The sequence below is a fragment of the Aureisphaera galaxeae genome (assembly GCF_028561275.1).
GTDB lineage: Bacteria > Bacteroidota > Bacteroidia > Flavobacteriales > Flavobacteriaceae > Aureisphaera > Aureisphaera galaxeae.
On the sequence record NZ_JAQQTF010000007.1, the window covers coordinates 230,687 to 346,029 of the forward strand.

The window sequence follows — 115,343 nt, forward strand, 5'->3', positions numbered from 1 at the left end:
CAAAAAGGCCGTGGATTTCGATGGGAGTTTCGAAGGTCATCCCAACAATACCAAGCGGGAACATTTGCAGGTATTGGCTTCGCATGGTTTTACCCGTGTGTGTTATGGGGTTCAGGATTATAATGAAAGGGTGCAGAGAGCCATTCATAGAATTCAGCCCTTTATCAATGTAGAACGGGCGACCACCATGGCTCGGGAAGAAGGGTATGTCTCGGTAGGACATGATATTATTTATGGACTTCCTTTTCAGACACAAGAGGATGTGATAAGCACCATTGAGAAGACCATTCTATTACGACCCGATCGCATTGCCTTTTACAGTTATGCCCATGTACCATGGATTAAGGGAAACGGACAACGGGGTTTTAAAGAAACCGATCTCCCGAGTGCGGAGCAAAAACGGCTTCAATACGAAACGGGAAAAGATCTACTACTCAAAGCCGGTTATGTAGAAATTGGGATGGATCACTTCGCATTACCCACGGATGATCTGTACCTATCACAGCAACAAGGGAAACTACATCGTAACTTTATGGGATATGCAACCAATCCCACCCAATTAATGCTGGGTCTTGGCGTTTCGGCCATTAGCGATAGCTGGTATGGCTTTGCTCAGAACGTGAAAAGTGTAGAGGAATACCAGGAGATGGTCAATAATGGTATTTTACCGGTGTATCGAGGCCACTTGCTTACGGAAGAAGACTTGATGGTAAGAAAGCATATTCTCAATATTATGTGCCGTTTCGAAACCTATTGGGAAGATACATCCCTTTATTTTGAAGAAATTCCACAAGTGATTACAAAACTTTCCGAATTGGAAAAAGATGGCTTGGTCTTATTACTTCCCAATGGCATTCGTATTACTGAAAAAGGGCGAGTATTCGTCCGAAATATTTGCCTGCCTTTCGATTTACGCCTACAACGCAAAAAACCAGGGACCCAACTATTTTCCATGACGGTATAGCTAAGCCCCCGTTAGTTTGGAGGGATATTCATTATTCGGTTTCCTCGGCTTCCGATTTCTTCGCTTTCTTTTTACTTTTCATCATACCCAGTACGATGAATACCATGACAAATACGACTACGGCAAAAACTCCGATAAGTACGGACCCCATGCCCCAATCTACCCATGGTAATGTGATAAGTGTTTCCATGATTATTTCTTTTTTAAGCCCTGCTAAAAAAGCAGGTGTGTTAATGACAATTATTTTCTGTGCCCACCTGTTCTAGGGCCACCAATTCTGAAGGGGAAACGAAGGGAATATCCCATCCCATCCCTCGAAGAATGAACAAAACTCCGATGGCCACGACAGCGACAGGAATCCATTTCACAATCCTTTTTTTGGCCTTCACACTCAGGAAATTGCCCAAATAGACAGCTGTGGTCATAAGGGGGATGGTTCCTATTCCAAACAAGACCATGTACAGACCTCCTTTCCAAGCATTTCCTAACGCTAATGCTCCAAAAATGGCCATGTATACCAGTCCGCAAGGCAGCAAACCATTCAGAAAACCCAGGGTGAAAAAGGTACTTGGATTTTTCCTTTTCAATCTAGTGCCCAATTCGCTTTTTATTTTTCCCACGAATCGATACATGGGTTTCGAAAGATTGTATTTATTGAAGGTTTTGGCGGGAAGGAGTATTACAGCGATCATCAAAATTCCGATCGCGATAGAAACCTGTTGCTGAAACCCAAACCATTCAAGATTGCTACCCACCCAGCCAATGGCCAAGCCCAAAAGGGAATACGTGAGGAGTCTACCGGAGTGATAGCTAAGAATCTGAAAGAATCGTTTCGTAGGATTCTTTCGATCTATAGGCAATAGAAAAGCAATCGGCCCACACATGCCCACGCAATGAAAGCTTCCCAACAGACCAAATATGAGGGCCGAATACCACATTAATACGTAATTTTTTGTTTGTACAGGTAATCCTTTCCTTGATACTTCCAATCGATGGTGATGTTCCAACGACCGTCCACCAAAAATTTGTCAGGTATGAGCAAATTGGATGAAGATAGAACTAATGGAAATTCTATATCCAGTTTCTGGTTGGACGGTCGATATAGGAACACCGTTCCTTGTACCTTACTTGGTTCTACTTCTGAAGGAAATGTAATCTTCCACCCCTCAGTTACACGTTCACCCTTCATCACCTCATCGAATTCCTGAAGGTTGCTTTCCGCATCAATCTCCTGTTGGTATACCATTTCCTTGGCGTAGTAAGCCTCGGTTACCAAGTCGTGATCGAATTTCTTTTGGGTGGTCATAGTAATGACGAAGTAGAGGATAAATCCTATAAAAGCCATCATTCCCAAGACGATTCCCGTTCCCCAATTCCATTTCATGATCTATTGTTTTTTGTCGAATTCATTTTCTTTATCGGTAACTCCTTGGCCCTAAAAAGGCCGTTGTCGTAGTTTCTATTAAGTCGTCTCCACTGTAAACGCCAATTTCCAATCGGTCCTTGTCACCACTAAGGGCGGCAGCGTTCACTTCAATAAATAATGTTCCTTCGGCCAAATCCTGCTTCGGAATGGAGAACTGTTCATGGGAAACGACAGTAATCGTGCCTTTGTGAGATAGTAATTTGAAGGTAACATCCTCAATATCCAAGGTCGTTTTGTTCACCAGCTTGTAGGTGTAGACATTGCTAATGATATTCCCTTCTTTATGTTCGTACAATTGCCCGGGTAACCTAAGGATATTAGCCTCTACATCATTCCGAAGGAATGACATTCCGATTAATACGGCTACAAGGATTCCCAAAACGACGCTGTATCCTTTTAATCTCGGGGTGAATCGAAACTTTGCTTTTTTCTCAATATTTTCTTCACTGGCGTAACGGATAAGTCCTTTGGGAAGGCCAACGTGATCCATCATTTTGTCACAGGCGTCAATGCAAGCGGTACAATTCACACATTCCAATTGGGTTCCGTTCCTAATATCAATCCCAGTTGGGCATACATGCACGCATTGAAAGCAATCGATACAATCTCCCTTGCCTGTTTCGGGTCTATTTTCATTCTTTTTGAATTTTGCTCGGCCTTTTTCCTTTTCACCCCGTTTATGGTCGTAAGCCACAACAATACTTTTGGTGTCAAGAAGGACTCCCTGCAATCTTCCGTAGGGGCATGCGATAATACAGACCTGTTCCCGGAACCAGGCAAATACGAAAAAGAATACTCCTGTAAAAATGAGCAGGGAAACGAAGGTGCTTAGATGATGCTGAGGTCCATTGGTGATGTACTTTAGCAGCTGATCGCTCCCTATGAGATAGGCCAAGAATACATTGGCAATGAGAAAGGAAATGATAAAGAAAATGGACCATTTAAGGGTTCTTTTCCGGATCTTTACGGCATTCCAAGGCATTTTGGAAAGGCGAATCTGTTTCCCACGGTCCCCATCGATCCAATATTCGATCCTTCGGAAAACCATTTCCATAAAAATGGTTTGTGGACAGACCCAGCCACAGAACAAACGCCCGAACGCTACGGTAAAAAAGACTACAAAAATAACACCGATGATCATCATGATCACGAATAGGTGGAAGTCCTGCGGCCAAAAGGGTTGTCCGAATATATTGAAACGGCGTTCCAGAACATTGAACATAAGGAACTGGTTGCCGCCTATTTTTAGGAAGGGGGAAACGAACAAAATGGCTAGTAGCACATAGCTTACAATTTTTCGCCATTCGTAATATTTTCCCTCCGGTTTTTTTGGAAATACCCATGCCCGTTTCCCTTCCGCGGTAACGGTGCTTATGCTATCCCTGAATATTTCGCCTTCCGGTGTTTCCAATTTAGTTTGAGGTTTCTACAGTAGTTGAATCGGTCACTTTTTCGGGAATCTCCTCTACGGGAGCTTCGGGATCTACCCAAATCTCTCCTTCGGCAGCCTTGGGTTCTGCTGGGGTCGTTCCTTGCAAAGTCAATAAATAACTAGCGACTTGGGCAATTTGCGAAGGTTTCAATTCGCTTTTCCAAGCCACCATTCCTTTTCCGTCACGTCCTCCTTCAGAAATGGTATTGAACACATTTTTAATACCGCCACCAAGAATCCAATACTCATCGGTAAGGTTAGGGCCGATTCCGCCACCACCATCGGCTTTGTGGCAGGCTACACAGCTTTCATTAAAAATGTTCTTTCCAGCTGTGAGATCGCCAGCTTCGGTGAGTAGTGTTACTGTATTTACATCGACCAAATCCTTGGCAGTTTTCTTCCATTCTTCAATTTCGGCTTGGGCAATGGCCACTTCGGTTTCATACTCTTCGGCCTGTGTATAGTCATTGAAAATGTGGAAACGCACCATATAGACGACCCCAAAAATGATGGTAGCGTAAAAACCATACAGCCACCACGGTGGTAATCGGTTATCAAGCTCTTTGATTCCGTCGTAATTGTGATCTAAAATGATCTCATGCTCTTCTTCTAATGGTTTACTCCCTAATAGTTTTTTATAGGTTTCCCTAAACCATTTAAAGCGGTTGGCATCTGCCAATTGTCTTTGCTCTTCATACCTTTTTTGGGCATCTGCATCCAAGCTTTTATATAGGATTGCCTGTAAGGCTCCGATACAAATCTCGGCCACAATCATTAGCAGCCCCAATAAACCGATGACACCCCAGAACATAAGGTTAGTGAAGGCTTTCAAAGGCGCCTCAGGGGACAAGATGAACATTAGGAATACAGCCGCGATAGCGACAAAAAGGAATACTCTTAAATAGGAGGCTGTTGTTCTCATAAGGTGTTATTATTTGAAATGGAGTCATCCAAAGGAAGATTACTAACTTCTTTTATGTGTTGTTTTTTGGCAGTGAAAACCCACCAAAAAAGAGCGGCAAAAAAGATGAAAAATATGAGTAGGGAGATAATAGGGTAGACTTCGACCCCGTCGATCTGCTCCAAATTCTGTTTTACGAACTTTAACATGGTTTATTGGTTTAGTTGTGCTGTGGTTTCTTCTGGCGCTTTCACTTTTATATCGGTTCCCAAGCGTTGTAAATAGGCGATCAAGGCCACCACTTCGCGATTGCGCATTTCAACAAAGTCTTCACCATTTTCTTGAGCATATTTCTTATCGGCTTCATAGGTTTTGGCAAAGTCAGGGTCAGAATAAAGATTCTGTTCAATCTGTGTTCCCTGCTCGGCCATCCATTCTTGTGCACGTTCTATATCCTCCAATGTATAAGGCACACCTAAGGATTGCATCACCCTCATTTTGGCTTCGGTCTTGCTCTTGTCAAGTTCATTTTTAATGAGCCACTTATAGGATGGCATAATGGAACCAGAGGAGGTACTTTGTGGATCATAGAAGTGATTCAAGTGCCAATTATCACTGTATTTTCCACCAATCCGCAGGAGGTCGGGACCTGTTCTTTTACTTCCCCAGAGGAAGGGGTGATCGTACACAAATTCTCCCGCCTTGGCGTATTCACCATACCTTTCCACCTCACTTCGGAAGGGTCGTACCATTTGTGAATGACAGGCATTACAACTTTCCCGTATGTACAGGTCACGTCCCTCTAGTTCGAGGGGTGTATAAGGTTTCACGCTCGTTATGGTAGGGACATAATCATCTACCATAAGCGATGGAATGATCTGTACCATACCCCCAATAAGGATGGCGATGGTAGCATAGATGGTCAACTTCACGGGGCGTCTTTCCAACCAAGTATGATATCCTTCCTTAACGGTTCGTTTCTTGGTGACACGTTGCAGCGGAGCTGCTTCGGCCAATTCGTCCGTCACTTTTTGCCCAGCCCTAGCTGTTTTATAAAGGTTGTATACTCCAATGATAGCTCCTACAATAAAGAGGCTACCACCAATGGCACGCATCCAGTACATAGGAATGATTTCGCTTACAGTTTCTAGGAAATTACCGTAGGTAAGGGTACCATCCGGATTGAATTGCTTCCACATAGAAGCCTGTACAAATCCAGCCACGTACATGGGTAAAGCATAAAGAATGATTCCTAAGGTTCCAACCCAGAAGTGGGTATTGGCGAGTTTGGTGGACCATAGCCTGGTTTTAAACAATTTGGGAACCAACCAATAGGCCATACCAAAGGTGAGGAATCCATTCCAAGCCAGAGCTCCTACATGCACGTGGGCAATCACCCAATCGCTAAAGTGGGCGATGGCATTTACGTTTTTAAGTGATAACATGGGTCCTTCGAAGGTGGCCATACCATATCCGGTAATGGCGACAACCATGAATTTTAAAACGGGATCGGTACGGACCTTATCCCAGGCCCCTCTCAAGGTGAGCAATCCATTGATCATCCCTCCCCAGGAAGGAGCGATGAGCATAACCGAAAAGGCCACCCCAAGGTTTTGGGCCCAATCGGGAAGGGAAGAGTACAATAAATGGTGGGGACCCGCCCAGATATAAATAAATATCAAGGACCAGAAGTGCACTATGGAAAGGCGATATGAATAAATGGGTCGGTTCGCCGCCTTGGGTACGAAGTAGTACATTAATCCAAGGAAAGGTGTCGTAAGGAAAAATGCCACCGCATTATGCCCGTACCACCATTGTACTAAGGCGTCCTGTACACCTGCATACACCGAGTAGCTCTTTAGGGCACTTACAGGGATCTCGATACTGTTTACAATGTGCAATACCGCGACCGTTACAAAGGTGGCCAGATAGAACCAAATGGCTACATAAAGGTGCCTTTGCCTTCTTTTAAGAATGGTACCGACGAGGTTAGCCCCGAAGGCAACCCAAACCAAGGCAATGGCAATATCGAAAGGCCATTCCAATTCGGCGTATTCCTTGGAGGTGGTATAACCTAACGGCAGTGTAATGGCGGCACCGACGATGATGAGCTGCCAACCCCAGAAATTGAAATTGCTCAGCCAATCCTTCCACATTCGGGCTTTCAAAAGGCGCTGCGTTGAGTAATAAACACCAGCAAAAATGGCATTCCCTACAAAGGCAAAGATGACCGCATTGGTGTGTAAGGGTCGCAAGCGGCCAAAGCTTAACCAGGAAATGCCATCGGTTAGGTTGGGGAATAAAAACATGAAGGCCAATAACAAGCCTACACTCATCCCAATAATGCCCCAAAACATAGTGGCTACTATAAATTTTCGGACAACTTTATTGTCGTAGTAAAACTGTTGTACTTCCATTGATATTTACGATTGTTCTTTTAATGATTGGTTTTGTTGTTTATTCTTGGTTTCAAGATTTTCGGGGGTTACTTCATCGTCAAACAACATGCGGATGGAGGGAGTATAGGTATCGTCATACTGCCCCTTTTTCACCGAAATAATAAAGGCGACAAAGAAGACTAAAGCGACGATAACGCTAATTGCTAAAAGCATATAAATGATACTCATACCTACCTGAAATACGGCGTAAAACTAGGTGGGAATCCCTTGAAAAAAGATGACATTTGTCAGCTTTGGTGAAATAGTTCTAACAGTCTGGATGTGAATTCAATTTTTTACCCAAGAAATAGGTGAAAACGGTTGTAAACACTACGATGCTTATCGAACTCAAAGGCATTAAAATGGCAGCTACGACGGGCTTTAAATATCCTGTAATAGCAAAGCCTAACCCAATAAGGTTGTAGAGCAATGAAAAGAGAAAAGCGTATTTAATTACACGCACTCCTTTTTGGGAAAGTGAAAGGAATTCGGGGATTTGCCGAAAGCGATCTGCATCCAGAATTCCATCGCAAGCAGGGGAGAATACGTTTACATTTTCTGAAAGGGCAATACCTACATCACTTTGCGCCAGGGCTCCTGCATCATTAAGGCCGTCCCCTATCATCATCACCTTTTTCCCTTGTTGTTGAAGTGAGGTAATGAATGTCAATTTATTTTCGGGTTTCTGATTGAAATAGAACCGGGTTTGCTCAGGAAGTAAGGATTCCAGATGTTCCTTTTCACTATCATTATCTCCCGAAAGCACGATTAGCTTGTATTGCGGATCTAAGGATGAAAAAAGTTGTTCCACTCCTTCCCGGTAATCGTTGTAGAAGGTATAGTACCCTTTGTATTGATCTTGGGTGCTTATATGAACTGTAGTTCGATTTATAGAACCATTCGTTAAGGTGTCATTATTGCCAAAACTTTCAGATACGAATGCATGGGAGCCTGCTCTTATATGTCGATTTTGATAGGAGCCTTCAATCCCATGCCCAACGGTTTCAGAATACTCGTCCAAAGTACTTATTCCGTTCTTCTTCAGAAGCTCATACAAGGAACGACTCAAAGGGTGATTGGAGGCACGCAAAGTTCCAGCAAGCAACTTTTGTTCTTCTTCCGATAGCGCTGTCCCTTCATAGGTAATGACATTTTTTTGTGCCTTGGTAAGCGTCCCTGTTTTGTCGAATACAATAGTATTTAATTGAGCCATTTGCTCAATGATACTGCTGTTTTTTAGATATAATTTATGCCTTCCGAAGATGCGCAGTAGATTCCCCAAGGTAAAAGGAGCGGCTAACGCAATTGCACAAGGACAGGCTATGATAAGAACGGCTGTGAAAACATTGAGGGCCATGGAGGGATCATAAAAGAACCAAAAGGTGCCAGCTGCCAACGCTATGAGAAGAATGGTAACCGTAAAATACTTGCTAATGCCATCGGTGAGGGTTTCGAATCGGCAGGTATTTTTTTGTTGAAAGACCTCGTTGGACCACAATTGAGTGAGATAACTTTGCTCCACAGATTTTATGACCTCTAATTCGATGATACCCGATTGCTGCCTTCCTCCTGCGAATAACTTATCTCCAGAAACTTTGGCCACTGGATCCGCTTCTCCCGTAACAAAGCTGTAATCGATTAGGGCATCTCCTTTCATGAGAATACCGTCTACAGGAATCAACTCTTCATTTCTAATGAGGATGCGATCCCCAGGTTGAAGTTCGCTTACGGGAGTCTGTTTTTCGCGACCACCTTTCAAATGGGTAACTGCTACTGGGAAATAGGACTTGTAGTCACGTTCAAACGACAGGAAGGCGTAGGTTTTTTGCTGAAAGAATTTCCCCAACAACAGGAAGAAAACCAGCCCCGTAAGACTATCGAAAAACCCAGTTCCGATATCTAAAGCAATTTCGAATGTGGATCGGATGAAAAGTACGGTAATTCCAATAGCAATGGGAACATCTATGTTCAGGATTTTTGATCGCAATCCTTTGATCGCTGATATAAAGTAATCCTTGGCCGAGTAGAACACCACGGGAAGGGAGAACGCGAACATCAACCATCGGAAGATGTGCTTAAAACGCTCCAGCCAAAATTCATTCACTTCGAAATACTCGGGGAAGGAGAGGAACATAATATTTCCAAAAGCAAAACCTGCAATACCCAGTTTGTAGATCAAACTACGATCTACCTTTCGTTGTTTTTGGGTGGTATCTTCCAAGGAAATATAGGGTTCATAACCAATATTGGATAGCAGTCGAACCAATTTGTAGACCCCAAAGTTTTCTTCAGAAAAGGTAATGCGTACTTTTTTCTTCGGAAAATTGACTTGGGCGGCTTTAATAGCCGGATGTAACTTTCCCAAATGTTCCAGTACCCAAATACAGGAACTACAATGAATGGACGGAATGTACAATTCAATCACCTGTATGCCATCCTCATTAAAGTCCAGAAGTTTATTCGCAATTTCTGGATTCTGTAGAAAGTCGAATTTATGTTCGATTCGGGAAGGGGACGTACCGGGATTTTGTTCTAGATCGTAGTAGTAGGAAAGATCGTTTTCGTTCAGAATTTCATAAACGGTTTTACAACCATTACAACAGAATGCTTTATCCTGAAAATGAATAGTGTCCGTTGTGCATGCATCCCCACAGTGGAAACAGGTCGACATAATAATCCAATTTGCTTATACCTCGTGCAAAGGTGGAGTATACGTCTAAGGGAAACCATGACAATGGTCATGTTTAGCCAATCAAACTGCTTAGTTTGAACATAGGCAAATACATAGCGATAAGGATCACAGCCACAATAATACCTACGATTAGGGTGAGCATGAAGTTGAAGACGGTGGTCATCATTTGCCCTTTGTACTTAATCTCGGCAGCGTATTGGTCGTAGAGCTTTTGGAAGATATACTCTGTTTGGTTGGTTTCTTCGGCCACCTTCAATAAAGCAATCATCTTCTTGTCGTAAAAAGGGTGTTTGGCAAAGCTATCATTCAGTTTGGATCCTTGAATGAGATCTTTTTCAATAGTATGTAATGTCTTTTCCAACGGATAGAAGCGAATCATTTCCCTAACCAGAGCGATGCCATTCACTACCGGAATTTTGGCATTGGTCAATAGAGCCATGGCTTGAGTGAATTGGATGAGGTATACCTTTCGGAAATAGTTGCCCAAAGTGGGGATTTTCAATTGAAACTTCCCAATAAGGCGATAGTACCATTCTGTAGTCGAAGCCCATTTTACCAATAAAATGAGCCCACCTATGACCAGTAGGATAACAAGTCCATTGCCCGTAACCAATGTGGAAACCTTCACAATTTGTTGGGTAAGCCAAGGCAGTTCTACCTGGTTTTGTTTAAAGATGTCCACAAACATAGGTACGACATAACGAAGCATGAAAAACACTACCACAACGGCCAGAATTAAAACGATTACCGGGTAGGATAGGGAAGATACCAATTGCCTGCGCAGTTCATTCTTGCGATTGAAGTATTCCCGTAAGTCGTCTACGATCTTCGGGAGTTGCCCGGTACGTTCTCCAATCTTTATGGCTTGGTATTCGTAGGAGGAGAAGTTCGAATTCTTTTCCAAAGCATCGTACAAGGAACTTCCGGCTACAATTTCGTTAGAGATTTCTTGAATGAGACTCTGGTCTTTTTTCTTCCGTTGCATGTCCGAAATGAGATCCAAGGCGGTTTTCAAGTTCACTCCAGAATTCAGCAAAACACTCAACTCGGCATAAAAATCCTCCTTGGCACGATGGGACATCCCTTTGCCAAAAAGTGTAATTTCCCGATTCATGAAGCTCACTTTTTCCTCTTTGGAGGTGCTTCGATTTTGGTCTGCTATGTTCTCTAATTTAATTCCCATTCGTTGTCATATATCTAGCGGCGTCTATTTCTTGGTAAAGAAACAAAAAGGATTTTTTTTCTTCCGGGCCCCATTCCATTTTCAAGGCATCGATATTTCCCTTGGTCACTTCCGTTCCCTGCCAAAAATATTTCGGTGCTATTCCCTGCGAAAGTACCGTATCGGTCTGTCGAAGTAATACCTGCTCCGAAAATGTGTAGGAAATGGAGTCTATGGGGTTTTTCATTTTCAAGGTGCGTTCTATCGGATCATAAGAAATATCATGATATCTATGAAAGTCTACAGTCATTTGCTGTTCTAATAGTTCTATTTGGGTACTCGAACTATAGTTATTCTGAATGGCAACAATATTCCGGCTAATCAACCCCATAACGGTATACCCAATGCCTATGACTACCGTAGATAGGGTCATGGCCACCATGAGTTCGGTGAGGGTGAAAGCAGGTATTTTAGCGAATCGTTTCATGGATCAGTCGTTGGGTTTCCTTTTTGGAAGGTTTATGTACGGCTTCCAGAATAAAAACCCCTTCTTGTTTTTCTATGGCGATATCCCATTGTTCGTTGTCCTCGTAATAGGGAACCGCTATTTTTTGATGTTTGGTGAGATAGGTTAGTTCCTTCAATCGGTTCTGAAATTCGGAATCATTGCCTTTTACCACTCCTTTAAATACATTGTTCAGACTAAGACTGGCAATAGTGAATACCGTAACGATAATGGCAGAAGCTGCCAAAATCTCTACAATGGTTGCTGCTTTTATTTTTTTCAATAAAGCCATTTCACTACTCCTTTCTTTTTATTTTGAAATGGCAATCCGCAAAACACATTCGGCAGGTCGTTGCCCAGTAATTTACCGTTGTAAATATGATTGATATAGCGTGAACCGAATTCGTTGGTTACAAAACGCTGGGTATAAGCATTACCCATTACAGTGCCCGCAAGACCTAAATTTCCTTTTACATAAATGCTTCCTTGTACAAAGGTATCCTCGCTGATGTACACATTGGTGTTCGAATGATTTTCAAAAGTCTTTGGAAGATAAATAATATTGCCGTGTACTTCACTGTTCTTCGAAATGTAGAGCGGTTCCTTTCCTTTCGGAATCGGGGCATCTTCCAATTCCTTGGTATTTAAAATTACCAATGAACTCGGATATTGCAATAGTACATTTTCATTAACTTTTATGGACTCACTCGCTAGGAAATGGGCATTACCCTTAAAGCCTCTTTCTATGGTGATTTTTGGTGCTATGAGCACTACGTCTGTTAATTTGGCAAGACGGGAAACCACGATTTCGGTTTCACTTTTTAATATGATATTCCCTATGCATTCTTGAACCAAATACAAGGTGCTGGGTTCATAGATGACTAAGGAAGGTTCCTGAAAGGATTGGGTGTTTTTTTCCTTTAGTGTCCCCATAAATTCTGAAAGTACAGGCCCTGGCCTCAGCAATTGTTCTGTATGGGTTCTCCATTGCGAATCTAATTCTGGTAAGGATCCATTGCTCCGCCGAATGGGACCTCGCACCAATTCCTTCCCATTGTAATAGTGGCCCGAAATGACTCCAGCTTTAATGCCCTTGTCCGAGATATAGGCGGCTCCTTCAATTTTTGTATCTCCCACAACGACTAGCGGAAGTTGGGGATCGGCAACATGCAGAGCCGTTCTCGGCTCTTCTACGGTACTACCCACCAAAGCCATTTGGGAAAAGGATTTACTCTTACTACGGGATGTGCTGGATCGTGTTAGGAATCCACCCCAATGACCTTTTTTCAATATAGTGGTATGGTCTTCCTGCTCCAAAACGATGGAATCTTTTATTTGGGTATTGGATTGCAAGGATTGCTCCATCCCGGCATGGGCATGGGAAATAGTCTCTAGAAATAGTTGGGATTGGATACCAAAAAACTGATGGGTATGGGTGAGGGTGATGAAGGAACCTAAAAGCAAGGCTAATATGACAGACACCAGAATGGCAAACTGTAGGGCCGAAGCTTTTATTTTTTTGAAACGCATCACATTATCGAAAATTCTTGGGTCTGACCTTCGAAACGCAGGGTGATTTTCTCTTTATTTCCCCGGATCACTTTTACATTTTCCAACGTTTCCCCAGACCGGATCAACTGCTGTTGACCGTTAATACTAATGATGAAGACCTTGTCACTGGAACCCCCATCTGCTACCAGCCCCAAATACTGAATAGTGGGCCAAGCGATATCTTTTTTGGGTGCTGAAGAGGTAGCTCCGGAAGTTTTTTTGCGCTTCTTTTTATATACCGTTCCTAAGAAAGGATCGCTTTCTACGGCCAGCAACGAGAATTCTTCCTTCGGTTTAATGTCGGGCGCCTTAAAACTTCCAATCTGTGTTTGGGCTACCGGATTGCTATCATCCGAAAAAGCATCTACCATTTTATAAATAAGAAGTGCCCAGATGGCTACTACCAAGGGAAGTAAAATCCGTATGTTCTTTTTGTTTTTCAAAAGACTTATTGATTTACAGTAAAACTGAATACACTGCTTCCGGTGCTTTGGTTTCCGGCTTCATCGAACGCCTGAACTTGCCAGTAATAGGTATTATTGTCCAAGGTGGCATCGTAGGGAGCGCTAGCTTGATCTTTCAACACCAAATCGGTAAGGGTTTCATCACGATATACATAAATACTATCGGTTTCTACACTTCCCGAAATGGGCGTTCGGGTCCATTCAAAAGACACTTGCCCTGTAGTTAGTACCGCTTCATCAGCCGGGGCTGTTAAGGAAGGAGTATTGGGTGCGGTAAGATCTATTAAAATATCCCTTGCTGAATACAGGGTGTTTTCGGTACCATTTTCGGCACGCACTTGCCAAGTGTTTTCTCCTTCAGCGAAAGTAACATCCAACAGGGTGCTACTCGTAGTTTGTTCATCTACTACGGAACCATTTTGCAACAGCTGAATGCGATACAGGGTAGCTCCATCTACCACTTGCCATTGCAAGGTTTGTGTGGCACTATTCACTGCAAGATTATTGGCGGGATCAGTAAGGATCACCGTATTATCTGGAAAATTTTGCACAGGGACCACCTGAAATGCTGCGGTGGTGTAGGCTGTTTCGTAATTGCTGTTCAAGGCTTTCACCCGCCATTCGTAGGTGCCAATATTCAAAGCTACTTCGCTCGAAGTGACCGTGTCCTGCGTATTGGCCAACAGTTGGGCAGGATTTTCGAAATTGGGTGTAGCGATTTGAAATTCATAAGATGTGGCATCTTCTACCGCGCTCCAATCGAAAAATACGGTATTGGTAGCGACTTCGCTATTGTTTGAAGGAGCTATAAGAGTGACGGTCCGATTACTAATGTCGGTTTCTATCAACAATCCGCCTTCCTCATCACATGCAGCTACCGTTGCTATAATGGCTATGTAAAAAAATAATCTCTTCATTAAAATCTAATCTCCGTTTTACGTTCTGCTCTCTTGGCCGATTTATATTGATCCTCCCCGCAGCTCCGGCCTTGCTCAACCAAATCCATAATACGCACCTTATAGCCATTGGAAGTTCCCCAACAAAAATGAGAAGCTTCGTAGGCAATGATATTTCCTTGACTGAATTCGATGGTCTCGGAAACTTTATTTCCATTTCTAACCTCTATGGAGAGGGTCTTTTGTTTGTTTTGGACTAAGTAGACTTCTTCGGCAGAAGCTATACTTCTTCGTTGGTTATCCGGTAAATCTAAAGTGACTTCTGTAACTACTCCAAAATCATTTCCCCCTTTTAGGTAACGTACCATTTCCTTGTCTTTGTTCAGCATATCTACTAGGGAGATTTTATCAAGGATTTCTAGGGAAACAAGCAGGCTGTCCTTTTTGGAGTTAGGAAGTGAATCTTTTTTGGTAAAGATTTTCCGCTTTTCAACTTTTTGAAGGGATGCTACCAATCGCAAGGGTTTTTCCAAATCGACCACTGTTTTGGAATTGGAAATGGTCTGCAGGGCATAGTTTTTATAGATGCCCAAGGTCCCTAATTCGGGATATTGGGTTTCGGTAATGGTTTTGTGGGTAATTTGGCTGCATGCGCTTAGTAAAAGTGCTCCCCCAACAACATATAATAGCTTTCGTACGGTCATATTTCAATATCTATAATCAAAGATAGGATTCTTATGGCAATGGAGCAGGTTTTAACCTAATGTTATTATTTGCCCGATTTGTTACCCAAGTTAAACTCTAAATTTACGTTAAGTAAGTATCATTTTTAAATTCTAATTGTCGAGGAAAATTAAATGCGGTCTGTTTTATTGAAAGAATTTTTTTCACATAAAGAAGTGAGATTTCAAGTACCCCAATATTAACTATTAATTTGCGGCACTTGCAATAATACATCCTTTGAGTAGAATGAGATCGAAGAGCTGTTCAGGGAGTTTCCAAAATAATATTATGAATATACAAACTGATATCATCTGCTCAATTAAAGGCTGTATATGGCAAGAATGTTCTCCGTTATGAACGGCTAGGGAAATTATTAACCAACTCTAAGGAATCATCATACAATTCATATTTATCTTTATGAAAAAGACTACCAGAAATTTTTAAAATCAACCAAAAAATCTGATTGTCAATCTCTATTTTGTAGAAAAAAACCATGTAAGGGTCATAAATAATAGGTTTCCAAGGAAAGATTCTATTATATAACGGATAAAACTTTGCTTCTTTAAATGGTGTAGACGAATAATCGACTTTAAAATATTGAATCTCCGATGAATTTTTATCAAAGTAACTAGAAATTAGATTAACTGGAAAATTACTAGTACCCGACAACAAATATTTCGTTATTAAAAAATACAATATAACCCCTATGAATAAGAACAACAGTATTAGCATATACATACAATTTAATCAAAACTTCCATTCATAGTCCAATTTATAGTTTATACCTAGAGTAGCACCGAAGAAAAACCTTGCTCCGACATCTTCTCCTATGTCAATTGAAAACTTTACTCCTTTTTTGCTTACGTCATAACCATGTAAATCTACTATCGCTGCCCCAACTGATACATCTCTCGAGGTGACAGTTTCTGTTAAACCAGCCTTTTCTTCTTGTTGTATGTAACCTATATTAAAAACACCCGCTTCAATTGTTCCACCGGTGGATGTTGTGCCAACAGGGCTTCCTATCTCATATACATCATCATTATAAAACCAACCTTTATCAGTAGCTTTGTACGGAGACATATTTAAAAGAGGTAATATAATATTTGGCCCTTGGGGGTGATCATAATTTTTAGCATAACCAGCTTCAAAGGAAAATAAATTAAGAGCATTCCAACTAGCTTCGCCTCCAACAATACCAGCATCCAATCCGTGGTTAACTACTCCAAAATCAACATTACCATATACACTCAACGATTCTCGTGTTGTAATTTTTCCCAACCCACCATATCCAAAATTTCTAAATTCTGATTCTCCAATATTATAACCATCGGTCAAATTACCGGTAGTTTTTCCAATTTCAGCAGCCCAAATCCATTGGTCCCTTTCATTTTTAAAGATCTCACCTCCATTAAAAACTTTACGCCACCAAGCTCGTATTCTTCCAAAAAGCCCTCCATCTGGATCAATCCCATTAATCGGATCGTTACCCATTCCTAAATATGGACTATGATACTGCCCATACGGATCAATGGTTAACCATCTTCCAAGTCTGCCGTCCCAAAGCCTCAACTCAAAGGCCTCCATTCCGGTTTCTAGATCCTTTTCCTGCCCCTGGAAGGCATAACGATATTGTCCCTCTTGATTACGATCAGGCATCGGCATTCCAAAGGGGTAATAATCTTTGTAGGCTAACATGACCGGGGTATTTGTTGTGGTAATATCAGTTACTCGAACATCATCCAAATAGTAATTATTCTGAGAAGCTTCGAAGATGGTGCCTAATCGAAAGGTGAGGGTAGCTGTTCCCGTTGCCTGAGCATTATAGGTAACTATTACCTCTTCATTTTGATCTACAGTCCCAAAAGGTCCTATTGTTCCCCACCCACCGGGTTCGTAAACGATATAATTAAGCTCATTTGGAGTTTCGTCTAAATTTACTTTAAATCGAATACCATACGTACTACCGTTGGTTACTGGAAAACCAATAGATACTTCATTGTCATTGTCATCGGTAACTTCAGCTTTTAACTGTTCGTTGGAGATAGATAAGTTTACGTTTGCACTACTTGTCCACCCGGATGGCACTGAAATTCCAGAAAAATCTTCATTCAATATCACTGTGGCATTCACGTCACGTTGTATTACAGCTCGTACATTTCCCAAATGATCATTGAGTTCGTATTTCATCAAATCATATTCATCCATAACTCCCAATCGCGAGGTTCCATACACAGGGTATTCCACGGATTGTGATGTCGTTTTACCACCTGTGGTGTTGGGTAGATAGTATATGGCAATCGGTCGTCCTCTAGCATCCCTTACGTAAAAGGTTTGCGGGCTCGTGCCAGAATTTAAGGTTAATCGCTTTTCCACGCGATGCCCCCTATCGTTATAGAAGAATTCTACCTTTTCATTATTACCGCTTTCCGTTGAGAAAGCGGACTTTACCAATCCTGAATTCCAATAATCATATCCAAGATCATCTTGGGCATTCGAAATTAATTGACCAATAGCGCTATAGGTGTAATTATTAGCTCCTTGCGTCTTAATATCGCCAGCATCCCCGGTATCATTAAAGGCGGAATCTGTTACATGATCCAATTGATTGGTATTGGAATCATACGAATAGGTGAGCGCATCCATGGCATTGTTCCCATTATTTGTGAACATATTGCGAAACAAAGTAGTAATGTTGCCATTGGCATCATACGTTATGGATGGCACATTGTAATCTCCTTGGGAGTTAGGCGTGAACAGATTGTTACTAAAGGACCCATAGGCAGCGGAACTTAACCATCTATTCTGATTGTACTCATATAGGTAACCACTGATAGGTGTTCCAGGCGGGTTTATGCCTTGAGATTGCCAACGAATTCCTTTAATATTGCCATCGTATCTGTTCGTGCCCGCGGCGGTATAATTAATAGCACTACCTCCTCTTGTATAGTCCCGTGCATGATATTCCAGAATCATCCCAAAAGCATCGTTCTGATCTTCTCCTGGGTCGTAGGTGTCGGAAAGTGATGGGTGGTTTATTGCTTTTAATTGTCCTTCCAAAGTATAGACATAGTCCATGCCTTGAAGTCCTTCGGCTAGTAAAACCCTTTTTAATTCACCCGTTTCGTAGTAAGTATAACGGGCGTGTTCTGTAAAGTGGATGTTATCGCTAGAAGTCTCCACCAAAACCAATTGGCCAAGATTGCTATAAGAATATCTATGTGCAAATAACTCTTGTGCGTCGTCTCTTTGATAAATCACTTTGGAAATCTGTCCGGAAATCTGGTCATATTCATAATCTAATGTCTTTGCTCCAAGATTAGTAATATTTTGTATCATCCATTCCACGCGACCATAGATATCGTAGCTATACCAGGTTTTATTGGTTGTTGGGTTCTCTGTATAGGTCTGTGATACGTTTCCTGAAAGGAATCGCTGAATCCGGGATCCGTATTGCATAGGATCGGTAGAAAACCCGAGGGCTTGAAGCCCTGAATGATCGTGTTTATCATATACGGTAAATATTTGTTCAAAGCAATTGACCGAATTAACGGAATAGGTATCCACTGGAGGTGGAGGTGTCGAACTCCCTTCCGTTTGAATCTCCAATCCAGATACTGTGGCTCCTTGATCATAGAGGGTGCCGTCTATTACAAAATCTGCGGTCCCCACACCACCTTGATCAGGAACTTGGAAAAAAGATTGTCCGTTTTTCAAGAACCGAAGCACCTGGTTGGTACGTTCTATGGCAAAGGTGTCACCTGTGGTATGGGTGGTTACATCCCGAACAATTGAAGCACCATCACTAACAATATTGATGCTATTATCACTTTTTATGTACAAAGCAAGATCTATGGTTTGGTAACTTTCATCTTCATCCATTAACGATATCCCAACCACTCCTAGGGTGTTGGTTGTAAACTGGAAGGGGATATTAAAATCGCCGGTACCCGTGCTTTCTAAAGAAGCGAAGCCTGAATTGGACCAATTGGCGGTTCCTGTTTTAGTAACAGACCCTGACCCAGTTGTCAAGCTACTACCGACATTAAAGGTTGGAATTGTAGTACCTGAAGAGTTAAAATAGGGCAGGTCTTCTTGGCACACCCCACTTTCGATGGGGCGACCTCTTTCATCATAATTGGTATATGAAAATTCACCGTTCGCGACTTGCACGTCATTTTGGGAAAAACGGATCTGTCCATCGGTTCGATATACAAATTGTGAGGTACCTTCATCTGGACTAGTTGAACTCAGCAATTCTCCCGAGGCATTGTATTCCAGGGTGGAGAACATAGTATGATTCGGTGTGCCAGTTGTAAGATCGAAGGCCTCAGAAGCGAAGCCTAAAGGTTGTACGCTCTTTGTTAGTTTTCCTGAAACGTCATAATAATTCAATGCATAATCGTGGTAGTTTACCTTATAGCGAATCCCTTTCGCATTAGCTGGAACACTAATGCTACCGGATATGTCTATGTATACTTTTGCGTCGTTCGTGGATTGTGGTGTGTAATATATTCGATATACATTCCCTCCTGTCATGGATAATGGGGAAACAATTTCTCCTGATCTTAAATTCCATACGGTATAGATTTGCCAAGTATCCAAGAACGTAATGTCCGTATTTACTATTCCTTTTGGAATATGCACATCTACAAATCCTTGTTCTCCGATAAGAGATGCTACCTCATATTTGGTAGTTCCTCCAGATCGGGCTGTAGCCATTACTTTTCCTTCAGCATCCGTAAAAGAAATCACCTCATTGCCATGTGGATCAATGGATACAGTTTTGAACGCCCTAAGAATAACCTCTTCTCCTTGTGTGCTTGCAGGACCATCGAAATAAGCATGTCCAAAGGCATAATATAATTCTTGGGTCGCTGGAAGCGTGTAGCCATATCTTTGAGGGAACGTATCATTGGTACCATCGCCATCCAAATCCAAGTATTTACCACCACTCACCATTCTCACTTTACCTGGATTGAGTTCATCATAAACCGTTCTTGCGTAAGGCCGATTGGTATTGTCTTGTAGGGGTTCGCTATCATTGTTACTACTATAATACCAACCCAAACTACCGGGATTGGTGCCTGCAACAGGAGGCACCTCTGGGTTGGCTTCCAAGGTAGCGGTTGTTAAAGTATTTCCACTGGAAGTTTGTATAAAGTCTTCATCGTAAACAAAATGTTGTGGGGTACCAGTTAAGGGAGAAGCATAGGATTGTAACGCAGGTCGCCCTTGAAAGTCATATCGGGTTTCATGCGCCCACATTTTTTCCGTTAGGATGTCTTTGGATTGTGATTGAATGGGTTTTCCCAAACAATCATAATAATTTATCTTCGCCGTTGTCAAGGACCCATCTAGACCATAACTTCGGGCAATAATCCAGTTTTTTTCGTCATTGGAAGTAGGCACAACAACAGTTGGGTCTCCATTAAGCCCACTATTGGAATAGCTAAAAGAGATATCTTCTTGGTTAACGGCTACGATCATCCTATAATCGACATGGCTTAGATTTATAAGTCCGAAATTGATGTCCTTGGTTGAATTTTGATCCCCTTCGTATTTAATGGACAATGCGTTTCCTATTTTTTCGAAACGCAACTTAGTGGTTTCTTGGGGGGTAATGTCTTCCGACTCTGCAAGTACACTTCCATCGGGAGCATACACTCTTGCCCTATAGGGAGCTGAGCTGTTATATGTGGGATCTATAAAAAGATACCCAAGTTTAATGGCATATGATTGAGCCGTGATCTCCTGTATGTCAAAAGAAGTAATTGTGGCGGGAGTCAAATACAACGTAAGAGCACCGGGACTTACAGTTGGATGATTTGCGGGAACACCATTCACCTTAAAATCGGTGATCTCGAAATGACCATCTTGTCCTTGAGGAATTATACTTGAGGTGATCGCATAACTAATACTTCCCGTTTTAACGTTAGTCATCGATTGTGCATTCGTATCGATTTGAAAAAGATCGTTTTCTAACCATTCAATTTGCTGAGCATTGCTTATGAAAGCCACACATAAGAAACTCAAAACCATTATTGCTTTTACTCTTTTCATAGTGATCATTTTTGTAGCTATTAATTAATTATTCTTGATCGCACGTGCAATCGATATACTGACGAGGTGTTATTAATGGGAGATCTTCGGACACACCAGGATCGCTTACAATACATCGAAACTCCATCCATTCGTACACCTCTCCATCACCGCAATACAAATCGTTGTCTATGTTGTAGGAAAAGATAGCCTGCGATCCTGTACCATTCCCTACATTCGCCCAATCGTAGAGATTGGATTTGAATTGCCATTGATAGGAATACTGGCCCGATCCCGTTGCCGGATCCACAAAAGCATTCATGATAAAATCGCGACATTTATCGCAGAGAGGGTCTGGTGGAGTACTGCACTCCCGCTCTTGTACAAGAATCGTTGCATTACCATCAAGTGGAGGATAGTCATCGCCTCCATTACCGGAACCGATGTCACCTTCTCTTTTGTAATTGTACTCGTATTCATTAGATAGTTTAAAACCTCCTTCAGTGGATGGGGTATCAACTACTTCAACATAAATAGTAATCAATCTTCCTTCAGAATCATATTCGTATCGTGTTCCGAGGTTATTTGGGCTGAGCATATAGGTTAGCTCATCATACTCATTATAAACATATGATGTCATAGCAGTTTCTACAGGATGCAACCTGAAATCATCTACATAGATTGTACCGGATTGTGAAGCTACCATATAGATATTACTGACCTGAGAAGCAGCATAATCTCTTTCGAAATAGTGATTCATCAAGACCCAATCCCCGGCAAATACCCTTTCTCCATTAAAGGTTTCTAGTGCACCTCCAAAAGTCACTTTTATTTTGGCGTTTTGATAGTTGTCCTTATGCACCCATACAGAGATCATATAATCACCTTCTCTATGTTCACCTCCTTTGAGAACCACTCCGAACTCATCGCCAGGATTGAGTTTTGCCGAATAAGTTCCTGTATGTGCTTTTTCGGAAGAGCGGAACGATGCTCCCCGAATTTCATCATCCAGATAAATTCCTCCTTCGGTGTATTCACATCCCGTATAGTACATTTCACCGTAACCCGCGTTTCCACTTGCGATGACTTTACTATGATCATCTCCCATTTTTGTAGAGGTGAAATTATTATTAACATCCTTAATTTGAATGGGTAAAGAAAAACGATCGTAATGTGTGATTTCAGAAATTTCTTGCCAGGGTTCAGATTGTGATGCGCCAATCGTCCAGTTGAAACCATCATGGGACGCAAGATCGAAATTCTCTAAAATTCCTCTGCTATCTATGGATCCATCCCAAACGAAGGTTTTATGTTTACGCCATATCTTTTCTGAAGCATTGGTAGGAGAAGAAACAGTTCCTCCCACAGAATAGTAATCCCATTCGTTATTCCAAGTAATAAGGCCTACTTGTATAGGTTTCCAAACACCTAAATCATCTAGGAGCGTATAGTTAACTGCTTGTTGTGAAAGCATGTTCCTGTTGGTGATATCATCTACTTTGGATCCCATGCCATAACCCCCTAAATTATCGGAATACTCTGGGATCGTGTATGCTAATACGGACTGTGTTTTGATAGTATGTCCCCTACTGTCTTCGGTTCGTGTTTCTAGAACCTGACCCGTATTTACATCATGGTTTTCATAATATGTTGTGGTTGTGTAGTTCCCTTCTGTAACGGTAGTACTTTTTAGGACACTAGGGTATGTTTTTCTGAAGGAGGAATTTAGATAGATCTTAGGGCGAGAGAAAAAAGTTTGGTTTGGATTAGAGATCTTCTTTGCAGCTCTAAAAGATTCTTGAAGTATTCCCTGATCGATTTCCGCCTTAGAGAGATATTCATTTACTGTTCGGCTAAGGAGATGGTCATCGCTATTGTACGATGATATTTCCATGATTTGCCCAACACACGCCAAGTTGTTTTCAATATAGCCGCTATCTGCAAATAATTCTACTGAAGAATTTAGTCCTTCATCATAATATGAAAACCCTCCAATATCTACACCATTGCCCATCTCTAGGAAATCCCCAAACTTGATTTGGTTTGGATCTTTTTCCTCAAGCACTTTGAACTTATATTGGGTTTTTGTTACGTGATCTGTAACACTAGGATCGGTTCCTATGATATTTGAAACCGTTACCCATTTGTACATCGTCGATGGCCCGGGCAATTCGGAAGCATATGGAATCTGGATATCAAGGTTTTCCTTATAGGGGTAATAACTAATGATTCCAGAGGATTCGCTTGTTCCCGGGGTGTTATATTCGTATTTGGTGGTAAGGGCATTGCCTAAGTCGTCAGATGTGGTAATGGCTCTTACACGGATTCCACCACCGTTTTCATTTTGTCTTAGTGCGTTAGAAATTAAAGTGTATTGCAAACTGTAATATTCTTCACCGTTTCCTACGTAAGGAGGTGTGCTCTGGCTGTCGTGTTCTCTAGGCACTTCCAGAAATGGCCATCCCGGCCCGCAACTTGTATATGAGAAGGGATTGATTTCTGTTAATCGATTTAGATCATCCTGACTTCCATCATGGCAGTGAACCGTTCCATTTACCTCTAGTATAATCTGATTAGCGGTAACACTAATTATATCTGCCATTTGAGAGCTTACATTAATAATACCCCAGTCAATATCAGTCCCACCTCCGGGAGGATTTCTATAGGCTACTTGGTAAAAATCGAAGAATGTCTGTTCGGACGTTGAAAACAATTCTGTAAAGTCAATATTGGATATAGGAGAGTTATTATCTCCCAAGTCCTTTTCCACTTTAAGGCGGACAGTTCCTGTTTGGTAACATACTGGAAAGCTCTGAAGTGTAAACTTCAAACCGTCATTAATGGGCCTGCCATTGGGTACTGCAGTTTTGTGAAATACGTCAGACTCATAAGTGATGCTTAAGCTTGTGCCGATTGGAGTTAATATGTCGGTCAACGACCAAGTATCAGGCTTGTCTTCATGAAAACCCCAATCGTCTGCTTTATTAATATTGAAAGTTCTTGAATTGTCGTAAGTGAATTCATAAGGCGGCATAGATTGAACGCCTCCTTTTCCTTGGATGGAGACACCGTGAAGAGTAAGACGTCCCGAATAGGAGTTGGGAGTTCCGTTGACCAATTCGTAGCTATAATGATCTCCTAATTCAACAACCTTGAGCGCCGATCCCAGGGCATTAGCAATATTGTCTTGCACATCAATAATATTGTCTTCGGTATGGAAATAAGCCCGTTCTTGTTTTTCTCCTACATAGTCGATATCCACAAACTGGGCAAGCTCTAATCCACTTCCCAATTGTTTATTCACATCGTCGTTCTCGTTTTTGACCAGTATAATTTTGTCCAAGCGCAAGGTTTTCTGTGAAGGAACCGTGAAACGAGGATTATCAAAAGAATTAGCATTAGGGAAAGGACCATAATCTACTGCTTTATATGCCCATGGCTCCGAAATATTGTCTACTTTTCGGGTATTCTTCACAAAAATAGCCGTATGCGTTCGGGTCTTAATACGGTCTAGATAATATAATTGTTTTCTACCATGTGTTATGGTTCTTGTATTGGCCAAACCATCCTCATTATACTCTTTACCGTATGGAGTTTTCCAGATATAAGCATCGCTCCATTTGCCATATTGGAAATCTACCCAATAACCATAATCTGAACTGTCCACTCTGTTATTTGCATTTACATCCACAAAATCGGGCCCTGTTATAGCCGTTAATAGCCAATGGGTTGCATAGGGCCGAAGTCTTTGCGATTCGAAATAAGATTCCCTTTCGGGCTTATCGACCACATCCAATGTACGAGTGAGAGTTTCATGGTTGTAGACCGCCAAACTGTAGTGATAGGTCTTGCCGTCTATAGTTGTAATCTTAAAGGCACCGATGCCATCTTCGGTATCGGCAGGGATATTCAATTGATCTGGCAGTATGAGTCCCGCGGGTGGATTGTTTTCTATTTCTCTATTGAAAAAGTACTCTGTATATCTTCCTCTTCTTTTTGGATTTCCGAATGAAGCCCCTATCGAATTTATGAAATCGTTAATTTCATCTGGAGATCCTGGTTGACGAAATGTCATTGGGTTTATAATAAGGGAGGACGAATATTCATTGATAAACTGAAATTCGGCTTCTGAATAGAGATATCCTAGTGAGCTTAATACAACGAGAGGGAAATAATCTAGGTCGAAATCACCATCTTTGTCCCTTAAATTATTTCCATTAACTCCTAATAAGGTTTCCGATTTCCTATGAAAAGGACTCATTTCTCCGGAAAGTCCTTGGGCTGAAACATTGTATTTATCGTATGCAAAGAATGTTGGATTATTGTTTCTTAAACTTGCAATTTCGTTGAGTGGTCCGATCTGGTAAATATCCATGTCCCCGAACGTACTCCATAAAGGGCGAGAAGAAGTACATTGCGGGTCATTGGGGCCGGGGCCGTCATCCCCGTATATTAATTGTTCCCAGTTCTCGCAGGTACAATCTTCAGGATAGTCTACTTGCATATAAACTTTTTGAATTGTACCACCAGCCGCGATGGTAGTCACTTGACAATTTGTCCCTATGTTACGAGCGTTTATATTCCCCGTAAAAGTTGACTCTTTTTTCTCATTTAGAGACCAACTTACTTTCTGTTTATTAAGACCAAAACCAAAGACTCCAATAGGGGATGGGATACTTAGGTTGAAAGAACTGCTTTTCTGAACTACATCGTAGTCGTTGGCCTGAACGGATTGCACAAAACTGGTGTTAGCTCCAATCCCAACGCCGCCAATCGTAGCTGAGGAAACACCTCCAGATCCAGAAAGAGAAATTCCAAGGCCTACACTTTTGTATCTTTCCCCAACCGAATAAGAAAGGGAAAAGGAACTTCCTCCTTGAAAACTCTTATTAAACCCCGTACTAAAGCCTCCACCTGCTCCGGAGGCACCCGCATTTATACCAATTCCTTGGGTTCCCAGAGTACCTCCTATAGAAAATGCCGATGCATAACCCGTATGACTCACATTTATGCCGCCATAACCACGTCCTCCTGGTGAAACACCTAATGTCCCGCCTATACCAAGTTTTCCAGAACCCGTATTAATGCCAACTCCCAAGCTTACCGATCCACCGAATCCTTTGTTGGAATTGAAAGAAAAAGAATTCGCAATGGAAAAACCATAGCCACTGTAGGATGTGCTTATTGTTGTTTCGGTTTCGGTTCCTCCTTCATCGTAAAACCGATCGATCACTTTTCCTGTTTTCCAATCATCGGGAAAACCATTCAACCCTCTATCGATGGCCCCTGGATTTAAGTTCCAACCCAAGCCTACCCATGAAGCCTCCTGATCCATACCGATTCCTGCGTGGTAGGAGAGAGACAAAGGATATCCTCCTTCGGGTCCAGGGACGGTCATAATGGGAAGTACATAGGTAAGATCACCGGTTAATAAATTGACCATATCCGTGGCATCAACGGGTTCAAAGGAACCAGCTTCGGGAGCATTGGGCCCTTGAGCCGTAGCCTTTTCTGTGGCCACGAGAGAAAACACGCCTATTAGGAGGGCGATAACGAATTTACGATGGATTAGAAGTGGCGTTTTCATAAAGCAATATTTATGTGATTCTTATTTATAGTTTTGATAGTGAAGGTTCTTCCTGAACCAAAGTTGTATTGAACTTGAAGTTCACTTCTCCCGTGAGAAGCCCTATTTCTTTGAGGGATATCTTGAAAAATTCACTATTCGTTAATTCTTTATTTCTTGGGTACACCAAAAGCATGGATGTAGAACTTCCCATTCCATACATTCTTGGGTATATATAGTCCATCATGGGAATAGTGTCCTTTTTATTCGTAAACAAATGGACGTTTTGTTCCATACCAAAGGAGAGCTCATTCACCATAGCGCCAAATTCATTTCTGTCCTTGGGCACAGCACTCAACAGTTCCTTTCCGTTCTTGGAAATGTTCAGATTGAAATAGAGATACTTGTGGTATTTATCCCTAAGGGAATCGACAGCAGTTTTCGATGTCGCCCCTCTCAGTTCCTGAGCTACCAATAAATCGGTGGGTCGATAGGTAAGGCATATATCCACGCCATTCACCTGTTTGGATTGGGTGTATCCGTTCTCTGGATTTTTTAGGTAGGTCAATAGCGAAGGCTTGTCCTCAAAAGAAGTTTGAGAACAAGCACTTGCTAAAACAATCAAAACCAACCCTAATATGTTGAAACAATATTTCATTTATTCTGTTCCTTTGTATTCTTCATTCAATCCCGCCAATACATCCTCGGTGAGATCGGTCATGGAGTCTGCATACATAATATTCCCAGTACCACTGGCTCCAAAAATGATTTTGTGCCCATTCTTCTCACCATACTCCTTTATGTAATCATTAATATCATTTATAACCGTTTGCGTGGCCTTCTGGTCTTCTTCCTGGATCTGCTGCTGAATGGCCTGCTGATAGTTGCCAATCTGCTGCTGTTTGTTCGCCAACAGTTCCTGCTTCAATTCCAATTCTTTCTTAGACATGGAAGCTCTGTCCTTTTCATACGCCTTCAATTCTTCCTGCCAGTTTCCTATTAAACTGTCTACATTGGCCTGAAGCTTTTGTGCTTTTTTTTCAAACAGGGATCGCTCGACCTCGGTTCTTTCATACCCCTCCATTAATTTGTTTACGTCTACATAGACCAGTTCTGAGTTCGATCCAAAATCGAAAAGGGAAACAGCACTAATAAGAAGTGCGACTAGAGCTAAAGGAAATGCTAACTTTTTCATGATACTTTTACTTTTTTAAATGCGGTTGTGTACTAAGATTTACTAAATGTTGCTACCAAAAATCAATTACATTTTTGGGTAACAAAAGGCCAAATGCATAACAGTGTAGTTAGATTGTATAAGTGCTGGCAATTCTTTCTTATTCGTAGTTTTCGATCGGGATGATTGAAAAGAATGCTGCCTTTTATTAGGAAGGAGTACGACAGCTCCGAAAGAACAGGTCTAAATTAACAAGGAGAAAAACACCTACAGTCTGTAATGTTGAAATACTTTTTTTTAATGGTCGGCTTTCATGAAAATTGAGGAGCAGATTTTACATAAAAACATGAAAATCAATATTTTGCAAATAAGTAAATCCCGTTAGGTAAGTTTTTATGCGATGGAGACGAACACCAAGGATTAAAATGTTATTTTTATTTAGAAAACCGAAATTATGAAAGTGAAAAAGATAGACGCGTTTACCCTTAACGAAATGCTTATGGTACTGGCAATTATCGGGATTTTGTTGCTTATTGCATTACCTCAGGTGATGCCGCTTATTGCAACGGCGAGGGGACAGGAAGCCAAGATCCAGTTAAAATACATTGCCAATTTGCAAGAACAACATCGGTTTATGAATTCAAAATTTTCGGCCGATTTCAACAATATCGACTTTGAGGCTCCCAAAACGGTACATGAAGGAGGAACCGCGAATTACAGATATGAATTGGTGGCAGCTTCTGTTACCTCTTTTAAAGCACGCGCGGAGGCGGTGGTAGATTTTGATGGGGACGGGGTTTATAATGTTTGGGAGATCGATGAAAACGGAAACCCAAAGGAAATCACAAAAGATTGATCGCAGCACTGGTTAAGATCTGTTTGGTAGCTGTGCTTTCACTCATCTTTTATCAAGACCAGAAGGAAAGACAAGTTTGGTTCTTTCTGTTTCCCTTGTTTGCCCTTTTGGGAACAACATTGTTTTATATGAATACGAACAGTACTACATATCTATACGCCATCCTAATCAATCTTTTGATTGTAGGGATGTTGCTTCTTGTGCTTTTTATTCTTAGCCGTTGGGTTTGGAACAAGAAATCGCTCAAAGAGGCGTTAGGATTAGGGGACATACTGTTCTTTGTTGGATTCGCTGTCTCTTTCCCTACAGTGAGTTTTATTAATTTTTTTGCTTTTTCCATGATATTCGCGCTGGTCATTCACCGGCTGTTATTGAAATGGAAATCGCTTACACATGCAACCGTTCCCCTCGCAGGTTGGATGTCTCTATTTCTAATAATGATATACGCGGCCCATTGGGCAGGATTGTATGACGAATTATATTTAATCTAAATGAAGGCCTTCGAGATTCCTACATCCCTTAAACAATTGGTGAGTTCCAATCAGGCATTTCACTATCGCATTGTTCCCGTGGAACAAAAGGAGGATATTGTAGTTCTTAAAACGGATGCTTCAGATCTTGGAGCACTTTCTTCAGAATTGTCCATCATCTTGGATTTCTCTTCTGAATTGGTGGCGGATACTTCAGAAAATATACAATCCTATCTTACCTATAACTATCGTCAGACCACGGAGGTAAGTGAAGAGCTTTCCAAAAACAATTTTCTGGAACAGCTACTTCAAACCGCTAAGGATTTCAACAGTAGTGATATTCATATGGAACCCTATGAAAACCTATGTAGGGTGCGTTTTCGATTGGATGGAAAGTTGAAGGAGCAATACCAAATCCCCTTGATGGAATATCCGCAACTCATCAACCAGATTAAGATTCAGGCGGGACTGGATATTTCACAGAAAAGATTGTCCCAGGACGGGAGGATTACCGTAAAGGGGGCTTCCGAAGATTTCGACATTCGTGTTTCTACCATGCCCACCTTGCATGGAGAGAAGATCGTATTGCGTATTCTGAAGCGGAATGCAGAAACGGTTGAGTTGAAAACCCTCGGCTTTAATGAACGCGAACTGAAACTCTATTTGGAAGGTGTGAAAATGCCAAATGGTATTGTACTCATTTCGGGCCCTACAGGATCGGGAAAGACGACTACACTTTACGGAACCCTTCGGCTGTTGAACAAGGAAGAGACCAATATATTGACCATCGAAGATCCTATAGAATATACCTTGGCCGGAATTAATCAGGTACAGCTTAAAGAAGATATTGGGTTCGATTTCCCAACGGCCTTGCGCACTTTCTTACGACAGGATCCGGACATTATCATGGTGGGTGAAATCCGGGATGAGAAAACGGCCAATATGGCCATTAAGGCAGCCCTTACGGGGCATTTGGTGCTGTCTACCATACATACCAATTCGGCTTGGGCCACCATCTCCCGACTTATCGATATGGGAGTGCCTCCTTATTTGTTGTCCAGTACCCTTAATTTGAGTGTGGCTCAACGCCTTGTGCGGAAGCTATGTTCTCATTGCAAACAAGAAGCAGATGCTACGCCGGATCTCTTCCCAGAAAATTTTTCAGAAAGGGATAATATAAAGAAACATCAAATCCCTATTGGGTGCAATCACTGCTTTTTTACTGGGTACGATGGTAGAAAGGCGATTTACGAAATCATTCCGATTACATCAGAATTGGAAACAGCAATAAAACACAATGAGCTGCAAATAGACGACTATCTTGCGGCCAATAATTTGAATACGCTTAAGAGTAATGCAGTACAATTGATACTTGAGGGGGAAACCTCCATAGATGAAGTTTACTCTTTATTGGCGAATTAAGAACGTTATGAAAAAAATACTCATTATCATACTATTTTTTGTGGCCTTTACGGGGTTTGCCCAAGATCCTTCATCTTCGGCAAGAATCAATAGCATCCAGAATCAATTGGAACTATTGAAGGTAGAGGTGCCCGGATTGGAGGAAAGCATCAATATAAATATTACCCAAACCACGCTTTCCAATTTTTTATTGGCCGTCTCCAAGATCCATAGTATCAATATTAATGTAGCCCCAGATCTTAATTCCATTACGCTGGTGAACAATTTTAGCGATGTACCTGTTGCCGATATCTTACTGTTTTTGGTGAAGACCTATGATCTGGATATCGATTTTACAGGGAATATACTATCCATCAAGAAATATGTAGCCCCTATAGAAACACCCCAAGAGAAGCAAATAAAAGCGATCTATACGGTTTCAAATGGAAACTTAACATTGGACTTAAAGAATGATCCTTTGGATAAGGTTTTTAGGAAGATCATGGACGAGACAGGAAAGAACTTGCTCTTTACGCCCGAAATTGAAACGAATCCCTTGAGTATTTACATTAAAAATGTACCATTGGATGTGGCCCTTCAGAAAATGGCCGAATCCAATAACCTGATTCTCGAGAAAAACGAAGATGGGTTCTATACCTTCGATTCCGCTTTCGAACCTACCCAAACAACAGGGGCCAATGGTGCTACTGCAACAAGACCCCCTAGAAGGAGGACAAAGAGCAATTTCTATTACAAGGTGTTGGATACGATTAACAAAAGGGTGGAAGTGAACCTTCAGAATACCAATATTGCTGACGTGATCTATACCTTAGGTCAGGATCTGAAGATCGATATTTTTACCGCGACTTCTTTAGACAATGCAGGAACCGCTACGGTAGAAGCCAAGGATATTGATTTCGATTTACTATTGGACAAGATTTTTCAAAGTAATGGAAGTGCTCCAACTGCTGGAGGAACTGCAAATGCAACCAATTCGAATGCTGCTAGCGCCAAGTTCACTTATAAGAAAGAAGGGAATGTATATTATTTCGGAACAGAGGATCAGCTCTCTTTGAAACAAGTGGAATTGGTTACCATGATGCATCGTTCGGTACAACTCTTAGACGACCCTTCAGGAGGAGGTCAACGTCGTGCCGGAAGAAATAACTTCAATACAGGAGGACAGAATTTTGTCAATGCAACGGGATTCAACAATAATAATCAAAACACCAACCGTTTTAATAATACAAACACCAACCGTAATGCAAGCAGTGGGGACTCAAAATCCATAGAAGAAATTATCCCTGAGGATATCAAAGAAGGACTGGATATAAAAATTGACAAGGAGCTTAATAGCTTTGTAATAAGTGGTCCTGGTGCCAAAGTAGAACGATTTAAGGAATTCATATCTTTTATAGACAAACCGGTACCCGTTATCTTGATCGAAGTAATGATCTTAGAGGTGAACCGTAGCTCCCTTACCGAAACGGGGATTTCTTTTGGAATTGGAGATAAGCCGGTAAATACTTCGGGAGAGTTTTTCCCTAGTGGCAACGTAACCATTGGGGCCAAAGACGTGAATAAGATCATAGGGAATTTCGACAATTTTGGGTCCCTAAATCTTGGGAAAGTGGTTCCTAACTTTTACTTGGATATCAAGGCCATGGAATCTGCTGGAACCCTAAAGGTGAAATCTACGCCTAAATTAACCACGATTAATGGGCATAAAGCATATTTGTCTAGTGGAGAAACCACCTATTATGCAGTGACCAGCCAGAGCTTCTTCGGTTCGCAAATTCCACAGACTTCAGAGATTAGGAACTATGTGCCTATCGATGCAGAATTGGCGTTAGAAATCCTACCCTTTGTTTCGGGAGACGGACAGATTACCTTAGATATACAAGTATTGCAATCGGCATTTAATGGTGAACGGGTGGCCGAAGATGCCCCTCCAGGAATTACCAGCCGTGAGTTTTCTTCTATCGTACGTATGGAAGATCAGGATGTTGTGATTTTGGGAGGGATCGAGTCCATTCGTAAGGACGATTCGGGCTCTGGAGTTCCCCTTTTGGCGAGGATTCCAGTGCTCAAGTGGTTTTTCAGTAAAAGAAGACGTGAAGCGACCAAGCGCAACCTGAATATTTTAATAAAGCCTACCGTGATCGAATAATGCGCAATGCCTTCTTTTCATATTGGAATTACGGTACAACCTTCTGTGGGGCTGAAGTAACCACCATAGATGATCACGCCCAATTCTATGCTGCTACTGCCAAGAAAAAGAAAGGGGAATTCAGCGAGTTTAATTTTCTAAAAGGGAGTTCCTTCGGCGATCTAGTCTCGGAAATGGGAAAGCATCGTCATGCGCATCTTATCCTAAATTTGGATGGAGTGCTCATCAAGGAGACCGTTTTGGAAAGAGATCCACAAAAAGCGATAGGTAAGGCCTTTCCAGGTCTCTCCCTTTCCGATTTTTATGTGGATATACACCAAGGGAAGGATAAAATGTTTGTGGCCGTTGCCCGTAAAGATGTGGTCGAAGGACTGTTGAAAGCAGCGGAGGAAGCTGGTTTGGGTATTTTGAGCTTTCAATTGGGCTTCGGATCCTTACAGAGAATCGCACCCTTGTTATCGGAAGAAACGGTGGTAACGGGAAAGTATGAATTCAGTTTGGAACAGGGAAAGATTGTTGCTTTCGGAAATTTGACAGAAGCTTCAAGAAATTATCGTTTGGAAGATATTTCGGTTCCCTCAGAATACCTGTTGTCAACATCCAGCTTATTGGGGTATTTGGATGCTGGTGAAAAATCCAATGAAGAACGCAACGCGGCATTGGCCAAGGCGTATACCGAAAAGAATTTCTTTAGAAAAGGCTTAGTAGCTGCGGTTGTATTGGTGCTTGTAAGTCTACTAATCAATTTCTTCTTTTTTACCGAATATCGAAAGAAATTCCAGAACCTCTCCGAACAGGTGGAAGTAGCTTCCGAGCAGCGAAAAACGCTACAGACGCGAACAGAAGCCGTGGAGAAAAAGGAATATGTGGTTGAGAACATATTGAACAGTGGACATTCCAAAAGCTCATTCTATCTTAACAGGGTAGTAAGTCAACGTCCAGAATCGATCCTGTTTTCAAATATCCAATTTCAACCATTACTTAAGAATGTACGTCCCGACAAGCAAATCCTTTATGATAGCGATGTGCTGCTGCTCACGGGAGATAGTTATGATAAGGAGGAGTTTTCCTCATGGATTCAAGGACTTGAAGCGCTTAGCTGGGTTTCTAATGTAACCGTATTGCAATATGGGCTAGCGAAGGGAAGTGGTAATTATTTCGAAATTAAATTGGCATTACTATATGACACAGCGAAATAAGAACATACTACTCTGTTTGGGCTTTGTGGCAGTCATGATCATCGCCTATCAATTCTCATTTTCGGAGACCTTGCATTTAAAAAGTGAGATTTCCAGATTGGAAGAGGAGAATATCGATTCGGGGAATTTGGCCCGTCTTTCGGCCAACCTTATTCAAAGGGAACAATTTGCCGATTCTTTGTTGAAAAAGAACAACATTAAAAACATTTCCATTCAGAACAATATCTTGGAGTTCTTGAATAGGGAATCTGAAGAGAAAGGCATTGCCATTACGCAATTTCTAGAGCCTCATATCTTCGTTCAGGATGAAGTAAAGATTACCTCCTATCAGTTTACACTCAGGGGTCAATTTAAAGACATGCAAGATATTGTCTACCAATTAGAGCAGAACTATAACTTTGGGAAGATATCCCACGTGCATTTCGAAAAGAAAAGGGATTACCGCAGAGGCCGGGACTATCTAGAATGCTTTGTTATGATAGAAAGCTTTCTATCAGAATAGTCATGCCAATATACGGGCTTCCTTTATAGACTTTCGCCTGTGCTCAGCAAATGTTTTTGCCCTTGGTATTTTCTTATTTCAGCATTAAAATGCCTTACTTCATTTTCGGTAGGTGTGCCTCTTAGGATTTTTAACCATTTTCCTCTAAGGCTCTGATGGGTCGCTTTTAACATCTTTGGGTCATTTTCTACAAATGTCTTATAGAAAGCAATGGCAGTCAAGATTGAAAATCCTGTTTTTTAATGAGGAAAAACCCTATTTCTGGTGTAAAATATCCGTAAATGGATGGTTGGCATCACATATTTCGAGGATGAGCTGCTCGAGTTCCTTCTTAAAGTTTTGAAGCATTTCAGGGGTAATAAGGGAATCTTTAGCGCCTCCTCGGGGTTTTTCCCGTTTGGCAAATTTTAGAAAACCACCCGCCATATTTTTAAGGGAGATCACTCCGGCTTCCAATTTTTGAATGCCCAACTCCTGTTGAATAATCAGCGCATAGGCCAATACCTGAAATGCTTTGCTGTGGCTATAATCTTCTATGATTTCTCCCCAATTTAGGATTTCCAATTCCCGTTGTTGGACCATTCCCGTTTTGTAATCGATAATGCGAACCGTCCCATCCAGTTCGTCTATCCTATCCACTTTTCCGCCAATATAAATGGGAAAATCCAAACCCGGAACCTCAATGGCCGTCTTAAGCATATTTTCCAATTGGAGTATCTTGAGTGTATGGCCTTTGGTAAGGGAAGCGATGTCTAAATTAATGATGTTGCTCACGTACCTTTTGGCAACTTCAAAAATGATCAGGTTTTTACCCCTTTGAAAATCTCCTTCCTTAAACTCGTCCTTAAATTGAAGTCGTACCGATGCGTCAATTTTGGATTTTGCATCTTTTAGAAGATCAATGGTGACCAATTTGCCTTCGAAAGGCGTGTAAAGAACTTCCAAGGTATTGTGAACAATGGTTCCTAACGTATTTAAGGCCACAATTTCCTCCACCTGATCCTTTTCATTAATGGATAGGATTTTCTGATAGTAGAAATCCATAGGGTTTCTTATATACTGTGTAAGTGCCGAAGGCGAGAAGTAATGCCCAGCTATAGAACCTATGGTAGCGAGTATATGATCATTCTTCGCTACGGTTTTGGGTAGCTTTTTCTCTATGGAAATCGGTGATGTGACGGCTTCGAAAGTGAAATCATGATCGGGAAGTGCTTCGATTTCCATTTGCATAAGAAACCGACTTTTTTCTCCTGAGGAAAGCCCTTGGGTAAAACTGTTGTATAGTAAAGTAATGGATGTTGCTCTTTGAAGCAATCGATAAAAGTGGTAGGTGTAAACGGCATCTTTGTCCGTGTACAGGGGTAACCCAAACTGTTGTTTAAGATCATAAGTGATAAAGGATGCGGTCGATTTTCCAGCGGGGAGAGTCCCTTCGTTTACGGAAAGCATGATGATGTTTTCAAAATCCAACACCCTCGTTTCCAGCACTCCCATAATTTGAAGTCCGTCATAGGCATCCCCTTCAAAGTCCAGATTCATGGTGGAAAGTAGTTCACCAAAAAGACGTTCAAGGGTGGTGATTTCTGAGAGATAGGAATGTGTTTTGAGGAGTGTTGTAATGTTACTGAAAATTTCCTGTAACTTCTGAAAACACAACTTTTCCACTGCATGAGTATCGTCTAGGGAAACCAATGTGTCCAATAATTGGTTACAGCGTTCAATAGCTATTTTAGATTGATCGCTCCAATCGTCAAATAGTGTTTTTACATGCAGCCGATCACCTCCTAGTGATTGTATTTTGGGAATGCTTATATAGGAAATATTACCTTGGTCAATAGCGGCGACTATATGTTCCGGATTATGTATGAGATAACGACACACTGGGTGATTCAACAAAGCTTTTATATCCTTATGGTAGTAAACCTCTGGCGATGGAGCATGCAGTTTTAGAAGCATAGAGAAAAAGGAAGCTACTGGAGTTCCTTTAAGGGGAAACCCCATGGTGACATTTACTTTGGAAATATTTTTAGGAAGGGAATACAACAAAGGAATAAGCAATGCTTCATCGGCTAGTATTACGGCTGTTTGGTCGAGCATTTCTTCTGGAAGTTGCGCTAAATACTCCCCGGTATACTTTACCTCTTCTATACTGTTTTGGGCGGCTACCATCTTCACTTGTTTCGGCGATTCATAATGTCGCGGAAATCTTGGAATGGGATGCTGTTGATAGTATTTCCACTCTGTTATATAGGACCTTAGAAAGAGCGAAGCGGTATGGCTCTTGTCTTCATAGAAGTAAGCGTCCGTATCCCACCGAACCTGTGCATTGCCAGTTTCCAGCAAAGCCTGAATAATGTGTTGTTCGGAAGTGTTTAAGGCATTAAAACCGACAAAATAATGGGGTTTGTGTCCTTTGTGGGATACATAGTGTTCTATGTCCTCGGCTGCTTTTCGGTATACCATTCCTTGATATCCTTCTTGCCTTTCCGAAAGCAGATATGTAAGGTTCTCGTAAAAGGGAAGCAGATTGTTCCAAAAGGAAAGGTAATTCTTTATCAGTGGCGTTTCTTCCTCGGTTACGCCCCATTTCTCTAGACTTTTAATTCCACTCAGATAAGAGAAGAAGGATGAGGGTGGAATAAGGTAGCGATCTATTTCGCTGAAGTCGTTGAGCAAGGCATTGGCCCAACTCGTAAAAGTGGGGAAATCATCTTTGTTCTGAATCTCCTCGGTATTGAGATAGGCTTCATAGCTTTTTATGAGCAGTGTATCGTTGGATACAATGGAAAGACCGGAGAGCTGTTCAATAAACTCTTCTATGCTTACAACCGTTGGGGAAAAGGTGATTTTTTTTAAATGCTTTCTAAGGTAATGCTTGAAGAATCCCCCTGCCCGTTTACTGGGTAATACAATGATGAGATCGGATATGCTCTCGTATTCCTTTTGTATTTCAAGGACAATTTCTTCTAGGAAGGCTCGCATACCCAAAAATAAAAAACGCCTCCCGTAAGGGAAGCGTTTTTTTATGATTTATTTGGAAAGATTACTTCTTCAAAGAAATCTCTACACGTCTGTTTTGTTGTCTTCCAGCTTTAGTTTTGTTAGAAGCGATTGGACGAGACTCACCGTATCCGATAGAAGACAATCTGCTTGAATCCATACCGATAGTAGTCAAGTAATCTCTAACAGCTGCCGCTCTAGAATCAGAAAGCTTCTGGTTGGTAGACTCTCTACCTACGCTATCTGTGTGACCTTCGATTACGAAGGAAGCGGTTGGGTATTCTTTCATTACATCAACGATGTTTTGAAGAACAGCGTAAGACTCAGGACGGATAGTTGATCTTCCTGTGTCGAACAAGATAGTCTTAGCGTACTCAGTTAACTGGTTGATAACCTCAACAGTTACTTCTGGACATCCGTTGTTAGCAACAGTACCAGGTACATCTGGACACTGATCATCTTTGTCTAGTACACCATCGTTATCTCTGTCTTGGTAAGGACAACCGTTGTTTGCAGCAGGACCAGCTTCGTTAGGACACTGATCGTCAGCATCGGTGATTCCGTCACCATCAGCATCAGGACATCCGTTCAAGGCAGCAATACCAGGAACAGTAGGACATGCATCCTGAGGATCGGCGATACCATCACCATCGCTATCAGGACATCCGTTGAATTCTGCTAAACCAGGAGTGTTAGGACAAGCGTCGTTTCTATCTTCGATTCCATCACCGTCACTATCAGGACATCCGTTGAACTCAGGAAGACCTGGAGTTTCTGGACACTCATCATCTTTATCGTAGATTCCGTCACCGTCAGTATCTTTTCCTCCGAATTTGAAAGCAACACCAGCAGAGTGCTGGAAGTGGATGATTCCGTACTCATCTTCGAAAGCGTGCTTGTACGTACTCTGGAAGCTAAGTGCTACATTTTCAGTAACCCAGAAACGAACGTTTGCAAGGGCGTTAGCAGTACCGAATCCGATATCATCTACCCAAGTATAACCACCACCAATACCGATGGAAGGATCGAACCATCCACCAGGACCGTTAATAAGATCTCTGAAGCTATACTTAATTTCACCGTCTGCAGAGTAGTAGTTTAGGTCGTCAACCTCTAGATCTCCGAGCTTGTCGATTCTGTTCACAGCACCCGCTGCAGTGAAGGTGAAGCCGTTACCGATATATCTTCCCACAGAAATTCTGGATACAGAAGGTAGAATGTTCCAGTGGTCATTTTGGTTGAAGTATTCGTCAAAAAGGTCACCCTTTACTTCAAGAGCGCCTGCCAACGCTGGCAACCTACCGTTATCGGTAATCCCCACAGGGTATACATCCACGGCGTTTACACCAACTTCAATAGCCCAAGGGTTGTTTTGGTCTTGCGCGCTAACTACCCCTATGGCAAAAATAAAGAGGGCAGCGGCTAAAATACTGTTAAGATGTTTCATATTCGATTGTTTAATTTTTAAGTGTTAATAGAGCAAAAGTAAGTTGTTAAAGTTTATTAACAAAAGCAAATCTATTAAATTTTTTGTAAATACAAAGGTCTTACGGCTTAAATGCAACCTAAGGGAAAATATTACAATCCCAGTTTTTGCTTCACTTTAATGAAAGCCGCTATGGCCTTGTCCAAATGCTCTTTTGTATGGGCGGCAGAAAGCTGTACCCGAATCCTTGCTTTTCCCTTAGGCACCACGGGATAAAAGAAACCGATAACATAGATTCCCTCCTCCAATAACATATCTGCCATAGTTTGAGAGAGTTTCGCGTCGTAAAGCATCACTGGGACGATGGCAGAATCACCGTCAATGATGTCGAATCCAGCATCTTTCATTCCTTTTTTAAAGTAAGCCGTGTTCTCCTCCAACGTATCCCTTAATTCGGTATCGTTAGACAGCATATCGAATACCTTTATGGAAGCTCCAACAATGGCTGGAGCCAAGGAATTAGAAAATAAATAAGGACGGGATCGTTGGCGCAAGATCTCTATAATCTCCTTTTTACCGGTGGTATAACCTCCCATAGCACCTCCCAATGCTTTCCCTAGGGTTCCTGTAATGATGTCAATTCTATCCATTACACCTTTTTCCTCAAGGGTTCCACGACCGGTTTCCCCAATAAACCCAGCAGCATGGCATTCGTCGATCATGACCAAGGCATCATACTTATCGGCCAAATCACATATTTTATCTAAAGGAGCTACGAGACCATCCATGGAGAAGACCCCATCGGTAACGACAATTTTATGACGTGCCCCATTTTCATTGGCAGCGATCAATTGCTTTTCCAGATCTTCCATATCATTATTTGCATAGCGGTAGCGCGCTGCTTTACACAAACGCACCCCATCGATGATAGAAGCATGGTTCAAGGAATCGGAAATGATCGCATCTTCGGCCGTGAGAAGTGGTTCGAAAACCCCTCCATTGGCATCGAAGGCGGCGGCATAGAGAATGGTATCTTCTGTTTGATAGTAGTCGGCAATTTTTTGCTCCAACTCTTTGTGGATATCTTGGGTGCCACAAATGAAACGTACAGAAGACATACCAAAACCATGAGTGTCCATGGCATCCTTAGCGGCTTGAATCACTTCCTTGTTAGAAGAAAGCCCCAAATAGTTGTTGGCACAAAAGTTAATGACTTCCTCACCAGTCGAAATCTTGATAACGGCATCTTGTGGAGAAGTGATGATACGCTCTTTTTTGTAGAGCCCAGCATCTTTTATTTCCTGTAACTCTTTCTGTAAATGGTCTTTTATCTTTCCGTACATTTTTTTGGATTTTGGGCCTCAAAGTTAGGCTTTATTTATCATTATTCCATCGGTATTGCAATAAACCAATAGCTTTTCCCGAACCGAAAATCCCATGGCTTCCAAGGCATCGGCATAGTCGTAAATTTGTTCTACATATTTGGGGTTATGGGCCCCTGTTTTATAATCGATCACCGTGGCAGTTTCATCGCTATGGATCACCACTCGATCTGGGCGGATCATTTTTGTAGGAGTAGCGATATCCCGTTCATTATATACTAGGTATGGATTTTCAAAGAAGGGTTTTAGCTCTGGATGATGAACAACATTTTTTACCATCTTCTTAAGTTCAAGCATGGTATTTTCCTCTTCAGGAACAGAAGCTTCCAATTCACCCAAGATAGTTTCCAGATCGGCCAGCGTATTAATTTTTGCCATGGTATCGTGAAACAGGTTCCCCAATCCAATTGCGATGGCTTGATCTTCTGTGTCGTACACAGACGAAGTAACAATGTTAAGGTTATGTGATTCTGGATTGGAGGTAGTATAGGGAACGGAAACGGGAACATGTTTGGTACCCTTTTCGGAAGCATCAGGCGCTGTTTGTTTTCCGAATTGATAGACGTTGGTGCTATCTACCCAAAGGCCTAAAGCGTTTAGATAAGCAATTAATATCTGATTGTAGGATGTAGGAGGCTGTTTTATGGTTTCCTTTTTGGCAAACACATAAAGTTCTTTCTTGGGCCGGGTTAGTGCAACGTATAATAAATTGATATTATCCAGTTCCAAGGTCTCCCTTCTTTGTTGCACCATAGCAGCCCCCAATGGACTGGAGTCTTCGAGCTCCTTTTTGTAATCGATGAGCAAATGATCGAATCCATGTGCTGCCCAAGGGAACCATGATTTGGGTTCAATTTCAGTATATAGGTTTACATCGGCATAGGGAAAAATAACAACGGGAAATTCCAATCCTTTGGATTTGTGAATGGTCATCAGCCGAACCGCATCTGCTTCACTATTGGAAGTAATACTGGCTTTTTCTTTTTCAGTTTCCCAATATTCCAAGAATTCAATTTTACCCACTCCGGGGCGTTGCGAGAACCGAAACACCAAATCCATAAAACTGTGGGCAAAGGCATCCATTTTAGAAGATAATCGTAGTGAAGCAATGCAATATTCAAAACATTCGTACAAGGGCAACTGATTCGCAACCTCGAAACTAAACTGAATATCGAATTGCAAAAGCATATCGGATAGGTGCGACATGGGTGCTCCTAGGAATTCCGAATAGAAGGCATGCATTTCTTGCGAAATTTCAAAATGATCGTATAGGAACTCCAATACGTTAATCTTCACCTCTTCATTATGGGGCTCCATGGCCAATTGTAGCAAATGGATTAAATGAACCACAACTTCAGAATTCTTAAGTAGGAGGGTTTCTTCAGAAACAATAGAAATAGAAGGGTCTGTTTCCAGTAGATATTCACTAATAATCACCCCATCCTTTTTACGGCGGGTAAGGATGCAAATATCCTTTGGGTTATAACCCCGCTCCAATAAGTCCTTAAGGGCTTCGTACACTTTCCGAGGATATAGCTCATGTTCTTCTTCCTTGTTTTGGGCTTCGATGAACCCAACTTGAATATAGCCACCCGTTTTATTGGTATGTTTTTGCTGGCTTCCTGTTTCATACATGTCCGAGTGGAATGCATTGCCGAAATGTTGGGAGGCGAATTGAAAAAACCCATTGTTGAAATCAATAATTTCTTGATTACTCCTATAATTGGTTTCCAGTTGGACCAATTCCTTATGTTCTATGGAAAATGGATTTACCTCTTGAGAAAGGTTCATGAACTGTTCGGGGAGTCCGCCACGCCAACGATAGATAGATTGTTTAGCATCGCCCACCAATAAAAGACTTCCCATTTCATCATTCAGTGTTGTTTGAGAGAGGGCGTTGTCTATAAGTGGAATAAGATTTTCCCATTGTAGTTTTGAGGTGTCCTGAAATTCATCGATAAAAAAATGCCGGTATCGATCCCCTAGTCGCTCATAGATGAAGGGAGCAGGCTGGTCTTTGATTTCAGAAAAAATAAGGGAATTGAATTCGCTAATAGGAAGTATGTTCTCGTCTTCCTTAATCTGTTCTATTTCTTGGTATACCCCGTTCAGCGCTGCTAGGGGCACAAGGTTTTTAAGGATGTTTTTATAAAGCTTAATTTGATGCACCTTGGTTTTGCAAGCTCTATAGGTGTCTAAAAAGCTGGGAGTGAGTGCATCGATGTCTTCTCGTATTCCTTCTGGGGTTTGTGCTTTGTACAGTTTGCTGCCACCTACTTCCAAGTATTCTTCTAGCTTATTCTTATAGACGTCATAATCACCATTTTGTAGTTTTCTGAAGTGATTGGGGAAGGTGCCTCTTTGAAAAACATCTTCAGGAATCCCTTTTTCACTTAATTGTTGAAAAAGCTGGGTAGCCGTTTCAGTAATCTCTTTTTCAAAAACCTTGGTTTCTTTTTGAAGGTGTTGTTGAAGGTTTCTGAAATCGGCAATAGATTTTTCCCGCAAGGATTGCAAATGCCACAGGTCATTTTCACTTGCCAATAGTGAAGCTGTCTTTTTCAGATCGAAGGAGATGTCCCAGGATTTGTCCTCATCGGTTTTCCGAAGGGCAAATTCCAGCAGCAACTCGGTAATCTCCTCATCCGTTCCTGCTTTTTCGATGAATTGGTCTACTGCTTTTGATAGGATTTCATCCGTATCCAATGAGACCTCAAAATTGGAAGCCAATTTAAGGTCATGGGCAAACGTGCGGATGAGCCGATGGTTAAAACTATCTATGGTCTCTATGCTGAATTGGGCATAGTGATGTAAGAGGTGCTTTAGTATTTTCCGGGAACGGTCACGGATTTTTTCTTCATCTAAGTTCGTTTCTTCTAAAAGCAAAGCATGCATTCCCTTAAATTCTTTGGGAACCTCATCCTTTGAGAGTGCGGACAGGGTAGCGACAATACGTTCTTTCATTTCGGCCACCGCTTTGTTGGTAAAGGTAATTCCCAGCAAATGTTTGTAGTATCCGTTTTGTGGATGCAACAGGATTTGTACAAGGTATGCTTTTACCAATGCAAAGGTTTTTCCGCTTCCGGCTGATGCATTGTATACCTTAAAAGACGCTGATGAATTCAATAAAATGGTATTGCTCGCATAAAGATACTATTAAGATTCTCTATGCGGGTATAAAAACTTACAAATTCCATAACACGAGAAACCGTTAAATATGTGTAATTTTGAGTGAAAATTAATAGTAACCAAAAAAGTAACACTATGTCATTCGAATTACCTGCATTACCTTATGCACACGATGCGTTAGAACCCCATATAGATGCCCGGACCATGGAGATTCATCACGGAAAGCACCATGCCGGATACACCAGTAAACTAAACGCTGCGATCGAAGGAACCGATCTAGCCGGAAAGAGCATTGAATCCATTTTGTCTGGATTGGATATGAACAATAAAGGCGTTCGCAACAATGGCGGCGGGTATTACAACCACTGTCTGTTTTGGGAAGTAATGTCCCCCAATGGTGGAGGAGAGCCTTCTGGCGAATTGGCCGATGCCATTAACGATGCTTTTGGAAGTTTCGATGCGTTTAAAGAAGCGTTCTCCAATGCTGCCAAAACCCAATTCGGATCTGGATGGGCTTGGTTGTGCGTTCATAAAGGAGGAAAAGTGGAAGTATGTGGAACTCCAAACCAAGACAATCCGTTAATGCCTGGAGTAGCCTGTGGAGGAACGCCGATTTTAGGATTGGATGTTTGGGAGCACGCCTACTACCTCAACTACCAGAACCGTCGTCCTGATTATGTAAGTGCATTTTTCAATGTAATTAACTGGGATAATGTTGCCGAAAGATATGCGGCCAACAAATAAGAAAGATCTTATAACATTTAAGAAGCCCTGTTCGAGAGAATAGGGTTTTTTATTTGGAGTAAATTGAAACGGCTCGCTTTCTTTTTTATGCCTTGCAGCATATAAAAAAGAAATGCTTCGCCACCTTATCGCAATGGAGTTTTGTGAAGCAAAACCGAAGGTCCTGAGGACCTTTGATGGAGATACCCGCGGCAGCGGCAACAAGGGGTAGGCAGGTGGGCAGACGAGGTCGGGATGATGTGAAACGGCTCGCTTTCTTTTTTATGCCTTGTAGCATATAAAGAAGAAATGCTTCGCCACCTTATCGCAATGGAGTTTTGTGAAGCAAAACCGAAGGTCCTGAGGACCTTTGATGGAGATACCCGCGGCAGCGGTAATAAGGGGTAGGCAGGTGGGTAGACGAGGTCGGGATGATGTGAAACGGCTCGCTTTCTTTTTTATGCCTTGTAGCATATAAAAAAGAAATGCTTCGCCACCCCTTAAAAGATTTAATCCAATAAAAAAAGGTAGACGAGAGTCTACCTTTTTTTGCCCCAAATCTACCATGAACTTAACCTACTTATGCTATGGTATGGTTCAAATATAGCGCATAATTTTTCGGATGAAATAATTTTTTAGACCAAGGGCTTTTTTATTCGTTAAAAAGCATTTTTTTGATAAAAACCCTATTAATGTAGTAGGAAATAGGCTTCAAAAATGCCTCTAAAAGGAAAGTGTATAAAAATAAAAAAGGTAAACGAGAGTTTACCTTTTTTGCCCCAAATCTTACCATGAACTTAACCTACTTATGCTATGGTATAGAGCAAATATAGAACATAAAATGAAAGTTCATGCAGATTTTTCCTACTTTTGGACTAAGTGTGATTTATCATCGATAAAATGCATTTTTACCGATTAAATACACATTTTTTTAACAAAATCGCTAGTATGCGCGCGCAGGATTACCCTCGAAAAAGTGTACGAAAGCTCTATTAACCACCCGCTTACCTCCGTTGGTTGGGTAGTCTCCGGTAAAGTACCAATCCCCTAGATTTTTAGGGCAAGCCTTGTGCAGGTCATCCACCGATTGGAATATCACTTTTACCTCTGCTTTGATTTCTGCATCGCTAATGATTTCGGCAATCTTGTCAGAAATTTGTTCATCGGTAAAAGGCGCATATAATTCCTTTACATGGTTTATTATTTCTGCACCTTCTTCCTTCTCCAACTCGGCCTTACACTTTGCGTAAATGGTATCGATAATATTTTCGGTTCCGCGTTCCTTGTGCAATTCCCTGGCGGCATTAAAGGCTACCAAACCTTCCAAACGCGCCATATCAATTCCATAACAGTCCGGATAACGAATCTGTGGTGCCGAAGAAACGACGATGATGCGTTTCGGATTCAATCGATCCAACATCTTAAGGATACTTTTCTTCAAGGTGGTCCCCCTTACGATACTATCGTCAATGATCACTAAGTTGTCATCGGGTTTTACGAGACCGTAGGTAACATCATAAACATGGGCCACCAAATCATCACGGCTACTATCCTCGGTAATAAAGGTTCGGAGCTTTACATCTTTAATGGCTAATTTTTCCGTTCGGATTTTATGGGAAAGGATTTCCGCCAAACGTTCGTTGGTCAAAGAATCCTTCTCCCTAAGGATGGCATCGTTTTTTTGCTGGTTCAATTCGTCCTGAGCTGCCTCCAACATTCCGTAGAAAGAAGTTTCTGCAGTGTTTGGGATAAAAGAGAAAACAGTATTTTCGGTATCGTGATCAATATATTCCAGTACTTTGGGCATGACCAATTTACCCAACATTTTGCGCTCTTGGTAAATCTCAGCATCACTTCCCCGCGAAAAATAGATACGTTCGAAAGAACAGGACTTACGCTCCAAAGGTTCTATAATTTCCGAAATTTTGGAGGTTCCATTTTTCTTCACAATTAGGGCGTGTCCAGGATCTAATTCCCGTACCGCTTCAAAAGGAACATTAAAGACAGTCTGAATCACGGGTCGCTCACTGGCCACAACCACTACTTCATCATCCTTATAGTAGTAGGCAGGACGAATCCCAGCTGGATCACGAAGTACAAAAGAATCTCCATGGCCAAGAAGTCCAGCCATTGCGTAGCCACCGTCCCAGTTCTTGGCCGACTTTTTCAAGATTTTTTCAATCTTCAGGTTTTCGGCAATGAAAGGGGAAGCTTTTTGTTTGTTAAGGCCACTTTCCTTCGCCTTCTTATATTGTTTTCTAACCGCGTCATCCAAGAAGTGACCAATTTTTTCCATCACCGTGATGGTATCCGCCTTTTCCTTGGGATGCATTCCTAATTTTATAAGATTTTCGAACAGCTCATTGGTATTGGTCATATTAAAGTTACCTGCAATGATGAGGTTTCTGTGCATCCAATTGTTCTGTCGAAGGAATGGGTGAACGGTTTCAATACTATTTCCGCCAAAAGTACCGTAGCGAACGTGCCCCAAAAACAATTCACCCAAATAAGGGATTTGTTTTTTCTGAGCCGCAATATCATTTTTTATTTCTGGAGATTTTTCGAATTCGTTATTGATGCGTGCATTAATTTGGGAAAATATATCCTGAATGGGTTGGGCGGCATTAGAACGGATCCTACTTATATATCGTTCTCCGGGATCCACATCCAGTTTAATGCTTGCAAAACCAGCACCGTCCTGTCCGCGGTTGTGTTGCTTTTCCATCATGAGGTACATTTTGTTTACCCCATAAAAAGCAGTTCCGTACTTTTCTTTGTAGTACTCCAGTGGTTTCAGCAATCGTACCAGTGCAATCCCACATTCATGTTTTAATGCATCACTCATAATGCTCTCGGAAATAGTTATTTCAAATAAAAACGCCCTGTACAGTCAGGGCGTGGTTTTATGTCAATTCTATATCAAATTGAGTCAAGTTCTTAAATTGTTGAAGGCGCCTATGCAATTCCTGTCTGGAGAGATCTTCCAATCGCTCCGTTCCAAATTTTTCCACACAAAAGGAAGCCAAGGCTGATCCATTTATGATGGCGGTCTTCATATTCTCGAAACTGTAATCTCCTGTTTTGGCCAAGTAACCTGTGAAACCACCGGCGAATGTGTCTCCCGCACCCGTTGGGTCGAAAACCTCTGCCAATGGCAGCGCTGGGGCATAGAACATTTCATCATTATGGAACAATAAGGCTCCGTGCTCTCCTTTCTTGATTACAACATACCTTGGACCCATTTCATGGATTTTCTTGGCCGCGTTTACCAAGGAATATTCTCCAGTTAATTGGCGTGCTTCTTCATCATTAATTGTAATAACATCTACTTTTTTAATTACCCTTAGTAATTCATCCAGCGTGTTGTCCATCCAGAAGTTCATGGTATCCAAAACGATAAGCTTGGGAGCATTCATCTGCTCGATCACTCCCAATTGAATGTCGGGGTGAAGGTTTCCTAGCATTACCACTTCTGCATCCTTATAGGAATCGGGAACGATAGGGTTGAAATCAGCTAAAACATTCAATTCTGTTGCCAAGGTATCACGGGAATTCATGTCATTGTGATACTTCCCAGCCCAGAAAAATGTTTTTTCTCCTTCTATAATATCTATGGAGTCTGTGTGAATTCCTTTCGACTGCAATAAGGAAATGAAATCCTTCGGGAAATCGTCTCCTACCACAGATATAATACAAGAATCTACTTGAAAATAAGAGGCTGCTAAACCAATAAATGGAGCCGATCCTCCGGGTATCCTTTCGGCGCTTCCGAAAGGGGTTTCGATACTATCGATATTTACCGATCCTACGATTACAAGTTTGCCCATGTAGCAAGCATTTATAATGAAGGGGCAAAGATACAATTTTTACAGGTTTTACCATCCCAAAAATGCCTTCGGTCTTATTGCAGGATTATTAGGTTAACTTCCAATCTGCTGAAGGTGGGAAAAAGTCTTGTAAGGCCCTTTAATTAACAGGGAATTGGTCACCACAGGAGGAAGCGAGCCTTCGGGATCCAAGTAGAGTTGTTGGGTGATAGTGGTGGTTCCGTCTTCTTCTTCCAATAACCAGAATCCTTCTACTTGTTGTATGCGAATGGCATTTTCTACTATAGGAATGCCGTCTGGTAAACTTTCTATATGAAGCATAACCTTCTTGCTCGAGATTCTTTCTACCGTAAGTTGGGTGACTACGTCTCGGTTTTTAATGGGCCATGGTAGTTTTTTCAGCGCATAGAATACATGCTGGTTTTCGCCCTTTTGGGTTACATAGTAGCTCTCTCCCGAAATAGGCTCTTCGGTATATTTTGGAGCATCCAATAGCTCATCTAGAATGGATTGAAGTGGAACATCTACTTGGGTCATGGCCTTGTATTCCTTCAATTTGGAATCTGGCACCATACGGGTGTAAATACGAATGCCCGAAGCATCCTTTTTAAGAGTCCAAGGGGTTTGCGCAAAGACAAGGAATGATTGAAAAATTAAAGCCAGGGTAAAAACGATGCGCCACATATCAATTCTTTTAGCTCTTTAGTTCGCGCATGAAGAGGCAACATTACAAACTGGAGCAAAAAAATATTTTATTTTCTGCCGAAATCGGCGGGGATTTCACCCCAAGCCTTCGTCTCCCACTTTACGACTTTCGTGTCATAGGAATTCTCTTTGAGCCAAGCTTCCGCACGGGCTACCAGTTCGAAAAGCTTCTGATTTTTTCGGGTGCGCTTTAGTTTGGTATTGCACTTTTTGCGTTTTACCCAACCCATGGCGATGCGGGAATCACTATAGATAAGACGATCGCTTTTTTTCTGTTTCAAGTATGCCAACCCATGTACAAGAGCCAAAAACTCACCTATATTATTAGTCCCCTGATCGAAGGGCCCCTGATGAAAAAGCTGTTTATGGGTTTGGGTGTCTACACCCCTGTATTCCATTTTCCCAGGATTACCACTGGAAGCAGCATCGACCGCAATGGAATATAGATTGGGTTCGCCAATCTTGGCAAGCTCTTCCTTGGTTAATGCCTTCTTCTTGGTGTTTTTGCCTTTGTAGTCTGCATACTCCTTATTATAGGCTTCCTTGGCTTCTGCAAAGGTGGCAAACGATTTGTATTGGGCACCTTTCACCCCGGCTATGGATCGTTTGCACTCCTCCCAGCTTCCGAAAATGCCGGCAGGATTGCCATACCAAACCACGTAGAACTTCTGTTTTTTTGCCATGAGACTAGTCGTCGGATTCTTGCATTAATAATTCTTCAATAACGCAAGGAAAGTGTTCATATTCTAAGGCATGAACTTTTTTGGCCACATCTTCGGGCGTATCCTCTTTTTCCAATGTGGTTTTTTTCTGACAAATAATAGCGCCTTCATCGTAGGCTTCGTTTACATAATGGATGGTAATGCCACTTTCTTCCTCTTCATTTTCCACTACGGCTTTATGAACATTCATGCCATACATACCCTTCCCGCCATATTTTGGAAGCAAAGCGGGATGTATATTAATGACCTTATTTGGAAACTCGGCAAGGATGAGTTTGGGGAACATCCATAGAAATCCAGCTAAAACGATGAGGTCGGGTTGCAACTCCAGAAGGGTTTTTAAGACGCCGTTTTCGTCATGAAGTTCTGCTCTGGTAAAATGTGAGGCCTTTGTTTTCAGCGTTTTAGCACGCTCCAGAACTTTGGCATGCTCATTGTTAGACAGCACCTGAACGACCTCGGCAAACGTCCCTTGTTGAAAGTATTCTATGATGTTTTGGGCATTGGTACCGTTACCTGAAGCAAAAACCACAATGCGTTTCTTCATAAGAGTTTACGGGGTGTTAAGAAGTAAATAATTAAAATAAGTTACAAAAGTACGGCAATAGAGTTTTACTTCGCTCAAAAATGATTAAATTGAGAACACATTTTATGTGCAATATGGTGTTTTAAATTAAAAAATTTTATTTTTGCCACTTAAAATTAAATCTAAAAATTAAGAATTATGTCAGACATTGCATCAAGAGTTAAAGCGATTATCGTAGATAAATTAGGTGTTGACGAAAATGAAGTTGTAAACGAAGCTAGCTTCACGAACGACTTAGGCGCCGATTCATTGGATACGGTAGAGCTTATTATGGAATTTGAAAAAGAATTTGACATTCAAATTCCTGACGATCAAGCTGAAAATATAGCGACCGTAGGTCAAGCTATTTCTTACATAGAGGAAGCAAAGTAAAACTACTTCTTTATGGAATTGAAGCGAGTTGTTGTAACAGGTCTTGGTGCCCTTACCCCCATTGGCAATAACATCCAAGAATATTGGGATGGACTTAGGAATGGAAAGAGTGGGTGTGCGCCCATAACCTATTTTGATACTGAAAAGTTCAAAACAAAATTCGCTTGCGAACTCAAAGATTACGATCCACAAAATCATTTTGACAGAAAGGAAGTCCGAAGATTGGACCGCTTCGCGCAATATGCTCTGGTTTCTAGTGATGAAGCCATTGAAGATGCGGGAATTAACCTGGACGAAATAGATAAGTTTCGCGTAGGGGTTATTTGGGGTGCCGGTATTGGTGGCTTGGAGACTTTCCAAAATGAAGTTATAAATTATGCAGGAGGGGATGGAACACCACGTTTCAACCCCTTCTTTATCCCTAAAATGATAGCAGATATTGCCCCAGGTAATATTTCTATCAAGCACGGGTTCATGGGGCCTAACTATACGACGGTTTCCGCCTGTGCATCTTCCGCAAATGCCTTGATCGATGCATTGAACTACATCCGTTTGGGTCATTGCGATATGATAGTAACAGGAGGAAGTGAAGCTGCGGTAACCCAAGCCGGAATGGGAGGGTTTAATGCCATGCATGCACTTTCTACCCGAAACGACTCTCCGGAAACAGCTTCCCGACCTTTCGATGCTACACGCGATGGTTTTGTATTGGGAGAAGGAGCTGGAGCCCTTATTTTAGAAGAGTACGAGCACGCCAAGAAGCGAGGGGCGAAGATCTATGCAGAAGTGATCGGTGGAGGAATGTCCAGTGACGCTTATCACATGACCGCGCCACATCCAGAAGGTATTGGTGTAGAAAGGGTGATGCTAAATTGCTTGAACAATGCGGGAATTTCCCCAGATCAAGTAGATGCCATCAATACACACGGTACATCAACCCCGTTGGGAGATGTAGCTGAGTTGAAGGCAATTACCAAAGTTTTTGGCGAGCACGCTAAAAACATTAATATTAATTCTACCAAGTCGATGACCGGGCACCTATTGGGTGCGGCTGGGGCTATAGAAGCCATTGCTTCTATTTTAGCTTTGGAGCATGGTGTTGTTCCCCCAACCATTAACCATACTACCGTCGACGAAAATATTGATCAATCGCTCAACCTCACATTGAACGAAGCCCAAGAACGGGATGTCAATGTCGTCATGAGTAATACCTTTGGTTTTGGGGGTCATAACGCTTGTATTCTTTTCAAGAAGTTAGACGCCTAAACCCTATGACTTCCTTAAAAAACATATTCACTTCCCGTTCTGAAAAGGACGGAAAGTTTTATGTACAGATAAAAAAGATACTGGGATTTAAACCCAGCGACATTTCTATCTATGAGGAAGCCTTTACCCATCGTTCCATGAATACTACCAACAACGATGGACAACCACAGAATTATGAGCGTTTGGAATTTTTGGGAGACGCCATGTTGGGTTCGGTAATCGCAGCACACCTCTTCAAAAAAGTACCAGGAGGCAATGAAGGCTACCTCACCAAAATGCGTTCTAAAGTAGTAAGCCGTGAGCACCTCAACGAATTGGGAAGGGATCTTAACCTCATCAGTCTGGTAAAGACCAATATTTCAACCAAGCAATTCGGGGAAAACATCCATGGGAATGTATTCGAAGCACTTGTAGGCGCCATTTATCTGGATAAAGGCTACAAGTATTGCGAAAAGTTTATTCACCGTAGGGTCATTAAACCCTATGTGGATATTCAGAAATTGGAAGGGAAGATCATTAGCTATAAGAGCCTTTTTATAGAGTGGTGCCAAAAGAATAAGAAACCCTTCAAATTCAATGTATACGAGGACACTGGGAACGATCCTTTGAAACACTTCGCGGTAAAGTTGGAATTGGAGCAGAACACGGTAGCCAAAGCGAGGGCTACGTCCAAGAAAAAAGCCGAAGAAAGAGCGGCTAAGCGCGCTTATTACAAACTTCAGAAACAAATGCAAGTGCAATAACCATTGCATTGCCTTTTCGCAAACGTTTTCGAAAAGAATTAGCCTAAATTTAATGGTATTGCGGGATACATCCCGAAAACAATGTTTACTTTTAATAAAATTTAGGGTCATGGGAGTCCACAAAATCATTTTGGATGACGATTTCGCAGAGGAATTCTCGCTTATAGGCATTCACTGTAGTGAAGAGGACTATAAATTGGCTTATTTATTGAATAGCCAACTGGGATTTAGGCTGGGTCGCATGCGAAAGGATATTGTAATAGAAAAAGAAGATATAGAAGCCAGTTTCCCCATTTTCCAGTTCGATCATGAAACCCAATACACAACCTATTATCTAGTAGGGAACAAGTGCAAGTCCGAAGTGCTTCGTGAACAGGAAAATGCAGGTCTATTTGGAGGGGTAACTTCCGAAAAAATAGTGACCTCCTACCTGCTTCCAGAGTTTGAACAACCGGATTATTTCCTGAAGATCGAGTCGGATTATCTGCACATTCCGTTGCGAAAGCACATTGCCATGATCAATGAAATTAATCAGGTGATTTCTGCTTACGAAATAGATAGCGACAAAATAAAATCGAATAACCACTTAATATTCAACTAAATGCCAACGCAAAAGAAAACCAAAATTGTGGCTACCCTAGGGCCTGCTACCAGTCAGAAGAAAGTGATCAAGGATATGATCTTGGCTGGTGTAAATGTGTTTAGGGTCAATTTCTCGCATGCAAAATACGAGGATGTAAAAGCACGAATTAAGATGATCCGCGGTTTGGGGGATGAATTGGGGACTTCTACCGCGATTCTTGCCGATCTGCAAGGACCTAAACTTAGGGTAGGTGTTATGAAGGAAGAAGTGGTAGTACAACCGGGTGATGAAATTGACTTTTGTACAGGCGATGAGTTCGAAGGCACCTCGAAGAAGGTGTACATGAATTACGATAATTTCCCCAAAGATGTAAAGCCAAAGGAGCGTGTCCTTTTAGATGATGGAAAACTCATCTTCGAAGTACTTTCTACCAATAAAAAAGACACGGTTAGAGCCAAAGTGATCCAAGGAGGTCCACTGCGATCTAAAAAAGGGGTAAACCTTCCCAATACCAATATTTCCTTGCCAGCTTTGACTATGAAAGATAAAGAGGACGCTATTTTTGCGGTGAGTCAAGAGGTAGACTGGATCGCACTTTCCTTTGTGCGTCATGCCGAGGATTTGCAGGAACTACAAGCGTTGATCGAAGCGCATAGCGAATACAAGATTCCTATTATTGCCAAGATTGAAAAACCCGAAGCGGTAAAGAATATTGACAAGATCATCGCCTATTGTGACGGTCTTATGGTGGCCCGTGGAGATTTGGGGGTTGAGGTACCTGCCGAGGAAGTACCACTCATTCAAAAAGAGTTGGTGCTCACTGCTAAGAAGGCTCGTATTCCAGTAATCATTGCGACTCAAATGATGGAAACCATGATCAGTTCCTTAACACCAACAAGGGCTGAGGTAAACGATGTGGCGAATTCGGTGATGGATGGTGCCGATGCGGTGATGCTTTCTGGAGAGACCTCCGTAGGTAAATATCCGGTAGAAGTGATCAAAACCATGGCCAATATCTGCAAGCAAGTAGAAGATTCGGAACTGATAACAGTGCCAGAAGAACCACCGCACATTCGTACCAACAGATATATTACCAAAGCGGTTTGCTATCATGCTGCCAATATGGCCAATGAGATAGAAGCCAAAGCCATTTGCACCTTGACAAATAGTGGTTATACGGCTTTCCAAATTTCTGCTTGGCGCCCTGATGCGCACATTTTGGTGTACACCTCTAACAAACGGATCCTTTCCCGATTGAATCTGCTTTGGGGTGTAAAATCGTTCTACTACGATAAGTTTGTGAGTACCGATGAGACCGTGGAGGACGTAAATCGTATTGCTTACGAAAAGGGATTTGTAGAGAAAGGAGACTATCTTATCAACCTAGCCGCCATGCCCATTGTAGATAAGGGAATGGTAAATACCCTACGCGTTTCCCAAGTTTAGTTGAAAGGGCTGGATAGAATTTAAATTAGACCACTTGGTTTAATTTAAATATTATTTCTATATTTGTCCCCGAATGGGATACAAACACAACAAAGAAGATATTCTGGAAACTGGCTTTCATGTGCTTCGGAAGAACGGATATCATGGTGTGGGTATCAATGAGATATTGAAAGAAGCGGGCATCCCAAAAGGTTCTTTTTACAACTTTTTCGATTCGAAGGAAGATTTTGCCAAACAGGTCATGGAGCACCACGGTACCGATCAAGGAAATTGGATTGTACAGTTTTTTGAACAAGCCAATGAAACTCCTTTGACTAATTTGAAAGCTTTCTACAAAACCCTTATAGCGATCAATGAAACTGATGGGTATTCCAGTGGGTGTCTTATCAATGTCATGAGTAACGAAGTGGGGAGGACCAACGATACCTTGGCCGTTTGTGCTAATGATTGTTTCCTGGGATGGATCAATATCATTTCGCGTGAAATAGAAAAAGGGCAGGAATCTGGAGAAATCCGAAAGGATTTTAGTGCTTTGGAAATTGCCGAGTACCTGCATTCGGGTATCTACGGAGCCTTTTCGCGTATGAAAGTAACAAGATCCCGTGTGTATTTGGATATCTGGTGGGATATGTCATTCACCTTTATTCAAGAGTCATAAAAAATTTTAAATTTAAAATAAGTAGAACGGTCTAATTAATAATGAAAATCATGAAAAACTATTTAAAACCTCTCTTGTTATTCGCTGTCGTTTCCGTGCTTTTTTCCTGTAAATCGGTTGATTTGCGAAGCGATTACCTAAAAGAAAAGACTACCGAAGAAGGGATGGCTCAAAAAGGAATTCGATTGCTTACAGAAGCCAATCAAGCAATGGGCTACGACAAGTTAGCTAGTACCGAAGTATATGAAGCAACCGCTCATTTTAAATGGAAAGGAGCATTATTGCTCATGCCTATGAATGCCCTGCCGGGAAATAATAATAAGGATGTGCAATTTCGTTTTGCCACCAATTCGTTTGATGGGCAAGTGGAATATTTGGAAGGCAGAAAAGAGAACAAAATTCATGGCTTACAGTCTTGGCAGGGATATTATGCCGAGAATGCCGAGGAAGAGATAGAAGAATGCAATAGCAAGCGGTATTCCTGGGGACTTTCCACCTATCATTATCTCCTTGAGGCACCCATGCGATTGCTGCAAGCCGAGATCATTAAATACGCCGGAGAAAGAACCCTAAACGGAAAGACGTATGACCTTGTTTTTGTCACTTGGGGTAGCGAAGCCCCAAACAAGGAATACGACCAGTGGATGGTATACATTAATAAAGAAACCAAGTTCATTGATATGACAGAGGTGACCATTAGTGATTTCTTTGTTCCTTCCCCCAAACCCCTACAGCATGGAAGCATATTGTATGAAGGAAGAACACGCACATCCATTGGAACCTACCTACCTTCCGAAGTAGTGATACAAATTGGGAAACCCAAGGAAGCAGATCGGGGAGCTTATAGGATAAGTTTCAAGGATTATAAGTTCGACAGCTTTAATAAAGACCTCCTCTACCCACTCCAAGATTTAGAGTACGTTGGTGATTCCAAACCCGATGTAGGCGAGTAAAATAATGACAGAAATGTCGTATTTTTTATCAATGAAATCGTACCGAAATCTTTTGAAGATTGCAGGCTTGTTTTTTATAATAAGCCTGCTTTCGTCATGTACGGTTCTGCAATGGCGTGAAACGGATGAAGAGATCATGAAGCGCCATCGAAAACTGAATATTCCTGCCCAGATTTCATACTTTGAAGTAGATAGTTTGGACCTGAACATTCGGGTGTTGGAAGTATCCGAACAGGACAAGGAAATCAATCTGCTCTTCTTCCATGGTTCTCCCAGTTCCCTTTCTGCTTGGAATGGCTATATGACCGATAGCTTGCTTATGGAAAAGGCAAATCTATACACTGTAGATCGTCCAGGCTACGGTTACTCCAATTTTGGGGATGAAATGACTTCCATCGACCTTCAGGCACAATTGATGAGTGCCCTGATTTCTGAACGGAAGTGGGAAAATGTCATTGCCATAGGTTCCTCGTATGGAGGACCGTTGGCGGCTCGGCTGGCTATTTTGAATCCCGATGTAAAAGCAGTCATGATGATTTCACCTGCCATTGATCCTAAAAATGAAAAGGACATTTGGGCCTCCCGACTTACCCAGTGGTGGATTACCCGATGGATGGTACCTACAGGATATAGGGTCGCTGGAGATGAAAAGACGGTTCATGCCCAGGAGCTAGCACGCTTGGAAAAAGATTGGGCTATTTTGAATATTCCTGTCGTCCATATTCATGGGGATATCGATGATATTGTACCCTATGAGAACGTGCATTATACCAAGAAGGTTTTTCCCAATATTGAGATCATCACTACGAAAGAAACAGGTCACGAAATCGCTTGGGCACGCAAGGATTTAATTCTACCTCATTTGGTGAAGCTAATCGAAAAAGTTGAGGGCGAGAAGTAGCCTAGCTTCCTTTTTTCTTAAGGGTTCTTAATGCTTTTCGAAGGATGTACTGGGTTTCCTTTGTGTCCGATTCCTTTTCCCAGCGTTTACAAAGGGCCACTACCCACTCAGGCTGGGATTTACTGGCATCGTTCAGCCAATTTCCCACCGAATCCCTAACGTACTTGGAAGGATCCGATTTTAAGGGTTCCAATAGGGGCAATCCCCTTTCGGGCGCTTCTTGAAAGGCGGCGATCTTTTTCACCCATACACCAACTGGGCGAAGGGCTTCAGCAGCGAATCGGCGTATGTTTTCATCGGTCGAGGCTGTCCAAGGGGTCAGAATGGCTATAGAAGGGTCTAAATCTTCGATCATACGCTCTTTGGTCGCGAAAATGACCACTTCCCGAACCCCAAAGTGTGCATCGGCCGCATAAGGCTTCATCGCATCCAACAAGGGATCCAATGCTTCATGATGCAGACTTTCGGCCCAACAGGCCCAGCAACGGACCACATCGGAGGTATGCGATCGTAACTGTTCATAGAATGCACGATCTTGAACCAGTGATCCAAGGGTAAGTCCAATTACCCTTGTGTTAGTGTTGGCAGAAGGTTTCTTTTGTTGATGCACCGCTTCCGAACAGACCTCAAATGCATCCTTCTGTCCGGTTTCATCAAGTACTATCTTGAGTAGGATTAATTGATCTACCTTGAGCCATTCCGTGAGATTTTTGGTTTCTATTGCACCTGCGTTCAGGTATTCGATGACTTCGGGATCTAGGTCGTTAAAACTGCGTGCGCCTTTTCGGTTGAGGATATGTTCGGGAATCATGACTCTAAAATACGATGCTTCTTATAAAGTTATGTTAAGTATTGCGTTAAATTGAGACTAAACCGACAAGTCTATTTATTTTTAATTATGGCAAAATCTCTACTCTTCATTCCGGATATTTCTGGATTCACCCATTTCGTGCAAACCACCGAGGCAGAACACAGTCAGCATGTAATTTCGGAGCTATTGGAAGTCCTCATTTCAGCCAACACCCAAGAACTGAAATTGGCGGAGATTGAAGGGGATGCTCTCTTCTTTTATCGCGAGAATTTTGTGCCTTCCCAAGAAAAACTTCTGGCACAGATTGAGTCCATGTACACGGCTTTTTACAGTCATTTAAAGTTATTGGAAAAGCACCGTATTTGTCCCTGTAATGCTTGTGCCACGGCACCTCAGTTGCAGCTTAAAATTGTGGCCCATGTGGGTGAACTTCAGTTCTTACAGGTACAGAATAATAGAAAACCCTTTGGGGAAGCGGTGATTCAGGCACACCGACTGTTGAAAAACTCTGTTCCTACAGATAATTACGCTTTGGTGAGCGATGAACTGGCTCAGGATATGGGCATGCCTATTGCTTACGAAAGTAAGTTGTTCCAGTTTCAGACGGGAAGGGATACTTACGACGACAAGGAAATTTCTTATTGTTATGCCGAAATAGATCCCAACCAATTAAAGCTGAGGTCCTTTGAAGATGGAGCTAAAGTATCTTTTAATTGTGAGCCTTGTCTTATTATAGAGAAAACATTTGCCACAGACAGGCATTCTTTGTTAGAACTAGTGACCAATTATAAATACCGTCATCTTTGGGCGGTAGACGCATACAAGATTGAATGGAATGAAAATGAAGTGACCCGACTGGGGACTGAGCACACCTGTACTATAGGATCTAAACAACTCAATTTTACGGTGGTCACCAAGGATACGGAACCCGACGAATTGGTGTATGGAGAACTCACTACAGATCCACCTCCGGTAGATCAACTCTATCAATTTTTCAATTTTAAATCCATTTCAGAAAATGAAACCCAAGTGAGGGTTGAGTTGTACTGGAAAGCTAGATCGCCTATTAAGAAACTGATGATGGCCCTGTTCGGGAAGAAGGCCTTCCGAAAGGGAATCGAAGATGCCATGGAAAGGTTGGAAGAAGTTCTTCCGCAAGTGAAATAAATTCCAATAAACTGTCCCCTTCCCCAATTTTGAAACGTTCTAAAGGTGTGAAACATGAAAAAATCAATAACCTTTAAAACATTTCATTATGACAACACAGGAAATAGCCAATCAGTTAGTAGCCTTTTGCCGAGAAGGAAAATATGAAGAAGCCTACGGTCTATACGCCGAAGATGCCGTGCATGTGGAAATGCCAGGAATGCCCGGCGACCAAATAACCACAGGACTCAATAACATTATCGAAGGATATAAGAATTGGGCTTCCAGCATTTCTGAAGTACATAGCAGTTCGGTAGGAGAACCTACTATAATGGGCGATCACTTTTGCGTGCCCATGTCTAGCGATGCCACTTTTGAAGGCACGGGACGCTGGGACATGAAAGAATTATGTGTGTATCAGGTACGAGATGGAAAAATTGCCAAGGCTTCATTCTTCTACGATCTTCCGGGAGCATAAATGCATATTGTTTTTCGGAACAAAAAGAGGTTACACATGGTATGTTGTAGCCTCTTTTCATTTAATTTCGGTCTTCTTTCATGAATGTTGGGTAACAATTATTTTTAATGGGCTACTTATGACAGAGAAAACAATATTTTCGATCCTCTAAAAACAATTACTTATATGTCCTCTAAAAGTGCTGCCCTACTCTTACTACTTATGTTTATTGCCATAGGATGTAGCTCCGATTCGGATACTCCATCTTCTCAAAACGATGAGCAGGGAGATGGAATGAACGATGGCGGAAACAATGACGATCCAGATCCAGATACCGTGCTTATTCCAGAAATAGCGATTGTGGGAGAGGATATAGATGACCCTTTAAGCCTGTTTTTATTGACTTGGGAGAACGATTACAATAATGAATCGGTAATCAATGTAGCTGCAGCCTCAGGATTTCTGAATCCCTCGGTTTATGCTACCTCTCAGCCGCCAAAGGGAAGTTTTTATGTCATAGAACCTGGTACTGCCACTCCCGATGCCTTTAGGTTCGATTTGGTAAATTCGACATCCCATTCCTATATTTTCGAGGAATATTTCACTCCCTCTCAAGCATATACCAATAGTTCTGAATGGGCTGGAGACGATTATTTGTATGTTTTTTATTTGGATTTAGATAATCCTTTAGAGCAGACCTATCTTCATTCGTACAATGTGATTACGGGAGCCACCCAAGAATTTTCTTTGGGAGGCGTTGCTCCTTTAAGTCAGTATGTTTTAATAAGTGGGGATTACGCCTTTGTCTTGTTTCAGGACAATGATACCAGTGAAGTGGCTTTGCATATCTTCAATGCTGCCACTGGTGAAAGCACGATGATCCCATTCGAGAACTATCACAGTATTTTTCACAATTCCTTAGACAATGAACTGTACCTTTTTCATACCACACAGGGTTGTGATAGAAGGGATTATGACATTGTTGATATAGCGACCCTGCAAATCACAGGATCTTCAAGTCTACAAGCCACTATCTGCAATCCAGACTTTATGAACAAGGCCGCGTTTTTCGAAAACAAAATGCTTTATGAGACTATTACCGCTGCTCCTAGTGGTCCTATTTTCAATCCCTCTATTTATGATTTTGGCACAGGGAACAATACAATTATCAATGTGGGAGATCTTTTTTTCCAATTGGCGAGTATTACCAATCTACAGGTAACCACCTTCATATCTATAGACGTAGACTTAGAAACCGAGACCATCGTTGTAGGTTTCCAATACAATGATAATGCTTCGACAAAAGGCGCAGTCGCATTTCTAACCTATGACTGGGAGCTAAAAAGGATCGTAGAAACCAACAATGTAATCCCAGAGACGATTTTGTTTGAATAATACATGGTACAAAAGAAAAGCCCCTGTCCTAAGACAAGGGCCCTTCCAGTAGTGGTAAGCTTAAGTGTTACTTGACTACTTCGGTCTTCGAAATTTTCATGCCTCCGGCTACAGCTTCTATCGTTACTTTGCTATCAAATTTCTCCGATCCGTATACATATTCAATCTTTTCCAATTCGTTGTCATTTCGGGTTACCTCCAATTGGCTAATCCAGATTCCCTTCTTCGGCTTTCCGTCGAAAATGGTTTCACTGTTCTTTCCTTTGGCATTCGGAAAAGTGAATTCCTTTGGGAAATCGAACAATCTCTGGGCCGTAAAGAAAGCCTCATGCCACTCAGAACCCGGTAGCGTAATGCTCTCGGTATTTTCAGGATTGCTAACGGTTCCTCCCGTATTTTCTGTATAAACCACATCCGGGAACAATGCGTTCAATTCGCTCGCATATCCCTTTACGGTAATGTCTCTTTCAGGAGGGAAGTACTTCGATAGGTATCCATTAAAGGCAAATCCCTTTTTATGGTTAAATTCCACTTCGTCCATTCCTCCTTTGATACCCTTTACATTCATCGTGGGGTTATCTTCCGTTTGGACCACCTTCACCTTGGTTCCATAGGGCATACGAGCTAATTTGGTACTGTGAAGATTCCCATATTCCCTTAAAGTAAGCCCGCTGGGTGCTGTTACATACAGGTATTGAACATCGGCTTCGGCATTCAGCTCAGATGAAGATGCCATTGCGATTTCCTCGTTAGGGATTTCGGCAACTACCTCCATTTCGTGGGTAGTGGTTTCAGGATCGTTTTTGGAATCGCTTTTACAGGAAAAGAAGGCTGTGGTAAAAACGGCTGCGGTGCAAATTAAAACTACTTTTTTCATAATTGACAGATTTTAGAGTTAATAAATTCAGATTCAAAAAGTAGTTTGCTTACATAGGCTAAAAATCCAATTTTAATTGTACATCGATACTATTCTCAGGAGGAGGTTTCTTCTCTTTTTTGTCCTCGTTATTGAGATTTGATAAGCTAATTCCCAACAAGCGTACCGAATTTTTCATTCCTTCCTGAAATAACAAATCTTTAACAGTTTCCATGATCAAGTCTTTGTTCGAAATATAGAGCGGAAGGGTCTTGGATCGTGTTTGTAACGTAAAATCACTGTATTTAATTTTAAGGGTAACCGTTCTTCCGGCTACTTTGCTCTTTTTAAGACGGCGCTCCACCTCATCGGCAATTTCTTCCAAGCGCTCCAACATATAGATTTCTGAAGAAATGTTTTCTGAAAAGGTACGTTCTGCGGCTAATGACTTCCGGGTTTGGTCCGATTCTACCTTACTATGCTGAATGCCCCGAACAATATTATAATAGTAACCGCCACTTTTCCCGAAATGTTCCTGAAGGTATTCCAGCGACTTTTCCTTTAGGTCCTTTCCTGTGAAGATACCGTGCAGATACATTTTTTCCTTCATCACCTTGCCCACGCCATAGAATTTCTTAATGTCCAGTTGTTCCAAAAACTCGATCACCTCTTCTGGAGGAACGGTTTTTTGCCCGTTGGGTTTATTGATATCACTAGCTACTTTGGCGATGAATTTGTTGATGGAAATCCCGGCCGAAGCATTCAGTCCCGTACGCTCCTTAATTTGGTTTCGGATTTCCTGGGCAATGAGGGTCGCGCTGGGATGTCCTTTCTTGTTTTCGGTAACGTCCAGATAGGCTTCGTCCAGTGAAAGCGGTTGCACGAGATCGGTATATTCAAAAAAGATCTTGCGGATCTGCTGCGAAACTTCAGAATACCGATCATATCTGGGACGCACAAAAATGAGGTCGGGACATAGTTTTCGGGCCAGCATTCCGCTCATGGCAGATCGCACGCCGAATTTCCGTGCTTCATAACTGGCAGCACTTACCACACCCCGTTTACTGCTTCCGCCCACAGCAATGGGTTTTCCCTGCAAACTGGGATCGTCCAATTGCTCTACCGAAGCATAAAACGCATCCATATCTACATGAATGATCTTGCGAATGGGAAAGGAGGCTTCCATAGGGTAAATTTACTATCTTTAATGTACAATGAACCTAAACCAAGTTACCGTTCCGTCACGGGATGTTCCCAGAGCCATTTCGTTCTACCAAAATCTTGGGTTAAAACTCATTGTGCATACCCATGATCGCTACGCAAGATTCGAATGTCTCCAAGGGGATAGCACCTTTTCCATTCATTATGTTGAGGAAATGCCTGCGGAAGGTGTTTGGGTCTATTTTGAAGTTGAAAATGTGGCTGAAAAGGTAAAGGAGCTCTCTGCAAAAGGAATTGTTTTTGAAACTGAAGTACAGGAACAATCTTGGTTATGGACTGAAGCTCGGTTGAAAGATCCCGACGGAAATGTCCTAATCATATACAAAGCTGGTGAAAATCGTAAAAACCCACCTTGGCGTATCTTAGACCCATGATTGAAATTGAACGCAAGTTTTTGGTGAATTCTGAGGAATACAAGAAAGAAACCTATTCCCAAACCCGCATTGTACAGGGTTTCTTGAACACCCATCCTGAACGTACGGTACGTATTAGGATTAAAGGAGATAAAGCCTTTTTGACTGTTAAGGGGATATCTAATGAAGCAGGCACTTCCCGGTTTGAATGGGAAAGGGAGATCTCTGTAAAAGAGGCAGAAACACTTATTCCCTTATGTGAGGAAGGCATTATTGAAAAGGTGCGTTATGAAGTACAAGTGAAAAACCATATTTTTGAAATAGACGAATTCTTGGGTAATAATGTTGGTTTGGTCGTGGCCGAAGTGGAGTTGAATGAAGAAGATGAAACCTTTCTCCATCCCGGATGGTTGGGCAAGGAAGTTACCGGGGACATTCGTTACTATAATTCACAACTAAGCAAACAACCGTATACACAATGGAAAAACAAAGACTAAATAGTATGACCCGATATGCCATGGCATTTATATTGGCCTTGGCTTTTGTAGCTTGTAAGGATGGTGGAGAGCATCACGATAACGATAGTGGGGATTCACGTGATGGCGAACATGAAGTTGAACATGTGGAGCGTGAAACGGAAAAGGCTAAATCGGTGGCACAGGAAATCCAGGAATTGAAGGATGCAGGTTTCCAGATTTTCGAATATATCGATGAAAAAACGGGCGATACCGTGATCATGAAACAGTACTTCATGGCCTTTCTTAAAAGGGGCGAAAATCGATCACAATCCAAAGAGGAAGCCGATAGTCTTCAGGCCCTGCATATGGCACATTTGGGAAGAATGTACGAATTAGGGTATGCCGATATCTCTGGTCCTTTTGGGGATGATGGCGATCTTCGAGGAGTAACCATCTATAATGTCCCCACCCTGCAAATGGCAGATAGTTTAGCCAACATGGATCCTTCCGTTAAGGCAGGCAGACTTGCCATTGAAGTAAAACCATGGTGGGCAGCACAAGGGTTCCCATTGCGATAACTCGCATCAAAGCCCACCTTCACATTCCCTACATTCCAGAATAAGATTCCGTAAGGTGCCGGTATATTGAACCCCGTTGGCTTCTCCATTAAAATTGGCAGAGAATAGGACATGGTCACCCGGAAGGCCGATATCTACAAACTCATAGGTGATAATTGAAAAACTTCCGTTACCTAGGCCTGTAATGACTCCGTTTTCAAAAAAGAAAAAGGAAGCCCTAACCTCTTCAGGGGCTTCTGCTATGGGAATGATTTGGCCCACTGCAAAAGCGTCTATCGTTTCCGAAAGATCTGTTAATTGCATGGCCATGGTTGTGGGACCGTTAGTTTGCCACCCTTCAATATCGATGAAATTGGTGGTAGAGGTTTCGTTGTCGGTATCTACCCTAGAAGTACGTATATCATCAAATTGATGTAATAACTGCCCGCCGGCAAATAGTTCAATAATGGGATCCTCTAGGATGATGATTTCTTCTTGCATATCCTCACTATCATCGTCTTTTTTACAGGATAGGAATATAAGTGGGGTACAAAGGAGTAAGAGCCAAATACGTTTCATGTTGAATGGATTTTAAGTACATCCATTCATCGTAATGGGTTCCGTTTGTCATCAAAAAGTTATTGGATTTCCTCGAGAATCTTCCTGATGAGCGCGGGGTCTGAAGTTCCAACGGCGCCGCTGGTAAAGAAATCGCCTTTACTTTGATCGGTTTTCTGAGTAGCTGAAGTATGGATCATTTCGAATCCCGCTTTTCTGAACTTCCACGCATTTGTAGGAGTAATACCACCACCCGGCATGATTTGAATGTAACCTTGGGCTATTTCGTGAAACTCCATTAAGTACGTCAATCCTTTTTCTGCGGTCGCTTCGGTTCCCGAACTGAGTATACGGGTAACACCCATGAGGATCGTTTCCCGAAGGAGTTGTTGGGGTTCACGCGCCACATCGATAGCACGATGAAAGGTAAACTCCAATCCTTGGGCAGCCTCTAAGAGGTGCTGGGTAGCCTTCCGATTTAGATCACCTTCAGAAGTAAGTACGCCAGTAACAACACCTGCACACCCTATTTCTTTACAGAAGAAAATGTCCTTTTCCATTTGTTGTAGCTCTGCATCGGTATAACAAAAGTCCCCTTCCCTTGGCCGAATGAGTACGTGGGTTTCAACATCAAGTTCTCGAATCACCCTTTCAATGAGGTCATAAGACGGGGTGAGCCCTCCTACGGATAGGTTTTCACAGAGTTCAATGCGATGTGCCCCGGTATCTTGAGCGATTTGGGCGCTTTCAAATCCGTTGGCACAAATTTCTAGGATCATTGTGGTTTGATTCAGATTTATAAATTCCCCCTTGAGGGGGGTTAGGGGGGTGTAAATCCCTTAATTCAATGACCTTCTCTCTAATGGACATTTCTACACTAAACATATCTTTCTTAACTTCCTCATTCGAAAACCGCAGGAAATGTACCCCGCATTTTTCGAGCCGATTCTGTCTTAGGTTATCTTTAAAATATTTATAATCATGGCTATTACCATCAACTTCAATTGCCAATTGAATTTCATGACAGTAAAAGTCGACAATATAATTTAACATGGGAACCTGACGGTGAAATTGCACACCGAAACTTCGTCGTTTTATTTTCTTCCAAAGCAAAACCTCGCAAAGTGTACTGTTTTTTCGGAGCTCCCTTGCAAAGTCGCGCAAATATGGTTCGTATGGAATGATTTTATTTTTCATCTGGACACCCCTGTAGTCCCCTCAAGGGGACAATTCATTCAACAATAATTTCGTCTATAAAGGTCCAGGCTTTGTTACCTTCTCCCTGTTTGCCTTGTGGAATGATACCATAATTAGGGATCATAAGGATAATCTTATCTGCCATAATGGGAGAGGGGGCCGAAAAACCGATTTCTGCGGACGTTAAATTGTCGCTATCATTGGGTTCCAAAAGGAGTTTATTGGCGACAACGGTTCCATCTTCTAGTTCAACACGAGTGGCTACATGATTTGGCGAATAAATCCATTGTCCAGGGGCGTGATAAAAACGTGTGGAGAGGGTCGAAATTTCCCTCGGTTCCGGTAACTGAATGGTGATTTCCAAGTCATCCCCCCAAAAGCCCAGCCACTCTTTGTCACCATATCTCGAGTCGCTTCCCGAAATCCCATTGATCAATGCGCCTTTACCTCCAGCACTGTATGCTTGATGGGGAGGAACATTGACTGAAATATCGGCGTTAATGACCTTATGATATTGAATATGGGCTGTATGCGATCTACCGAGGCTTGAGTCACTCAGCACCACAGCGGCCTCAATTTTAGAATTTTCTACAATAGGGATGGGCTTCGAGTACAGTGCCGAAGGTTCTGAATTCACTGAATATTTAATTTCCTTACCAGACAAGGATGTATTGACTTGATAGTAGACACTGTCATTTCTCTTTAGGATTTCCCCTGAGACATCGTAAAGATGATTCGCATAATTAATGTCGAATCCTTCCAATCGAGGTAGGAACCCTTCCACTCGGGAGAGGAATTCGGGATAGTCTTTTTCAAGGTCTTCGGAAGGGCCACTCCAAACCACTTCGCTCATGGCCAACATACGGGGAAAAGCCATGTATTCCACTTGCTCTTGGGCAGGCATGTATTCGGTCCAGACATTCCCTTGGGCACCCAAGACGTATTTGTTTTCAGATTGGGTAAGACCTTCGGGAATGGGATTAAAGCTGTATACTTTTTTCAAAGGGAGAAATCCACCAATGGCAAGGGGTTCATCGGCATGTTCTGCCTGATAATAATCGAAATAAGCATGTGAAGTAGGCGTGAGGATTACATCATGCCCTTCTTTGGCAGCTTGTACAGCACCTTGGGTACCACGCCAAGACATCACGGTGGCGTTGGGTGCCAATCCACCTTCCAGAATTTCATCCCAACCTATGATCTTTTTGCCCTTACTATTTACAAAGGTTTCTATCTCCTTGATGAAATAACTCTGTAGTTCATGTTCGTCTTTCAATCCCAAGTCTGCAATGAGCTGTTGGCAATGATCGCAGTTTTTCCATTGCGTTTTAGGGGCCTCGTCTCCTCCTATATGAATATACTCCCCAGGGAAAAGATCCATGACTTCCGTAAGTACATTTTTAAGGAAGATAAAGGTTTCCTCTTTGGGACAATAGATATTTTCAAAAACACCCCATTTGGTAGCTACGGGTACTTGCTCTCCCGTACAACCCAACTGCGGATAGGCACTAATGGCGGCTTGAGCATGGCCAGGCATTTCAATTTCAGGGATAATGGTGACATTAAGGCTTTCGGCGAAGGCAACAATTTCCTTGACCTCCTCCTGTGTATAGTATCCTCCGTAGCGTTTCCCATCAAATTGTTGCGGGGTATCGTTGTAGTGTCCTATTAGAGTCTCTTCCCGATAGGCTCCATGCTTAGTAAGATTGGGATATTGCAATATTTCAATTCTCCATCCTTGATCTTCGGTGAGGTGCCAATGAAAATAGTTCATTTTCAGCATGGACAAATAAGAAATGTATTCTTTAATGAACTCTTTATCGAAAAAATGACGGCCTACATCCAAGTGCATCCCGCGATATCGGAAAGAAGGATGGTCGGTTACGATTGCTTTCGGAATTAAAATTTCTTCTACAGTTGCATCACTAGTTCCATTAGGTAACATTTGTCTGAAGGTTTGTACAGCCCAAAAAGCACCCGAAGGATCGCTTGCTCTAATGGTAATTTGCTCGCCAATTTCTAAAACATAGCCTTCTGGCGGGATCGATTCGTCCTTTACGATGACGAAAGAGGCCTTATCGGGAAGCTCCTCTTGGGAAAATGAGAGATCCATAAAGTCTTTCATCGTATCCATCCATACATTGGCGGCCTTAGGAAAAGATGCGTCATAATAGACACCTACATTTTTGGAAAGGCTGCAGAATCCATCCTTATATTCCAAACTCTGGGGTTTTGGTATAATGGGAAGTTTTGCAACCTCTATCGGTTTCTGTTCTGTGCAGGAGGTAAGGCCAAGGCACAGTAGTATGATCCAAAAGAAATTTCGCATAAAAGGTTCTTTTATTGTGTTCATTACTCAAACCCATTCATCCTCTTATATGAGTCTAAGGATACATGGGCAATGTTTTTCTCGAACTCATCCATGAGGTTTCTATAAAAGGCAATGAGCGGTTCAATTACTTGCGTCCAATCTTCGAATTCGAGGTGATATTTGGTCACAATTTGATTCACACCGTCTTTTCTAACGATTGAAATTTGCGGGGTAAAAGCAGTCTCATTGGCGATTTGACTCAATTGTTTTAGAGACTCGTTATGATGTAAAAAATGCTTTATGTTTTCATTTTTTGAACTGATTCTAAACCGGCTTTTCTTTCTTAAAAAGAGATTGGCCAAATTACTAATGGAGTTGAGTTCAAAGTCAATGGGCCTAATATGGGTTGGAAGTTTTCCAACAATAGTCCCAACGAATGCAGTTCCTGTTTGATTGAGCACCTTTATTTCGTCCTCCTTATGGGGTAGCTTAATAAGAAATGACAAATCAGGAGAGTGAGAACCGTTGGAAAGGAAGTGATTTCCTTCTTGGAAATAGAACTTTCCACCCTCTTTCTCGGCAATTCGTCTAAATTCTTTTTTTATCATCTAAGGAGCGTCAACATTGCTTTTCACGAAAATAGGGAAATTACAAAGAAGCTTTCCTTGACTTACGTATTTATACGTAATCTTAGGGGTCTATCCTTCATTTCGTCGATTTTTTCTGCGTATAAACCACAAAGTTTGTACATTTAGAAAAGATAACAAACTCATGTTTCCCCCGAAATAGACGATCACAACTTGAACTAACCATTTCGCCATGAGCACTTTTACGAATCTCCTCAAGGATACGCTCGGTATTGTCCGTGCGGTCTCCTATCGCACTTTTGTGCAACGCAAGTGGAAACCACCACAGCCCATGTTTAATATCATGGAGGTGAAGGAAGGTACCGAAGATCTTTTTAAAGAGTTTCTTCGGAGAAGCCTTACCTTAAGTCTTAAATACAACACCCCACTTTCCTTAGGCCCTTTTTTAACCAACGATCGCATTTTTATCTACATTACGCATTATGCATCTACCAAGGCGTACATGCAAGTAATGAACGGTTTGCTCTTTCACGGACAAGCCTTTATGCGGGCAAAAGCTACGTTGAAAACCAGTTGGACGTATTGCAATCCCAGCAACACTCCCGATTTTCCCAACATTCAGGAAATATTGATGGTGGGCATCCAAGGAAGCACGGATAATTTTGAGGCATTTATGTCCCGTCATAGCTTAGAACCCGTGGCGCGGGTGGAAAAGATAAAAGATGTACGGGGAAGGTCCTTGGGGATGTATTATTTGTTCAAGGACCCCGAAGAAGTTCAAACGAAGCTGAAGGAGTTCCGAGAAGAAGGGGGTGACTTCAATACCTATCAAGCAACTAAACTTCCAAACTAGTCCATTATGAGCAAACTGACCCAACCAAAATTTGTTACGGATTACTACTACGACCGAAGAGTACCTACCCTAGCATGCAATAGCGTGAATGGAGAAGGAGAGATTGCTCGATGGGTGATGGACCTACATCAAATTCTTCGTGTGAATAACAATCACAGCCCGCAACTTTCAGTCGGAGCATTAGAAAAAATGACCAAGGATAGTACCGCCAAAGATGCCCCTGTATTGTGCATGACCGATGTGACTTTGTATACGGCCGAAAGCATCATTCGGCATTACGATTCGGATGTGGATGAAGTACAGAAGTTGTTCCCTATAAAAGATACGCAGCGACTAAATGAGGTGGAAGATCTGTATGGTCTGTTCACCGGACCCCTTCAGAAAGCTGTACTGCAATACTTTTATTCTGAATTATTCAGCTCTAAAAAGAATGCGCTTTCCCTTATGACTAAGGGAGTACCTGCCAGTGAAAGTTCCAAATGGAAAATGGAATACGGTTCGCTTAAGAAAAAGCTGTTTCAGCAGTTTGGAATAGGAGATCAAGATTCGGTGGTGTTTTTGGTGGAAGTTCAGAAGATATTTACCCAAGTAAACGATCTTCTGAAGGACGGTAGACGATACCTTACAGGTGATTCAATTTCGGCGGCCGATGTTGCCTTCGCAGCTTGTGCGGCCCCGGTACTGCTACCGGTGGAATTCCAAGGATCCTTGCCAAAATTCAATGAGATTTCCGAAGAGCTTCGTCAAGAGATCATGGATTTAAGAGCGACTCCTGCCGGACAGTTTGCCTTGCATTTATACCAAGAAGATAGGCCTATCAATTTGGATTTGGGCGCACCTCCCAAATATCCGAATGCCTTTAAACGAGGATTGAATAAACTACTCATTAAACTGACCAGCAATCAAGGAAAGGTATTTTACTTCCTTCAGAAACGATTCCCGGTATTGAGAATCGGGGTCGCCAAAATTGCCGCGGTAAGCCGCCATGATTTGGTGGTTGAGGTATTGGATAGGGACTTGGATTTTACCATTAAGGAAATCAATGCCAAAAAGATGGCCAACCAAAAAGGAACTTTCTTTTTGGGAATGGACCGCAACAATCCACAATTTGATCGTGAGCGGAATTACGTTCGTGCCGCTACCCATAAAGATGATTTGGAAATGATCCGCAAATACGTGCGCGAACATGCGGATGCCATTTGCGAACGGGTACAATCCTATGGAAAACTTGATGTGGTACAGACCCTTAATTATAATGTGCTTCTCGGTCTTTTGGGATATTACTTCGGGGTGCCGGCTCCCGTAGATTCTCAAATGAAACGTTGGCAACGCACCATGTTCTACGATTTGTTCCTAAACTTCACCAACAATCCAGAAAAGCATCATGCGGCTGTCCAATCGGGCAAGGAACGCACGGCTTGGGTACGAGGGCTTATTTCAGAAAGAAAACAAGCCTTGGCCAATGGACAGGAAATCGATGACAACTTGTTGAATCGCCTCATTAAGATGCAACAACAAGAGGAATATAACTGGGTAGATGATGATACCATACGACGAAATATTGGTGGATTGCTCACCGGAATTCAGGAAACGACCAGTAAAGCGGTGATCTATGCCTTACAGGAACTATTTAAACGACCAGAAGTGTTGAAAGGAGCCATTGAAGCTTCTAAAGCAAGGGATATGGATACGGTAAAAGGATATGTGTATGAGGCCTTGCGATTTAATCCTGTACAACCAGGAGTGCTCCGTTTTTCGGAAACGAAACAAATCCTAAAAGGGGCTGGCAAGAAAACATACACCATTAAAGGTAATAGAAGAATCATGGCATTAACCTCTGGGGCCATGTTCGATCCAGTAACCTTTCCAGAACCCAAGAAGTTTAAACACGATCGTAATTCGCGCTACATGAATTGGGGTTTCGCCCTGCACGAATGTTATGGAAAATACATTAATAGCGTTACGATTCCGGAATTGGTTACGGCCGTTCTTAGGTTGGAAAACGTTTCCCTTTCCAAAGGCACTTTGGGAAGAGGTTCGGGCTTAACGATGGGTCCTTTCCCCAATAACTACGTCGTTACTTTCAATAAGAAAACTACCACAAACTAACCAAACGTATGAGTACAAAACAGAATGCGGTCTCACTTCAAATTCCGCTTAAACCCGATAAGGTAGCTGAGGTTACCGAATTGTTGAATACTGGAGGGAATCCTGCCCTAAAGCAGACCTTTTTCTCCTTCAAGAAAATGCCCACGGTACACTTTGCAAGATGGATCGTCGTACCGGCTGGAAAAGGGATCGACCCCAGCTTGGTTTATGCGGGTAATATAGATGGCGATAAGCAACAGCATTTAAAAGACTTGGTAGATCATTTAGGGGATGACTTGGATCAGATTTTTAAGTATTGCCAAGGATATCCAGATGGAGGCGATACAGACACTGGGAATCGTTTGGCATTTTTGAAAAAACATGCCATTCCAACCCAAGGTTTCTATGTAGGTGCACCCAACAGAACGGTGCAGCAAATCCATCAGGAAGGGGAGTTGTACGATGCCCTTCGCACCTTTGTGAAAGATAACGGAAGTCAATGGAAAAACTCCAAAGAAGCCTACACAGCAATTAAAGGCTTCGTTGGAAGTGATCCGAAATGGGATTGGGCAAGAAAGCCCTATCATACCCCGAAAGTGAATATTCTAGCCACGGCCTTTTTGGCATTACTCTTATTGGTATTGCTTCCTGTGCTCATTATATTCATCATATTGATTCATTTCTTCTACGAACTTCGTGCGAAACCCTTTGGGAAGACCCAAAGTCAGATTCCGTTGGAGCATTTGGCTGCTTTGAAAGATCAGGAAGATATCATATATCAGAACCAATTGTCTCAAGTATTTGAGTTGAAAGGAGGACTTCGGAAGTTAGGATTGAAGTTTTTCCTGTGGGCTACCAGTTGGGGTGCCCGAAATACGTTTGTAATGGGACAGTTGATGGGGACACCCACCATTCATTTTGCTCGTTGGGTGATTATAGATGGAGGAAAGCGTTTTGTATTCTTCAGTAATTTCGATGGTAGCTTCGACGAATACCTTGGGGATTTCGTGGACAACAATGGATGGGGACTTAACGCTATATACGGAGCGGCCAAGGGCTACCCAAGAACCTTCTTCATGTTTGGACGTGGATCCTACCGAATTGCGGAATTCATGGGTTGGGGTCGATTGACCCAAGTACCTACACCCATTTGGTATTCAGCCTATCCATGGGATGGATTACAGCAGATCGTAGACCGATCCAAATTACGGATGGAGTTGTTCAATTCTGGTGAGTTGAACGATGCCCAGATCAAACAAATGCTTCGTAGAATCTAAAGACACATCAAAATGGCCATTATAGCGAATCCAAAAACAATCGATTTAAAAGACGTCCAGGGTATGATTACCCGAGGCTATGGTAAATTATATGAAACGGCTTATTTTTTACTGAAGGTAGAAGATGCAAGTAAAGCCAAGGAGTGGATGAAAGAGGTGATTCCCCTAATAGATTCCGCTGACGTTTCAGATCATTCCGAAAAAACCATTCACTTAGCATTTACGCCCGATGGGCTTTCTGCTTTGGGGATGAGTAAAGAAAATGTGGAAGCATTTCCAGTGCCCTTTCGGGAAGGGATTTCTACTCCGGACCGAAACAGGATTTTAGGGGATTGGGGTGAAAACAATCCTGAGAAGTGGCGATGGGGAGGACACCAAGAGAACTTCCATATTCTTATGATTTTCCACGCCAAGGACAAGGAGAGCATTGCTTCTTTCCTTGCAGAAGAGAAAGATCGCCTTCAAAAGAATGGCGGGCTTTCACTCACACGAGAAATGCGGGGGTATCTGCGTCCAGATAATAAAGAAGCCTTTGGCTTCCATGATGGAATCTCCCAACCTGTAATTAAGGGATCTGGGAGACCGGGTCCTGAGAACGATATTATTCAAACTGGAGAATTCTTGATGGGATACAAGAACGAGCACGATCAATTTCCATTTTCTCCTTTATTGTTAAAAGAAGAAGGGAATACCTCCTTGTTGCATGACGATGCTGCGGGCTCTGGTAAGAAGGATTTGGGGCATAACGGAACCTTTATGGTATTCCGCCAAATGCAACAACATGTAGATGAGTTTTGGGATTATATGGAGCAGAATTCCTTAAATCCCGATGGTTCGCCCAATGAGGAAGCTAAGATAAAATTGGCTGCCAAATGTGTGGGCCGATGGCCGAGTGGAGCTTCTTTGGTCAATTTCCCTGATAAAGATCCCGGTGGGGATTTGGAGAACGATGATTTTGGGTATGCAGACAAGGATCCCGAAGGACTTCGTTGTCCCTACGGTTCACATTTAAGAAGAAACAACCCACGGGACGCGTTCCGTTGGTACGATAAGAAACAATCCTTGAAGATTACCCGTCGCCATAGGATCATCCGTCGTGGAAGAACCTATGAGTTACCTCCCGAAAATGGATCGGACCAAGGTGAAATCGGATTGCATTTCATTTGCTTTAATGCGAATATCGAATTGCAATTTGAATTCATTCAACATGCTTGGGCCAACAACAACCAAATGCGGCACTTGCACAATGATATCGATGTCATTATTGGAGTGCCCGACGAATTGAATCCCAAGGGAGAACATAGTGGATTTACCATTCAGGCAGAACCCGTAAATCAGTTCATCGATAATTGGAAACGCTTTGTAACCATACGAGGAGGTGAGTATTTCTTCTTCCCGTCCATTTCAGTCATTAATTATTTAACCACCCTATAATCTAATATTCATGAGAACCATTGAAAGTGTAGTTTTTAAAGGCGGCGGCGTACTGGGCATGGCCTATGCTGGAGCCATCGAAGCCTTGGAAGAACAAGGTATACTTCAGAAAGTGCAACGGTCTGCCGGAACCTCGGCGGGATCGGTCGTAGCCCTTATGGTGGCTTTGGGGTACAATTCTGCAGAGATTAAAAAGGTGGTAAATGAAACCAACTTCAACGACTTTGAAGATCATTGGAATCCCTTGCGCGTAGCCACAAAATATGGACTGTATAAAGGAGATTTTTTATTGAAATGGATTCAAGGAATCGTGGCCGAAAAGGCGGATAAAAACATTACTTATGGGGAGATGAAAGCGAAAGGCTTCAAGGAACTAAAGGTTTTTGCAACGAATTTGAACACGCAGTTGGCACAAGAGTTTTCTGCCGAAGAAACCCCGGATGTAAAATTGGCCGAAAGTGTACGCGCCTCTATGTCCATTCCTCTATTTTTCGCTGCTTGGCAATTTCCTCATGGCAAACCCAACAATCACATTTATGTAGATGGGGGAGTGTTATACAATTATCCCATCAATGCATATGACTTGGATACCACCCTTGGATTTTTCCTGCATGACAAACACGATTTGAGCGGTTCCGATTTGGAATATGATCACCTATTGAATTATGTAGGGTCCCTGTTTCAAACGCTGCTAAAGGCTCAAGAGATCGATTTTGAGGCCAGTGAAGAAGAAACCGAGGTGTCCATTTTAATAGATGACTTCGGAATTTCGGCCACCAATTTCAGTATTGATGATGAACAGAAAACGAAGCTGTTCAATTCTGGGAAAGAAGCCACGCTAAATTATATTCAGAAGAATAAAGCGGGCCAATCTTAGGAAGCATTGGCAATCACAATACGTTGCTTTACCTCATTGCCTTCCTCATCTACTGCGGTTAAGATATATTCACCCGGTAATGGGGTAAACGCCCATTCGTGAAAGGTTTGGGTGGTACCCAAAAAGGTGTCATTCAAATACCAATAGACACGGGTTTCAGGGGACCGGTGAGCCAATTGAAGCACAATTTCATTCACTTGGGTATCAAAGTCCTTGGCGAGTAAAATGGTCTCGTTGGCCTTTGGGAAAATGAATTCCATCACCTTTTCGCCCTCCCGTAAGCAATCCAATTTAAAGGGAGGAAGTGGACGGTATTCGGGATGTGCATGGGTGTAATAATACTCCTGAACAGGGGATAGACTGAACCATTGTTTCTGTTTCATTTCAGATAAATCATAGCAGGAGGAATTTACTTGATAGCGCTCTGAAGCATCCACAAAAATCTGTTTGTGATAAGGACAGGGCTCAGTTCGGATGCCTTTTTCCGGAATGAAATCCGTTTCTACATGATCGCAAAATATTCCTGCCAAGTGACCACTTTTGGTGCAAACTTCCGTTTCAAGTAAAGCATCGTATGGTATAGCAAATCCTTCACTTTTTGGCAGCGCGTCGAAGACATCGAATAACAAAGGTGCAGCAGCCTGGATTCCTGTTAGCCCTGGACGACCTTCTCCATCGGCATTTCCAACCCAAACGCCTACCGCATATTTGGGTGTTACCCCAACGGCCCAAGCATCCTTAAAACCGAAACTAGTTCCAGTTTTCCAAGCGATGGATTGGGAATTGGTAAAATGCTGCCAGTTTTCTTCTCCCTCGGGCCGATTCAACCCTTTTAAGGCTTCAAAGGTTTTATAGATACTTCCTGCATCGAAAACAACGGGTTGAAATTGTTCTTCACCAAATGAAACCCCCTCATCCTTTATAAAAGTAGGCGTTGAAAACTCAAATTCACGGTAGGTACTCGAGGCATCGTTGAAATGGTTGAGACTACTCGCCATTCCTGCATACGCTTGGGTAATCTCCCAGAGCGAACTTTCGGCACCTCCTAGAATAAGCGATAAACCATAGTAATGAGGGGATTTATTGATCTGTTTCAGATTTATTTCTTGAAGCCGTTGATAGAACCGCTCCAATCCGTATTGCTGAAGGCTCCGAACCGCTGGGATATTCAGGGAACGGGACAGGGCTTCATCCGCCGGGACAGCACCATCGAAACGATTGTTGAAGTTTTTGGGACTGTATCCATTAATGGTTGTAGGAACATCCGTCATTAAGGTTTTTGGGAGCAGGTCTCCACCTTCTAATGCCGCCGCATATAGGAAAGGTTTTAGGATACTTCCTGTACTTCGGGGTTTGTCGACTATATCCACGAAACGATTGTTCTCCTTATCGGTGGGAGCATTGCCAATATAAGCCAATACTTCCCGTGTATTCACATCCAGAATAAGTACGGCTAGATTGTGAATCTCGTTTTGTTTCAATTGGTAATGATGATCGGTACTAATGCGATTTACCTTTTGTTGTAAGTTCGCTTCGACGGTCGTACTGATTCGTTCTCCCGGAGATGCGCTTCTTATCTTTTCCAAAAGATGAGGCGCTAACTGTGGAAGTGGCATGGGTTTTCCAGGAAGGGCTTCTTCCAATGCCAATTCGTAGGTCGTGGCATCTATGATTTCATTTTCATGAAGCTTCAACAGGAGACGATCTCTTTTGGCTCTTAATAGTTCTTCATTCTTGCCGGGAAAGATGAGCGAAGGGGCATTAGGCAGTACCGCTAATGATGCGCTTTGCCCCCAACTCAACTCACTGGAGGGAATTCCAAAATATCGCCATGAAGCCGTTTCCAAGCCCACCACATTTCCCCCGAATGGTGCATATGACGCATAAAAATTCAATATCTCTTCTTTAGAGTAACCCGCTTCCAATCGGGTAGCCATAAAGAGTTCGATGGCCTTTTCAAAATAGCTACGTTCTTTATTCTTTCGGGCCAATCGGATTACCTGTTGGGTCAACGTACTTCCACCCCGACGGGTTTCTGTGGTCATGTTCTGCCACAGTGCCTTGGCCATAGAAACCGGGTTAAAGCCAGGGTGTGTATAGAAGTACTCATCTTCAAAATGGATAATGCTTTGTTCGAACCGATAGGGAATGCTATCCATCGCTGGGAAACGCCATTGGCCATCATTGGCAATGCGCGCTCCTAACAAGACACCTTCCCTACTTTCTACCACCGTAGAGGTTGGATTCTGGAAAAGCGGTTTAGGCAAACAGAACAGCCATACCACAAACAGTACACTCATAAAACCAACTTTGATTTTATGCCGTTTCATTTTAGCAATAATATGTCTGCAGATGGCTTTCATCAGTTTTACTGTTCTACGGTGACCCAAATCCCTCGATTCCTAGCATAGAAATTATTGTCGTACATGGCTTCTACCTGGGTTCCTGGTAGGTAATAGGTTCCCAAATAGGAAGCGTTCAATTTTACATCGAAAGTTTTCGACTTGCCTGCTTTCAGATCGAAATAAAAGTTAACACGATCATCACGTATATCCGTATACCTTGCCGATCCTGTAGCACCACCGCCCAATTCGGTAAAGCTAGTGTTTACAATTTCCCAACCACTGGGGAATATCTTCGTAAGGGCAATATTGTCTACATAATCAATAGAGGTGTTGGTCACCACCACACGAGCAATAATTTCGGTTCCCTGGCGGAGTGTTTTCACATCCAATGGAGCACCAGATTTGTCCTTGTAAGAGGCACTTATGGTCAAATTCTTGCGATCTGCCAATTCCTCACCTAAGGGTAACTTTCCTTTTTGTGTAATGGTGGCATAGATCACGTTCCCTTTCTTATTGGTGACGGTGATATTATTGGCTCCCATTCGGATATCCAGATCCCGTTGGGCAATGGCACGGTCTGTTTTTACGTCCGTGGTTTTTCCATTTTGTGTAAAGGAAACTTCTAGATCCTTTCCTCCATTTTTCTGAACCATCTTCGCCATGGCCAATAACCCATAGGCCGTAGATTGTGTGCTATGCCAACGGTTTGAAGCCAATTCCTTGGCTACCGAAGCAGCCATATCCCTTTGCTTGGCATCTCCCAAAATGACCAGGGTCTCTAGCGCCATGGCTTTGTTTCGGAAAGGAGAACCGTAGGTACGATAATCATAGCGTTGGGGAACGAAACTGATGTTGGCCGTTTGTGCCATTTGCTGTGCTACATTCTTTTTACCTGCCAGAGCATAGGCGGCAGCCAAGCGCCATTTGGCATCATTACTCAAATTACCAGACTCACGTAGGCGGTTCATAGCAGCCAATTCTGGTTGTCCCGCCAGTGCCAAAGTATACAGACGATAGGCTTGTGTAAGACTGGAATTGTATCGCGTACTCGTACTGCGCCATTGTCTTGCGGTATTCTTTTGATAGGTCAACCAATTGCCCAAGAAAGTAATGGGTAAAACATATCCTTTTTGCTTGGCTTCGAGCATGAAATGCCCTGCATAATTGGTACCCCAATCATCGGCCTCCCGTTCTCCGGGCCAATAGGAAAGTCCACCACCAGCAATTTGAAAGCTTGACAATCTGCGAATGGCAGCTTCCACATTTTCGGTGATTTCTTTTTTCTTATTGAAGGTGATATCAAAGATTTCATCCAAAAATAATTGTGGGAACGCGCCCGACGTGGTTTGTTCAATACATCCATGTGGATAGCGAATGAGATATTCCATCCGTCTATCGAAATCCATGGGAGGTAAGGTGGAAAATTCGATCGTGGCTGCATTGGTTCCAGCTACCCCATAGGTTTCAAAAGTCATGGTTGTGGTAGCATTGGCTTCGATTTCTTCCAAAGTCGTTTTATGTGAAATAGGATTCGGATTTTCCACATCGATCTCTACTTGGTAACTCGCACTTTCTCCACTTCCAGAGGCGGTTACTTCTATGGTCTGGAATTCGGTCGCGGGTAGTACTTCAAAATCGAAATTCACGATTTGCTCTCCGATATCGGAGAAGGAGATTTGTTTGGAAGTAGCTCCCACCGGTTTCAAGGCATCACCCACTTTCACCGAGATCTGTGCATTTTTCACCTTTTTCTCCATCGCAAATACCGTTACGGGTAAGGTTACTTTTTCTCCTGGGGATAATTTTCTGGGCAGCGAAGCCAAGACCATCAAAGGTTTACGAACGGGAGTGGTCTTGTCGGTCTTACCGTAGGCTCCCTTATCGTTGTCACCCGCAATTACCATGGTTCGTACCGAGCCTACATAATTGGGCATGGTAAGGGTGTGTTCGGCCTTACCACCACCTTTTAATTGAAAGGGACCTATGTATCGAACCACAGGTTTAAAGCGGTCCGCTTTTCGGTTCTTGGCACCTGCGGCATCACCGCCACCTCCAATCGCATAAATATTATTCACACTTCCCGAATAAGCTCCAATGACATCGTCGAAAATATCGAAGGTTTTTACCCCAAGGGCCTCCCGGGTATAGAAGGCTTCGTGAATCTTAGGTGTAGCGAAACGTGTTAGATCCAATAGTCCTTCATCTACCACAGCCAAGGTATAGGTCATGGGTTGATTGTTCTTTTCGGAAACACGAACCGTAAATCGTTCTTCGGGTTTCAGTACATCGGGCATTTCCAGCTCTGGCTCTAAAATTGTTTTGGGGTCCTTTACCTCAACAGGAACTACCCCATACAAACGAATGGGAAGATCGTTTTGTGTTTGTGCGTGCGGTTGTAGCAAGGAGACATTAATAAATACATTGGGTGTCATTTCCTTGGTGATGGGTAGTCGTACTTCTGTTTCCCCTTTTTTTGTGGTTACCCATTGGGTAGACAATACTTCAGTGCCATTTTCTATACTAACCAGAGCACGGCCTTCACTTCCAGAAGGGAAGGTAACGGTCGCTTTGTCTCCCACGTTATAGGTTTCCTTATCGGCAGAGAACACCAACATTTTCGAGCTTTCTGGATCGCTGTCGCCAGGCCGCTTCCACCAATTTCTGTAGAAATACGCCACTTGACCCGTAGCATGTCCTGAAGCTTTATCCTTTACTCGAATAAGGTAACGTCCTCCTTCTCTTTCGGGAATATTGACGTTGAAGGAAGCCTTTCCATTGCCTTGGGTGGTCACTATAAAATTTTGAACGGGACGATGTACCCTTGCATTTTCATAACGTGAAAGATTATCGTACCCACGGCTCCACCACCAACGCCATTCAATTTTGAAAATCTCTACTTCCAGCGCTCTTCCCCCAGAAGCATCTCCTTGTGCATCTACAGTGACGATATCGAATTCGTTGTTCTCATCGGTATAGAAGGAACCGTACCGTTTGGGTTCTGGTGAGCGGAGCCCCACAAAGTGGGAGTAAGGGGCCAAACTTTTGGTAAATACATCCAAAGAGAAGTCCCCGCCGCCTTCATACACTTTGGTGAGGAACGTAGCTTGCAACATGCCCGGAGCCTTGTCACTGATGTCGAATTTTTCAGAAAAAGAGGTCGTTCCTTCCTCCGAAAGGGTAGCAGTAAGTACTGGGAATTCTACTTCATCGAATGAGCGAACGGGATCCGTGAAATTGAATCGATCGTATTGTTTGAATGCCGAACGTTGGGATCGCAGGGTGGCTTCCATTTCAATCTTAAGATTTCTGGCAGGCGCACCATGCAGCCATTGTGCCTGAGCTGTTCCTTGTATCGCTTTGCTTGCGTCTAGGATTTCGTCTTCAAAGTCGATATTAAGTTTTAGGCGGTTGGGCTTAATGGTGGCCACTTTAAGACCTTTTCCAAAGTTGGCCCCTCCCACTTTTACGGTAGCATTCCAATTACCCGTGGGAGCACTGACCTCTGTCCCAATTGGGAAATAATAGAAACCATTACTGCCTCCATGGTTCTGCACTTCACGGTGCACCAATTTACCCCTGGCATCCTTCACCTCCAAGGTCACAGGATGATCTTTAGGCAATGGATTGGCATTGTCATTTAATACAAAGGTAAGATGGATGCTATCCCCTGGACGGTGCACGCCTCTCTCGGTATACAAGAACCCTTTTAATCCTTTTTGAAGGGTTTTTCCAGAAACATCGAATTTACTTAAGGAAAGAGCATTACCGTCTTCCAACTTGGCATAGGCGTAATTACTGCCTTTTTCCGCCACGGCAAATGCCAAATTCTTTTCACTATCGAAAATGGCCAACCCCTCATTATCTGTGGAAACAGTTCCCAGTAATTGCTGCTGATAATTGTACAGCTTTATCTGGGTGTTCGGTTGTGGTTGGGTCGTGAGGAGATTAGTCACGGCGAAGTGATAGGATTTGTTGTTCCCTTTCTTTACGATCATCCCCAAGTCGCTTCCCAATACATTGGTACTTACCACGCGATCTTCATGATAGTAGGCTTCATGGCATGGATTGTCACGCTGCCTCCAGTTGTAAGGATATCGTCGGTAATAGTAGGTCTCATTGTCCCAGTAACGTTCTTCGAGTTCATCTTCTTCGGTATTATCGGCCGAGTATTCGCTTTCCTCCTCGTAATAATAGTCTTCTTCGTACTCCTCTTCGGCACCATCACCCTGCCCTACATCACTACAATTATAGGTGGTATATTCTTTTTTGAAACTCAGCTCTACGCGATATAATGATCCGGGGTCCGCGGAAAAATATTCGGATAGGTTAATACCATAAGCTTTCCAAAGTCCGTCGTTGCCTATGCTTTTGTCTTCCAGATCAATGGTCTTCTTGGCAATACGCCTTCCCACCGCCTTCATATTGTAAATACTGGAATTGTTGAGGTTAGTTGACTGCAGGAATTGTAGCATATTATTTTCGAACACCTTAACAATGCGTACATCCACTTTAGAAAGGTTCACCGCCTTGAAATAAATAGGGGTGCTTTCGGCATTGGGAAGAATGGTTCCTTTGGAAATTAACTGAATTTCGGGCTTCAATTGTTCGAAGGAAATCAATTCTGAAAATTCCCGTTTCAGTCCGAAATTATCGGTGTTCTTAATACCGTTGAACACTGTAACGCGAACATTGCCCCGAATGGTGTTTGAAGGGTATACGTGCAATGTATTGCCATCTACTTCGAACCGAAGGTTCTCCGCTTTTTCTATGGTGACCAATCCGGCAAAATCCTGTTGGGCGATGAGCGGATCACTGAAATTGATCGAAAGACTGGCACTGGGAGCCGCTACGCTTTTCACATCGACTACCTTAAAATTATTCTGTCCAGGAATGGCGAAAGTGTTGTTTCCCTTAAAGTCACTTTTAATGGGTTTCCCATCCCAACTAATTTCTATTTCTGAATCTTCGACCGCTCGCTGAATGCTATCTATGGTAAAGTTGAAGAATTTTGAAGCTCCATCCTCCTGTGCCCACTTTAAGGCAAGGTCCTTCCCGTTTTGAGTCACCTTCACCAACCGCTTGGCCTTCTCCAGATCGACCAAATCGCTGGTTTCAATATGTCCATCGAGGTATTGCCATTGTTTGGAATACGATTGAAGGGCCCCCACATCGACCGAGAAGTTGGGCGCTATGGTTTTAAAGGCGAAGGTATAGGTTCGGAATTCCTTGGGAATATCCTCGTATAGTTTATGAAGCAATACGGAAACGCTGTATTCGGTATCGGGTTCCAAGTATTCGTCGGGCTGAAAGACAAGGGTTCTTCCGTTTTCAATGAGAAGTTTTCCCTTCACGCCAGGACTAATTTTGAAGTAATCGGCAGAAAGTTCGGTATCCATTTCGAACTGTTCTACAGGCTTAAGGAGCTGAACGACTATGGCATCGCCAATGCTTCTATTGCCATAGGTGTTCGAGACAATGTAGTCCTTGAACTTGAATAGGTTGTCTATTTCGGAAGGTTGGGTTTTGTCGCCGCATGCGGAAAGGATCATGAGCGCGATTAGGGCGGTTAGGCGGAAGAACTGCTTCATAATGATGGCTTTAGATTATGCCCACGATGGCTGCAAAGAGGGCATAGAAATTAAAAATACAATAAATCTTCTAGCGAAGGAGGGATTTCGCCAAGGGTATATGAAAAGATAACCGAACCTTAAAAAGGATTTTCTCGGCAATCGAGTTCATATGTCATCTAAAGCAAGGAGGGAATTTTGTCGGATAACGGACAGCATTCCCTTTTTGGTATATTGTAGGATGTGATTTGTGAGTTATTTAACAGAAATCAATGGCCAAACAGCTCTTCGTAGGCTCGATATTCGGCAAGATTCCAAGATAACCAGTTTTTCGCCTCCCACTTATTCTTAAAGGCAGTTTTTCGCCTTTGAATAGTGCGGTAATAGCCAACGTAGCTCACTTCATTCCTGTCGTTCAGAAATTTCGATTTTTGAAAAGTGTCCATTTCCCTAAGTGCTTCAACTGAAATATCAAGGGAAGGTAATGACTTATCCGATAGGCCCTTCAAGAAATCCAAGTGTACATAGGACTCGTTCGCATTCGAAAAATTGTAATCTGCAATGATACGGTCCCAATTGGCGAGTGATGAAACCACTAAGACAGCATAGAGTGCCAATGCATTGGTTTTGAAGAGATAAAAAGCGGATTTTTTGTACTTTATTTTAAAGAAGACGGTATATAAACCGAAAAGGGTCAATAGTAAAAATAGGATCACGCCTATTCGCTTATAAGCGAGTGCAAAATATTCTATGTATTGGTAGTTTCGTATTCCAACGGAGATGGTTAAGATAGCATTCTGAATGAGCCACGCATAGCTTAGGTAAAGCAGCAGTTTGTTTTTCTTGTAGAAATTAAGGTTCCCTCGAAAGAAGTATAGGACAACCGCTATAGAGATAAGAATGGATAGAATTAAAAAATAAGTGCCTTCATGAACGAATTCCTTAAGGGTAGATCCATTCCATTCAAAATTGAACCAGACCCAATAAATATCCAAACCATTGAGCAAAAGCAACAGAAGATTGAGCACTACAAGTAGAAATACTCCCGCTCTGTATTCATTGGACAAGGCGTTAAGTTTGAAATAACGCTTCAATCTTTGACGTGTTCTCACCAATGTTTCAGAGGCATTACGATCCTTTAATTCCAAAGATTTGTTCTTGGTTCTCATCCATAAAAAGGCTCCTAGGAATAAGGAAAATATAAATGTGAAAACCAATCCGAAATTAATGGAAGTGAATAGGAAATTGACTCCTTTCTGAATCCAAGTGCCCACATTTCCCATGATCGATCCAAATTTTGCATTGGCAAAACTGTATATGCCAATAAATAAGATAATGATAAAAATGGGTGCTATGAAAATTCTACTTTTCCAAACGACTTTCCCTGCTTTTTTTCCCTTCAGCCACCGATGGAAAGCGTCCCTAACGAATGCTATAGGAGCAGTGAACAAACTTGAACCTGCAATCCCTGCGACAGAAACTAGGGAACGCGCTTTGGCAAAATTAAGGGAGCCTACAAATAGGAAAAGAGCCAAAAAATGAATCACATACCCGTAAATGCTATAGGATATCACGGTAAAAAGGGAAGTGAGTACAAACCCCAAACCGGTTATGAGCTGTTCGCGATTTTTTAATGAGAATTGTTTGGTAAGGAGTAAGGCCAAGAAAAAGAGGGTTTCAAAAAGAAACAGGTTTAGGCCAATTCCTTGTTTGTAAAATAGAAGGGTAATGAGAACTGCAGAAATACATACAACGCTGGGAGCACTTTTTAGATTCATCGGAAAATAGATGTTAGTTAAAAGTAGTCGTGCGCTATATCTCCTCGTTTAGAATTTACTCCTATAAGATAGAGAAGTAAGAAAGAGGTTGCGTGGGCTCCTAGGACTTATGGAATTCGTATTCCCGTTCCACTTTGCAAATGCGGGTCTTGTACCATTGGTACCAGCGCTCCCGCCCGAGTTTTTGAGCTTGTAGATGATCCAGATTTTCTTTCCAACGTGCAATGTCTTCCAGTGTTTCCCAATAGCTAATGGTAATAGCCAGGCCATCCCGAGCATGTTCCATTCCTATGTAACCAGATTGTTGTTTGGCAAGATTTTCCATGGCATCGGCCATTTCTGCATAGCCTGCCGTATCATTTGTTTGTTCGCTGGTGAAAATTACAGCGTAGTAAGGTGTAGACATTTGCTAGGGTTTAGTTTCGTAAAAATACAAAGAACAAACCGCACCCCATACTATTATTCCAAGGCCCAATTACTCGTCCAATTATTACCGGGCGGAACAGCTCCTTTAAACGAAACGGGGTCAAACCAAGGATCGACGTTGGGGATGGGAAGTGTGTTACCTTGGCTAACCCCGACAAAGCCATTCATGGCAGCGGGGGTTTGTTCATTTTGAAAGGAGGGGTCCGAAAAAAGACTGGCATTACTGGTAGTGCCGTCGTAATAATCGGGACCATTATCGAAAAGGTTGTTATGTGAGAAAATAAGTTGTTGATTGTTAATGAGCGTTGCCGAATAATCTGCCCGAATCGCACGTCTACACTGTGTTAGAAGTGAGTTGTATATTTTTCCATGGGTAGAATCCCGAAGGCGAATTCCCCGAATCTGCGGATCCGAACTATTGCTCCCCAAACCTACAATGGTGACGTTAGAGAGTATGGGATTGGAAACAGGAGTGTTTTCCGGTGCGCCACTGCGTCCTTCGATTCCTGTGAGAGTGTCTTGGGTGGTTTGCGGATAATGGGCAACCCAAAATTGTCCCAAACCACGCCAACCGGCATCCCATCGATAGGCTTTTCCCAAGGTTTGTGTAGAAATGGCGTGTTTCAGTCGAACCGTACCTCCCCGAAAACGTATTCCGTGTCCTAGGGATTGATACACCTGGATATAATCCAGCTCCGTGGTATTGCCCACTCCGTTGAAATTGACCGCACCCGAGGACGCTCCCAATACTTTACCGGCATATTCTATTCGTACGTATTTCAGTTCACCAGAATGATCTGTATCATCGGCCTGCACATCGGTGCGTCCATATTTGCCTATGGCATCGACCAAATTGGTGCTACGTTGATTCAAAGTAGCTTGCCCATTAATGTGTAGTCCCGCCCAATCTCCGGCTACTGGCGTACCCGTAAGTTTGGAGATAGAGGTAAACACAATGGGGTTATTGGCATTGCCAGAGGCTTGTATATCCGCTTTTCTGGAAACAATTAGTGCCGTTGGGGAGCTGGTTTCAGCATAGATGGTCGTACCTGGCTCAATGGACAAGGTGTCTTCTACAAACACCAACCCCGACAAGATATAATCCTTATCGGCAGTGAGGGTTATCGATTCATTGATCGCTCCTGTTATTCTAAAAAGTGAATTGCCCTGAATAGTAGTTTCTTCAATGGTATAAGTAGGTTGCAATCCAGGAATAATCACCTCATCCTTTTCACAAGAAGCAAATAGGAAAAGAGCCATTACAGTAAGCAAGAAGATGTTAAGATAGGGTTGTTTTTTCATTGGGAAAGGGTAATTACATGATCAATTTCTATGGTGGATTCTTTCCAAGTACGGCATAAGAATACTAAGGTCTTTTCCCCTTTTTGGGAAGCCAGCCATTCCATAATGTTCCTTTTGGTGTTCTTTTCCATGTTTCGAATGGGTTCATCGATAATGATGATGGGCTTGTTGGATAGGATGGCACGGGTGTAGTGTAGCAGTTTTATTTGCGATTTGGAAAGGTTCTTTCCTCCTTCTACTACTTTATCCTTAACATCCAACTTCAAGGAATTTGGGACATCCCGTTGCAGCTGTTCCAGTAATTCTTCCGTTTTGGACAGTTTGGATTCCTTTCGGCTGTAAGAGACTACTTCAAAAACAGTTCGGCCAATGAGTTCTAATTCATCCGAAACAAAGGTTACCTTTTTCCGAATGGACCTTAGATCCAAATTATTCATCGCTTGCCCATCGAAAAGGATATCTCCTAAATCGGGCTTGTAAATTCCTGCGATGAGTTTGAGAAGTGTGGACTTACCTTCCCCATTGCCAATCTTTATCTGATTTGCTTTTTTGGGTTGAATGGTGAAATCAAGATTGGAAAACAAAGGTTCTTCGTCGGTATAACCGAACGTAACTTTTTTGAATTCGATGTGTCCTTTGTCATATTGATATGCCGGACGATCCCCATTATTTTTCTCTATGGGAAGTTCAAAAACATTGATGAGCTTCTTAAAGGAAATATTTCCCAATTCCCAAACGGAAGAAACCCGAATCACCCTTCTGAAAATTGGAAGGATGGTAATGAATAAGAGCAAGAACCCAATAATTTCACCTTGGTCGATGGTTAGGCTGTTATTCGTTTTTTGAACATAAACCACATATAGGACCGAGAGCAACACCAAATACAACATGGCGGGAATAGCTACTAGAATGAAGTTGTATATTCCCTGAAAGCTTTTGCCTGCGTCGTACAAATGTGCCGAACGTTTATTGTATTTTCCAATTTCGGTACTGTCTTTATTAAAGGCCTTAATCGCATTTACGGCATTTAACTGTCTACTCACAAAGGCCAATAATCCGGACCGTGTGTTTCTGCGTTCCACCGAAACCTTAAAGAGAATCTTATTCAATAAAAACACAGAAAGGGAAGTTGCGACAAAACCGATCAAGATGATAAGGAAAATGGTCTTGTTAAGCCACAGCAAAAACAGCAAGGCAATGAGAATAAGTATGATGTCCGTTAAAAACCCAACAATACCTTTGGTGAGATAGTTTTGAATGGTCTTTAAGTCGCCGCTATGCCGTAGCAAATACCTTCCGGCACCCCGATTATCATATACCAGGGATTCGATTTTCAGTTGTTGTTGATACAATCGCTCTCGAAGTTGCTTCACATATAATTCTCCGAGAATAGCGGTTTGATACCGTTTCAAAAACTGGAAGACCAGTAGAATGAGTATCATCGCAAATAGGAACCACAGATATTCAGGAACCGTTCCCCAAAAGCTGAAGGGTAGCAGGTCCAAGAATGCGGCTCTGTGCGATTGAAACTGAAATAACAGGTCGAAGAACTTTCCTAAGCTTACAGGAATGAGTACCACAAATATATTGGCTACCATTCCCACTATGATCGTTGCTAGGAACCGCCATTTATGTTGGCGAATAAAAGGTAATATAAGATCATTTCTGCCCATAATATCTTATTTACGCGGTTTCTTGTAGATGTTGTTCCAGTAGTGTTAATACATTAGGAGAAGCCAATTTTTCCAAGTCGAGAACAGGAAGCTTTATAGTGCTTTCCACTTCTTTTACGAATAGTGGGCTAGCGGTAAATAGTCCGCCCACAGCGAAGGCCTGAATGCCTAAACTTTCCAGAATGTGAATGCCCGATAGAATGCCAAGACTATCCGCTGCTGAGAAAATGACATGGTCTATTTGGTTCATAAAACCAGAATGCTCTAAAAGCATGGCGGTTTCGCGTTGTACAAGACCGTCGGCAATTTCTATGATGACATAGTCGGGTTCAATGCGAGAAGAATGATTCATGAGCGTTTCGAATAAATCCAACAATTCCTGCATCCCGCATAAATATGTGGATGGAAACCCATAGGTCGAAAAATCGATGGAGAGGTGGGCCCCACAATCCCTTGCAAAATGACGGTCTTTGGTATACACGGTACCCGTTAATTTAATGTAGGCTACCTTCTTTCCAGCGGATTTGAGCCCTCTTGCCAAAAATGCGGCAGTGGTGGTTTTTCCACTGTCCATAGAGGACCCTAAAGACAATACAATTTTTGGATCCCTAGGAGCCCTGGAAAATTTATTGGCTTTGGCATGATAATATTTAGTATTGATCACCTTATCGTTTTTGTCGGTGGCATATCCTATCAATTCAAGATTGGTGGTTCCTATATGTTCCAGTTTTTGATGCATGGAGGCAAGGATTCCCACAGCACCGCCTTTTCCAAGAATATGATATTCTTCATGATATTCGGTAGGGACATATCCTTCAAATTGATCGGTGGCGTATCGGTTTCCGAAGGCGGCCATAACATAATCACCGGGGAACAAATAACAGTTGTTGCCGTTAACTCCTTGTACCGAGTTATGCTTACCTATTTCGAGGACTTTAAAAATGGCTACATCTCCCGCTTTGGGAATGTAGGAGGTGTTGATTTTTTCATTGATCGTGTAATCATCAACCCGATTACAAATGATGGTCTTTTTTATTTCCATGGTGCGTTCATTTAGTGGATATAGTGTAGCTTACGCTTACCCCCAGAACTTGATAATCGTTAAAAGGGTAGCGAATTGAGGTCTGATTTCTATTTAGGATATTAATCTGTCTGAAGTCCTGAAAGGTCGTATTGAACTCTTCTTGCCAGATATAATATAAGGTCACGTACAATCCGCGCTCGGCCCGAAACCGTATCCCGGCGCCAATCCTGTATCTGTGGAATCCATTGGGTGGGTTCGAAGCCAGTAAGGTTTCTCCATCTTCATCGTAGTAATCCAAAGGATTTCCACCTAAATAATAATACAGCTGGTAGTTTATGTAGGGTGTAGCCCGAAGTGGCAGAAAGTCGTTCTTAAAGTTTAGTTTAATGTAATAGACGAACCTGTATTGGTATTTATTGAAGGTTGGGAAAAATCCTTCGGCAGTTATCCTGTTTCTTAAGGGGAGGCCAAAAAGGGTGCTCCGGTAATCGAGGCTGGCTCCGAAACGGTCCCGCCATGTACCCTCGGTATTTCCCTTTAATAAAATGGGTTTGTAAAAAACCTTACCGGAAATGCGCTTGTTGAATCGATAGTCCAAACCCAGTTTGAACTGATAGAAAAACGGGTCGTAGTTATCAGCATTAAAGGCACTGAGAAAGCCCGTTTGCAATTTGGTTTTTTTAGTGAACCGATAATCCAGATTGAAACCGTAACGATGGTTGAAGTCCGAATTAAAATCTTGGGATAGGCTCTTGGTGAAAAAGAAGCCAATAAACAATATAGTATAGGTTGCCCTCACAGGATAGATTTAGTGCGTTTGTGCAATTAGAACAACTACACACCAAAATCTCCTGAAAAAAAGTAGGAATTTCTTTCTGGGGGCAATTCCCAGAAAGAAATTTTATGGGTTATTCGTCTCCGTAAATTCCTATATATAGGTTGCCGTCGGCATCCATGTGGGCACGGTACATTCCCTTGGTATTGAATTCCATACTTGGGTTCCCTTTCGCGTCAATGGCAATGACACCGCCGGTTCCTCCAAGCTCGGTTAATTTTTTCTGAATAACTTCCTCCGTGGCTTCTTCCACAGAAACACCTTTGTATTCCATCATCGCAGAAATATCGTGGGCGACCATGCCACGAATGAAGTATTCGCCCCAACCCGTAGAGGATACGGCACAGGTTGTATTGTTGGCATAGGTGCCTGCTCCTATGATGGGGGAATCACCAATGCGGTTCCATCTTTTATTGGTCATACCTCCGGTGGAGGTTCCGGCGGCTAGATTTCCGTTTTTATCCAATGCCACACAACCCACAGTACCAAATTTTGAATCTTGGATGAAAGGATCTACGAAGGATACCTTTTCGTCATGATCTAAAGTGACTTTTTCTTTTTTAATAGCACGTTGTAAGGAACGGTACCTTCTTTCTGTATAGAAGTAGTCGGGTTCTACCAATTCTATTCCCCGTGATTCGGCAAATATTTGGGCTCCCTTACCCGAAAGCATAACGTGATCGCTATTATCCATTACTTCTACCGCTAGGTTGATAGGATTCTTTATCTGAGTTACACCGGCAACGGCCCCGGCATTCAACGTTTTTCCGTCCATGACCGATGCATCCAATTCGTTTTGTCCTTCATGCGTAAAAACGGCACCTTTTCCAGCGTTGAACAAGGGAGAGTCTTCCATAATATTAATAGAAGCCGTTACGGCATCCATAGCGTCACCTCCATTCTTAAGGATGTCATGTCCGGCTTTAATGGCTTCTTCCAATTTACTTTTATAGGCTGCTTCCAGAGAATCGCTCATGTTCTTTTTGCGAATGGTTCCCGCACCTCCGTGAATTACAATTCCGAAGGTTTCAATAGTTTCCGCAGGGGATTCGACTTCTTTGGAAATTGAATTATCAGAAATTTCCGACTTCTGATTATCATTTTCTGTGTTTTTACAGCTTAAAAGCACTAAAAATCCGATTAAAAGTGTTAAAATTTGAAATTTTTTCATTTTTTTCCGTTTGAATACGAATATACTGCAAAACGCCCTGTTTTCCGAGGGTAAGCGTTAAATTTATTGTAAGAAATTTAAGCAATATCTGTTAAAAACATCGATGAAATGCACATAATAAACGTTTAAGTGCATTTTTGCATTGTTTTTTTTCCTACATTTGAATCAACATCAAGCCCCAAATTTGATGTCCCCCGCAAAATGAATCTACTAAAGACTAGCCTACTAGCTACGGTACTGTTCTTAACGGTAACGTCATGCTCCAAAGAAGAGACTGCTGAGGTCCAAGAGGCCAACATCAGCATAGATCTTAACCTTGCCCAAGAGACTGATTGGACAATGGCCAACGAAGTTTTGGCCTTAGTCAATGATCACAGAATAGCAATGGGCCTTTCAACGATCGTCCGAGACCAACAATATGCATCGGCGTACGCTGTGGAACATACCAAATACATGATTGAGATGTCCCAAATCAACCATGACAATTTTGGCGATCGTTCTAGGGCCTTAAAAGATAGAGGAGCCGAATCGGTAGGAGAAAATGTAGCCTCTGGCTACGATACCGCCGAGGCTCTGGTAACCGCATGGCTTAGCAGCCCATCCCATAGAAGGGTACTTGAAGGAAATTATACGCATTCAGGTTTTGGAATTATGCAGAATGCGCGTGGTAAATACTATTTTACCCAACTTTTCTATAGAAAGTAATTCTTGTTGTTTTTTTAGTTTTTAAAGCATTTGCCGTATTTTTATAATCTATATAAAGATACGGCTATGGCTATTTCCAAACCTTTCAACCTCACCCAATGGGTAGAGGATAATCGAGAACTTTTAAAACCCCCTGTGGGGAACAAAAATCTCTATGTAGATGCCGATGATTACATCGTAATGATCGTTGCGGGCCCTAATGCACGCAAGGATTATCACTACAATGAGACCGAAGAATTGTTCTATCAGTTGGAGGGGAATATTAAGGTGATCGTTCAAGATGAGGGAGAGCGAAAGGAAATGGAATTGGGCCCTGGCGATATGTATCTGCATCCTGCCAAAGTACCGCATTCCCCCGTCCGGAGTGCTGGCTCCATCGGGTTGGTCATAGAACGCAAACGCGACGACTTGGAAGGTATGGATGGTCTTCTATGGTTCTGCGATAATTGCAACCACAAACTACACGATGTTTATTTTCCCCTAACCGATATTGAAAAGGACTTTTTAAAGCACTTCAAGGATTTCTACGGAAGTGAAGAATTGCGTACCTGCAATAATTGCGGTACCGTTATGGAAGCCGACGAACGTTTTGTGGGATAATACATGAAGAAAGGCCTTTCTAAAGACATAGCGGATCCTTTTCAGATATTGGAAGCATGGTACCAAGAAGAAAAGGCCAATGCACCCTTGCGATATGCTACGGCTTGTGTAGTTTCCACCACGGGTTTGGATGGAATGCCCAATGCGCGTGCCATTTCCATTAAGGATCTAAAACCTCCCCACCTTATTTTTATCACTTATTACGATTCTGAAAAAGGCAAAGAGCTTGAACAGAATAATGGAATTGCCCTTACCTTTTGGTGGGATCATTCACAAAGGCAAATTCGGATTCGGGGAAAGGCACTTCCCTTACATGCTGAAGAAGCCGATACATACTTTGCCAAACGCGGCAAATCTGCCCAAGCATTTTGTTGGGCGAGCAAACAAAGTGAACCCATGGAAGATGAGGAAGCCATGCGAAAAGTGTTCCAAGAGAAGCTCGATGAGTATGCTGACACTTCTGTTCCACGGCCTCCTTATTTCGGCGGATTCAAGGTACTTCCTTCCCGAATCGAGTTTTTGCAACTTAAGGGAGATAGGTTCCACAAGCGGATTTGCTATACCCTACACAATGATGTTTGGCAGGTCGCTCAATTGCAACCCTAAGAAGATGGGGATTTACTTCCAATTATAAGCTGTATTCCGTACATTCGCGGCAACAAATTTGAATTAAAAAATTGAGATAACTATGTCAAACGTAGCCACTTCCTTTGGTATTGAAGAAGCTCTTCAAGAATTGGGAATCAACGAAACAAATCATGGTACTTCTACGGGATCCAACTGGATGCCAGGCACCGATGAAATCGCTTCCTACTCCCCAGTAGACGGAGCCTTGATCGGTAAAGTAACCACTACCACCAAAGATGAATACGAACAAGTAATAGCATCGGCCTCAGAGGCTTTCAAATCATGGAGGGTAATGCCAGCGCCACAACGCGGTGAAATCGTGCGTCAGTTTGGAGAAGAATTACGTCGTTTGAAAGAGCCTTTAGGTAAATTGGTTTCTTACGAAATGGGGAAATCCTATCAAGAAGGATTGGGAGAAGTTCAAGAAATGATCGATATCTGTGATTTTGCCGTTGGATTATCCCGTCAGCTTCATGGATTAACCATGCACAGTGAACGTCCTGGGCACCGTATGTACGAGCAATATCACCCACTAGGGATCGTAGGAATTATTTCTGCCTTTAACTTCCCAGTAGCTGTTTGGTCTTGGAATACTGCCTTGGCTTGGATCTGTGGAGATGTGTGTGTTTGGAAGCCGAGTGAAAAAGCACCTCTTTGTGGAATCGCTTGTCAAAAAATTGCCGCCAAAGTATTCGCAGATAATAACCTTCCTGAGGGAATCTCATGTTTAATCAATGGAGATTACAAAGTGGGAGAATATATGACGCAGGACAAACGAGTACCTTTAGTTTCGGCTACAGGATCTACCCGTATGGGGAAGATCGTTGCCAAAACAGTAGGGGAACGTCTTGGAAAATCCCTTTTGGAATTGGGAGGAAACAATGCCATCATCGTAACACCAGATGCGGATATTAAAATGACGGTGATCGGAGCAGTGTTTGGAGCTGTAGGTACTGCCGGACAACGTTGTACGTCTACCCGTCGATTGATCATTCACGAAAGCATTTATGATCAAGTGAAAAAAGCATTGGTAGATGCTTATGGACAACTTCGCATTGGAAACCCGTTGGATGAGAACAACCACGTTGGGCCACTAATTGATACCGATGCCGTTGCTATGTATAATCAAGCACTGGAGAAAGTAGTAGCTGAAGGTGGAAACATCATCGTTCCAGGGGGTGTGTTAGAAGGAGAAGGATACGAAAGCGGATGTTATGTAAAACCAGCCATTGCAGAAGCGAATAACAGCTATGAAATCGTACAGCACGAAACCTTTGCTCCCGTATTATACTTATTGAAGTATTCTGGTGATGTAGAAAATGCTATTGACGTTCAAAATGGAGTAGCCCAAGGATTGTCTAGTGCGATCATGACCAACAACCTTCGTGAAGCAGAGCGTTTCTTGAGCCATGCAGGAAGTGATTGTGGAATTGCCAATGTAAACATAGGAACTTCCGGTGCCGAAATTGGTGGCGCCTTTGGAGGTGAGAAAGAAACTGGTGGTGGACGTGAGTCGGGAAGTGATGCTTGGAAAGTGTACATGCGCAGACAGACCAATACCATTAACTATACGACCGAACTTCCCCTTGCACAGGGAATCAAGTTCGACCTATAGAACATACTATATGTAAAGATTAGAACCCGTTGAAGATTGTTTTTCAACGGGTTTTTCATTTTTGGGTATATTTAGTCTTCTTTAAAAAAACCTCCAAGAATGAAACGTAGAGATTTTGCCAAAAATGTAACCCTAGCTACTGGGGTCGTTGGATTGGGAATGTTGAATTCCTGTGCCGAAACCCCTTCAGAAGAAACACCCGTAGTCTCCACTTCTAAAGAGGATCTTTCAGTATCCGATGAGCTTGCCCAAGAGATGTACAATAAAGCCTTGGAGATTACCAAAGCCAAAGTGCGTGGCGGGGATTCGGAAGCCTTCTTTAAAGAACCCTTTATAGATGCCGCTTTTTCGAAGAATATCTTCCTTTGGGATACCTGTTTTATGTGTTGCTTTGCCAAGTATCATTTGGACGAATTGCCGGTATATCAGGCCTTGGATAATTTCTACGACCGCATGGAAGAGGATGGATACATCTGCAGGGAATACCGCCACACGGGAGAACCACTTTGGAGCAAGGATCATCCGGTTTCTATCAATCCGCCATTACTGGCCTTGGCAGAATCGGAAATCTATTCAGTTTCCAAGGATATGGAACGCTTGCAATATGCCTATCCCATTCTGAAGAAGAACTTTCAGTTTCATGTGAATACCTATATGATGGACGATGATCTCTTTTACGGGGATACATTGGGCATGGGCATGGACAATATTCCAAGGGCACCACGCGATTGGGAACCTACCGAAGGAAATGGGATGACCCATCATGAACTCGGTGCAAAGTTGGCTGCCATGAATGCCTCTGGGGAAACAAAATTGAATATGTTCATCGCAGATTATGTTCTTACCAAGCAAGGAGTGTGGAATAAACAGGCCCGCTTGGTCGATTTCTCTTCTCAAATGGCAATGTATGCATTGCAACTCATTGACATGGCAAAGGAGACCGGAAATGAAGAAGATATCGCTTATTTCGAAGAAATTCATGGCAAGATAAAGATCGCTCTTAATGCAAAGTGCTGGAGCGAAGAAGACAAATTCTATTATGATTTAGGGTTTGACAAACAAGTTCCCAGAAGGCATATTGGTATGTATTGGGCGCTACTAGGAAAATTGGTTCCTGAAGATCGCATGGAAGCTTTTTTGAGTCATCTAAAGGACCCTAACGAATTTTACAGAAAGATGCCATTGCCTGCTTTATCTGCTGCCGATCCGGACTATGTAGGTTGGGGCGATTATTGGTTGGGCGGTGTTTGGGCTCCGACTGTTTATATGGTATTGAAAGGGTTATCTGCCAATGGACATGATGCGTTGGCCCAAGATTTAGCTACCAAAGTGTATCGAAATGTAGCTACCGTATATGAAGCCACAGGTACTTTTTGGGAGAATTACGCACCCGATTTAATTTCTTATGGAATGCCGTCGAAGAAAGATTTCTGCGGATGGACGGCTCTAATTCCTATTGCCGTATATAAAGAATACCTAGTGGGTTGATAGGAAATGCTCATTTTTGTAACTTGTCAAAAAATTGAATATGAAACGTTTTCTCTTTCTTTCCCTAGCCTTGATATTATTCTCCTGTAATAACGATGATGGAGGTGATTCAGGCGGATGTACTGAAGTTTTTGTCTATGGTTTAAGCATAGATGTGATCGATTCTACCACTGGGAACGCCGTTGGTTCAGGGATTACCGTTACAGCTACGGACGGAAACTATTCGGAGGAGTTGATGTTTTCCTTAGGTTCTTGGATCGGTGCGGGAGAACGCCCGGGCACCTATGATATTTCGATAACCTCGCAACAATATACCCCAGCCACCTTCAATAATATTGTGGTGACCATGACCTCGGATGGATGTCATGTACAAACGGAAAGTCGCGAGATATTTATTTCCCCTTTCTAATTTCTCCCTTTTTCATCGGGATATAAGGTATAGACAGGATCACTCTGCCAGTACTCTTTGGTATCCACATCGAAAACTGTAAGCGGACCATTAAATGCGGCTCCTGTATCTATATTCCATAGGTTAGCAAAATTAAGTGGTACCGTATATCCTATTTTGGAAACAGCGGTATGTCCAATGTAAATTTCTTCGTACAATGCTAGTCGTTGCGGATAGTGGATGTCATCTTTTGTGAGGGAAGGGTCCATGGATCGCGCCACTTCCCATAAGGTTCTATCCCAAAACACCATGTTTTTGAAGTGTTCATGATGTATGCCATGTACATTGGTAAAACCGGCATGTACAAATAACCGATTGGAATCGTCTACATAATAATCCCGTAGGGTTTCGTAGAAATACAAATGATCTTCCTTTTGGGATTTGGAAAGGCGCTTATAACTCTCTATACTGGAAGCCCCTCCGTGGTGCAACCACATTGCATTATAATCGTTGTGTTTTAAGTACTGATACAGAAGATAATCATGGTTCCCCCGAATAAAAGTACAGGCATATTTGTTCGAAAATTCTATTAGGAAAGAAACGGTTTCGGCCACCTCGCTCCAACCGTCCACATAATCTCCCAAGAAAATAAAACGATCTCCGTCTGTTGGGTGTACCTTTTCCAAAACTTGCCGTAATGCTCGTAAGCCGCCATGGATATCACCCACAACCAATGTCCTCATAGTTACTGTTGCTCGTTTAAAACAAAAATTAATACTGAAATGATGGCTATAATAAAAAGCACGAACAAGAAGATTTTCCAGAATGAATAAGGTCTTTTTCCTGATAAGGCTCCTGTTTGTCCATTCACAAAGAAATTGTACCGCTTTCCTTTAAATACATAGGCACTCACAAATACCGGTAGCAGTATATGCTTAAAGGTTTCTTCACTCAATTGCATATTTACCGAGTGCACCCGTTGGGTATCCCCGCCAATATCCCTTCGTACCCACCGATCGGCAATGCGTTCGGCTTCCTTATTGGATTGCAGATGTCCTTCCTTCAACGGAATCGTATATTTTTCGGTAACAAATCCCGCCAAGAAACTACTGTCAAATGGCTGTAAAGCTTTCAGGTTCCAGCGTTCTACTTTTTTGGGAATGGTTCCCGAGCGTTGTTTGGAAGCTTTGATTAGTGTATCATCTATAAACCCTGAAATACTTCCACTCGCCGGGGTCCATCGCGTTCTCCGCTCCTGTCGGGTTCGGGTAACAGTTTTTCCATTCACTGTAGTGGTATAGGGCACCGAGACGTAATAATAATCCCCGCGTTGTCCGGTATACGTAGCAAATAGTTGGGCATCGAAGGTCCAATAAGGGACATACAATCCCTTGGTGTTTTTAGGATCTAGCGACGCCTTTTTCAATTTGTTAGGGGCCCACCATAGCTTCTTTACCCACTGTTTGAAAATAACGTGTGCCTTTTCCTGATTAATCTGAAAAGGTAATACTGCGCCCGGTAAGATCCACTCTTCCTTATGCATATCTTCTACAATGAGCGGCGAGCTGCAATACACGCAATGCAGGGATTTGTAATTTTCTTCCACATGCTGATTGGCCCCGCAGTTTTTACAAGTAAGCATGGAAATGGCTTCACTGTGCGATTGGGAACCCAGTGTTTCCAAATAGGGTCTTAACTCCAATTCTTCGAAACCACTTTCGGAAGGAGATATCTCTTCTTTATGCCCACAATAATCGCATTCCAATTGCGTAGTCCCCGGTGCATATACCAATTCGGCCCCGCAATTGACGCAGGATTTCTTTAACTCGGACTTTTGGATGGGTGTGTCTTGCATGTGCTTTTTAGACTAGAGAGAATGGAAAAGAGACAGGAGTTTTGTACATAGATAAATTAGATTCCTTTTATATAGGCCATTAGGTTTTCGTATTCTTCATCCGATAATTGAAACTTGTGCGCATAGTCGGCAGGGTACATTTCCTTTAGTTCCATTACATAAGGATCCTTAGCTTTCAGAAGAGGATATCCATTCGTTATGTATTCAAAGAAAAACCCTTCGCGCGGCTCTTTTTTATGTACTCCCAACAAGGCGGGTCCCGTTGACGGCTTATTTAATTTATGACAAGCCGCACAATTGGCTTGAAAAACACGTCTTCCCTTTTCTCCTTGTTCCGAGAATACAATGGGCTCTGTCCCACAAAATACAATGGGATCTTCATTACCACATACTTGTGCACGATCATCCGTAAAACTGAATAGGGAGAATGAGGCTGCGATTACAAAAACGAAAACGCTTCCCAACAAAATAAATAAGGTATATGCCAGTCTTTTGAACACCTCTCTACTCTCTTTTCTCTTCTCTGTTATACCTTATGCTCCAGGTAAAGGCGGTGGCGTACTTCCTCCCAAGAAAGCCTTTAATTCTTCCACGTCTTTCAACGCAATCCAATTGGCCATTCCTTGTTTCCAAACCAACGTATCTTTATTTACGGTACGGTTCGCAAAAAGGGCACGCAATTGCTCAAAACTTACGGGTCCTGCTTGTTGTCCGTTACTCGCGTAGTAGTACTGTACAGCTACAGGCATTGGTGGCGGTACGGCTTGTTGCGGCATAGCGGCAGGCTGATTACCTCCCATTTGCGGACTCATCATTCCTCCCATTTGTTGGGCCAGGACAAATCCCATTCCCATACCCATTCCGGCACCGGCAGTTCCGCCTTCGTTGGCAGCCGCTGCTTCAATGGCTTTAGCGGTTTTGAATTTGGTCAACTTGTCCAAGTCTAATTTGTCAATACGGCTATACTCGAAGATTTCCTTTTTCAGGTCTTCGGGCATGGAAACATTTTCTATGTAGAATTTCTCCAAGGAAATCCCTACACTCTGAAATTCGGGCTGCATTACTTCTTGGCACGTCTCGCTCAATTCGGAAGTATTGGCTGCATATAACTCAATGGGCAAATTGGCTTCTCCCACCGTATCCGTAAATCGGGTGGCGATCAAGCTTTTTAAATGCTCGTTGATTTCAAAATTGGTGAAGTTATTGTCCGTTCCCACTATATCGATGATGAACTTTCCAGCATCGTCTATCCTAAAGGCATAGGTTCCGAAGGCTCTAATTTCGACCAAGCCAAAGCGTTCGTCGTTAAGCGTAATCGGATTTTTGGTGCCCCATTTTTCGTCGGTAAAGAGGTGGGTATTTATAAAATATACTTCGGCCTTGAATGGACTATTGAATCCATACTTCCAACCTTTCAGCGTTGCTAGAATAGGAAGGTTTTGTGTGTCCAAAGTATAGGTTCCGGGGCTGAAAACATCGGCCAATTGCCCTTCGTTCACAAAAACGGCTGTTTGTCCCTCGCGAACAATCAGCTTTGCCCCATTCTTTATTTCGTTTTGGTAGCGCTCAAAGCGATGACAGATGGTATCATCCGTATAGTCGAGCCACTCAACAATATCGATAAATTCATTGGTGAGTTTCTCTTTTATCTTGTCAAAAAGTCCCATAGTTGTTGGTATTTGAATAGTTGAATCTTAAAATTAGTGAATAAATGGAAATCTATTGTTAACTGTACTTTACTTTCCGAAGAATTCGCACAGAATCTTTATACGATTGGTATAGATTTCCCCCCATTTGTTTCAAAAAAGGCTTGGCTTCTACCAATTTTTCCTTGGCATCCTGAAAATCGTTCAGATAACAGATGAGGTAAGTAGCAGGCAAATGCCTTAAATCCTTCTCATCCTGAGGCCGTAAAGGGATTCCTTTTTTAAGCTTTTCGATCAAGGCATTGTTGGTATTGTAAATATGGTACAGGGTCCGCTTGTTGAATTGTGGGGGTTCGAAAATAAGCTGGGAATCGATATTGTAAAATCCATTTTCGTGAAAGGTAATATTGACCTGCTCTAAAGGATAGTATTTGTAATTTTCGTTCAATCCCAAATGCACATATTCGGTAATGGAATAGGTGTCATCATTATACGAAATACTGATCTCGTCCAAGGCAGAATAAAACAATCGTACTTGTTCATTAATCAGCTCTATATCCACCCTGGAATAGTAGATTTCTCCCTGAACCTGTTTGGTGTTTCCGGCCCAGCATACCACAAATTGTTCCTTGAAGACCTTGTAATGCGAATCGAGTTCGCTATGCCGAACATTGATGAAGTCTATCACCCCATCCAACGTATGTTCTATGTTGTTTTTGGCCCTATTTTCTATGGATTTTACAATCTCCGAATTCACATCCTTGATTTCAATATCGAAATCCTTGGGCATGGAAATACTACCATCGCGAAGGAAAATAGACCCGCCCCAATACTTCCAAATATTCTTTCTCAAGGAAGTGATTTCACCCGTTGGCCTAATCGTAACCAACCCCACCACCTTGTCATCCGGTAAATGCGGAAACATGACATTTTCGTAGGCGATAAGAGGAGGATTGTGTAAGTAGGCATTGACGAGGTTTTGTATTTTACTATCATCGAAGAAATCCACTCCTCGAATTTCATTCCCTTCGTCTTCTACCCCAATAACGATATAGCTATTGTTTTTGGGATTACTGTTGCTCAAGGCACAAATGTGCTTTAAGAACTTGGCCTTTCCCTCCTTACTTCCCAGATCGATCTTTCGCTTCTTATCATAGAAACTGCTCTCATCGTTGTGAGCTAACAGTTGTTTGATAAGTAGCCGTTTATTAATCATTATTTTTGTCGGGTCGAGCGCAGTCGAGACCTAGTAAGGTTTTTTTCGCAATTCATGACCTCTCGATAAGCTGCACTTTCTATCTTCGGTCCAAAACCATGTTTTCTCCCTCGATAATGCTCGAGGGGACATGGGAGGTTATTTCTTATTCACAATCGTACTGCTTGCCTGATCCAAACACATCACAGTTAGGTCGGCAATGTTTACATGGGCCGGACGGGTAACAGCAAACCAAATAATATCGGCAATATCCTCGGGCAGTAACGGTTTGTAGTTTTTATATACCTGATCGGCTCGTTCTTTATCTCCTTTGAAACGTACTTCGCTAAACTCTGTCTGCACCAAGCCCGGATTGATACCGCTTACCTTAATGCCTTTTCCGTTTAAATCCAATCGCATTCCATGGGTAATGGCATCAACCGCATGTTTACTGGCACAATACACATTCCCTTTAGGATATACTTCCTTTCCTGCAGTAGAACCAATATTGATGATATGGCCTTGTTCTCGTTGAAGCATTCTCGGAAGGATCGCTTTAGAAACATATAGAAGCCCTTTTACATTGATATCCATCATAGCATCCCAATCGTCTACGCTTCCTTCTTGAATGGGATCCAATCCGTGGGCATTCCCAGCATTATTGATGAGAATATCGATTTCTGAAAATGCCTCGGGAAGGTTTTTCAAGGTTTTGAATACTTTATCTCTATCCCGAACATCGAATTGTAATGTATGGACTTCGGTAATTGAAGAAAGCTCTTTCTGCAAGGCATCCAAGCGTTCCTGCCGTCTTCCACAAAGAATGAGGCGGACGCCATTTTGGGCAAAGAGTTGGGCCGTAGCCTTACCTATACCCGAGGTAGCTCCCGTTATCAGAGCAATGGGATTATTTTTTTTCATGACGATTATTGCTTTAAGGAACCTTGTGTCCCTGGCTGGCCACCAACATTTTGAACCAGTCCACTCGGCTCAGGTCTATTTTTGCTGCCTCAGCCGCTAAGGAAATCCGATCCTTACTCGTGGTTCCAACAACAGGATGTATGCCTGCTGGATGTTTCAATATCCAAGCCAATAACAGCTGATCTTTGGAGGCGTTGTATTTTTCGGTCAATGCATCCAATAATGCATGGATACGTTGGGTTTGGTCATCGTCTTCCCGAAACAATTTCCCCAAAGGACTCCAGCACATAGGGGTGATGGCATTGAGTTGCATAAAGTCCAAGGTTCCGTCGAACATGGCTTGATGCGACGTAAGACTGAATTCGATCTGATTGGCATAAATGAACTCTCGACTATCGATAAGTTGCATTTGGGAAACCGTGAAGTTGGAAACCCCAAAACTTCGTATCAATTCCCTTTCCATAAGATGAGCGACTCCTTTTTTCACTTCATCCCGATCCATAAGTGGACTTGGACGGTGCAGTAAAAGAAGATCTAAATAATCGCATTGCAGGTCGGCAATGGATTTTTCAGCGCTCCAAATGATATAATCGGCGTCGTATTGATAGTGTTTTATCTCATTGTCCCGCGTTTCACCAACATATTGAATGCCACACTTTGAAATAACTTGAATGTCGTCCCTTGCCACTCCACTTTCACTCAAAGCGGCCCCAAATTCACTTTCTGTGGTGTAATCGCCATAAATATCGGCGTGATCGAAGGTAGTAATGCCTGCATCAATGCAGTGTTTTAAGAGTGAAACCATCTCGTTCTTAGGGAGTTGCTTGCCCCAAGCCCCCCAAGTCATACACCCTTGAATTATCTTTGAAAATTTTGGCTCCATTTTTTATTTTTAGCGCGTCTTAAAGTTAAAAATTTGAAATTAGTAAAAAGTGCGTAAGCCCTTTTATTTACTAGAAGTTTTAACCAATTGTTAACAGCAACTTTCGGCATAAATTTTGAATTTGCATCCCATTCAATTTTTGAATGGTCTTATTGAACTAAAATACGTATGGAACAAACAGCTACTGCCCTAGATATAGGCGCACTGAATGAGAAAATAGAAAAGGAAAGTGCTTTTGTGGACATCCTCACTTTGGAAATAAACAAAGTGATTGTGGGCCAAAAGCATATGGTAGAGCGACTCCTCATCGGTTTGTTGGGTCAGGGACACATCCTTCTGGAAGGGGTTCCTGGATTGGCAAAGACTTTGGCAATCAATACTCTTTCCAAAGCCGTTCACGGATCATTTAGCCGTATACAGTTTACCCCCGATCTACTGCCCGCCGATGTTGTTGGAACCCTTATCTACAACATGAAGGCGAATGACTTCAGCATTAAGAAAGGACCCATTTTTGCCAATTTCGTGTTGGCAGATGAGATTAACCGTGCCCCTGCCAAAGTACAGTCTGCGTTACTGGAAGCTATGCAGGAAAAGCAGGTAACCATTGGGGATGACACCTTCATTTTGGAAAAACCATTCTTGGTAATGGCCACACAAAACCCAATTGAACAGGAAGGAACGTATCCATTGCCAGAAGCACAGGTAGACCGTTTCATGTTGAAAACGGTGATTAAATACCCTAAGTTGGAAGAAGAACAACTCATTATCCGCCAAAACCTAAAAGGTGGATTCGAACAAGTAAATCCTGTAGTGACCTTAGATCAGATAAAGCGTGCTCAGGAAGCTGTTCGCGAAGTATACATGGATGAAAAGATTGAAAAGTACATCCTAGATATCATTTTCGCTACCCGTACCCCTGAGAATTATGGGTTGAGCGACCTAAAAGCACTTATTGGATTTGGTGCTTCTCCAAGGGGAAGTATCAATTTGGCAAGTGCTGCTAAGTGCTATGCGTTCATCAAACGCAGAGGGTATGTAATTCCGGAAGATGTTCGGGCCGTGGTGCATGATGTATTGCGTCACCGTATTGGGGTTACCTACGAAGCTGAGGCGGAAAATATTACTTCAGAAGACATCATTAACAAGATCGTAAACGTAATCGAAGTACCCTAGGCCAGTAGGCAGTATTCAGTATGCAGTTTGCAGCATGGCTGTGAAATGATCTCATACTGTTAACTGGCAGCTGCCAACTGTTCACTGAAAAGATATGGACACGAAAGAACTTCTTAAGAAAGTACGTAAGATCGAAATCAAAACACGTCGCCTTAGCGACCACGTGTTTGGTGGCGAGTACCATAGTACCTTTAAGGGACGTGGGATGACTTTTTCTGAAGTACGACAGTACCAATTTGGGGACGACGTTCGTAATATCGATTGGAATGTTACCGCTCGGTATAACGAACCTTTCGTTAAGGTGTTCGAAGAAGAACGCGAACTTACCATGATGCTTATGGTAGATATTAGTGGTTCGGAGTTCTTCGGGACGGACACTCAGTTCAAAAATGAGATCATTACCGAAATAGCAGCTACCTTGGCTTTTTCGGCCATGCAGAACAATGATAAGATTGGCCTCATCCTATTTTCGGATGCCATCGAGTTGTTCATTCCGCCTAAAAAAGGGAAGTCGCATGTGCTTAGAATCATTCGTGAACTCATCGAGTTTCAACCACAGAGCAAACGAACGGATATCGCCCAAGCCCTGAAATACCTAACTAATGTGATGAAAAAGAAGGCCATTGTGTTTGTGCTTTCCGACTTCATTACCGATGGTTATCGGGATACCTTGAAAATCGTTTCCAAAAAACACGATGTTACTGGGATTCGAATTTACGATCGCCGTGAAGAAGAGATTCCGAATTTAGGAATGGTGCAGATGGAAGATGAAGAAACAGGGGAATTAATGTTGGTAAATACTGGTTCTAAAAGTGTACGTAGGAATTACAGCAAGTACTATCAGGAGCGCGTGGACGAATTTAACGATGCCTTCCTGAAAAGTGGTGCCGGAGTGTTAAGCTGCAGGGTGGACGAAAGCTATGTGAAGAAATTATTGGGATATTTCAAAAGAAGAGGATAATAGATGTTGAGTGACACGAAATACAGACTTTTTAAATGGAAGACAGGTACTATTAGACGTCTAATTCTCTCTTCTCTCTTTTCTCTTCTCTTTTTTCTCTTCTCTTTTGAAGCTTCCGCTCAGGTCACCTCATCGGTAGACACTACCCTTATCCGGATTGGGGAAGAAATAAAATACACAATTCAGGTAGAAGCCGATACCACTTCCTTGGTGCTGTTTCCCGAAGGACAAAGCTTTGCTCCTTTGGAAACTATAGAATCGTACAAAACAGACACGACCCAACTGGAGTCAAAATATTTGCTGATTAAGAAATACGGGATCACCCAATTCGATTCGGGGACCTATAAACTTCCGGCACAAAGGGTCATGATAGACGATCGCGTGTTTACCACAGACTCGGCCATGGTCGAGGTACGCGATGTACCTGTAGATACCCTCAAGCAGAAGATGTTCGACATCAAACCGGTGATCGAAGTAAAAGGCCCTCCTTTCAACTTCATCTGGCTGCTTTATGTACTTGCTCCACTTTTGGTCATTGGAGGGGTTTGGTATTTTCTTTTCAGAAGAAAGAAGCGAAAGGAAGAACGTGAAAAGCAATTGCCTCCTTATGAAGAGGCCATGGTAGCCCTTCAGGAATTGGACAATTTGGAATTGTTGAAGGAAAACAAATCCAAAGCCTATTATTCTTCTCTTACTGAAATTGTAAAACGCTATCTAGATCGCGAGGTAGACAGTCGCGCTTTAGAAAGTACCAGTGATGAACTGATTGAACGTTTACTGCTTTTAAAGGATTCTGGTCACTTCGAATTCGATAAGGAAACCATTCGGAAGTTGGATGCCATTTTCAAGCGAGCTGATTTGGTGAAGTTTGCCAAAATGAAGGAAGAATCTGGTCAAGCTCGTTCGGATCGCGCTTCCATAGAGGAAATCATAAACGAAACCCAAGAGGCCATTCCGGAACCTTCCGAAGAGGAATTGTTGCAGAACGAATTGTATCTAGCCGCAATGAGAAAAAAGCGCAGGAACAAGCGCGTTCTCATTGGAAGCCTTGCGGGCGTACTGGCTATTCTTATAACAACCGTTGTTTTGGGTAGTACCTACGGATGGTCCTACCTTAAGGACAATGTTATTGGGCATCCCACTAAGGAATTGTTGGAAGGGAAATGGTACAAGAGTGAATATGGGATTCCGTCTATCATTGTGGAAACCCCAGTTATTTTGAAGCGTACCGAACTTCCAATTCCTGAGGAATTAAAAGCCCAGATCCAGTCTACGGACGCATTTGCTTACGGAAGTGTCATTGATCAGTTTTCCATTGTAGTGAATGCCACACGATTTACGAATCCAGTAGAAGTGGATTTGGAGGTTTCTTTAGAAGGGTCCCTTCAAACCTTGGAGCAGCAGGGAGCACAGAACATCTTTGTGAAGCAGGAATCTTTTGAGACGGGAGAAGGGCTGAAAGGAAGGAAGGCGTACGGAAGTTTTAATTTCCCTATGTCTAATGGGAAATTAGCACCCAAGCAGAATTATGAAATCATTGCCTTCGGACAACAAGGCGCTTTGCAACAGATCATGGTGGTATCCAGGGAAGATGATGTTTATGCCAAACAAGTGGTAGAGCGGATTATGAATTCGGTGGAGTTGGAAGTGGATCCATTTCAGAAAATTAAAAAAGATAAGGAAGAGGAATAATGCAGAATTTCGAATACGTACATCCACAGTTTTTTTGGTTGCTTCTAGTGCTACCACTGCTAGTGGTATGGTACATTTGGAAACGACGACAACAAACCGCCTCCCTTAAAATATCGAGTATAAAAGGATTTAAGACCGGTAAAAATTGGCTGGCCAAACTACGCCCTTTACTTTTTGCATTGCGTTTATTGGCCCTTGCCGCTATTATCGTAGCATTAGCCCGTCCCAGAAACGTAGACGAAAGCACCAAGATTAAAACCACTAGCGGAATCGATATTGTCATGGCCATCGATGTTTCTGCCAGTATGCTGGCTAGGGATTTAAAGCCCAATCGATTGGAAGCCCTTAAGAAGGTGGCAGGAAGATTTATCAATGCACGTCCCAACGATCGTATAGGATTGGTGGAATATGCAGGGGAAAGTTTTACGAAAACCCCTCTTACGAGTGATAAGAGCATAGCGCTTTCCTCTTTAAAGAGCATTCGATATAATAATATTATTGAAGGAGGTACCGCCATTGGTATGGGATTGGCAACTGCCGTAAACCGATTAAAGGAAAGCCGGGCCAAAAGCAAGGTGATTATCCTTCTTACCGACGGGGTGAATAATACCGGTTTTATCGATCCTAAAATTGCGAGCGAATTGGCGGTAGAATTTGGGATTAAGGTATATACGATTGGCTTAGGAACCAATGGGATGGCTGTCTCACCTATTGGATTGCTCCAAAGTGGAGAGTTTCAATACGGCAATGTCCCCGTTGAAATCGATGAGGAGCTGTTGAAAGAAATTGCAGCAACGACAGATGGTAAGTATTTCCGTGCTACCAATAATACCCGTTTAAGTGAGATTTATGAAGAAATTAATAAACTGGAAAAGACGGAAATAGAAGAATTCAAGTTTAAGAGTTATGATGAGAAGTTTCGCCCCTTAGTGTTATTGGCCCTAGGGCTTTTGGCGTTGGAGTGGCTACTTCGATATACAGTATTTAGGAGTTTTATTTAAGATGTATCAATTAGAAGAACCCATATTTTTTTATGTAATGATCGGTATTCCGGCGTTGGCTTTCTTGTTCCTATTGGTACAACTATGGAGAAAGCGAACCCAGGATCATTTTGCTTCCAACGGACTGCTTAAAAAACTAAGCCCGACCCGATCCTTGTTTAAACCCATATTGAAACTTTTGGTATTATGCCTTGTCGTTGCCTGTCTTAGTTTTGCCCTGGTGAATCCTAAGATTGGAACCAAGCTGGAAACAGTGAAACGAGAAGGTGTGGATGTGGTCTTTGCTTTAGACGTTTCCAAAAGTATGTTGGCCGAGGATATTGCCCCCAATAGAATGGAGAAATCCAAGCAATTGGTGACGCAGATTATTAATAGTCTGGCAGGCGATCGAGTAGGGATCATTGGTTATGCCAGCAGTGCATTTCCACAGGTGCCTATTACCACAGATTTTGCCTCCACCAAGCTATTTTTGGCTGGGATGAACACCGATATGGTTTCTTCTCAGGGAACCGCTATTACCGAAGCCATTTCGTTGGCGCAAACCTATTACAACGACGAAGAGCAAACCAACCGGGTACTTTTTATCGTAAGTGATGGTGAGGATCATGAAGGAAATGTAGCAGCCATTGTGGAAGAAGCTTCACAAATGGGCATCAAAATATTTACCATTGGTGTAGGGACCGATAAGGGTGCGCAAATTCCCATTAAAAGAAATGGGATTTTACAATATTACAAGCGTGACCAAAACAATGAGATGGTTATTACCCGATTAAATACTGCGACGCTTCAGGAAATTGCTGAAGGTGCCAATGGGGAGTATATCGACGGAAGTAGCACAAAGGAAGTTGTGGAGACCGTTACGGCCATTCTAAATGGAATGGACAAAAAAGAATTCGAGGCCAAGCAGTTTACCGATTTTAAGGATCAGTTTCAATGGTTTTTGGCAGGGGCATTATTTTTGTTGATATTCGATGTCTTCCTTTTAGAACGTAAAACAGCGTGGTTGAAGAAGTTAAACTTATTTAATGAAGGGGAATAATATGAAAATGAAGTTTATTACAACATGGGTATTGCTTTTGGTCTCTTGTGCCATTTTTGCGCAGAAGGAATCAAAAACACAAAAACAACAGCACAAGCAAACACAAGAGTTTTTAAGCGATGCCAATTCGGAGATCTTCGATGATAATTTCGTCGATGCAGAAGTGAATTACCGAAAAGCCATTGCCACGAGTCCTTCCTTGGAAACAGGGAAGTACAATTTGGGAAATGCCTACTACAATGAGGCCAAAAACGATGAGGCCATGCGTCGCTTTGCCCAGGCTGCAGAAGTGGCAAAAAATAAACCCGAAAAGCACAAGGCATATCATAACCTCGGGAATACCTTTATGAATGCCAAGAAGTATCAGGAAGCGGTAGAGTCTTATAAAAATGCACTGCGCAACAATCCTACCGATGAAGAAACCCGCTATAATTTAGCATTGGCCAAGGAAATGCTGGAGAAGAACCCACCACAAGGAGGCGATGGGGAAAATGACAATCAAGACCAGCAGGACAATCAGGATCAAAACGAGAATCAGGATAATAAGGAAAACGACGAAGGCAAGGATAAAGAAGGCGATGATGGTGAACAAAAGGAAGATGAAAGCGATCAAGGCGACGAAAAAGAAAAGAATCAAGGGGAAAAGGAAGGCGATAATGAAAAACAGGATCAAAAAGATCCTAAGGAGCAGAAGGATGGACAGGGAGATCAACCCAAAGAACAGAAAAACCAACCTGTTCCCGGACAGCTATCACCACAGCAAATTAAAAACTTGTTGAAGGCCATGAACGATCAGGAAAAAAAGGTTCAGGATAAAATTAATGCCAAAAAATTGAAAGGAACCAAGGTGAAAAGTAACAAAGACTGGTAGTAATGCGGCGAATGCAGTTTCTCTACATAGTATTATTTCTGTTGGGCAGTGGTTTTCTGCAAGCTCAAGTTACGTTTCAATCCAAGGTGAGCAAAAAGAAATTGGGGATTAACGAACGCCTTCGGGTGGATTTTGAAATGAACCAAGATGGCGATGATTTTAACCCTCCCGATTTTGCAGGTTTTAGAATTGTGGGTGGTCCACACCAAGCGATAAGCAACTCTTGGATCAATGGAAAAAGGAGCTATTCCAAAACCTATACGTATACCCTTTCCCCTAAAGCAAAAGGGAAGTTTACCATTGGACAGGCAACCATAAACATAGAAGGCGAAACCTATAAGACCACTCCTATTGCGGTCGAGGTTACATCTGCTGTTAAAAAACCTAAAGATGGGAACAATGCCGATTATTTGGCGAGTGAAAATGTACATCTCATTGCTGAGGTATCCAAGGCGAATCCCTATCTCAATGAAGCGATCACAGTAACCTATAAGTTGTACGTATCGCACGAAGTGAGTATTACCAGTAATTGGCGGGAAGTAGATACCCCAAAATATGCCGATTTCTGGAGTCAGAATATCGATAGTCGTGGAAACTATAAAATCTACGACGGGACCTACAAAGGGGAAGATTACCGCTATGTAGTGTTGAGAAGGACCGTACTATATCCTCAGAAAACGGGAAAACTGGAAATTGAACCTTTGAGCTTGGATATTCCTATCGATGTAAAGAGCAAACGTCGTGATATTTTCGGGCGTCGACTTATGACACGGGTCAATAAGACTATTTCTGCAGGAAAGAGAACAATCAATGTTAAGCCTTTGCCGGAAGAAGGAAGACCTATCAACTTTACTGGGGCGGTAGGGGATTTCGATTTTAATCTTTCCGCCAATAAGACCAAATTGGATGCCAATGAGGCCTTGGAGCTATCGGTGAAGGTCTCTGGAGATGGAAACCTAAAGCTGTTCGATCTTCCCAAATTGAAGCTTCCCAGTTCTTTGGAAGTATACGAACCTTCCCGTGCCGATAATATCCGTACCCAAGCGAAGGGGATGACAGGAGCCATGGTAGAGAATTATACCGTAGTGCCCCAGTTTAAAGGGAACTATCCCATTAGACCTATTTCCTTTTCCTATTTCAATCCGAAAACAGAAGCCTACGAAACACTTACCTCCAATGAGATTTTGATCGAGGTTGAAAATGGTCCATTGACCAGTGAAAGTTCCGAAAATAATACCGCCACAAGCAAACAATTGGTTACGCTGGATAAGAATCAATTTAAATACATTAAACTGAATGCGGATTTGGAGTCTGTTGAGAGGGCTTATTTCTTTAAGTCGAAAGCCTTTTGGATGTTGTTGGGAATTCCTTTCTTGTTTATTCCATTGGCCATTTTTGTTGGGCGAAAGCGGAAACAACGTTTGGCCGATGTTGAAGGGAACCGACTACGCAGGGCGAATCAGCTGGCCAAGAAATACTTGAGTGAAGCCAAGAAAAATATGACAAATCAGTCTGCTTTCTATGAATCTTTAGAGCGGGCACTTCACAATTATCTTAAGGCTAAATTGAATATAGAAACCAGCGAAATGTCCAAAGCGCATATTTCGAATGCACTATTGGAGAGAAAGGTAGACATGGGCGTAGTTGGCAATTTCACGGATCTTTTAAAGAGTTGTGAATTTGCGCGCTATACACCTAGCTCTAATGTCACTATTCAGAAAGATTACGAAACTGCTGTTACGACCATTTCTAGCATAGACAAACAATTTCAATAGGAACCCAGAAAATGAAAAAGGCCATCTACATATTGATACTTCTTGTTTCCGTGTTGGGAACAGCTCAGAACGAAGCCCTTTTCGAACAGGGGAAGCAGCAATATAAGGCCGAAAAATACCAAGAGGCCATTACCAATTGGAATAAGATATTGCAATCTGGGGAGCATTCTGCAGCACTGTATTACAACATCGGGAATGCCCATTATAGGCTTAATGAAATTGGTCCGAGCATCTATTATTACGAAAAAGCACTGCAATTATCACCCAACGACAAAGAGATTTTAAACAATTTAGCCTATGCGCAAAATGCCACAGTAGATGCCATAGAACCCTTACCCCAAACCGTGTTTGCAAAATGGGATAAGAGCGTTTCCAGCTTGCTTACTTTTGAAGGTTGGGCATGGGTTTCCGTTATTTGTGCCTTGTTGTTTGCCCTGCTCTTTATCACCTATTATTTTTCAATGTACAGCAGACAAAAACGGGTATTATTTGTAGGTGCATTACTTACACTTTTCGTACTCATCACGGGGGTTTCCATGAGTTTCCGAAATTTTGGAAAACAGCTTAAGGATAAGCCTGCCATTATCTTTGCCGAAAGTACCGAAGTGAAGTCCGATCCTAAGATGAATAGTGAGACTTCATTCCTTTTACACGAGGGTACCAAAGTCCAGATTCTTGCCGAAGATGGAGACTGGAGTCGCATCCAAATTGCTGACGGAAAGGACGGTTGGGTGCTTAACTCCGATTTCAAAACACTATAGATTTAGTAAGAGATTAACAGCTAAATTGGCGTAAAATGCTATTTTTGATTAAGCTTAAGCGAATTCATGAAGACCAACGCCATATTCTTTTTGCTTATTTTTTCCATTTTTATCATTGCTCCGGCAGTGATTTCGCTATGTGATAGTGAGGTGAATATCATAGAGTTTTCTATGGGTGAAGAGGAAAAAGCGGATACTTCTTTAGCAGATTCGGAAAAGCATCCCTTTCAAACATTACGCATCCCGGTAAGTTTAAATACCGGTGTTCAGAAAACAACTCCATTAATTTCTTTCGAACTTCTTTGGGATACTTGGTACCCAGATACGTTTTCTCCCCCACCAGAATCTATAGTGCTTTAATATAACGAAGCATTACCCAGTTCTAAAGCAGGACCGTAGTCGGTTTTGTGCTATTTAAACAACCTATAAAACAACAACCTATGTTCAAAAATATATTTACAAATATTAGAGGAAACCTCTTCGGCGGAATCACCGCCGGAATTGTGGCATTACCCTTGGCATTGGCCTTCGGGGTACAATCTGGATTAGGCCCTAGTGCGGGATTGTATGGTGCCATCTTTATCGGGTTCTTTGCCTCGCTCTTTGGCGGAACCAACACGCAGATATCCGGGCCAACAGCTCCTATGACCGCTGTTTCCATGGTTATTATTGCCTCCATCATTGCAGCCAATGAAGGAAATGTACAAAAGGCCTTGCCCTATATCCTTCTGGTCTTCCTTTTGGCGGGGCTTATGCAAATTGTGATGGGAATCTCTGGAATTGGAAAATATATTAAATACATACCCTATCCGGTAGTGTCTGGATTTATGACGGCCATTGGGGTAATCATTCTCATCACGCAAATTTCTCCCTTATTGGGATATAGTGTAGAGCGTGATGAGGCCTATATTCAGGAATTCAAACCCCAAGCAGAAGAAGTACTCTTGGACAAAATCCTAAAAGACGAAGCTGGTGAAGGAATCTTGGTACTAGAGGATTTTAAGGAAACCATTACGCGAGCCGAAAAGATTACGGAGCAAGAGATTCATCAAGAGGCCATGACCTTAGCCAAGAGCAATGGTTCGGGGGTAATTGGTACTTTGAGGACATTGCCTAGGGCCCTTCAGGACATAAATTGGATGGAGTTTATACTCGCCTTTATTACGATCTTCATCATTTTTGGGTTTAAAAGAATTACCACTAAGGTGCCTAGTACCTTGGTCGCACTGTTCGTAGTTTCGGGTGGGGCCTATTTCCTGAAACTCGACTACCTACCCATTAAGGAAATTCCGAGTGGGTTCCCTATTCTAAACATGGAAATCTTTTCCAATTTTAGCCTGGGCCAAATAACGCCCTATGTATTTACAGCATTGACATTGGCATTCTTAGGTGCGATTGACTCGTTGCTTACCTCGGTAGTGGCTGATAACATGACCAAGACCAAGCACAAACCGAATCAGGAATTGGTAGGACAAGGGATAGGAAATAGTATCGCTGCAATGTTCGGAGGAATTCCAGGAGCAGGAGCTACCATTAGAACTGTGGTAAACATCAACTCAGGAGGAACCACAAAGCTTTCGGGAATGATTGCTGCATTGTTACTCCTAATCATTCTTTTGGCGCTGGGAGATGTAGCATCTCAAATCCCTGCTGCCGTACTTGCAGGAATCTTGATCACGGTAGGAATTGGGGTTATGGATTACAAAGGACTACGTGCTATTCCAAAAATGCCAAGAACAGAAATCATCATCATGCTTTTGGTATTGTTCCTTTCCGTATTCTGGGATCTTATCTATGCAGTAGGTATTGGATTGGTATTGGCTTCCCTCATCTTTATGAAGAAGATTGGAGACCTTACTGCGAAGAAATCCAAGGTGGTCGCATTAGATGTAGCGGATGAATTGGATGAACCTTGGAAAGATGAGGTGAATTTCCCTGAGTACTTGAGACAGAAGGTATTCATTAAGCGTCTAAAAGGACCCCTATTCTTCGGTTCTACGAGCGAAATACAGGAATTGGCCAAGGAGATTCCCGAATCGGCCACCCATGTGATTATACGTATGGGAGAAGTTCCTTATATGGATCAGTCAGGAACATATACCATGGAAGAAATTCTATTGGAGTTGAACCAAAAAGACGTGCATCCTATGTTCGATGGATTGCAGGAACAACCCCATGCGATTATGTCGAGTATTGATATCATTCCGGATTTGGTTCCGAATGAGTGCCTATTTGAAGACTTTAAAGATGCAATGATCTACATACGCGAGCACGTAAGTCGAGATAAATAGGTAGTGTCAGGTCGAGCGTCCACATGCCACTGAAGCTTTAGCGGAGGCGCCAGTCGAGACCCATAAACGAGTCGAGTTTTCAAAACTTCTCGACTGCGCTCGAAGTGACGTTACATAGTAATCATATTGAAGCAGACGACTCGGTAGGTTCTGTTTCGTCGGTTTCACTTTTAAAATGCGCTAGCACTTTTGGTATAACCAGGGGTGCTAGTGCTGCTACTGGGGTATACAATACTGAGTTTTCCTTCTTTTCTTCAGAAATGACATAGCCCGTGAGATTGGAGTTGTTGAAGAACATGAAAACGACACTTACGATAAAAGCGTATTGTAACAAAGCGAACAC

The 115,343-nt window shown here is 42.4% G+C and carries 97 protein-coding genes (2 of these 97 running past the window's edge); 43 read left to right on the forward strand and 54 right to left on the reverse strand.

Annotated features, from left to right (window positions below; all coding sequences use genetic code 11):
• Nucleotides 1-964, forward strand: the 3' portion of a protein-coding gene (hemN, locus tag POV27_RS14165; RefSeq protein WP_272863443.1) for an oxygen-independent coproporphyrinogen III oxidase. The gene continues 398 nt to the left of window position 1, outside the view; 964 of the gene's 1,362 nt are visible here — the last part of the coding sequence; its start codon lies off the left edge, out of view; its stop codon occupies nucleotides 962-964.
• 31 nt (nucleotides 965-995) lie between these two features.
• Here the strand turns inward: hemN and POV27_RS14170 are convergent, their stop codons facing one another.
• The 20 genes from POV27_RS14170 to POV27_RS14265 all read right to left on the reverse strand — a co-directional run bounded on the left by POV27_RS14170 (nucleotide 996) and on the right by POV27_RS14265 (nucleotide 27,957).
• The gene (locus POV27_RS14170; RefSeq protein WP_272863444.1) at nucleotides 996-1,154 is read right to left on the reverse strand and encodes a hypothetical protein; all 159 of its coding nucleotides are present in this window, start codon (nucleotides 1,152-1,154) and stop codon (nucleotides 996-998) included.
• A gap of 40 nt (nucleotides 1,155-1,194) precedes the next feature.
• Nucleotides 1,195-1,902, reverse strand: coding sequence for a sulfite exporter TauE/SafE family protein (locus POV27_RS14175; protein ID WP_272863445.1), 708 nt, complete (start codon nucleotides 1,900-1,902; stop codon nucleotides 1,195-1,197).
• On the reverse strand, nucleotides 1,902-2,348 hold the full coding sequence (locus POV27_RS14180; RefSeq protein WP_272863446.1) for a FixH family protein: 447 nt from the start codon (nucleotides 2,346-2,348) through the stop codon (nucleotides 1,902-1,904). The genes POV27_RS14175 and POV27_RS14180 overlap by 1 nt, the downstream gene beginning before the upstream one ends.
• Before the next feature lie 31 nt (nucleotides 2,349-2,379).
• Nucleotides 2,380-3,801, reverse strand: a complete 1,422-nt coding sequence (gene ccoG, locus POV27_RS14185) for a cytochrome c oxidase accessory protein CcoG (protein WP_272863447.1) — start codon at nucleotides 3,799-3,801, stop codon at nucleotides 2,380-2,382.
• A 1-nt stretch (nucleotide 3,802) separates the two neighbouring features.
• A complete protein-coding gene (locus POV27_RS14190) occupies nucleotides 3,803-4,744 on the reverse strand; it encodes a cbb3-type cytochrome c oxidase N-terminal domain-containing protein (RefSeq protein ID WP_272863448.1) in 942 nt (313 codons plus the stop codon).
• Complete coding sequence (locus POV27_RS14195) at nucleotides 4,741-4,932, reverse strand: CcoQ/FixQ family Cbb3-type cytochrome c oxidase assembly chaperone (protein WP_272863449.1); 192 nt, start codon at nucleotides 4,930-4,932, stop codon at nucleotides 4,741-4,743. The genes POV27_RS14190 and POV27_RS14195 overlap by 4 nt, the downstream gene beginning before the upstream one ends.
• A gap of 3 nt (nucleotides 4,933-4,935) precedes the next feature.
• Complete coding sequence (gene ccoN, locus POV27_RS14200) at nucleotides 4,936-7,140, reverse strand: cytochrome-c oxidase, cbb3-type subunit I (RefSeq protein ID WP_272863450.1); 2,205 nt, start codon at nucleotides 7,138-7,140, stop codon at nucleotides 4,936-4,938.
• A 6-nt stretch (nucleotides 7,141-7,146) separates the two neighbouring features.
• The gene (ccoS, locus tag POV27_RS14205; protein ID WP_272863451.1) at nucleotides 7,147-7,350 is read right to left on the reverse strand and encodes a cbb3-type cytochrome oxidase assembly protein CcoS; all 204 of its coding nucleotides are present in this window, start codon (nucleotides 7,348-7,350) and stop codon (nucleotides 7,147-7,149) included.
• A 79-nt stretch (nucleotides 7,351-7,429) separates the two neighbouring features.
• Nucleotides 7,430-9,832, reverse strand: coding sequence for a heavy metal translocating P-type ATPase (locus tag POV27_RS14210; RefSeq protein ID WP_272863452.1), 2,403 nt, complete (start codon nucleotides 9,830-9,832; stop codon nucleotides 7,430-7,432).
• 73 nt (nucleotides 9,833-9,905) lie between these two features.
• Nucleotides 9,906-11,036, reverse strand: coding sequence for a type II secretion system F family protein (locus POV27_RS14215; protein ID WP_272863453.1), 1,131 nt, complete (start codon nucleotides 11,034-11,036; stop codon nucleotides 9,906-9,908).
• On the reverse strand, nucleotides 11,026-11,502 hold the full coding sequence (locus POV27_RS14220; RefSeq protein ID WP_272863454.1) for a PulJ/GspJ family protein: 477 nt from the start codon (nucleotides 11,500-11,502) through the stop codon (nucleotides 11,026-11,028). The genes POV27_RS14215 and POV27_RS14220 overlap by 11 nt, the downstream gene beginning before the upstream one ends.
• The gene (locus POV27_RS14225; RefSeq protein ID WP_272863455.1) at nucleotides 11,486-11,803 is read right to left on the reverse strand and encodes a hypothetical protein; all 318 of its coding nucleotides are present in this window, start codon (nucleotides 11,801-11,803) and stop codon (nucleotides 11,486-11,488) included. The genes POV27_RS14220 and POV27_RS14225 overlap by 17 nt, the downstream gene beginning before the upstream one ends.
• The gene (locus POV27_RS14230) at nucleotides 11,800-13,050 is read right to left on the reverse strand and encodes a hypothetical protein (protein ID WP_272863456.1); all 1,251 of its coding nucleotides are present in this window, start codon (nucleotides 13,048-13,050) and stop codon (nucleotides 11,800-11,802) included. The genes POV27_RS14225 and POV27_RS14230 overlap by 4 nt, the downstream gene beginning before the upstream one ends.
• Nucleotides 13,050-13,514, reverse strand: coding sequence for a hypothetical protein (locus POV27_RS14235; protein ID WP_272863457.1), 465 nt, complete (start codon nucleotides 13,512-13,514; stop codon nucleotides 13,050-13,052). The genes POV27_RS14230 and POV27_RS14235 overlap by 1 nt, the downstream gene beginning before the upstream one ends.
• A 5-nt stretch (nucleotides 13,515-13,519) precedes the next feature.
• A complete protein-coding gene (locus POV27_RS14240) occupies nucleotides 13,520-14,452 on the reverse strand; it encodes a hypothetical protein (protein WP_272863458.1) in 933 nt (310 codons plus the stop codon).
• Entirely contained in the window at nucleotides 14,452-15,135 is a 684-nt protein-coding gene (locus tag POV27_RS14245; RefSeq protein ID WP_272863459.1) for a hypothetical protein, read from the reverse strand. The genes POV27_RS14240 and POV27_RS14245 overlap by 1 nt, the downstream gene beginning before the upstream one ends.
• 766 nt (nucleotides 15,136-15,901) lie before the next feature.
• Nucleotides 15,902-21,217: an RHS repeat-associated core domain-containing protein gene (locus POV27_RS14250; protein WP_272863460.1), complete on the reverse strand. Its 5,316-nt coding sequence runs from the start codon at nucleotides 21,215-21,217 to the stop codon at nucleotides 15,902-15,904.
• A 28-nt stretch (nucleotides 21,218-21,245) separates the two neighbouring features.
• Nucleotides 21,246-26,783, reverse strand: coding sequence for a hypothetical protein (locus POV27_RS14255; RefSeq protein ID WP_272863461.1), 5,538 nt, complete (start codon nucleotides 26,781-26,783; stop codon nucleotides 21,246-21,248).
• Nucleotides 26,784-26,808: 25 nt separating this feature from the next.
• Nucleotides 26,809-27,330: a hypothetical protein gene (locus POV27_RS14260; protein ID WP_272863462.1), complete on the reverse strand. Its 522-nt coding sequence runs from the start codon at nucleotides 27,328-27,330 to the stop codon at nucleotides 26,809-26,811.
• Between the two features lie 90 nt (nucleotides 27,331-27,420).
• Nucleotides 27,421-27,957, reverse strand: coding sequence for an OmpH/Skp family outer membrane protein (locus POV27_RS14265; protein ID WP_272863463.1), 537 nt, complete (start codon nucleotides 27,955-27,957; stop codon nucleotides 27,421-27,423).
• Between the two features lie 433 nt (nucleotides 27,958-28,390).
• On the opposite strand from POV27_RS14265, the gene POV27_RS14270 reads away from it, so the two are divergent.
• Genes POV27_RS14270 through POV27_RS14295 form a run of 6 tightly spaced genes read left to right on the forward strand, consistent with a single transcriptional unit; the run spans nucleotide 28,391 to nucleotide 34,534 of the window.
• Entirely contained in the window at nucleotides 28,391-28,792 is a 402-nt protein-coding gene (locus tag POV27_RS14270) for a prepilin-type N-terminal cleavage/methylation domain-containing protein (protein WP_272863464.1), read from the forward strand.
• Nucleotides 28,789-29,283 (forward strand): hypothetical protein, encoded by a 495-nt coding sequence (locus tag POV27_RS14275; RefSeq protein ID WP_272863465.1) that lies wholly within the window; start codon nucleotides 28,789-28,791, stop codon nucleotides 29,281-29,283. The genes POV27_RS14270 and POV27_RS14275 overlap by 4 nt, the downstream gene beginning before the upstream one ends.
• Nucleotides 29,284-30,684, forward strand: a complete 1,401-nt coding sequence (locus tag POV27_RS14280) for a GspE/PulE family protein (protein ID WP_272863466.1) — start codon at nucleotides 29,284-29,286, stop codon at nucleotides 30,682-30,684.
• 7 nt (nucleotides 30,685-30,691) lie between these two features.
• On the forward strand, nucleotides 30,692-32,833 hold the full coding sequence (locus tag POV27_RS14285; protein ID WP_272863467.1) for a type II secretion system protein GspD: 2,142 nt from the start codon (nucleotides 30,692-30,694) through the stop codon (nucleotides 32,831-32,833).
• Complete coding sequence (locus tag POV27_RS14290; protein WP_272863468.1) at nucleotides 32,833-34,032, forward strand: hypothetical protein; 1,200 nt, start codon at nucleotides 32,833-32,835, stop codon at nucleotides 34,030-34,032. Before POV27_RS14285 ends, POV27_RS14290 begins: the two co-directional genes overlap by 1 nt.
• A complete protein-coding gene (locus tag POV27_RS14295) occupies nucleotides 34,016-34,534 on the forward strand; it encodes a hypothetical protein (protein ID WP_272863469.1) in 519 nt (172 codons plus the stop codon). The genes POV27_RS14290 and POV27_RS14295 overlap by 17 nt, the downstream gene beginning before the upstream one ends.
• A 255-nt stretch (nucleotides 34,535-34,789) precedes the next feature.
• On the opposite strand, the gene POV27_RS14300 is transcribed toward POV27_RS14295, so the two are convergent.
• The 4 genes from POV27_RS14300 to POV27_RS14315 all read right to left on the reverse strand — a co-directional run bounded on the left by POV27_RS14300 (nucleotide 34,790) and on the right by POV27_RS14315 (nucleotide 43,468).
• Nucleotides 34,790-37,516: a PD-(D/E)XK nuclease family protein gene (locus POV27_RS14300; RefSeq protein ID WP_272863470.1), complete on the reverse strand. Its 2,727-nt coding sequence runs from the start codon at nucleotides 37,514-37,516 to the stop codon at nucleotides 34,790-34,792.
• Nucleotides 37,517-37,577: 61 nt separating this feature from the next.
• A complete protein-coding gene (locus POV27_RS14305) occupies nucleotides 37,578-38,981 on the reverse strand; it encodes an OmpA family protein (protein WP_272863471.1) in 1,404 nt (467 codons plus the stop codon).
• Nucleotides 38,982-39,112: 131 nt separating this feature from the next.
• On the reverse strand, nucleotides 39,113-40,303 hold the full coding sequence (kbl, locus tag POV27_RS14310; RefSeq protein WP_272863472.1) for a glycine C-acetyltransferase: 1,191 nt from the start codon (nucleotides 40,301-40,303) through the stop codon (nucleotides 39,113-39,115).
• A gap of 24 nt (nucleotides 40,304-40,327) precedes the next feature.
• The gene (locus POV27_RS14315; protein WP_272863473.1) at nucleotides 40,328-43,468 is read right to left on the reverse strand and encodes a UvrD-helicase domain-containing protein; all 3,141 of its coding nucleotides are present in this window, start codon (nucleotides 43,466-43,468) and stop codon (nucleotides 40,328-40,330) included.
• A gap of 138 nt (nucleotides 43,469-43,606) precedes the next feature.
• Here POV27_RS14315 and POV27_RS14320 point away from each other — a divergent pair, with 138 nt between their 5' ends.
• Nucleotides 43,607-44,215, forward strand: a complete 609-nt coding sequence (locus POV27_RS14320) for a superoxide dismutase (RefSeq protein ID WP_272863474.1) — start codon at nucleotides 43,607-43,609, stop codon at nucleotides 44,213-44,215.
• Nucleotides 44,216-45,137: 922 nt separating this feature from the next.
• On the opposite strand, the gene POV27_RS14325 is transcribed toward POV27_RS14320, so the two are convergent.
• The 5 genes from POV27_RS14325 to purN form a co-directional block, all read right to left on the reverse strand.
• Complete coding sequence (locus tag POV27_RS14325; RefSeq protein WP_272863475.1) at nucleotides 45,138-47,039, reverse strand: amidophosphoribosyltransferase; 1,902 nt, start codon at nucleotides 47,037-47,039, stop codon at nucleotides 45,138-45,140.
• A 58-nt stretch (nucleotides 47,040-47,097) separates the two neighbouring features.
• Complete coding sequence (locus POV27_RS14330; protein WP_272863476.1) at nucleotides 47,098-48,021, reverse strand: PfkB family carbohydrate kinase; 924 nt, start codon at nucleotides 48,019-48,021, stop codon at nucleotides 47,098-47,100.
• A gap of 93 nt (nucleotides 48,022-48,114) precedes the next feature.
• The gene (locus POV27_RS14335; RefSeq protein WP_272863477.1) at nucleotides 48,115-48,705 is read right to left on the reverse strand and encodes an START domain-containing protein; all 591 of its coding nucleotides are present in this window, start codon (nucleotides 48,703-48,705) and stop codon (nucleotides 48,115-48,117) included.
• A 68-nt stretch (nucleotides 48,706-48,773) separates the two neighbouring features.
• Nucleotides 48,774-49,409 carry a ribonuclease H family protein gene (locus tag POV27_RS14340; RefSeq protein WP_272863478.1) on the reverse strand — a complete coding sequence of 212 codons (636 nt, stop codon included), beginning with the start codon at nucleotides 49,407-49,409 and terminating at the stop codon, nucleotides 48,774-48,776.
• A gap of 4 nt (nucleotides 49,410-49,413) precedes the next feature.
• Nucleotides 49,414-49,995, reverse strand: coding sequence for a phosphoribosylglycinamide formyltransferase (purN, locus tag POV27_RS14345; RefSeq protein ID WP_272863479.1), 582 nt, complete (start codon nucleotides 49,993-49,995; stop codon nucleotides 49,414-49,416).
• A 177-nt stretch (nucleotides 49,996-50,172) separates the two neighbouring features.
• On the opposite strand from purN, the gene POV27_RS14350 reads away from it, so the two are divergent.
• The 8 genes from POV27_RS14350 (at nucleotide 50,173) to POV27_RS14385 (ending at nucleotide 56,956) form a co-directional block, all read left to right on the forward strand.
• Nucleotides 50,173-50,406 carry an acyl carrier protein gene (locus tag POV27_RS14350; RefSeq protein WP_034259990.1) on the forward strand — a complete coding sequence of 78 codons (234 nt, stop codon included), beginning with the start codon at nucleotides 50,173-50,175 and terminating at the stop codon, nucleotides 50,404-50,406.
• A 12-nt stretch (nucleotides 50,407-50,418) separates the two neighbouring features.
• Entirely contained in the window at nucleotides 50,419-51,672 is a 1,254-nt protein-coding gene (gene fabF, locus POV27_RS14355; protein WP_272863480.1) for a beta-ketoacyl-ACP synthase II, read from the forward strand.
• A gap of 5 nt (nucleotides 51,673-51,677) precedes the next feature.
• Nucleotides 51,678-52,415, forward strand: coding sequence for a ribonuclease III (gene rnc, locus POV27_RS14360; RefSeq protein ID WP_272863481.1), 738 nt, complete (start codon nucleotides 51,678-51,680; stop codon nucleotides 52,413-52,415).
• Nucleotides 52,416-52,524: 109 nt separating this feature from the next.
• Complete coding sequence (locus tag POV27_RS14365; RefSeq protein WP_272863482.1) at nucleotides 52,525-53,016, forward strand: IPExxxVDY family protein; 492 nt, start codon at nucleotides 52,525-52,527, stop codon at nucleotides 53,014-53,016.
• The gene (gene pyk / locus POV27_RS14370) at nucleotides 53,017-54,444 is read left to right on the forward strand and encodes a pyruvate kinase (protein ID WP_272863483.1); all 1,428 of its coding nucleotides are present in this window, start codon (nucleotides 53,017-53,019) and stop codon (nucleotides 54,442-54,444) included.
• Nucleotides 54,445-54,517: 73 nt separating this feature from the next.
• Entirely contained in the window at nucleotides 54,518-55,102 is a 585-nt protein-coding gene (locus POV27_RS14375; RefSeq protein WP_272863484.1) for a TetR/AcrR family transcriptional regulator, read from the forward strand.
• A gap of 50 nt (nucleotides 55,103-55,152) precedes the next feature.
• A complete protein-coding gene (locus POV27_RS14380) occupies nucleotides 55,153-56,055 on the forward strand; it encodes a DUF6503 family protein (RefSeq protein WP_272863485.1) in 903 nt (300 codons plus the stop codon).
• A 31-nt stretch (nucleotides 56,056-56,086) separates the two neighbouring features.
• Nucleotides 56,087-56,956 (forward strand): alpha/beta fold hydrolase, encoded by an 870-nt coding sequence (locus POV27_RS14385; RefSeq protein ID WP_272863486.1) that lies wholly within the window; start codon nucleotides 56,087-56,089, stop codon nucleotides 56,954-56,956.
• Between the two features lies 1 nt (nucleotide 56,957).
• Here POV27_RS14385 and POV27_RS14390 read toward each other — a convergent pair whose 3' ends face one another.
• A complete protein-coding gene (locus POV27_RS14390) occupies nucleotides 56,958-57,767 on the reverse strand; it encodes a DNA alkylation repair protein (protein WP_272863487.1) in 810 nt (269 codons plus the stop codon).
• 87 nt (nucleotides 57,768-57,854) lie between these two features.
• Between POV27_RS14390 and POV27_RS14395 the strand changes: the two genes are divergently transcribed.
• From POV27_RS14395 to POV27_RS14405, 3 genes are all read left to right on the forward strand, one after another.
• The gene (locus POV27_RS14395; protein ID WP_272863488.1) at nucleotides 57,855-58,934 is read left to right on the forward strand and encodes a DUF2652 domain-containing protein; all 1,080 of its coding nucleotides are present in this window, start codon (nucleotides 57,855-57,857) and stop codon (nucleotides 58,932-58,934) included.
• A gap of 88 nt (nucleotides 58,935-59,022) precedes the next feature.
• Nucleotides 59,023-59,391 carry a nuclear transport factor 2 family protein gene (locus POV27_RS14400; protein WP_272863489.1) on the forward strand — a complete coding sequence of 123 codons (369 nt, stop codon included), beginning with the start codon at nucleotides 59,023-59,025 and terminating at the stop codon, nucleotides 59,389-59,391.
• Nucleotides 59,392-59,556: 165 nt separating this feature from the next.
• A complete protein-coding gene (locus POV27_RS14405; protein ID WP_272863490.1) occupies nucleotides 59,557-60,765 on the forward strand; it encodes a hypothetical protein in 1,209 nt (402 codons plus the stop codon).
• 67 nt (nucleotides 60,766-60,832) lie between these two features.
• On the opposite strand, the gene POV27_RS14410 is transcribed toward POV27_RS14405, so the two are convergent.
• Together POV27_RS14410 and dinB are read right to left on the reverse strand one after the other, a co-directional pair.
• Complete coding sequence (locus POV27_RS14410; RefSeq protein ID WP_272863491.1) at nucleotides 60,833-61,642, reverse strand: hypothetical protein; 810 nt, start codon at nucleotides 61,640-61,642, stop codon at nucleotides 60,833-60,835.
• Nucleotides 61,643-61,700: 58 nt separating this feature from the next.
• Entirely contained in the window at nucleotides 61,701-62,807 is a 1,107-nt protein-coding gene (gene dinB, locus POV27_RS14415) for a DNA polymerase IV (RefSeq protein ID WP_272863492.1), read from the reverse strand.
• Nucleotides 62,808-62,835: 28 nt separating this feature from the next.
• On the opposite strand from dinB, the gene POV27_RS14420 reads away from it, so the two are divergent.
• From POV27_RS14420 to POV27_RS14430, 3 genes are read left to right on the forward strand one after another with little or no spacing between them, the layout of a single operon-like run.
• Complete coding sequence (locus POV27_RS14420; RefSeq protein WP_272863493.1) at nucleotides 62,836-63,216, forward strand: VOC family protein; 381 nt, start codon at nucleotides 62,836-62,838, stop codon at nucleotides 63,214-63,216.
• Nucleotides 63,213-63,692, forward strand: a complete 480-nt coding sequence (locus POV27_RS14425; RefSeq protein WP_272863676.1) for a CYTH domain-containing protein — start codon at nucleotides 63,213-63,215, stop codon at nucleotides 63,690-63,692. Before POV27_RS14420 ends, POV27_RS14425 begins: the two co-directional genes overlap by 4 nt.
• Nucleotides 63,674-64,231, forward strand: a complete 558-nt coding sequence (locus POV27_RS14430) for a YciI family protein (protein ID WP_272863494.1) — start codon at nucleotides 63,674-63,676, stop codon at nucleotides 64,229-64,231. Before POV27_RS14425 ends, POV27_RS14430 begins: the two co-directional genes overlap by 19 nt.
• 6 nt (nucleotides 64,232-64,237) lie before the next feature.
• On the opposite strand, the gene POV27_RS14435 is transcribed toward POV27_RS14430, so the two are convergent.
• Genes POV27_RS14435 through POV27_RS14455 form a run of 5 tightly spaced genes read right to left on the reverse strand, consistent with a single transcriptional unit; the run spans nucleotide 64,238 to nucleotide 68,884 of the window.
• A complete protein-coding gene (locus POV27_RS14435; RefSeq protein ID WP_272863495.1) occupies nucleotides 64,238-64,789 on the reverse strand; it encodes a hypothetical protein in 552 nt (183 codons plus the stop codon).
• Between the two features lie 59 nt (nucleotides 64,790-64,848).
• Nucleotides 64,849-65,547 (reverse strand): copper homeostasis protein CutC, encoded by a 699-nt coding sequence (locus POV27_RS14440; RefSeq protein WP_272863496.1) that lies wholly within the window; start codon nucleotides 65,545-65,547, stop codon nucleotides 64,849-64,851.
• Complete coding sequence (locus POV27_RS14445; protein WP_272863497.1) at nucleotides 65,516-65,965, reverse strand: endonuclease domain-containing protein; 450 nt, start codon at nucleotides 65,963-65,965, stop codon at nucleotides 65,516-65,518. The genes POV27_RS14440 and POV27_RS14445 overlap by 32 nt, the downstream gene beginning before the upstream one ends.
• Before the next feature lie 34 nt (nucleotides 65,966-65,999).
• Nucleotides 66,000-68,294, reverse strand: coding sequence for a beta-N-acetylhexosaminidase (locus POV27_RS14450; protein WP_272863498.1), 2,295 nt, complete (start codon nucleotides 68,292-68,294; stop codon nucleotides 66,000-66,002).
• 23 nt (nucleotides 68,295-68,317) lie between these two features.
• Entirely contained in the window at nucleotides 68,318-68,884 is a 567-nt protein-coding gene (locus tag POV27_RS14455; protein WP_272863499.1) for a hypothetical protein, read from the reverse strand.
• Nucleotides 68,885-69,095: 211 nt separating this feature from the next.
• Here POV27_RS14455 and POV27_RS14460 point away from each other — a divergent pair, with 211 nt between their 5' ends.
• The 5 genes from POV27_RS14460 to POV27_RS14480 are packed head-to-tail and all read left to right on the forward strand — an operon-like array spanning nucleotide 69,096 to nucleotide 75,392.
• Nucleotides 69,096-69,716, forward strand: a complete 621-nt coding sequence (locus POV27_RS14460; RefSeq protein WP_272863500.1) for a hypothetical protein — start codon at nucleotides 69,096-69,098, stop codon at nucleotides 69,714-69,716.
• A gap of 6 nt (nucleotides 69,717-69,722) precedes the next feature.
• Nucleotides 69,723-71,825, forward strand: coding sequence for a cytochrome P450 (locus POV27_RS14465; protein WP_272863501.1), 2,103 nt, complete (start codon nucleotides 69,723-69,725; stop codon nucleotides 71,823-71,825).
• Nucleotides 71,826-71,833: 8 nt separating this feature from the next.
• Nucleotides 71,834-73,081, forward strand: coding sequence for a hypothetical protein (locus POV27_RS14470; RefSeq protein ID WP_272863502.1), 1,248 nt, complete (start codon nucleotides 71,834-71,836; stop codon nucleotides 73,079-73,081).
• 12 nt (nucleotides 73,082-73,093) lie between these two features.
• A complete protein-coding gene (locus POV27_RS14475; RefSeq protein WP_272863503.1) occupies nucleotides 73,094-74,515 on the forward strand; it encodes a Dyp-type peroxidase in 1,422 nt (473 codons plus the stop codon).
• Nucleotides 74,516-74,525: 10 nt separating this feature from the next.
• Nucleotides 74,526-75,392 carry a patatin-like phospholipase family protein gene (locus tag POV27_RS14480; RefSeq protein ID WP_272863504.1) on the forward strand — a complete coding sequence of 289 codons (867 nt, stop codon included), beginning with the start codon at nucleotides 74,526-74,528 and terminating at the stop codon, nucleotides 75,390-75,392.
• On the opposite strand, the gene pbpC is transcribed toward POV27_RS14480, so the two are convergent.
• From pbpC to POV27_RS14525, 9 genes are all read right to left on the reverse strand, one after another.
• Nucleotides 75,389-77,692, reverse strand: coding sequence for a penicillin-binding protein 1C (gene pbpC / locus POV27_RS14485; protein ID WP_272863505.1), 2,304 nt, complete (start codon nucleotides 77,690-77,692; stop codon nucleotides 75,389-75,391). The two genes, POV27_RS14480 and pbpC, sit on opposite strands and share 4 nt — an antisense overlap.
• Nucleotides 77,693-77,760: 68 nt before the next feature.
• Nucleotides 77,761-83,325 (reverse strand): alpha-2-macroglobulin family protein, encoded by a 5,565-nt coding sequence (locus POV27_RS14490; protein ID WP_272863506.1) that lies wholly within the window; start codon nucleotides 83,323-83,325, stop codon nucleotides 77,761-77,763.
• Nucleotides 83,326-83,573: 248 nt separating this feature from the next.
• A complete protein-coding gene (locus POV27_RS14495) occupies nucleotides 83,574-85,082 on the reverse strand; it encodes a DUF4153 domain-containing protein (RefSeq protein WP_272863507.1) in 1,509 nt (502 codons plus the stop codon).
• A gap of 100 nt (nucleotides 85,083-85,182) precedes the next feature.
• Nucleotides 85,183-85,488, reverse strand: coding sequence for an antibiotic biosynthesis monooxygenase family protein (locus POV27_RS14500; protein WP_272863508.1), 306 nt, complete (start codon nucleotides 85,486-85,488; stop codon nucleotides 85,183-85,185).
• 53 nt (nucleotides 85,489-85,541) lie between these two features.
• Complete coding sequence (locus tag POV27_RS14505; RefSeq protein WP_272863509.1) at nucleotides 85,542-86,810, reverse strand: hypothetical protein; 1,269 nt, start codon at nucleotides 86,808-86,810, stop codon at nucleotides 85,542-85,544.
• Nucleotides 86,807-88,483, reverse strand: a complete 1,677-nt coding sequence (locus tag POV27_RS14510; protein WP_272863510.1) for an ABC transporter transmembrane domain-containing protein — start codon at nucleotides 88,481-88,483, stop codon at nucleotides 86,807-86,809. The genes POV27_RS14505 and POV27_RS14510 overlap by 4 nt, the downstream gene beginning before the upstream one ends.
• Before the next feature lie 10 nt (nucleotides 88,484-88,493).
• Nucleotides 88,494-89,525 carry a P-loop NTPase family protein gene (locus POV27_RS14515; protein ID WP_272863511.1) on the reverse strand — a complete coding sequence of 344 codons (1,032 nt, stop codon included), beginning with the start codon at nucleotides 89,523-89,525 and terminating at the stop codon, nucleotides 88,494-88,496.
• Nucleotides 89,526-89,532: 7 nt separating this feature from the next.
• Nucleotides 89,533-90,306, reverse strand: a complete 774-nt coding sequence (locus POV27_RS14520; RefSeq protein WP_272863512.1) for a porin family protein — start codon at nucleotides 90,304-90,306, stop codon at nucleotides 89,533-89,535.
• A gap of 109 nt (nucleotides 90,307-90,415) precedes the next feature.
• The gene (locus tag POV27_RS14525) at nucleotides 90,416-91,513 is read right to left on the reverse strand and encodes an isoaspartyl peptidase/L-asparaginase family protein (protein ID WP_272863513.1); all 1,098 of its coding nucleotides are present in this window, start codon (nucleotides 91,511-91,513) and stop codon (nucleotides 90,416-90,418) included.
• 201 nt (nucleotides 91,514-91,714) lie between these two features.
• Between POV27_RS14525 and POV27_RS14530 the strand changes: the two genes are divergently transcribed.
• The 6 genes from POV27_RS14530 (at nucleotide 91,715) to POV27_RS14555 (ending at nucleotide 96,957) form a co-directional block, all read left to right on the forward strand.
• Nucleotides 91,715-92,218: a CAP domain-containing protein gene (locus POV27_RS14530; protein ID WP_272863514.1), complete on the forward strand. Its 504-nt coding sequence runs from the start codon at nucleotides 91,715-91,717 to the stop codon at nucleotides 92,216-92,218.
• A gap of 66 nt (nucleotides 92,219-92,284) precedes the next feature.
• Nucleotides 92,285-92,818 (forward strand): 3-hydroxyanthranilate 3,4-dioxygenase, encoded by a 534-nt coding sequence (locus POV27_RS14535; RefSeq protein ID WP_272863515.1) that lies wholly within the window; start codon nucleotides 92,285-92,287, stop codon nucleotides 92,816-92,818.
• Between the two features lie 3 nt (nucleotides 92,819-92,821).
• Complete coding sequence (locus POV27_RS14540) at nucleotides 92,822-93,424, forward strand: pyridoxine/pyridoxamine 5'-phosphate oxidase (RefSeq protein WP_272863516.1); 603 nt, start codon at nucleotides 92,822-92,824, stop codon at nucleotides 93,422-93,424.
• A gap of 82 nt (nucleotides 93,425-93,506) precedes the next feature.
• Nucleotides 93,507-95,060, forward strand: coding sequence for an L-piperidine-6-carboxylate dehydrogenase (gene amaB, locus POV27_RS14545; RefSeq protein WP_272863517.1), 1,554 nt, complete (start codon nucleotides 93,507-93,509; stop codon nucleotides 95,058-95,060).
• 99 nt (nucleotides 95,061-95,159) lie between these two features.
• Nucleotides 95,160-96,548, forward strand: coding sequence for an MGH1-like glycoside hydrolase domain-containing protein (locus POV27_RS14550; protein WP_272863518.1), 1,389 nt, complete (start codon nucleotides 95,160-95,162; stop codon nucleotides 96,546-96,548).
• Nucleotides 96,549-96,588: 40 nt separating this feature from the next.
• On the forward strand, nucleotides 96,589-96,957 hold the full coding sequence (locus tag POV27_RS14555) for a hypothetical protein (protein WP_272863519.1): 369 nt from the start codon (nucleotides 96,589-96,591) through the stop codon (nucleotides 96,955-96,957).
• Here the strand turns inward: POV27_RS14555 and POV27_RS14560 are convergent.
• From POV27_RS14560 to POV27_RS14590, 7 genes are all read right to left on the reverse strand, one after another.
• A complete protein-coding gene (locus POV27_RS14560) occupies nucleotides 96,954-97,679 on the reverse strand; it encodes a metallophosphoesterase (protein WP_272863520.1) in 726 nt (241 codons plus the stop codon). The genes POV27_RS14555 and POV27_RS14560 overlap by 4 nt on opposite strands.
• A 2-nt stretch (nucleotides 97,680-97,681) precedes the next feature.
• The gene (locus POV27_RS14565; RefSeq protein WP_272863521.1) at nucleotides 97,682-98,791 is read right to left on the reverse strand and encodes a TFIIB-type zinc ribbon-containing protein; all 1,110 of its coding nucleotides are present in this window, start codon (nucleotides 98,789-98,791) and stop codon (nucleotides 97,682-97,684) included.
• A gap of 56 nt (nucleotides 98,792-98,847) precedes the next feature.
• Complete coding sequence (locus POV27_RS14570) at nucleotides 98,848-99,291, reverse strand: c-type cytochrome (RefSeq protein WP_272863522.1); 444 nt, start codon at nucleotides 99,289-99,291, stop codon at nucleotides 98,848-98,850.
• Between the two features lie 33 nt (nucleotides 99,292-99,324).
• Complete coding sequence (locus POV27_RS14575; RefSeq protein WP_272863523.1) at nucleotides 99,325-100,458, reverse strand: SPFH domain-containing protein; 1,134 nt, start codon at nucleotides 100,456-100,458, stop codon at nucleotides 99,325-99,327.
• A gap of 58 nt (nucleotides 100,459-100,516) precedes the next feature.
• Nucleotides 100,517-101,653 (reverse strand): ATP-binding protein, encoded by a 1,137-nt coding sequence (locus POV27_RS14580; RefSeq protein WP_272863524.1) that lies wholly within the window; start codon nucleotides 101,651-101,653, stop codon nucleotides 100,517-100,519.
• Between the two features lie 138 nt (nucleotides 101,654-101,791).
• Nucleotides 101,792-102,553, reverse strand: a complete 762-nt coding sequence (locus tag POV27_RS14585) for an SDR family NAD(P)-dependent oxidoreductase (RefSeq protein ID WP_272863525.1) — start codon at nucleotides 102,551-102,553, stop codon at nucleotides 101,792-101,794.
• Between the two features lie 13 nt (nucleotides 102,554-102,566).
• A complete protein-coding gene (locus POV27_RS14590; protein WP_272863526.1) occupies nucleotides 102,567-103,436 on the reverse strand; it encodes an aldo/keto reductase in 870 nt (289 codons plus the stop codon).
• A gap of 168 nt (nucleotides 103,437-103,604) precedes the next feature.
• Between POV27_RS14590 and POV27_RS14595 the strand changes: the two genes are divergently transcribed.
• The 10 genes from POV27_RS14595 to POV27_RS14640 all read left to right on the forward strand — a co-directional run bounded on the left by POV27_RS14595 (nucleotide 103,605) and on the right by POV27_RS14640 (nucleotide 115,000).
• Nucleotides 103,605-104,609 carry an AAA family ATPase gene (locus POV27_RS14595; RefSeq protein WP_272863527.1) on the forward strand — a complete coding sequence of 335 codons (1,005 nt, stop codon included), beginning with the start codon at nucleotides 103,605-103,607 and terminating at the stop codon, nucleotides 104,607-104,609.
• Between the two features lie 94 nt (nucleotides 104,610-104,703).
• Nucleotides 104,704-105,570: a DUF58 domain-containing protein gene (locus POV27_RS14600; protein WP_272863528.1), complete on the forward strand. Its 867-nt coding sequence runs from the start codon at nucleotides 104,704-104,706 to the stop codon at nucleotides 105,568-105,570.
• Between the two features lie 3 nt (nucleotides 105,571-105,573).
• Complete coding sequence (locus POV27_RS14605) at nucleotides 105,574-107,262, forward strand: hypothetical protein (protein ID WP_272863529.1); 1,689 nt, start codon at nucleotides 105,574-105,576, stop codon at nucleotides 107,260-107,262.
• On the forward strand, nucleotides 107,262-108,263 hold the full coding sequence (locus POV27_RS14610; protein WP_419179949.1) for a vWA domain-containing protein: 1,002 nt from the start codon (nucleotides 107,262-107,264) through the stop codon (nucleotides 108,261-108,263). Before POV27_RS14605 ends, POV27_RS14610 begins: the two co-directional genes overlap by 1 nt.
• Nucleotide 108,264: 1 nt before the next feature.
• The gene (locus tag POV27_RS14615) at nucleotides 108,265-109,302 is read left to right on the forward strand and encodes a VWA domain-containing protein (protein WP_272863530.1); all 1,038 of its coding nucleotides are present in this window, start codon (nucleotides 108,265-108,267) and stop codon (nucleotides 109,300-109,302) included.
• A gap of 7 nt (nucleotides 109,303-109,309) precedes the next feature.
• Entirely contained in the window at nucleotides 109,310-110,173 is an 864-nt protein-coding gene (locus tag POV27_RS14620) for a tetratricopeptide repeat protein (protein ID WP_272863531.1), read from the forward strand.
• 11 nt (nucleotides 110,174-110,184) lie between these two features.
• Nucleotides 110,185-111,948, forward strand: a complete 1,764-nt coding sequence (locus tag POV27_RS14625; protein WP_336375839.1) for a BatD family protein — start codon at nucleotides 110,185-110,187, stop codon at nucleotides 111,946-111,948.
• Between the two features lie 11 nt (nucleotides 111,949-111,959).
• Nucleotides 111,960-112,709, forward strand: coding sequence for a tetratricopeptide repeat protein (locus POV27_RS14630; protein ID WP_272863533.1), 750 nt, complete (start codon nucleotides 111,960-111,962; stop codon nucleotides 112,707-112,709).
• A gap of 66 nt (nucleotides 112,710-112,775) precedes the next feature.
• Nucleotides 112,776-113,069: a hypothetical protein gene (locus POV27_RS14635; protein WP_272863534.1), complete on the forward strand. Its 294-nt coding sequence runs from the start codon at nucleotides 112,776-112,778 to the stop codon at nucleotides 113,067-113,069.
• An 80-nt stretch (nucleotides 113,070-113,149) separates the two neighbouring features.
• Nucleotides 113,150-115,000, forward strand: a complete 1,851-nt coding sequence (locus POV27_RS14640) for a SulP family inorganic anion transporter (RefSeq protein WP_272863535.1) — start codon at nucleotides 113,150-113,152, stop codon at nucleotides 114,998-115,000.
• A gap of 121 nt (nucleotides 115,001-115,121) precedes the next feature.
• Here POV27_RS14640 and POV27_RS14645 read toward each other — a convergent pair whose 3' ends face one another.
• Nucleotides 115,122-115,343 carry the 3' end of a CvpA family protein gene (locus tag POV27_RS14645; protein ID WP_272863536.1) on the reverse strand. The gene runs 312 nt beyond the window's last position, so 222 of the gene's 534 nt are visible here — the last part of the coding sequence; the start codon falls outside the window, past its right edge; it ends in the stop codon at nucleotides 115,122-115,124.

Excerpts from the sequence above, each read along its gene's own strand:
- POV27_RS14170 (WP_272863444.1), bottom strand. The coding sequence starts at position 1,154 with ATGGAAACACTTATCACATTACCATGGGTAGATTGGGGCATGGGGTCC.
- POV27_RS14175 (WP_272863445.1), bottom strand. The coding sequence starts at position 1,902 with ATGTGGTATTCGGCCCTCATATTTGGTCTGTTGGGAAGCTTTCATTGC.
- POV27_RS14180 (WP_272863446.1), bottom strand. The coding sequence starts at position 2,348 with ATGAAATGGAATTGGGGAACGGGAATCGTCTTGGGAATGATGGCTTTT.
- POV27_RS14190 (WP_272863448.1), bottom strand. The coding sequence starts at position 4,744 with ATGAGAACAACAGCCTCCTATTTAAGAGTATTCCTTTTTGTCGCTATC.
- POV27_RS14195 (WP_272863449.1), bottom strand. The coding sequence starts at position 4,932 with ATGTTAAAGTTCGTAAAACAGAATTTGGAGCAGATCGACGGGGTCGAA.
- ccoN (WP_272863450.1), bottom strand. The coding sequence starts at position 7,140 with ATGGAAGTACAACAGTTTTACTACGACAATAAAGTTGTCCGAAAATTT.
- ccoS (WP_272863451.1), bottom strand. The coding sequence starts at position 7,350 with ATGAGTATCATTTATATGCTTTTAGCAATTAGCGTTATCGTCGCTTTA.
- POV27_RS14210 (WP_272863452.1), bottom strand. The coding sequence starts at position 9,832 with ATGTCGACCTGTTTCCACTGTGGGGATGCATGCACAACGGACACTATT.
- POV27_RS14215 (WP_272863453.1), bottom strand. The coding sequence starts at position 11,036 with ATGGGAATTAAATTAGAGAACATAGCAGACCAAAATCGAAGCACCTCC.
- POV27_RS14220 (WP_272863454.1), bottom strand. The coding sequence starts at position 11,502 with ATGAAACGATTCGCTAAAATACCTGCTTTCACCCTCACCGAACTCATG.
- POV27_RS14230 (WP_272863456.1), bottom strand. The coding sequence starts at position 13,050 with ATGCGTTTCAAAAAAATAAAAGCTTCGGCCCTACAGTTTGCCATTCTG.
- POV27_RS14240 (WP_272863458.1), bottom strand. The coding sequence starts at position 14,452 with ATGAAGAGATTATTTTTTTACATAGCCATTATAGCAACGGTAGCTGCA.
- POV27_RS14245 (WP_272863459.1), bottom strand. The coding sequence starts at position 15,135 with ATGACCGTACGAAAGCTATTATATGTTGTTGGGGGAGCACTTTTACTA.
- POV27_RS14250 (WP_272863460.1), bottom strand. The coding sequence starts at position 21,217 with ATGAAAAGAGTAAAAGCAATAATGGTTTTGAGTTTCTTATGTGTGGCT.
- POV27_RS14255 (WP_272863461.1), bottom strand. The coding sequence starts at position 26,783 with ATGAAAACGCCACTTCTAATCCATCGTAAATTCGTTATCGCCCTCCTA.
- POV27_RS14265 (WP_272863463.1), bottom strand. The coding sequence starts at position 27,957 with ATGAAAAAGTTAGCATTTCCTTTAGCTCTAGTCGCACTTCTTATTAGT.
- POV27_RS14270 (WP_272863464.1), top strand. The coding sequence starts at position 28,391 with ATGAAAGTGAAAAAGATAGACGCGTTTACCCTTAACGAAATGCTTATG.
- POV27_RS14280 (WP_272863466.1), top strand. The coding sequence starts at position 29,284 with ATGAAGGCCTTCGAGATTCCTACATCCCTTAAACAATTGGTGAGTTCC.
- POV27_RS14285 (WP_272863467.1), top strand. The coding sequence starts at position 30,692 with ATGAAAAAAATACTCATTATCATACTATTTTTTGTGGCCTTTACGGGG.
- POV27_RS14290 (WP_272863468.1), top strand. The coding sequence starts at position 32,833 with ATGCGCAATGCCTTCTTTTCATATTGGAATTACGGTACAACCTTCTGT.
- POV27_RS14295 (WP_272863469.1), top strand. The coding sequence starts at position 34,016 with ATGACACAGCGAAATAAGAACATACTACTCTGTTTGGGCTTTGTGGCA.
- POV27_RS14300 (WP_272863470.1), bottom strand. The coding sequence starts at position 37,516 with ATGCGAGCCTTCCTAGAAGAAATTGTCCTTGAAATACAAAAGGAATAC.
- POV27_RS14305 (WP_272863471.1), bottom strand. The coding sequence starts at position 38,981 with ATGAAACATCTTAACAGTATTTTAGCCGCTGCCCTCTTTATTTTTGCC.
- kbl (WP_272863472.1), bottom strand. The coding sequence starts at position 40,303 with ATGTACGGAAAGATAAAAGACCATTTACAGAAAGAGTTACAGGAAATA.
- POV27_RS14320 (WP_272863474.1), top strand. The coding sequence starts at position 43,607 with ATGTCATTCGAATTACCTGCATTACCTTATGCACACGATGCGTTAGAA.
- POV27_RS14325 (WP_272863475.1), bottom strand. The coding sequence starts at position 47,039 with ATGAGTGATGCATTAAAACATGAATGTGGGATTGCACTGGTACGATTG.
- POV27_RS14330 (WP_272863476.1), bottom strand. The coding sequence starts at position 48,021 with ATGGGCAAACTTGTAATCGTAGGATCGGTAAATATCGATAGTATCGAA.
- POV27_RS14335 (WP_272863477.1), bottom strand. The coding sequence starts at position 48,705 with ATGTGGCGCATCGTTTTTACCCTGGCTTTAATTTTTCAATCATTCCTT.
- POV27_RS14340 (WP_272863478.1), bottom strand. The coding sequence starts at position 49,409 with ATGGCAAAAAAACAGAAGTTCTACGTGGTTTGGTATGGCAATCCTGCC.
- purN (WP_272863479.1), bottom strand. The coding sequence starts at position 49,995 with ATGAAGAAACGCATTGTGGTTTTTGCTTCAGGTAACGGTACCAATGCC.
- POV27_RS14350 (WP_034259990.1), top strand. The coding sequence starts at position 50,173 with ATGTCAGACATTGCATCAAGAGTTAAAGCGATTATCGTAGATAAATTA.
- fabF (WP_272863480.1), top strand. The coding sequence starts at position 50,419 with ATGGAATTGAAGCGAGTTGTTGTAACAGGTCTTGGTGCCCTTACCCCC.
- rnc (WP_272863481.1), top strand. The coding sequence starts at position 51,678 with ATGACTTCCTTAAAAAACATATTCACTTCCCGTTCTGAAAAGGACGGA.
- POV27_RS14365 (WP_272863482.1), top strand. The coding sequence starts at position 52,525 with ATGGGAGTCCACAAAATCATTTTGGATGACGATTTCGCAGAGGAATTC.
- pyk (WP_272863483.1), top strand. The coding sequence starts at position 53,017 with ATGCCAACGCAAAAGAAAACCAAAATTGTGGCTACCCTAGGGCCTGCT.
- POV27_RS14375 (WP_272863484.1), top strand. The coding sequence starts at position 54,518 with ATGGGATACAAACACAACAAAGAAGATATTCTGGAAACTGGCTTTCAT.
- POV27_RS14380 (WP_272863485.1), top strand. The coding sequence starts at position 55,153 with ATGAAAAACTATTTAAAACCTCTCTTGTTATTCGCTGTCGTTTCCGTG.
- POV27_RS14385 (WP_272863486.1), top strand. The coding sequence starts at position 56,087 with ATGAAATCGTACCGAAATCTTTTGAAGATTGCAGGCTTGTTTTTTATA.
- POV27_RS14390 (WP_272863487.1), bottom strand. The coding sequence starts at position 57,767 with ATGATTCCCGAACATATCCTCAACCGAAAAGGCGCACGCAGTTTTAAC.
- POV27_RS14395 (WP_272863488.1), top strand. The coding sequence starts at position 57,855 with ATGGCAAAATCTCTACTCTTCATTCCGGATATTTCTGGATTCACCCAT.
- POV27_RS14400 (WP_272863489.1), top strand. The coding sequence starts at position 59,023 with ATGACAACACAGGAAATAGCCAATCAGTTAGTAGCCTTTTGCCGAGAA.
- POV27_RS14405 (WP_272863490.1), top strand. The coding sequence starts at position 59,557 with ATGTCCTCTAAAAGTGCTGCCCTACTCTTACTACTTATGTTTATTGCC.
- POV27_RS14410 (WP_272863491.1), bottom strand. The coding sequence starts at position 61,642 with ATGAAAAAAGTAGTTTTAATTTGCACCGCAGCCGTTTTTACCACAGCC.
- dinB (WP_272863492.1), bottom strand. The coding sequence starts at position 62,807 with ATGGAAGCCTCCTTTCCCATTCGCAAGATCATTCATGTAGATATGGAT.
- POV27_RS14420 (WP_272863493.1), top strand. The coding sequence starts at position 62,836 with ATGAACCTAAACCAAGTTACCGTTCCGTCACGGGATGTTCCCAGAGCC.
- POV27_RS14425 (WP_272863676.1), top strand. The coding sequence starts at position 63,213 with ATGATTGAAATTGAACGCAAGTTTTTGGTGAATTCTGAGGAATACAAG.
- POV27_RS14430 (WP_272863494.1), top strand. The coding sequence starts at position 63,674 with ATGGAAAAACAAAGACTAAATAGTATGACCCGATATGCCATGGCATTT.
- POV27_RS14435 (WP_272863495.1), bottom strand. The coding sequence starts at position 64,789 with ATGAAACGTATTTGGCTCTTACTCCTTTGTACCCCACTTATATTCCTA.
- POV27_RS14440 (WP_272863496.1), bottom strand. The coding sequence starts at position 65,547 with ATGATCCTAGAAATTTGTGCCAACGGATTTGAAAGCGCCCAAATCGCT.
- POV27_RS14445 (WP_272863497.1), bottom strand. The coding sequence starts at position 65,965 with ATGAAAAATAAAATCATTCCATACGAACCATATTTGCGCGACTTTGCA.
- POV27_RS14450 (WP_272863498.1), bottom strand. The coding sequence starts at position 68,294 with ATGCGAAATTTCTTTTGGATCATACTACTGTGCCTTGGCCTTACCTCC.
- POV27_RS14455 (WP_272863499.1), bottom strand. The coding sequence starts at position 68,884 with ATGATAAAAAAAGAATTTAGACGAATTGCCGAGAAAGAGGGTGGAAAG.
- POV27_RS14460 (WP_272863500.1), top strand. The coding sequence starts at position 69,096 with ATGAGCACTTTTACGAATCTCCTCAAGGATACGCTCGGTATTGTCCGT.
- POV27_RS14465 (WP_272863501.1), top strand. The coding sequence starts at position 69,723 with ATGAGCAAACTGACCCAACCAAAATTTGTTACGGATTACTACTACGAC.
- POV27_RS14470 (WP_272863502.1), top strand. The coding sequence starts at position 71,834 with ATGAGTACAAAACAGAATGCGGTCTCACTTCAAATTCCGCTTAAACCC.
- POV27_RS14475 (WP_272863503.1), top strand. The coding sequence starts at position 73,094 with ATGGCCATTATAGCGAATCCAAAAACAATCGATTTAAAAGACGTCCAG.
- POV27_RS14480 (WP_272863504.1), top strand. The coding sequence starts at position 74,526 with ATGAGAACCATTGAAAGTGTAGTTTTTAAAGGCGGCGGCGTACTGGGC.
- pbpC (WP_272863505.1), bottom strand. The coding sequence starts at position 77,692 with ATGAGTGTACTGTTTGTGGTATGGCTGTTCTGTTTGCCTAAACCGCTT.
- POV27_RS14490 (WP_272863506.1), bottom strand. The coding sequence starts at position 83,325 with ATGAAGCAGTTCTTCCGCCTAACCGCCCTAATCGCGCTCATGATCCTT.
- POV27_RS14495 (WP_272863507.1), bottom strand. The coding sequence starts at position 85,082 with ATGAATCTAAAAAGTGCTCCCAGCGTTGTATGTATTTCTGCAGTTCTC.
- POV27_RS14500 (WP_272863508.1), bottom strand. The coding sequence starts at position 85,488 with ATGTCTACACCTTACTACGCTGTAATTTTCACCAGCGAACAAACAAAT.
- POV27_RS14505 (WP_272863509.1), bottom strand. The coding sequence starts at position 86,810 with ATGAAAAAACAACCCTATCTTAACATCTTCTTGCTTACTGTAATGGCT.
- POV27_RS14510 (WP_272863510.1), bottom strand. The coding sequence starts at position 88,483 with ATGGGCAGAAATGATCTTATATTACCTTTTATTCGCCAACATAAATGG.
- POV27_RS14515 (WP_272863511.1), bottom strand. The coding sequence starts at position 89,525 with ATGGAAATAAAAAAGACCATCATTTGTAATCGGGTTGATGATTACACG.
- POV27_RS14525 (WP_272863513.1), bottom strand. The coding sequence starts at position 91,513 with ATGAAAAAATTTCAAATTTTAACACTTTTAATCGGATTTTTAGTGCTT.
- POV27_RS14530 (WP_272863514.1), top strand. The coding sequence starts at position 91,715 with ATGAATCTACTAAAGACTAGCCTACTAGCTACGGTACTGTTCTTAACG.
- POV27_RS14535 (WP_272863515.1), top strand. The coding sequence starts at position 92,285 with ATGGCTATTTCCAAACCTTTCAACCTCACCCAATGGGTAGAGGATAAT.
- POV27_RS14540 (WP_272863516.1), top strand. The coding sequence starts at position 92,822 with ATGAAGAAAGGCCTTTCTAAAGACATAGCGGATCCTTTTCAGATATTG.
- amaB (WP_272863517.1), top strand. The coding sequence starts at position 93,507 with ATGTCAAACGTAGCCACTTCCTTTGGTATTGAAGAAGCTCTTCAAGAA.
- POV27_RS14550 (WP_272863518.1), top strand. The coding sequence starts at position 95,160 with ATGAAACGTAGAGATTTTGCCAAAAATGTAACCCTAGCTACTGGGGTC.
- POV27_RS14555 (WP_272863519.1), top strand. The coding sequence starts at position 96,589 with ATGAAACGTTTTCTCTTTCTTTCCCTAGCCTTGATATTATTCTCCTGT.
- POV27_RS14560 (WP_272863520.1), bottom strand. The coding sequence starts at position 97,679 with ATGAGGACATTGGTTGTGGGTGATATCCATGGCGGCTTACGAGCATTA.
- POV27_RS14565 (WP_272863521.1), bottom strand. The coding sequence starts at position 98,791 with ATGCAAGACACACCCATCCAAAAGTCCGAGTTAAAGAAATCCTGCGTC.
- POV27_RS14575 (WP_272863523.1), bottom strand. The coding sequence starts at position 100,458 with ATGGGACTTTTTGACAAGATAAAAGAGAAACTCACCAATGAATTTATC.
- POV27_RS14580 (WP_272863524.1), bottom strand. The coding sequence starts at position 101,653 with ATGATTAATAAACGGCTACTTATCAAACAACTGTTAGCTCACAACGAT.
- POV27_RS14585 (WP_272863525.1), bottom strand. The coding sequence starts at position 102,553 with ATGAAAAAAAATAATCCCATTGCTCTGATAACGGGAGCTACCTCGGGT.
- POV27_RS14590 (WP_272863526.1), bottom strand. The coding sequence starts at position 103,436 with ATGGAGCCAAAATTTTCAAAGATAATTCAAGGGTGTATGACTTGGGGG.
- POV27_RS14595 (WP_272863527.1), top strand. The coding sequence starts at position 103,605 with ATGGAACAAACAGCTACTGCCCTAGATATAGGCGCACTGAATGAGAAA.
- POV27_RS14600 (WP_272863528.1), top strand. The coding sequence starts at position 104,704 with ATGGACACGAAAGAACTTCTTAAGAAAGTACGTAAGATCGAAATCAAA.
- POV27_RS14605 (WP_272863529.1), top strand. The coding sequence starts at position 105,574 with ATGTTGAGTGACACGAAATACAGACTTTTTAAATGGAAGACAGGTACT.
- POV27_RS14610 (WP_419179949.1), top strand. The coding sequence starts at position 107,262 with ATGCAGAATTTCGAATACGTACATCCACAGTTTTTTTGGTTGCTTCTA.
- POV27_RS14615 (WP_272863530.1), top strand. The coding sequence starts at position 108,265 with ATGTATCAATTAGAAGAACCCATATTTTTTTATGTAATGATCGGTATT.
- POV27_RS14620 (WP_272863531.1), top strand. The coding sequence starts at position 109,310 with ATGAAGTTTATTACAACATGGGTATTGCTTTTGGTCTCTTGTGCCATT.
- POV27_RS14625 (WP_336375839.1), top strand. The coding sequence starts at position 110,185 with ATGCAGTTTCTCTACATAGTATTATTTCTGTTGGGCAGTGGTTTTCTG.
- POV27_RS14630 (WP_272863533.1), top strand. The coding sequence starts at position 111,960 with ATGAAAAAGGCCATCTACATATTGATACTTCTTGTTTCCGTGTTGGGA.
- POV27_RS14635 (WP_272863534.1), top strand. The coding sequence starts at position 112,776 with ATGAAGACCAACGCCATATTCTTTTTGCTTATTTTTTCCATTTTTATC.
- POV27_RS14640 (WP_272863535.1), top strand. The coding sequence starts at position 113,150 with ATGTTCAAAAATATATTTACAAATATTAGAGGAAACCTCTTCGGCGGA.